Annotated in this window: 95 protein-coding genes and 1 pseudogene; 35 read left to right on the forward strand and 61 right to left on the reverse strand. The window is 33.5% G+C overall.

The window, feature by feature from the left end:
* The 3 genes and pseudogenes from BM289_RS23645 to BM289_RS23655 form a co-directional block, all read right to left on the reverse strand.
* Positions 1–327: pseudogene (locus tag BM289_RS23645) on the reverse strand (bifunctional 4-hydroxy-2-oxoglutarate aldolase/2-dehydro-3-deoxy-phosphogluconate aldolase); the annotation flags it as partial.
* A gap of 12 nt (positions 328–339) precedes the next feature.
* On the reverse strand, positions 340–1,362 hold the full coding sequence (locus BM289_RS23650) for a sugar kinase (protein ID WP_091498558.1): 1,023 nt from the start codon (positions 1,360–1,362) through the stop codon (positions 340–342).
* A gap of 64 nt (positions 1,363–1,426) precedes the next feature.
* A complete protein-coding gene (locus BM289_RS23655; protein ID WP_091498561.1) occupies positions 1,427–3,730 on the reverse strand; it encodes a chondroitinase-B domain-containing protein in 2,304 nt (767 codons plus the stop codon).
* Positions 3,731–4,172: 442 nt separating this feature from the next.
* Here BM289_RS23655 and BM289_RS23660 point away from each other — a divergent pair, with 442 nt between their 5' ends.
* From BM289_RS23660 to BM289_RS23685, 6 genes are all read left to right on the forward strand, one after another.
* Positions 4,173–5,522 carry a polysaccharide lyase family 7 protein gene (locus BM289_RS23660; RefSeq protein ID WP_091498564.1) on the forward strand — a complete coding sequence of 450 codons (1,350 nt, stop codon included), beginning with the start codon at positions 4,173–4,175 and terminating at the stop codon, positions 5,520–5,522.
* Positions 5,523–5,819: 297 nt separating this feature from the next.
* Positions 5,820–8,087 carry a heparinase II/III domain-containing protein gene (locus BM289_RS23665; protein ID WP_091498566.1) on the forward strand — a complete coding sequence of 756 codons (2,268 nt, stop codon included), beginning with the start codon at positions 5,820–5,822 and terminating at the stop codon, positions 8,085–8,087.
* Between the two features lie 8 nt (positions 8,088–8,095).
* Entirely contained in the window at positions 8,096–8,446 is a 351-nt protein-coding gene (locus BM289_RS23670; protein ID WP_091498568.1) for a cupin domain-containing protein, read from the forward strand.
* Between the two features lie 246 nt (positions 8,447–8,692).
* Complete coding sequence (locus BM289_RS23675; protein ID WP_091498571.1) at positions 8,693–9,559, forward strand: polysaccharide lyase family 7 protein; 867 nt, start codon at positions 8,693–8,695, stop codon at positions 9,557–9,559.
* Between the two features lie 165 nt (positions 9,560–9,724).
* Complete coding sequence (locus tag BM289_RS23680) at positions 9,725–11,011, forward strand: MFS transporter (protein ID WP_091498573.1); 1,287 nt, start codon at positions 9,725–9,727, stop codon at positions 11,009–11,011.
* A 35-nt stretch (positions 11,012–11,046) separates the two neighbouring features.
* Entirely contained in the window at positions 11,047–11,802 is a 756-nt protein-coding gene (locus BM289_RS23685; RefSeq protein WP_091498576.1) for an SDR family NAD(P)-dependent oxidoreductase, read from the forward strand.
* A gap of 378 nt (positions 11,803–12,180) precedes the next feature.
* On the opposite strand, the gene BM289_RS23690 is transcribed toward BM289_RS23685, so the two are convergent.
* Positions 12,181–13,791, reverse strand: a complete 1,611-nt coding sequence (locus tag BM289_RS23690) for a RagB/SusD family nutrient uptake outer membrane protein (RefSeq protein ID WP_091498578.1) — start codon at positions 13,789–13,791, stop codon at positions 12,181–12,183.
* A 21-nt stretch (positions 13,792–13,812) separates the two neighbouring features.
* Positions 13,813–16,986, reverse strand: a complete 3,174-nt coding sequence (locus tag BM289_RS23695; protein WP_091498581.1) for a SusC/RagA family TonB-linked outer membrane protein — start codon at positions 16,984–16,986, stop codon at positions 13,813–13,815.
* Between the two features lie 422 nt (positions 16,987–17,408).
* Here BM289_RS23695 and BM289_RS23700 point away from each other — a divergent pair, with 422 nt between their 5' ends.
* Complete coding sequence (locus BM289_RS23700) at positions 17,409–18,110, forward strand: FadR/GntR family transcriptional regulator (protein WP_091498583.1); 702 nt, start codon at positions 17,409–17,411, stop codon at positions 18,108–18,110.
* 92 nt (positions 18,111–18,202) lie between these two features.
* Here the strand turns inward: BM289_RS23700 and BM289_RS23705 are convergent, their stop codons facing one another.
* The gene (locus tag BM289_RS23705; RefSeq protein ID WP_091498586.1) at positions 18,203–18,760 is read right to left on the reverse strand and encodes a hypothetical protein; all 558 of its coding nucleotides are present in this window, start codon (positions 18,758–18,760) and stop codon (positions 18,203–18,205) included.
* A 127-nt stretch (positions 18,761–18,887) separates the two neighbouring features.
* Here BM289_RS23705 and BM289_RS23710 point away from each other — a divergent pair, with 127 nt between their 5' ends.
* Positions 18,888–19,778, forward strand: coding sequence for a LysR family transcriptional regulator (locus BM289_RS23710; protein ID WP_091498588.1), 891 nt, complete (start codon positions 18,888–18,890; stop codon positions 19,776–19,778).
* 63 nt (positions 19,779–19,841) lie between these two features.
* Positions 19,842–20,201: a hypothetical protein gene (locus BM289_RS23715; RefSeq protein WP_091498591.1), complete on the forward strand. Its 360-nt coding sequence runs from the start codon at positions 19,842–19,844 to the stop codon at positions 20,199–20,201.
* 331 nt (positions 20,202–20,532) lie between these two features.
* Here BM289_RS23715 and BM289_RS23720 read toward each other — a convergent pair whose 3' ends face one another.
* From BM289_RS23720 to BM289_RS23755, 8 genes are all read right to left on the reverse strand, one after another.
* A complete protein-coding gene (locus tag BM289_RS23720) occupies positions 20,533–21,228 on the reverse strand; it encodes a CPBP family intramembrane glutamic endopeptidase (RefSeq protein ID WP_091498593.1) in 696 nt (231 codons plus the stop codon).
* Between the two features lie 75 nt (positions 21,229–21,303).
* Complete coding sequence (locus BM289_RS23725; RefSeq protein WP_091498596.1) at positions 21,304–21,894, reverse strand: Crp/Fnr family transcriptional regulator; 591 nt, start codon at positions 21,892–21,894, stop codon at positions 21,304–21,306.
* Between the two features lie 303 nt (positions 21,895–22,197).
* Positions 22,198–22,719 (reverse strand): PPC domain-containing DNA-binding protein, encoded by a 522-nt coding sequence (locus BM289_RS23730; RefSeq protein WP_208610282.1) that lies wholly within the window; start codon positions 22,717–22,719, stop codon positions 22,198–22,200.
* 335 nt (positions 22,720–23,054) lie between these two features.
* Positions 23,055–24,566, reverse strand: a complete 1,512-nt coding sequence (locus tag BM289_RS23735) for a glycoside hydrolase family protein (protein WP_091498599.1) — start codon at positions 24,564–24,566, stop codon at positions 23,055–23,057.
* A gap of 31 nt (positions 24,567–24,597) precedes the next feature.
* Positions 24,598–24,951, reverse strand: coding sequence for a hypothetical protein (locus BM289_RS23740; RefSeq protein ID WP_091498601.1), 354 nt, complete (start codon positions 24,949–24,951; stop codon positions 24,598–24,600).
* Positions 24,952–25,228: 277 nt separating this feature from the next.
* On the reverse strand, positions 25,229–27,409 hold the full coding sequence (locus tag BM289_RS23745; protein WP_091498604.1) for an HAD-IIB family hydrolase: 2,181 nt from the start codon (positions 27,407–27,409) through the stop codon (positions 25,229–25,231).
* Positions 27,410–27,808: 399 nt separating this feature from the next.
* Positions 27,809–28,708, reverse strand: coding sequence for a carbohydrate kinase family protein (locus BM289_RS23750; protein WP_091498606.1), 900 nt, complete (start codon positions 28,706–28,708; stop codon positions 27,809–27,811).
* 163 nt (positions 28,709–28,871) lie between these two features.
* Entirely contained in the window at positions 28,872–29,882 is a 1,011-nt protein-coding gene (locus BM289_RS23755; RefSeq protein WP_091498609.1) for a hypothetical protein, read from the reverse strand.
* A 173-nt stretch (positions 29,883–30,055) separates the two neighbouring features.
* Between BM289_RS23755 and BM289_RS23760 the strand changes: the two genes are divergently transcribed.
* From BM289_RS23760 to BM289_RS23770, 3 genes are all read left to right on the forward strand, one after another.
* Complete coding sequence (locus BM289_RS23760; protein ID WP_091498611.1) at positions 30,056–30,256, forward strand: hypothetical protein; 201 nt, start codon at positions 30,056–30,058, stop codon at positions 30,254–30,256.
* 84 nt (positions 30,257–30,340) lie between these two features.
* A complete protein-coding gene (locus BM289_RS23765; RefSeq protein WP_091498614.1) occupies positions 30,341–30,631 on the forward strand; it encodes a hypothetical protein in 291 nt (96 codons plus the stop codon).
* A gap of 63 nt (positions 30,632–30,694) precedes the next feature.
* A complete protein-coding gene (locus BM289_RS23770) occupies positions 30,695–31,135 on the forward strand; it encodes a hypothetical protein (protein ID WP_091498617.1) in 441 nt (146 codons plus the stop codon).
* A gap of 6 nt (positions 31,136–31,141) precedes the next feature.
* Here the strand turns inward: BM289_RS23770 and BM289_RS23775 are convergent, their stop codons facing one another.
* A complete protein-coding gene (locus BM289_RS23775) occupies positions 31,142–31,681 on the reverse strand; it encodes a hydrolase (protein WP_091498619.1) in 540 nt (179 codons plus the stop codon).
* Between the two features lie 230 nt (positions 31,682–31,911).
* Between BM289_RS23775 and BM289_RS23780 the strand changes: the two genes are divergently transcribed.
* Positions 31,912–32,622, forward strand: a complete 711-nt coding sequence (locus BM289_RS23780) for a beta/alpha barrel domain-containing protein (protein WP_091498622.1) — start codon at positions 31,912–31,914, stop codon at positions 32,620–32,622.
* A 57-nt stretch (positions 32,623–32,679) separates the two neighbouring features.
* Here the strand turns inward: BM289_RS23780 and BM289_RS23785 are convergent, their stop codons facing one another.
* The 3 genes from BM289_RS23785 to BM289_RS23795 all read right to left on the reverse strand — a co-directional run bounded on the left by BM289_RS23785 (position 32,680) and on the right by BM289_RS23795 (position 36,705).
* Positions 32,680–33,489: an SDR family NAD(P)-dependent oxidoreductase gene (locus BM289_RS23785; protein WP_091498624.1), complete on the reverse strand. Its 810-nt coding sequence runs from the start codon at positions 33,487–33,489 to the stop codon at positions 32,680–32,682.
* A 69-nt stretch (positions 33,490–33,558) separates the two neighbouring features.
* Positions 33,559–34,146 carry a TetR/AcrR family transcriptional regulator gene (locus BM289_RS23790; RefSeq protein WP_091498627.1) on the reverse strand — a complete coding sequence of 196 codons (588 nt, stop codon included), beginning with the start codon at positions 34,144–34,146 and terminating at the stop codon, positions 33,559–33,561.
* 171 nt (positions 34,147–34,317) lie between these two features.
* Positions 34,318–36,705, reverse strand: a complete 2,388-nt coding sequence (locus BM289_RS23795; protein ID WP_091498630.1) for a TonB-dependent receptor domain-containing protein — start codon at positions 36,703–36,705, stop codon at positions 34,318–34,320.
* A 141-nt stretch (positions 36,706–36,846) separates the two neighbouring features.
* On the opposite strand from BM289_RS23795, the gene BM289_RS23800 reads away from it, so the two are divergent.
* The 6 genes from BM289_RS23800 (at position 36,847) to BM289_RS23825 (ending at position 40,861) form a co-directional block, all read left to right on the forward strand.
* Entirely contained in the window at positions 36,847–37,869 is a 1,023-nt protein-coding gene (locus BM289_RS23800; protein WP_244165447.1) for a sensor histidine kinase, read from the forward strand.
* Positions 37,866–38,561 carry a LytR/AlgR family response regulator transcription factor gene (locus BM289_RS23805; protein ID WP_091498636.1) on the forward strand — a complete coding sequence of 232 codons (696 nt, stop codon included), beginning with the start codon at positions 37,866–37,868 and terminating at the stop codon, positions 38,559–38,561. The genes BM289_RS23800 and BM289_RS23805 overlap by 4 nt, the downstream gene beginning before the upstream one ends.
* A 12-nt stretch (positions 38,562–38,573) precedes the next feature.
* The gene (locus BM289_RS23810) at positions 38,574–38,939 is read left to right on the forward strand and encodes an immunity protein Imm33 domain-containing protein (RefSeq protein ID WP_208610283.1); all 366 of its coding nucleotides are present in this window, start codon (positions 38,574–38,576) and stop codon (positions 38,937–38,939) included.
* A gap of 141 nt (positions 38,940–39,080) precedes the next feature.
* The gene (locus BM289_RS23815; protein ID WP_091498639.1) at positions 39,081–40,124 is read left to right on the forward strand and encodes a tetratricopeptide repeat protein; all 1,044 of its coding nucleotides are present in this window, start codon (positions 39,081–39,083) and stop codon (positions 40,122–40,124) included.
* Between the two features lie 55 nt (positions 40,125–40,179).
* Positions 40,180–40,563 (forward strand): hypothetical protein, encoded by a 384-nt coding sequence (locus tag BM289_RS23820; RefSeq protein WP_091498642.1) that lies wholly within the window; start codon positions 40,180–40,182, stop codon positions 40,561–40,563.
* Between the two features lie 109 nt (positions 40,564–40,672).
* Entirely contained in the window at positions 40,673–40,861 is a 189-nt protein-coding gene (locus BM289_RS23825) for a hypothetical protein (RefSeq protein WP_091498645.1), read from the forward strand.
* Positions 40,862–41,178: 317 nt separating this feature from the next.
* Here the strand turns inward: BM289_RS23825 and BM289_RS23830 are convergent, their stop codons facing one another.
* The 15 genes from BM289_RS23830 to BM289_RS23895 all read right to left on the reverse strand — a co-directional run bounded on the left by BM289_RS23830 (position 41,179) and on the right by BM289_RS23895 (position 62,233).
* Entirely contained in the window at positions 41,179–41,580 is a 402-nt protein-coding gene (locus BM289_RS23830) for a helix-turn-helix domain-containing protein (RefSeq protein WP_091498648.1), read from the reverse strand.
* A 178-nt stretch (positions 41,581–41,758) separates the two neighbouring features.
* Complete coding sequence (locus BM289_RS23835; RefSeq protein ID WP_091498652.1) at positions 41,759–42,412, reverse strand: hypothetical protein; 654 nt, start codon at positions 42,410–42,412, stop codon at positions 41,759–41,761.
* A 4-nt stretch (positions 42,413–42,416) separates the two neighbouring features.
* A complete protein-coding gene (locus BM289_RS23840; protein WP_091498655.1) occupies positions 42,417–43,403 on the reverse strand; it encodes a hypothetical protein in 987 nt (328 codons plus the stop codon).
* Positions 43,404–43,615: 212 nt separating this feature from the next.
* A complete protein-coding gene (locus BM289_RS23845; RefSeq protein WP_091498657.1) occupies positions 43,616–44,062 on the reverse strand; it encodes a copper resistance protein CopD in 447 nt (148 codons plus the stop codon).
* Between the two features lie 28 nt (positions 44,063–44,090).
* Positions 44,091–44,807, reverse strand: a complete 717-nt coding sequence (locus tag BM289_RS23850; protein WP_167365495.1) for an anaerobic ribonucleoside-triphosphate reductase activating protein — start codon at positions 44,805–44,807, stop codon at positions 44,091–44,093.
* Complete coding sequence (gene nrdD / locus BM289_RS25755; protein WP_143102124.1) at positions 44,761–44,928, reverse strand: anaerobic ribonucleoside-triphosphate reductase; 168 nt, start codon at positions 44,926–44,928, stop codon at positions 44,761–44,763. The genes BM289_RS23850 and nrdD overlap by 47 nt, the downstream gene beginning before the upstream one ends.
* Positions 44,909–47,032: a ribonucleoside triphosphate reductase gene (locus BM289_RS23855; RefSeq protein WP_091498660.1), complete on the reverse strand. Its 2,124-nt coding sequence runs from the start codon at positions 47,030–47,032 to the stop codon at positions 44,909–44,911. The genes nrdD and BM289_RS23855 overlap by 20 nt, the downstream gene beginning before the upstream one ends.
* A gap of 14 nt (positions 47,033–47,046) precedes the next feature.
* Complete coding sequence (gene ric, locus BM289_RS23860) at positions 47,047–47,778, reverse strand: iron-sulfur cluster repair di-iron protein (RefSeq protein ID WP_091498796.1); 732 nt, start codon at positions 47,776–47,778, stop codon at positions 47,047–47,049.
* A gap of 22 nt (positions 47,779–47,800) precedes the next feature.
* Positions 47,801–49,312, reverse strand: coding sequence for an L-aspartate oxidase (nadB, locus tag BM289_RS23865; protein ID WP_091498663.1), 1,512 nt, complete (start codon positions 49,310–49,312; stop codon positions 47,801–47,803).
* A gap of 32 nt (positions 49,313–49,344) precedes the next feature.
* Positions 49,345–50,277 (reverse strand): quinolinate synthase NadA, encoded by a 933-nt coding sequence (nadA, locus tag BM289_RS23870; RefSeq protein ID WP_091498665.1) that lies wholly within the window; start codon positions 50,275–50,277, stop codon positions 49,345–49,347.
* A gap of 310 nt (positions 50,278–50,587) precedes the next feature.
* The gene (locus BM289_RS23875; RefSeq protein WP_167365496.1) at positions 50,588–51,904 is read right to left on the reverse strand and encodes an OmpA family protein; all 1,317 of its coding nucleotides are present in this window, start codon (positions 51,902–51,904) and stop codon (positions 50,588–50,590) included.
* A 28-nt stretch (positions 51,905–51,932) separates the two neighbouring features.
* Positions 51,933–56,897, reverse strand: coding sequence for an MBG domain-containing protein (locus BM289_RS23880; protein WP_143102125.1), 4,965 nt, complete (start codon positions 56,895–56,897; stop codon positions 51,933–51,935).
* A 202-nt stretch (positions 56,898–57,099) separates the two neighbouring features.
* On the reverse strand, positions 57,100–57,750 hold the full coding sequence (locus BM289_RS23885; RefSeq protein ID WP_091498673.1) for a response regulator transcription factor: 651 nt from the start codon (positions 57,748–57,750) through the stop codon (positions 57,100–57,102).
* Positions 57,743–59,371, reverse strand: coding sequence for a sensor histidine kinase (locus tag BM289_RS23890; protein WP_091498675.1), 1,629 nt, complete (start codon positions 59,369–59,371; stop codon positions 57,743–57,745). The genes BM289_RS23885 and BM289_RS23890 overlap by 8 nt, the downstream gene beginning before the upstream one ends.
* 507 nt (positions 59,372–59,878) lie before the next feature.
* On the reverse strand, positions 59,879–62,233 hold the full coding sequence (locus BM289_RS23895; RefSeq protein ID WP_091498677.1) for a mechanosensitive ion channel family protein: 2,355 nt from the start codon (positions 62,231–62,233) through the stop codon (positions 59,879–59,881).
* Positions 62,234–62,601: 368 nt separating this feature from the next.
* On the opposite strand from BM289_RS23895, the gene BM289_RS23900 reads away from it, so the two are divergent.
* Positions 62,602–62,895: a winged helix-turn-helix transcriptional regulator gene (locus BM289_RS23900; RefSeq protein WP_091498680.1), complete on the forward strand. Its 294-nt coding sequence runs from the start codon at positions 62,602–62,604 to the stop codon at positions 62,893–62,895.
* Between the two features lie 163 nt (positions 62,896–63,058).
* Here the strand turns inward: BM289_RS23900 and BM289_RS23905 are convergent, their stop codons facing one another.
* The 8 genes from BM289_RS23905 to BM289_RS23940 all read right to left on the reverse strand — a co-directional run bounded on the left by BM289_RS23905 (position 63,059) and on the right by BM289_RS23940 (position 70,741).
* Positions 63,059–63,388 carry a DUF4870 domain-containing protein gene (locus BM289_RS23905; protein ID WP_091498683.1) on the reverse strand — a complete coding sequence of 110 codons (330 nt, stop codon included), beginning with the start codon at positions 63,386–63,388 and terminating at the stop codon, positions 63,059–63,061.
* Between the two features lie 212 nt (positions 63,389–63,600).
* Positions 63,601–65,217 (reverse strand): sensor histidine kinase, encoded by a 1,617-nt coding sequence (locus tag BM289_RS23910; protein ID WP_091498686.1) that lies wholly within the window; start codon positions 65,215–65,217, stop codon positions 63,601–63,603.
* A gap of 4 nt (positions 65,218–65,221) precedes the next feature.
* Positions 65,222–66,235, reverse strand: a complete 1,014-nt coding sequence (locus BM289_RS23915) for a SpoIIE family protein phosphatase (RefSeq protein WP_091498688.1) — start codon at positions 66,233–66,235, stop codon at positions 65,222–65,224.
* Positions 66,228–66,644, reverse strand: coding sequence for an anti-sigma regulatory factor (locus tag BM289_RS23920; protein WP_091498691.1), 417 nt, complete (start codon positions 66,642–66,644; stop codon positions 66,228–66,230). Before BM289_RS23920 ends, BM289_RS23915 begins: the two co-directional genes overlap by 8 nt.
* Positions 66,625–67,023, reverse strand: a complete 399-nt coding sequence (locus BM289_RS23925; RefSeq protein WP_091498693.1) for an STAS domain-containing protein — start codon at positions 67,021–67,023, stop codon at positions 66,625–66,627. Before BM289_RS23925 ends, BM289_RS23920 begins: the two co-directional genes overlap by 20 nt.
* A gap of 18 nt (positions 67,024–67,041) precedes the next feature.
* On the reverse strand, positions 67,042–67,884 hold the full coding sequence (locus BM289_RS23930; protein ID WP_091498696.1) for an STAS domain-containing protein: 843 nt from the start codon (positions 67,882–67,884) through the stop codon (positions 67,042–67,044).
* Between the two features lie 121 nt (positions 67,885–68,005).
* On the reverse strand, positions 68,006–68,746 hold the full coding sequence (locus BM289_RS23935; protein ID WP_091498698.1) for a LytR/AlgR family response regulator transcription factor: 741 nt from the start codon (positions 68,744–68,746) through the stop codon (positions 68,006–68,008).
* Positions 68,747–68,749: 3 nt separating this feature from the next.
* Entirely contained in the window at positions 68,750–70,741 is a 1,992-nt protein-coding gene (locus tag BM289_RS23940; RefSeq protein ID WP_244165448.1) for a sensor histidine kinase, read from the reverse strand.
* A 272-nt stretch (positions 70,742–71,013) separates the two neighbouring features.
* Here BM289_RS23940 and BM289_RS23945 point away from each other — a divergent pair, with 272 nt between their 5' ends.
* The 7 genes from BM289_RS23945 (at position 71,014) to BM289_RS23975 (ending at position 79,146) form a co-directional block, all read left to right on the forward strand.
* Positions 71,014–71,463, forward strand: a complete 450-nt coding sequence (locus BM289_RS23945; protein ID WP_091498704.1) for a hypothetical protein — start codon at positions 71,014–71,016, stop codon at positions 71,461–71,463.
* Between the two features lies 1 nt (position 71,464).
* A complete protein-coding gene (locus BM289_RS23950; RefSeq protein ID WP_091498707.1) occupies positions 71,465–71,932 on the forward strand; it encodes a hypothetical protein in 468 nt (155 codons plus the stop codon).
* On the forward strand, positions 71,910–72,431 hold the full coding sequence (locus BM289_RS23955; protein ID WP_091498710.1) for a hypothetical protein: 522 nt from the start codon (positions 71,910–71,912) through the stop codon (positions 72,429–72,431). The genes BM289_RS23950 and BM289_RS23955 overlap by 23 nt, the downstream gene beginning before the upstream one ends.
* Before the next feature lie 21 nt (positions 72,432–72,452).
* The gene (locus tag BM289_RS23960) at positions 72,453–72,995 is read left to right on the forward strand and encodes a hypothetical protein (RefSeq protein ID WP_091498712.1); all 543 of its coding nucleotides are present in this window, start codon (positions 72,453–72,455) and stop codon (positions 72,993–72,995) included.
* 183 nt (positions 72,996–73,178) lie between these two features.
* Positions 73,179–73,556 (forward strand): hypothetical protein, encoded by a 378-nt coding sequence (locus BM289_RS23965; protein WP_091498715.1) that lies wholly within the window; start codon positions 73,179–73,181, stop codon positions 73,554–73,556.
* Between the two features lie 81 nt (positions 73,557–73,637).
* Complete coding sequence (locus BM289_RS23970; RefSeq protein ID WP_091498718.1) at positions 73,638–78,014, forward strand: CusA/CzcA family heavy metal efflux RND transporter; 4,377 nt, start codon at positions 73,638–73,640, stop codon at positions 78,012–78,014.
* Between the two features lies 1 nt (position 78,015).
* A complete protein-coding gene (locus BM289_RS23975; RefSeq protein WP_091498721.1) occupies positions 78,016–79,146 on the forward strand; it encodes an efflux RND transporter periplasmic adaptor subunit in 1,131 nt (376 codons plus the stop codon).
* A gap of 232 nt (positions 79,147–79,378) precedes the next feature.
* Here BM289_RS23975 and pdeM read toward each other — a convergent pair whose 3' ends face one another.
* The 6 genes from pdeM to BM289_RS24005 form a co-directional block, all read right to left on the reverse strand.
* A complete protein-coding gene (pdeM, locus tag BM289_RS23980; RefSeq protein WP_091498723.1) occupies positions 79,379–80,017 on the reverse strand; it encodes a ligase-associated DNA damage response endonuclease PdeM in 639 nt (212 codons plus the stop codon).
* Between the two features lie 6 nt (positions 80,018–80,023).
* Entirely contained in the window at positions 80,024–82,483 is a 2,460-nt protein-coding gene (locus BM289_RS23985; RefSeq protein ID WP_091498726.1) for a ligase-associated DNA damage response DEXH box helicase, read from the reverse strand.
* On the reverse strand, positions 82,483–84,084 hold the full coding sequence (locus BM289_RS23990; RefSeq protein ID WP_091498729.1) for an ATP-dependent DNA ligase: 1,602 nt from the start codon (positions 84,082–84,084) through the stop codon (positions 82,483–82,485). The genes BM289_RS23985 and BM289_RS23990 overlap by 1 nt, the downstream gene beginning before the upstream one ends.
* A gap of 198 nt (positions 84,085–84,282) precedes the next feature.
* On the reverse strand, positions 84,283–85,287 hold the full coding sequence (locus BM289_RS23995; protein ID WP_091498731.1) for a ligase-associated DNA damage response exonuclease: 1,005 nt from the start codon (positions 85,285–85,287) through the stop codon (positions 84,283–84,285).
* A 37-nt stretch (positions 85,288–85,324) separates the two neighbouring features.
* Entirely contained in the window at positions 85,325–85,711 is a 387-nt protein-coding gene (locus BM289_RS24000) for a YidH family protein (RefSeq protein ID WP_091498734.1), read from the reverse strand.
* 11 nt (positions 85,712–85,722) lie between these two features.
* On the reverse strand, positions 85,723–86,019 hold the full coding sequence (locus tag BM289_RS24005) for a hypothetical protein (RefSeq protein ID WP_091498737.1): 297 nt from the start codon (positions 86,017–86,019) through the stop codon (positions 85,723–85,725).
* 206 nt (positions 86,020–86,225) lie between these two features.
* Between BM289_RS24005 and BM289_RS25760 the strand changes: the two genes are divergently transcribed.
* The gene (locus BM289_RS25760; RefSeq protein ID WP_262489188.1) at positions 86,226–86,357 is read left to right on the forward strand and encodes a hypothetical protein; all 132 of its coding nucleotides are present in this window, start codon (positions 86,226–86,228) and stop codon (positions 86,355–86,357) included.
* An 83-nt stretch (positions 86,358–86,440) separates the two neighbouring features.
* On the opposite strand, the gene BM289_RS24010 is transcribed toward BM289_RS25760, so the two are convergent.
* The 6 genes from BM289_RS24010 to BM289_RS24035 all read right to left on the reverse strand — a co-directional run bounded on the left by BM289_RS24010 (position 86,441) and on the right by BM289_RS24035 (position 92,658).
* Positions 86,441–87,070, reverse strand: a complete 630-nt coding sequence (locus tag BM289_RS24010; protein ID WP_091498739.1) for a DsbA family oxidoreductase — start codon at positions 87,068–87,070, stop codon at positions 86,441–86,443.
* A 375-nt stretch (positions 87,071–87,445) separates the two neighbouring features.
* Positions 87,446–88,564, reverse strand: a complete 1,119-nt coding sequence (gene dnaN, locus BM289_RS24015) for a DNA polymerase III subunit beta (protein WP_091498742.1) — start codon at positions 88,562–88,564, stop codon at positions 87,446–87,448.
* Positions 88,565–88,671: 107 nt separating this feature from the next.
* The gene (gene gldG, locus BM289_RS24020) at positions 88,672–90,357 is read right to left on the reverse strand and encodes a gliding motility-associated ABC transporter substrate-binding protein GldG (RefSeq protein WP_091498744.1); all 1,686 of its coding nucleotides are present in this window, start codon (positions 90,355–90,357) and stop codon (positions 88,672–88,674) included.
* On the reverse strand, positions 90,357–91,082 hold the full coding sequence (gene gldF, locus BM289_RS24025; protein WP_091498747.1) for a gliding motility-associated ABC transporter permease subunit GldF: 726 nt from the start codon (positions 91,080–91,082) through the stop codon (positions 90,357–90,359). The genes gldG and gldF overlap by 1 nt, the downstream gene beginning before the upstream one ends.
* A gap of 145 nt (positions 91,083–91,227) precedes the next feature.
* Positions 91,228–91,524, reverse strand: a complete 297-nt coding sequence (locus BM289_RS24030; RefSeq protein WP_091498750.1) for a putative quinol monooxygenase — start codon at positions 91,522–91,524, stop codon at positions 91,228–91,230.
* A 306-nt stretch (positions 91,525–91,830) separates the two neighbouring features.
* Positions 91,831–92,658: an SAM hydrolase/SAM-dependent halogenase family protein gene (locus BM289_RS24035; protein ID WP_091498752.1), complete on the reverse strand. Its 828-nt coding sequence runs from the start codon at positions 92,656–92,658 to the stop codon at positions 91,831–91,833.
* 267 nt (positions 92,659–92,925) lie between these two features.
* Between BM289_RS24035 and BM289_RS24040 the strand changes: the two genes are divergently transcribed.
* A complete protein-coding gene (locus tag BM289_RS24040) occupies positions 92,926–93,876 on the forward strand; it encodes a PhoH family protein (protein ID WP_008469028.1) in 951 nt (316 codons plus the stop codon).
* 123 nt (positions 93,877–93,999) lie between these two features.
* Here BM289_RS24040 and BM289_RS24045 read toward each other — a convergent pair whose 3' ends face one another.
* The gene (locus tag BM289_RS24045; RefSeq protein WP_091498755.1) at positions 94,000–94,443 is read right to left on the reverse strand and encodes a heme-binding domain-containing protein; all 444 of its coding nucleotides are present in this window, start codon (positions 94,441–94,443) and stop codon (positions 94,000–94,002) included.
* A 373-nt stretch (positions 94,444–94,816) separates the two neighbouring features.
* Between BM289_RS24045 and BM289_RS24050 the strand changes: the two genes are divergently transcribed.
* The 4 genes from BM289_RS24050 (at position 94,817) to BM289_RS24065 (ending at position 98,462) form a co-directional block, all read left to right on the forward strand.
* Positions 94,817–95,647: a Cof-type HAD-IIB family hydrolase gene (locus BM289_RS24050; RefSeq protein ID WP_091498757.1), complete on the forward strand. Its 831-nt coding sequence runs from the start codon at positions 94,817–94,819 to the stop codon at positions 95,645–95,647.
* 133 nt (positions 95,648–95,780) lie between these two features.
* Positions 95,781–96,734 carry a phosphoribosylaminoimidazolesuccinocarboxamide synthase gene (locus BM289_RS24055; RefSeq protein ID WP_091498759.1) on the forward strand — a complete coding sequence of 318 codons (954 nt, stop codon included), beginning with the start codon at positions 95,781–95,783 and terminating at the stop codon, positions 96,732–96,734.
* A gap of 32 nt (positions 96,735–96,766) precedes the next feature.
* Positions 96,767–97,903 carry a glycoside hydrolase family 26 protein gene (locus BM289_RS24060; protein ID WP_091498761.1) on the forward strand — a complete coding sequence of 379 codons (1,137 nt, stop codon included), beginning with the start codon at positions 96,767–96,769 and terminating at the stop codon, positions 97,901–97,903.
* 178 nt (positions 97,904–98,081) lie between these two features.
* Positions 98,082–98,462 carry an ankyrin repeat domain-containing protein gene (locus BM289_RS24065; RefSeq protein WP_091498764.1) on the forward strand — a complete coding sequence of 127 codons (381 nt, stop codon included), beginning with the start codon at positions 98,082–98,084 and terminating at the stop codon, positions 98,460–98,462.
* A gap of 77 nt (positions 98,463–98,539) precedes the next feature.
* Here the strand turns inward: BM289_RS24065 and BM289_RS24070 are convergent, their stop codons facing one another.
* Positions 98,540–99,076, reverse strand: a complete 537-nt coding sequence (locus tag BM289_RS24070) for an SRPBCC family protein (protein WP_091498765.1) — start codon at positions 99,074–99,076, stop codon at positions 98,540–98,542.
* A 358-nt stretch (positions 99,077–99,434) separates the two neighbouring features.
* On the opposite strand from BM289_RS24070, the gene BM289_RS24075 reads away from it, so the two are divergent.
* A complete protein-coding gene (locus tag BM289_RS24075) occupies positions 99,435–99,818 on the forward strand; it encodes an ankyrin repeat domain-containing protein (protein ID WP_091498768.1) in 384 nt (127 codons plus the stop codon).
* A gap of 158 nt (positions 99,819–99,976) precedes the next feature.
* Here BM289_RS24075 and BM289_RS24080 read toward each other — a convergent pair whose 3' ends face one another.
* The 6 genes from BM289_RS24080 to BM289_RS24105 all read right to left on the reverse strand — a co-directional run bounded on the left by BM289_RS24080 (position 99,977) and on the right by BM289_RS24105 (position 108,700).
* Positions 99,977–103,075 (reverse strand): efflux RND transporter permease subunit, encoded by a 3,099-nt coding sequence (locus BM289_RS24080; RefSeq protein WP_091498770.1) that lies wholly within the window; start codon positions 103,073–103,075, stop codon positions 99,977–99,979.
* Positions 103,076–103,078: 3 nt separating this feature from the next.
* Entirely contained in the window at positions 103,079–104,164 is a 1,086-nt protein-coding gene (locus BM289_RS24085) for an efflux RND transporter periplasmic adaptor subunit (RefSeq protein ID WP_091498773.1), read from the reverse strand.
* 12 nt (positions 104,165–104,176) lie between these two features.
* Complete coding sequence (locus BM289_RS24090; protein WP_091498776.1) at positions 104,177–105,424, reverse strand: TolC family protein; 1,248 nt, start codon at positions 105,422–105,424, stop codon at positions 104,177–104,179.
* 83 nt (positions 105,425–105,507) lie between these two features.
* Positions 105,508–106,869 (reverse strand): HAMP domain-containing sensor histidine kinase, encoded by a 1,362-nt coding sequence (locus BM289_RS24095; protein WP_091498778.1) that lies wholly within the window; start codon positions 106,867–106,869, stop codon positions 105,508–105,510.
* Entirely contained in the window at positions 106,866–107,546 is a 681-nt protein-coding gene (locus tag BM289_RS24100; protein ID WP_091498781.1) for a response regulator transcription factor, read from the reverse strand. Before BM289_RS24100 ends, BM289_RS24095 begins: the two co-directional genes overlap by 4 nt.
* Positions 107,547–107,611: 65 nt before the next feature.
* The gene (locus BM289_RS24105; RefSeq protein ID WP_091498783.1) at positions 107,612–108,700 is read right to left on the reverse strand and encodes a M42 family metallopeptidase; all 1,089 of its coding nucleotides are present in this window, start codon (positions 108,698–108,700) and stop codon (positions 107,612–107,614) included.
* An 80-nt stretch (positions 108,701–108,780) separates the two neighbouring features.
* Here BM289_RS24105 and BM289_RS24110 point away from each other — a divergent pair, with 80 nt between their 5' ends.
* Positions 108,781–109,464, forward strand: coding sequence for a DUF4294 domain-containing protein (locus BM289_RS24110; RefSeq protein WP_091498786.1), 684 nt, complete (start codon positions 108,781–108,783; stop codon positions 109,462–109,464).
* The last annotated feature ends 692 nt before the right edge of the window (positions 109,465–110,156 follow it).

Genomic DNA, 110,156 nt, shown 5'->3' on the forward strand with positions numbered 1-110,156 from the left:
GCACGCAATTGCAATATCTTCCCTGAAAACAGGAGTTACAATAAAATTTGCTCCTAAACTCATATACAATGAAGCCGAAGCCGCATCTGTAATAGAACCAACTCCTAAGATCATTCCCGGAAGTTCTGCTAAAGCATATTTGTTCAGCGCTCCGAAAACTTCATGCGCAAAGTCGCCTCTGCTGGTAAACTCCATTAATCGGGATCCGCCGTCGTAACAGGCTTTCAATACTTTTTTACTCAATTCGATATCAGAATGAAAAAACAACGGAACCATACCGTTTTCTTTCATGGTCTGAGCCACTTCAATTCTTGAATATTTTGCCATTTTTATTTAAAATTATCTTGACACTAATGCAGAACCATCACCATCAATCCTATTTTCAACTTCTTTTAAAGTAACCAAGTTGTAATCTCCCGCAATAGTATGTTTCAAACAACAAGTTGCAACTGCAAAATCCAATGCTCTCTGGTTATTATTCTGATATTCCAGCAGTCCATAAATCAGTCCGCCCATGAAAGCATCACCGCTCCCAACTCTGTCCACAACTGGTGTGACTTCTTTTACTTCTGCACTATAAATTGTTTTTCCATCATATAAAATCCCACCTATTCTCTGGTGCGATGCACTAATAGAATAACGAAGTGTTGTCGCAGCGATTTTAAGGTTCGGAATCAATTCAAACAGTTTATCGTATACTGCTGGAAGTGATTTTTCATCCTGGTAATTTGGATTTACCTTGGGAATTCCCAACATAAAATACGCAGTATCAATATCTCCTAAAATCACATTGCTGTATTTCAGCATTTCCGGCATTACTTCACTTGGCGTTTTTCCGTACTGCCAAAGTTTTGATCTGTAGTTTAAATCGCAGGAAATTTTAATTCCTTTTTTATGAGCGACTTTAATTGCTTCCAAACAGGCTTCTGCCGCAGTTTGCGAAATAGCCGGAGTGATACCGCTCCAGTGGAACCATTCAGCCCCTTCTAAAACGTTATCCCAGTCAACCTGTCCTTTTTCTATGGTCGACATCGCACTGTGTGCACGATCGTAAACTACATTGCTGCCACGAGTTCCTGCTCCTGTTTCCAGAAAATAGATTCCCAAACGTTCTCCTCCGTAAACAATGTTTTTAGATTCGACGTTCATTTTTCTGATTTCTTTTAATGCAGAAAAACCAATTTCATTTTCAGGAAGTCTTGTAACAAATTCAGCATTAACACCATAATTTGCCAGAGAAACACATACATTGAATTCTCCGCCACCATACGTAGCACCAAATGCCGTAGACTGTGAAAAACGCAGATGTCTTTCTGTCGATAAACGCAGCATGATTTCTCCAAATGCAACTACTTTACTCATATCTATTTAAAAAATTAAAAACCTTTGTTTCTTTGCTTCTTTGTCCCTTTGAACCTTTTTTAAACTAATACATCATTTTCTGCTTTAAATTTTGTTCGGTTCTAAATTCTCCCGAATTGTCAATTTTGTTATTGCTTTCTTTTTGTTCTTTTTCTCCCCATAAAACAGCAATTGTTTTTACAGCATTGTTGCTGAAAATATTGTTTGAAATAGTAACATTTACAATTCCCTGCAACTTTAATAACGTCCCACTTGTTTCTAATTTTCCAGAATTAATAACAGAATTGTTGTCAAAAACTAAATTGCCACCAATAGTAGATTCATCATAACCGCCTCTGTAATAATCCAAAATGTTATTAGAAATATTGTCGAATTTAGAATTGGTAATGAATAAAAACTCTGCGTTGTATTCTCCTAAATCGTCGTTTTCTGCGGCTAGATTTATTGCGTTCTTACAGTTTTTTATTATGGAATTATCAATAGCGATTGTGTCTGAAAAAGAATCTTTGTATGTCTTTAAAACATAATCAAATTGACTTATTTCACTGTTTGCTATTTTTAGATTATAAGCCGCAGACATTTCTTTTTCTTTGGTAGTAAAGGCGTTTTGATTATTATTTCCTTTAAGAATTACAGCATTTAGCATTAAGTTTCCTTTTGGCAACATTAAAAAAGCAGCAGTATTGTTTGCTCCATTATATTCCAAAATGGCTTTGTTTTTTTTATCTTTTGATTGAATTGTGATGGTTTTATCAATTTTCAGAGATTCATTTATTTTATAAGTGCCACTTTTTAGTTCAATAATGGTATTTGAAGAAGCTTCAGAAAGCGCTTTGATAAGTTCTTTTTGTGTGTTTACTTGTATTGTTTTTGGAGTAGCAACCTGTGCTTCATTAGAAAACCAGCTTGTTCCAAAGTCCTTTTTATTAATCTGTCCTTTGTTTTTATCCACAGGAAAAACCATCGATCCAACGGAGTTTTTAGTACTTCTGTCATTTCCAAAGATGTCTTTTGCAATAGTTTCAAAATCAAAACCATTATAAACGTCTGTGTAATTTGCTGTTGGAACATAAAGCCAGTCCGATTGTTTATTTAAGGTAAAGCTGTTTTTCTGCAATTCTTTAGGCTCCGATTTGCTTTCGTAGTCTGTGTTAATGATGTTGTTTTTAAATAAAATGCCATCAATTTTATCGTAAGCTTTTATTGGTGCTTTAGCGTCACTAGAATTATAGATTAAATTATTCGCGAGAATAGTGCGTGTTGGTCTTGCAGAACGAATTTCCTGCGCTGGTAAAACGACCGATTTATCCATATTGGCACCAACACTCAATTGCCAAGGTGTGTCGCAATCAACAAAAGTATTATAAGCTACAACGGCATCTGTAACTTGATTGTAACGGTTCTGTGGAGATTTAGGAACTCCATTCATTACTGCCAATGCACTGCGGAATTCGCTTCCTTTTATTTTATAAAAATAATTGTTGGTAATCCAATGTCCTGTATTAATTAGACGAATACCGCCCATAAAATCAGAATTCTCATCTCCAATAAATATATTGCTATCTATGGTACAGTAGTTTCCATGTCGCAAAACCAAAGAGCCTTCAGATTTATAAAAGATATTATTTCGGTAAATATTATTGTTTGATTTATTCGATATGATTTCAACTTCACCATCACATCTTTCAAATAAATTGTGCTCAACAGTAGTATAGGAAGGAGCCATTGAAGTACCGCTATCTCCAATTTGAATAGTTTCGCCATGAGGTCCTCCCTTTCGGGGACGTGGTCCAAAATGGTTATTAATTATTTTGTGGTAATTGTTAATCTGTTCATTTCCTTCTAAAATAACCATAATGGTAGGACCCTGATTTGACTTTCCAGACAAATAGGAATTGGATAGTTCGTTATGTCTTCCCCAAAATTCAATCCAATGATCTGAGCGAACACGGTTCAATTGAGTAAAGTCTTCAATTACACAATCTGTAACGATACAGTTGTTTGCAATTTTACTCGAATCAATATGAAAATCAATTACAGATTTTGATGGTGTATAACCGTTACGAAAGTACAATCCTCTTATAACTAAATATGAGCCCCCAATTTTTAAATCGGATCCCCCCTCAATGCTTACTTTTCCAGAAGTTTCAGCTCGTAATGTTATAGGATTGTCTTTAGTTCCTTTGCTGTCAAATTTAATTTGAATATTTTTCCAGATACCATTAGATAAAATTATTTCATCTCCAGGTTTTGCACTTGATATGGCTGTTTTTAATTCTGCTTCGTTTTTTACTTTTATAATGTCTTTGCCAGTCGCCACAAAAGAGAATAGCAAAAAGGCCAGATTAAGCGCTAAAAAATTCTTCATCAATTTTATTATTTGGTTGTTAAAAAGTGTAAAATTCTGGTACTTCAACTATAAAAACAATAATTGGTTAACCAGTTTGGAAATCCAAATATAGGTAATTTTTATCATTCAAGAACATAAATAAGTATAATTAAAGAAATTTTTGTTCTAATTTCTTGATAAATGAATAAGAAGCTTAATAGAGGTATCTTAAACTTCTTTTAAATATAAAGGAGATTAGTTCATTTTTTTTTCTTTTTTATTTAAGAAAAAAACACTAAGCCTTTATTTTACTTCATTCTTTGTTTGTAATTATAAATCCGATAAAAATGAATTTTATATTTTTTTACATTTTTTTTATTGAAAATGTAATTAATTCATATTAAAGTTGTTATTTTGGTTTAACCAAATTGGGTAACCAATTTAAAAAACCAATTATTTAACCTTTTTAAAAACAATTTCTATGAAAAGAAAAACATTAAAAAAATTGCACTCCATTTTTTTGAAATCGAACAGAATTAGTGGATATTTATTCGCTTGCCTGGTTCTTTTTACTGCTTGTACAAATGATGAATTACAAAAGGTAGAAAATGAAGCTTCAGTGAATGAAGTACCAAAGACAACTGGTACTACTGGTAAATTAGTTACAAGCAAACTAACTCCAGCTTCAGTATCTGATAATGGAAATGATGGGAACGTTGCGACTAATACGCTTGATGGTAACTTAAGCACACGCTGGTCTTCAGATGGAAGTACAGGGAAATACATTACTTATGATTTAGGATCATCAAAACCAATTTCTAGTCTAAAAATTGCATGGCATCAGGGGGATCAGAGAAAAACCTATTTTCAAATTCGTGTTGGCGATTCAACTGGCAGTCTTACTACTGTTTATGATGCAAAAACAACGGGAAGCAGCGGTACTACAACAGCTTTAGAAACTTATAATTTGGCATCTACAGTAACGGCCAGATATGTTAGAATTTCTTGTTTTGGAAATTCATTGACGACATGGAATAGTATTACGGAGACAGAAATTTACAGTACTGTAGATGATGGATTACCAGATGCGTACCCAACTTCGGTAATTGGTATTTCGGCAAATACATGGAAGATTAATAGTTTTACTGGAACTCCAGGTTCATCGGCTGTTTATTACGATGATATTACAACTGCAAGTGGAGTATCTTATAATACATACAATGATCCAAATTATTTCTATACAGATGGAACTTGGACTTATTTTAAATGTTACAGAGGATTAGGTACTTCATCAAATTCTTCAAACCCTAGAGTGGAATTAAGAGAATTAAATAATGGAAGTGCAGCAAGCTGGGATGGTTCAGTAGGAACTCATACCATGACTTGGACGGTTAAAGTAGATAAACTGCCAAAAGGAGAAAATGGAACTACTGGAGTTTTGTGTTTCGGTCAAATACATGGCCCTTCTACAAATAGCAGTGGCGTAGCAGTAGATGATATTATACGTGTACAATTTGACGGAGCTGCTAATCAATCAACTGGTACAGTTAAATTAAAAATTAGCGGTTACATTACTGAAAAAGTATTAGGTGGCAGTAAATCATTTACTGGATACTCATTAGGAACGAGCTATACTTTTACTATAAAATACACTGGCGGAAAAGTGTATTTGTATAATGGATCCACTTTAGTTTTCTCTCAGCAAATGGATACAAGTACAGAAGGAAATTATTTTAAAGCTGGAAACTATTTACAGTCTGTAAAAAATGTCAGCTATGATGGTTCTTATGGTTTGGTTGGAATCAGTAACCTAACAGTTTCTCATCAATAATTTAAGTTGTTTTTTTTAAAGTGGCTGTCTCAAAAGGACAGCTTCTTTTTTGTGGTGTATATAGAGTTTTTTTTGGGTTCAATTTAAGTTAGATGTAAAAATGTATGGATTTTGTTTTTTTATAATAGATTTAATTATATATTTGGAAAACCAAATTGGTTTACCAATTTAAAAAGCTTTTAACATTTGAAAACCTGATTATTGGCTTTAAATTCTACTCATATTTAAAGGATTTAAAAATTTAAATTGTTTAGTATTTAATAAAACAAAAATATGTTATTGATTAACTGAAAAATAATGACAGCAAATTTTATAAAAAATAAAGTCTTGAAGATTCTCGCTTTTACAGTATTGCTATTGTTGTCCAAAAGTGTAGTTGCTCAGTCACATCCTAGATTGGTTTTAACCAAAAAAGGAGTAGCTGAAATTAAGGACAATTTAGGGAAAGCACCACTTTTTGATTCATCCTTACAAGATGTAAAAAAGGAAGTCGATGCTGAAATTATTTTAGGAATTGAAGTTCCTGTTCCTAAAGATTTTTCAGGAGGTTATACGCATGAGCGTCATAAAAAGAATTTTTTGATCATGCAGAAGGCTGGATTTTTATACCAGATTTTAGGAGATAAAAAGTATGCTGTTTATGTCAAAGATATGTTGATGGCTTATACTAAATTATATCCGACACTGCCTTTGCATCCGCAGGAACGCTCTTATGCGCGAGGAAAATTATTTTGGCAGGCACTCAATGATGCCAATTGGCTTGTATATGCAAGTCAGGCTTATGATTGCGTTTATGATTTTATTGGTGGTAATGATAGAGCTATTATTGAAAAAGAATTATTTAGGCCTTTTGCTGATTTTATTTCTATAGGTTCTCCACAGTTTTTTAATCGCGTTCATAATCATAGTACTTGGGGAAATGTAGCAGTTGGAATGATTGCATTAGTGATGGATGATGCAGAATTGCTTGACAGGGCGTTGAATGGATTAAAAGAAGATGGATTGCCTGCAGGAATGAAAGACAACGATGGAGGTTTGATTAAACAAGAAGGTCAGAAAACCGGATTTCTAGCCAATGTTGATGAACCTTTTTCGCCAGATGGTTATTATAATGAAGGACCGTATTATCAGCGATATGCAATGTATCCGTTTTTGGTTTTCGCAGAAGCATTGCAAAACACGAAACCAGATTTAAAAATTTTTGAGTATAGAAACGGAATTTTAATCAAATCGGTTTATGCATTATTGAATTTGACCAATTCTAAAGGAGAATTTTTTCCTCTCAACGACGGACAAAAAGGAATGTCCTACTATTCAAGAGAATTAGTTTCGTCAGTTGATATCGCTTATTTATATGGAAATAAAGATACGTCATTATTATCTATTGCCGAAAAACAAGGACGTGTTCAATTGGATAATGCTGGCATGGCTGTGGCTTTGGCAGTTAAAAAGAAATTGGCTAAACCTTTTACTAAAAAATCAATTGATCTGTCTGACGGCCAAGATGGCAACCAAGGAGGTGTGGCTGTTATTAGAAACAAATCTAAGGATGATGAATTGACTTTGGTCATGAAATACACTTCTCAGGGTTCCAGCCATGGACATTTTGACAAACTATCTTTTTCTTATTATAACAATAGTTCTGAGATTTTACAAGATTATGGATTGGCGAGATTTGTCAATATTGAACAAAAAGGCGGTGGAAATTATTTGAAAGAAAATGAGACCTGGGCAAAACAGACTATTGCCCACAATACTATTATTCAAAATGAAACCTCACATTTTAAAGGAGATTTTGAAATAGGAGATAAGTTTTCATCCAAAAGATATTTCTTTGATGCAAGCAATCCTAAAATACAAATTATCAGCGCAACCGAAGATAATGCTTATCCAGATACAAAAATGCATCGCACAATGGTTTTACTTGAAGTTGATGGTTATGAAAAACCTTTGTTGCTTGATATTTTTCAGGTGAAATCCAAAAGACCAAATCAATATGATCTACCTTTTTATTATTTGGGACAAATGATGACGGAAAACTTTAAATATGAAACGCCAAAATCATTAGAACCTCTGGGGAAATCTTTTGGTTATGAACATTTATGGAAAGAAGGTTTTGGGAAAGCTGGAGTTGAAAACACTAAATTTTCATGGCTCGATAACGGAAGTTTTTACACATTGACTTCTGCAACAGAACAAGGAGACGAATTATTATTGGCGAGATTGGGCGCTAATGATCCCAATTTTAATTTGCGTAGAGATGCAGGACTTATTATTAGAAAGAAAAATACAGATAAAGCAACTTATATTAATGTTATAGAAACGCATGGAAGTTATAGTCCCGTTACTGAAGTGGCAATAAATGCATCAAGTTCTGTAACGGCTGTAGAAAAAGTTTATGAAGACGAAAGCTATATTGGTGTCTCTATCAAAAACAAAAACGGGAGTTCTTTTTTGTTTGTTCTTGCCACAGCAAATAATTCAGTATCAGAGAAACATATTTTAGAAATTAAAGGAACGATCTATTCGTGGGTTGGAGCCTATTTTAGTAAACTAATTAAATAAAAAATAATATGAAAAGTTTTGGAGCAAGCAAGGAATTTTTAATAGGAGACGAAATAGAGTGGGAAGTTGTAGGCGATGGAGTGAAAAGAAAAATAATGGGATATGATGATACCATTATGTTAGTGAATGTGAATTTTAAAAAAGGAAGTATCGGCCCTTTACACGAGCATTATCATGCTCAGGTAACTTATGTAGTTAGCGGTGAGTTTGAAGTGACGATTGGTGAGGAGAAAAAAATATTAAAAGGAGGAGACTGTTTTTATATTCCTCCTCATGTATGGCATGGTGCTTTATGTTTGGCTGATGGAGTTTTGGTAGATGTTTTTAGTCCTATACGTGAGGATTTCATGAAGATTTAATTGTTTTCATGAAATATATTCTCTTATAGAGAGTAAAAAAATGGTAATCTAATTTATTCAATAAAAAAGTAACGAATTGTCTTTTTATTAATATAAAGTAGTACTTTTGATAAGTATAATTGGTTTACCAATTTGATAAACCAGATCTTTAAAAACAGAAATTACTCTGTTTTTAAATAAAAAGGAGATACCGAATATTTGATTACAAATAAATTATGGACGATTAATTTTATAATATAACTTAAAATGGATTTAAAATTTTCAAAAATTTCACTTTTTGCTTCACTGGTATTTATAACAATGGGTTATAGTCAGGATCAAAAGAACAAGAAAAATGTCGCTAATATTGATTTGTCTCATTGGACGTTAACTACTCCAGCACAAGATCCAAAGAAACCTGGAAAAACATTTGATTTAAATTATCCTGAAATATTTGATTTTGCCTCAAATGAAACAGCAAAAAAGTATATGTATGAGGATGCAAAAGACAAATCGATTGTTTTTTATGCTTTTCCATCTGGAGTTTCAACTGCTAACAGTCATTTTTCAAGATCAGAATTGAGAGAGACGATGGAAATTGGCAATAAAAATGTAAACTGGACTTTTGCGCAAGGCGGTTACTTCAAAGGAACATATGCCATTGAAGACGTTTCTAAAGAAGCTGATGGAAAATACAGCAGAGTTATTATTGCTCAGATTCATGGAATATTAACAGACAGCCAGCAAGAATTAATTGGACAAAAAGATAAAAATGCAGCACCGATTCTGAAAATCTTCTGGGATCAGGGAAAAATAAGAGTAAAAACAAAAGTGCTTAAGAATCAAAATGCTTCCTTAAAAGATATGCTTCCTGCAACAGCTTGGGGCGATGATAAGGGGAGAGATTTTAAAGAAAAAATAGACTTCAATACTAAATTCACTCTTGAGATTAAAGTATCTGATGGAAGATTGGAAGTAATCATGAATGGTTCAGAATCATTTGTTTATGAAGATATCAATATCAAAAAATGGGGTGTTTTTGAAAACTATTTCAAAGCAGGAAACTATTTTCAGTCTACTAACGCGAATACGTTTGCTAAAGTAAAAATATACGACCTTCAAGTGTCTCATTAGGAGATAAATAATACGTTCGTTTAGGTGAAGATAGATTGATTTTTACTTGATTTTTTTATAACCAATTTTAGATTGAATAAACAATTCATCACGTTAAAAAACAGTGATGCAGGATGTTCTATATTCTTTTTGAAGAGATTTTAGAACCTAAAAAAACAAATTACAATGAAAGTAAAAGGACTTAGATGGTTTATTATTGGGCTGATATTTTTGGCAACGGTTATCAATTATATCGACAGAAGTGCACTTGCCATAATGTGGGGCAACGAAAATGTCGATGGTTCTATTTCAAAATCTTTAGGACTTAACAAAAATGATTATGGCAATATCCTGAACATTTTTATGGTGTTTTATGCATTGGGACAATTATTTTCGGGAAAACTATTTGATAAAGTCGGAACTCGAATTGGTTATGTAATCAGTATTGGGGTTTGGGGATTGTCTTCTTTTCTTCATTCTACTGTAAGAGGGTTTTTATCCATCGCTTTTTTCAGAAGTACTTTAGGGATTTCTGAGGCAGGAAATTGGCCTGGTGGCGTAAAAAGCAATGCCGAGTGGTTTCCAATAAAAGAAAGAGCCATTGCACAAGGCTTATTCAATGCAGGAGCATCTATTGGGTCTGTAATAGCACCGCCTTTTATTGCCGCACTTTTTGTGAGCTATGGTTGGAGAATCACTTTTATGATTATAGGTTCTTTTGGAATTTTATGGATTATTCCTTGGCTTTTAGTGAACAAAGCGGGGCCAAAAAAACATCCTTGGATTACCGAAGAAGAACAAAAATACATTATACAAGGTCAGAGCAAAGTTGATCAAAGCGCAACTGAACAGACAAAAGGTCTAAGTTTAAAACAAATTCTTTCTTATAGAGAATCTTGGGCTATAGTAATTGGTCGTTTATTCCTTGAACCTATTTGGTGGTTTTTCGTTGGCTGGATGCCTATCTATCTTTTTGATGTTTATGGCTTCAATGTTAAGGAAGTAGGAGCTTTTGCCTGGGTGCCTTATGTAGGCGCAGCAATTGGAAGTATTGCGGGCGGTTATGTTTCGGGGCAGATTATATCTAAAACAAATTCAATCAATAAAGGCAGAAAAACAACCATTTTAATAGGTGGAATAATTATGCTCCTTGGATTAATGGCATCAGTATTTTTCGCTACGTCGCCTGAACGTTTTGTAGCCATTGTTTTTGTTGTGCTGTTTGGTTTTCAGTTTGCTATTGGAAATGTGCAGACTTTGCCAAGTGACTTGTTTAGTGGAAAATCTGTTGGATCATTGGCTGGATTAGGCGGAATGGTAGGCGTATTTTCTGTAATTATTATGAATTTTCTAGTGCCCTTAATTGCCGAGATATCCTATACACCCATTTTTATTGCTATTGCGGTTTTTGTTCCATTAGGAGTTGGAGCAATCTATTATTTCGCTAGAAATATTGAATCTGTAGAAAAATAAACAAAATATAAACTTAAAAATAAATTAGAATTAAGATGAGTAAATTAAAAGGTAAAGTAGCTGTTGTAACAGGCGGCGCCAGAGATATTGGTCGTGCTGTATCATTAAAACTGGCAAAGGAAGGTGCTAATGTTGTTATTAATTATTTTGATAATGAAGATGATGCTAAAGAGACAATTAGATTAATTGAAGAAATAAGAGGAAAGGGAATTTATGTTCAGGGTGACGCTACAAATCTGACTGATATTTCTAACCTTGTGGAGAAGACTAAAACTGCATTTGGTGAGAAAGTAGATATTTTAGTTAATGTTGCTGGTGGTTTATTTGCTCGTAAAACAATTGATGAAATAGATGTAGATTTTTACAATCTTATTATGGATGTAAACTTCAAATCGGCAGTATTTGTCACTAAAGCTTTTGTTCCTTTAATGGGCGAGGGTGGTGCAATTGTAAATTTTGCATCACAGGCAGGAAGAGATGGTGGAGGACCGGGAGCATTTTTATATGCGGCTTCAAAAGGAGCGGTTTCTACTTTTACAAGAGGGTTGGCTAAAGAGTTAGGGCCAAAAGGAATTCGTGTAAACGCAATTAATCCCGGTATGATTGCAACAAGATTTCATGATGATTTTACAAAAGATCAAGTACGTGTAAACGTTGCAAATGCGACAGCTTTACGTCGCGAAGGACGTGCTGATGAAGTAGCCGATTTAGTAGCTTATTTAGCTTCTGAAGAATCGTCATTTTTATCTGGTAACAATATTGATATTAATGGAGGATTAGCGTTTAGCTAAAATAAAACACCAAATAATAGTAAAAAAAGCTGTCCAAAATAGGACAGCTTTTTTTGTTGGCTTCAGAGAGAAGTGAAATATTTACAGCAAAGTATAGGTGTCTTCAATATAAAGCTCAAGTGGAGCTTAAAATAATCTAATCTTGATTTTTGGTTGATATTACGAATCAAAAACTGAAATAAAATAGTATTGTCTCTCGAATTAAACCTGACAGGTTTTAAAAACCTGTCAGGTTTCTCGAAGGCTAAAAGTTGTGAATCCTGTCTTTTTACTTACAGTTGTTATATAAAAACATCCCATAATATCTTGCATCAAAGCAAGTATTATGGGATGTTCCAATAAAATAAAAATTGCTATTTAATTAAAATGTTTTGAGGATTAATAACCAGGATTCTGCTGTATTGGATTAATTGTATTGGTAACAATTTCCGAATTTGGAATCGGCAATAAATCGAATTTTGGATCTGCTGTTTTTTGCTGTAATTGTGCCGTTGTGTAAGCACCATCATATTGAGCATAAAAAGGTTGCATTACGGCAAAATGATTATTCATTACTGCTTTTGCGTTAATCGTTGGCATTGTAGTAGAAAAACGCAATAAGTCAAACCATCTTTGATTTTCTAGAGCAAATTCCCATCTTCTTTCATCGGCAACTGCTTTTTCGTATAATGCTTGAGTATTAACATTTGTGCTTGTTAAGGCTGTTAATCCTGCTCTTGTATGTACTTGGTTTAAGTATCCTAAAGTTGTTGGATTGTTAGCGCCTACAGCTTCGCAATACATCAACAATACATCGCTGTAACGTAATACAGGCCAGTCTAATTCAGAGTCATTTGCAACAGTTGTGGCAATGTTGTGTTTTGCAGCCCAATACGTCCATGTAGATGATAATGACGTTGCCGTTGGTTTATAAACTTTTATTGAATAATCTCTTCTTATATCATTTGCAGCATACGAATTGTACAATTCTGCTGTTGGATTATTATAGGAACCTCTAGTTCCTACTGGCTGTGCCAATTTAGTTTGAGAGGCCACACTTGTGTTATTTGTAGCAAACAAATTGGATAAAGAACTACCATATCCCAATGCTCCAGATTTGAATCTTATAGCAAAAACAATTTCAGCATTCATCTCATTAGTACTTGAAAAAACATTAGAATATCCTGTAGCTCCTGTTAAAATAGAATGTCCACTGTTATTAATTACATCTGTTAGGAGTTGCAAAGCATCTGCTTTTTGTCCTAAGGTAAGGTATACTTTTGCCAATAAAGCTTTGGCAGCCCAAACGGTAGCTTTTCCTTGCACCGCTTTTTGTGCATCTGTTGTATTGCCATATTTAGCAGAGACACAATTTTCTGAAGCATTTTTTAGGTCCGCTAGAATAAATTTATAGATATCTGAAACGGTCGATCTTGGAATCCTCAATGATTCTTCAGAAGTAACGACTTTATCAATTAGAAATACACCACCGTATAAACGTACTAAATTAAAGTAATGATAAGCTCTCATAAAAGATGCTTCTCCGGCAATTCTCTTTCTTTCGGCCTCTGTCATCGTAATGGTAAATGGACCGTATTCAATTGTACCTGAATTCGGGTTGTATGAAGTTTTTAAACCTTCTAATAAAGCATTTATACTTCTAATGCTTTGATAGGTTGTTCCCCAGTAACTTTCAATAAAACTATCAAAAGCTGGTGCTTCAAATATATCATTGCTATATATCTGCAAGTTCTGAGGAATGGTTGTAGCAGTAAGGTTCATAAAAGTATTATCACTTCTGATCTCAGAAAGCATCCACTCATAAGCAATAGGAGCTCTCAATGTGCTGTAACATCCAGACAAGGCATAATTTAATTCGCTTTCACTATTGTAAAACCCCTTAAGAGGTATGTCATTTTTGTTTTCAAGTTCTATATAATCCGAACAACCGCTTACAGATAGAACTAAAAATAAAAGTAACATCTTGCTTGTATTGAAAATATTTTTCATAGTTATTTTTTATTTTTTTAATTATAAACCTACTTCAACTCCAAATAAAACAGTTCGCTGCATTGGGAAACCTCCTCTTTGATAACCATCTATCAAAGCACTGGTTTGTGATGTTCTGGCTTCAATATTAATACCTCTGTAGTTTTTGTTATTCCAGAATAATAGGTTTTGTCCTGAAAGGGAGAATCTTAAATTTGTTAAGCGTACTTGTTTCAATGCATTTTTCCCTAAATTATATCCAAGAGAAATCTCTCTTAATGAAGTATAGGAAGCATCTTCAACTGCATTGTCAGTAAAAACCCAGTTGTAACCATTTGTAGTATAAGGGGTTTTTCCATCACCAGGATTGCTTGGGCTTACCCATCTGTTTGCCATGTAGTTTAAGTTTCGTTCTTTAGGCTCATTGTAGTTAACATCTCCATTGATTAATTTGCCACCTACAACACCTTGAAGTGTAAAGCTTAAATCGAGATTTTTGAATGTAAACTTATTAGTGAAACCCCAGGTAAAATCAGGATATGGATTTCCTAATATTGTTCTGTCATTATTATCCAGAACTCCATCTCCATTTAAGTCAACAATTTTTAGTCCTCCTTCTTTTAATCCGTTGGTTAAAGTAGTTGTTAGACCAGATGCAGTGATTTCCTCAATACTATTCCAGATTCCATTAGTTTTAAATCCATAAAAACTGATCAATGGCTGTCCTACTATAGCATAATTATTCAATCCATTTCGGCCATCGATAGTTGGCGAGATGATCATTGTTTTATCGCCAAGATTAGTGATTTGATTTTTAACATGAGCAATGTTAAAATCTGAAGTCCATGAGAAGTTTTTAGATTTTAGATTTACTGTAGATAATTCAACTTCAAACCCTTTGTTTTTTAAACTTCCAACGTTTGCAATAACAGAGCTTGAACCTGAGATTAACATACTAGATTGTTCTAATAATAGCTTTTCGGTATTGGATTGATATAGATCGACATTTAAATTAAGCCTGCTTTTGAATATAGAAAGGTCAAAACCAAAGTTAGATTGGAATGTTCTTTCCCATGTAATGTTAGGGTTATTGTTGATGTTATTAGTATTGGCTAAACCAATAGTAACAGTGCCATTTCCAGTACCACTTACATAATTAGAAGGATTTAGGTAATATTGATACATAAAATCTCCAATACTGTTATTTCCTGTAGCTCCATAACTTGCTCTGAAAGCCATTCTGTTTATTACAGAAACATCGGCCAAGAATTTTTCTTTAGATATTACCCATCCAGCCGATACAGCAGGGAAACCACCCCATTTATTGCCATCTCCAAACTTACTGCTGCCATCTGTTCTATAACTTCCCATTAGTAAATATTTGTCCTTATAGGCATAATTTACTCTGGTTAAAAAAGAAACTAGTCCTATAGAAACATCGGATTGAACAGGCTGTAATATAACTGTAGCATAGTTTAAGTTTTTGTTGTCATCACTTGGGAAAGTGGTTCCGGCAGTAACTAATGATTTTGTTCTGGTAGATTGTAATGAGAATCCTGCCAAAGCTCCAAATTCATGATTGCCTATACTTTTTTTATAGTTTAAAGTATTCTCGGTTAAGAAGTCAAAATAATTTGCATTGGTATAAGTTGCATAATTTGGGTTTCCTATTCTGGCAGCATTTGAAGCACCAGATTGCACTCTTTGAGAATTTCTATAATAAATATTTTCTGTTGTTCTAAAATCTAATCCTTTTGCAATTTTATATTCTAAACCGGCACTTCCTTGAAAACGAAATTGATTGTTATTATCATCTTGCTCCAATAAAGCTCTCATCGGATTTGTGTTGGATGTTGTAAACGGAACCGCATTAGCGGCAGTGGTATAAGGAACTGCGTTTGGGTCAACACCCGTATAAACTAAATTGGCAAAATCTGACGCTTCAGCATAATTTCCAACTACAATTCCTCTTGATGGTTGCTGACCATTTATAAAATCGGCAGTAGCTTGAGTATGATAAACGGGAATAAAACTTGGAAATCTTGTAAAATCAATGAAATTAATCGCTGGACGTTCCGTTTTTGTATTCGATGGATTCAAATTAATATTAAGCTTTAATTTTTCGGTCAATTGCAAATCAAATTTTGCTCTGAAGTTTAATTTTTCGAATTCACTTTTCAGCATTAAACCTTGATCATTTTGATAACCTACTGAGATAAAAAACTTATTTTTATTGCTTCCTCCAGAAACATTAAATTGCATATCTTGATAATAGGCTTTACGTAAGGCCTCTTTTTGGTAATCGGTTCCTTGACCTCCTAATAAATCTTTTTCGATTGAGTATTGTGCGCGCCATTTATCTATAGATGGTAAACTCGCTCCATAAGCAGTAGTCCATAAAGGATCAGCATTTCTCAAGGCTTGTTCAGCATAGAGTCTATTTACATAATCTGTTGAACTCATGATGTCATAAGTATCATAAGCTTGTTTAACTCCTGCAGTGCTTCTAAAATAATACTTAGTTTTACCGTCTTTACCGCTTTTTGTAGTTACTAATATTACTCCATTAGCTCCTCTAGAGCCATAAATTGCAGCAGAAGCTGCGTCTTTTAAAACTTCCACAGATTCAACATCCGCGCTATTAAGAGCAGAGAAACCATCAGGCATTGGTTGTCCGTCAACGACCAATAACGGTCCTGAACCCGCGCGTACAGAACTAATTCCACGAATGTTTATCTGTGTATCAGCACCAGCTTCAGATGAAATGCTTTGTACACGAACTCCAGCTATTTTTCCTTGAATAGCATTGTCTAATCTTGAAACGGGGGCATCTTCGAATTTATCGCTTTTCAATTTAGCAACAGAACCTGTAACGCTGGAACGTTTTTGAGTTCCATATCCTATTACGACAACATCGTCAAGTACGTTGGCAGATTCTACTAATGTTACATTTATAGTTTTATTGTTTCCCACAGTAATAGTTTTGGTTGCAAATCCTATAAAAGAATATTTTATGATTGATTTTGAGTTTTTTACATTAATAACATAATTACCATCAAAATCGGTTACGGTACTATTTTCTTCTGAAGTAATAGTGACTCCTGGTATCAACTGTCCTGCATTATCAACAACTCTACCTGATATTTTTATTTTATCAGTTTGTGCATTGATAACACTTGAGAAGACCAAAAGTAGAATCAAAATCTTTTTTTTCATAATTTAAATTTTTGTTAGGTTTTGCATTCAAATAGTTTTTCGGTTAGTTATTAATTGTGTTTTTTGTAATCCAAACTAAATAACCAAATTGGTTAACCAATTAACTAAACAAACATAATTGTTTTTTTGCAAACAAAGAATAGTAAATGTGTAAAAATCAAAAAAGAATGAAAAAAAAATGAAATTTGTTTTTTATTTGATATTTGTGTGATAAAAAACTAATAAAACAGGTATTGTTCAGCTTTTTTTAAACTTTTATTAAGGAAAAATAGGAGTAAACTATATCGTTATAGTTTTTAACTAAAAGAGATATACAAAATCGTATCTTTTGAAAGAAAGTTTTTTCTTGTTTTTATGTCGCCTTTTTTATAATTTTAGCAAACCAATGTGGATAACCAAAAACTAATTTAAAAATAGTAATGATGAATTTAGAGGTTCTAAGCAAGAAAGACAGTAAAGAGGTTTTGAATACTATAATCGCAAAGATTAGGGATTATATGAATTATAAAAATTTAGAACCTGGAGACAAACTCCCGTCTGAACGTATGTTGTCCGAGAAATTCGAAGTGAGCCGAAGCGCCGTTCGTGAAGCTATTCAAAAATTGGAGTTTTATGGTATTTTAAAATCGATTCCTCAGAGCGGTACTTTTGTCGCTGATATTGGACAAATTGCTATAAATGGTATTATCGAGGATATTTTAAAACTACGGGAATCAGATTTTAAATCTTTGGTAGAAACACGAATTTTATTAGAACTAAAAACAGTTCGTTTAGCCGCAACCCGCAGAACAGAAGAGGATTTGGAAAGAATGAAAGCAGCTCTTGATGCCTACAATGAAAAAGCGTTGAATGGAAAAGATGCTGTGCAGGAAGATTTATTATTTCATTTGGCAATAGCAAAAGCGAGTGGTAACAGTACCATTAATACTTTAATGTTAATCATTACTCCTGAGATTATCACCAATTTTGAAAAGTATCATGTATGTGATGAAAATCAGTCTCAGAAAGGAATGAAGGAACATATGGAGATTTATAAAGCCATTGAAGAGCAGAATCCGCAATTGGCAAAACAGAAAATGAAAGAACATTTTAAAGCTTTATACGAGTATTGTTATAATATCTAGTGTAAAAAGCGTAAGATAAAAAAACAGGCTGTCTCAAAGATTGAGACAGCCTGTTTTTTTGTTTTTACATCTAAAGAAGAATCAAGTCTTTATTAAAAGGGAAGATTATATTTTCCATACAAAGCTTTATTCTCGATACTTTTTGCAAAAAGCGGTGTTTCTTCATGATTGTGGGCATCAGAAGCTTCTTGTCTGGCTTTTGCTGCTTCCGCTAATGAAATGCCACGCTCTTTAATAAATTCAAGAAATTCGGGTGTTGCAGTAGCATGAATAGTATTGGTAAATAGAGAAGTCTGATCATCAATTTTTTCAGCTCTCAATTCCCAAAGCACTTGTACTTTAGATCTTCCGCTTGCGGTAATAGTATCAGAAACAGAAAGCATTCTGCAATATTCTGGGCGATATTGATCAAAAATATAATGTTGTACTACAAGAGCAGTTCCCACATATTCTACGTTGATTGACATTGGAACACCTTCAAAATTAGAAGTAATTCCGGCCGCAATGTGGTTTACAGAACAACGTTGGTATTCTGCATCAGGCAAATTTAAAAGCCAGTCTGCAATATTAATTTTTTCAATCGGCGCATTAATTACAGCTGAAACCGTTGTTGCTGATAATGCATTTTCTGAAGTTTGTATAATTTCCATGATTTTATGTTTTTTTAATTATTTAAGTCAAAGTTCCGTAATAGAATTCAATCGTGGAAATGATATTTTTAGATTAAATCAATCGAAAATTTCGATTATAAATTGTACTTTTAGAAAAAATTAAAATATGGAACTTCGTCAGTTAAAATATTTCGTCCGAGCAGCAGAACTTTTAAATTTTACTCAGGCAGCAGAAGATTTATTCATTACGCAAAGCACTTTATCACATCAGATTAAAGAACTCGAAAATTCGCTGGATACACTTCTTTTTGACAGAATAGCCAAACGTGTCCGACTGACGGAAGCTGGAGAAGTTATGCTTCAATATGCCAGAAAAACAATTCAACAGGCAGAAGAAAGCAGGCAGGTTTTACTCGATTTAAACAATATGAAATCTGGGAAAATAATTATTGGTTCGACTTATGGATTGCAGGAACTCTTAATGGAATCGATTGTAGAGTACAACGAAAAATATCCTGATATAGAAATTCAGATTATATACGGTTCTACAACTGATTTGCTGCAAAAAATCCTTGATTATGAAATTGACTGTATGCTTTCTTTTATGTCAGAATCTGGACATAATGAACTTATGATAAATAAACTCTTTTCGGCACATCTTTCCTTAATTGTTCATCAATCTCATTCTTGGGCTAAACTGAAAAAAGTTGCGCTTGAAAAAGTAGTAGAATTACCTCTGGCACTTCCTTCACAGAGTTACAGCATCAGAAACTTGTTGGATAAATTACTTGATGATAAAGGAATTCAGCTTCATACAAAAATGGAAATTAATGATATTCATAGTTTGCTTCAGTTAGTCAATACCAATAAATGGTCTACTATTTTAATGAATACTTCTTTATTTGATTTTAAAGAATTAAAAGCAATTCCGTTAGAAGGAAAAAATACGGTTCGAGAAGCCACAATTGCAATTTCAAAAGGAATTTATCATAAAAAATCGCTGGTGCTTTTTCAGGAAATTTTATTGAAGAAGAGTGAAGTTTACAAAAATGAATAAAATTAAAAAACACTGAATTTGTACCTTTGCCCTCAGAAATCCTCATTTGGATAAGAAAAGTAAATGACAATACAAGATTTAGTTGGCCAATATTCCATTTCCGGAAGTAATCAGGACGAGAGTAACGAAATAACCTATAAAGGTATTTTGACTTTAAATCTGGATAAAAATAACCGAATTGTGGCGCATTGGCTCATCAATAATTCACAAGTTCAAAAAGGACATGGTTTCTTTAAAGACAATATTTTGGTTATCAATTTCAGTTATAAAGGTGATGACTATAAAACATATAAAGGAGTTGCGGTTTATCGCTGTATTACAAAAGATGTTTTGGACGGATTCTGGTCTGAAAAACATGGAAACCCGCTTTATCTGGGTGCGGAACATTGTTTAAGAATAGAAAGTTCAGAGCAATTGAATTAAAGTTACTTTTTTTAAACACATAGAAACATAGTTTTTAGGAGCCTTAAATAGGCGTTTCACTTTCATAAATGCACATAGTTTTGTGAGTTATATACTTTGTCAAAGTTCATTCCGAATCTTACACCAAGCTATGGGTTTATTTTTTTGCCACAAATTTCACAAATTTCCGCGAATTAAAAAATTGTGAAAATTTCTGAAATTGCTTCGCCTGTTCGCTATCGCTCGGGTTGTGGCTTTTTAAAACATAATGCTATGTGTTTTATTAAAAGTGAAACGACTTTTCTTAGCGTAAAGAAAATCTATGTTTCTATGTGTTTAATTTTTTTTATAATTATTCAGCAATTGGATTTAGTGCTTTTTTATTTCTTCTGTTGTAGATTATAATAAAGCCAACCCAGATAATCAATAAAGTTACGATTAGCGTTAATTCTGTATCATGCAAACCATTGCGGAAGAAATTGTTTAGAGAATGAACTCCGGCAACAGCCAATAAAGATCCTGTAGATGAATATACTTTTCCGATTCCCCAGCTTCCAAAGAAAATGATTCCTAAGAAAACCATGTTGCTTGGAGTAGTTTCAAAGTTTAAATGCCATGCAAACCAAAGAAGAGCAATTATTAAGATAGAAGTAAATTTAGGAAGTGATTTTAATTGTTCTTGTAAAAAACCTCGCCATCCGATTTCTTCCAAAAGTCCGTAAGCTAAAACGGTAAACATTAGTAAAATTGGGAATTTACCCTTAAGAAAATAATAAGTTCCTGCAATCAAAAATGCTGGTAATAGCCAATAAACAGCAAATGGAACTATGGCATTTTTGTAAACTCCTTTTAAAGACATTGGATTTTCCAAAGAGAATATTTTTATCGCTACCAAGGCACCCAAAGCAGGGCCGACACCACGAAGAAGAATTGCTAAATACGGATTTTCAATTCCAGATAATAAATTAGTTTTAACGGCAGCATATCTGCAAATTACTGCGATTACATAATAAACTATTATAGCGCCAAAGTTGATTTTAGTTTTCATAAGTTATTTTCGTTTGATTTAGTGAAGCAAACTTAGCGAGCTCAAATGAAAATAAAATTGACTTTGGGTAAGAAATCATTTTTCCATAACTCTTTTTCGAATTCGGCTTAAACTTTCTGCTGTTAATCCGAGATAAGAAGCTATTATTTTTAAAGGTGTTCTCTGAAATATTTCCGGACGGCCTTCTATAAGTTTTAAATAACGTTCCTGTGGCGAAAGCGTTAAAAGATTAATTTGTTCCTGCTGTTTGCGTACATAAAGCATTTCAGAAATTGCTTTTCCGATTCGTAAACCTGTTTCAGATCTTTGATACAATTCGTTTAAATCCGAAAGAGAGATAGACCATAAAGTCAGTTCTTCCAAAGCTTCTGTTTTAATAACAGTGGGCTGTTGATTTAGAAAAGACATATAATCGCTAATGAAACTTTTTTCATAAAGCAGATTGATGCAGATATCTCGTTTTCCATCCCAAACAAATAATCCCGCAGATCCTTTAATAACAATGTTGAGATATCTTTCTACAGCATTATAATCTTTGATAATCTGATTTTTTTCAAATTTTCTTACTTTAATTTTTTCCGAGAATCCTTTCCAGATATTCATATCTGCTGTAAAATAGGTTTCAAAAATGTTCTTTACATCTTCAGGGGAAGGACTTTGTGGCATGTTGTTTACTATCAGTTGAAGAAGGCAATATAAGTTTTATCTTTCAAAATAAAAACAACTGTATTAACTTGTTAGTTCTGTTTTTTTAAACACATAGAAACATAGATTTTTTCTTTTTAAAAAACTTAATAAAAGGGGATAGAAAGAAACTAGTTTCTAACACATAGCTTTGCGTAAATAGTGAGGTAACTTTGTCAAAGTTTAATGCACAAGAGACTATGTGTTTTATTATAAGTGAAATGCCTTTTTTCGCGCAAAGAAAATCTATGTTTCTATGTGTTTAAAAAAAATTATACTCAAAGTTTATTTCAAACAAGGCAATTGTAAAACATTAGCATTCAAAGGCTGTTCCACTTTTCTTTCTAGTTTTTCATTATTAACTGTAATATAAATTTCCATAGAACCGGTTCCAACTTTCAGTGCCAAAATATGACCGCCATAAGCATCAAATTTATCATCGGTTGCTACGCCATGCATATGAATTGAAGGTTTTTCTCCACTCCAAGCAATAGAACCAGTAATACTTCCCATTTCTACTTTATTGAAGGTTTTAGGATGAAATTTTTTTTGGCTGAAATCATAAAATCCAAATGTAGCGTCTTGCGCAAAACCAATTCCAGTAAAATTAGCAGATGGGATATTTTGTTCTTTCGCCAGATTTTCAATTAAAGCCAAAACATTATCGCCTTCGCGAAGAACCATCAAATAACCATTCGGAGTTTTAGTATAACGGCATTTTTCTTTATCGTTTTGCTGAGCATGAGATAAATTAAAAGTCAGTAAAAGTAAAAATGAAATAAAGATTTTAGAGGTTTGAGTATTCATAAGAATTTATATTAGAATTGTATTTGAGAATAAAAAAAAGATTTTAAACACATAGAAACATAGATCTTCATTGTCTTTTCAGATTATAGAAAGAAACTAGTTTCTAACACATAGTGCGATGCATTTAATGTTTTTGCCACAAATTTCACAAATTTCCGCGAATTAAAAATGTGTGAAAATTTGTGAAATTGCTTCGCCTGTTCGCTATTGCTCGGGTTGTGGCTTTTTAAAACATAACGCTATGTGTTTTATTAAAAGTGAAATGCCTTTTTTACCGCAACGAAAATCTATGTTTCTATGTGTTTAATTTAATTATGTCATTATAAATAAAGAGTTTAAACAATAGAATTCGGCTGTAATTCATTGTCATATTTTTCAGGGTCAGATGCTGCATATTCATTTTCTGGTTCCGGAATAACATGAATTTTAGAATCTCTAATCGAAATAACCGCCGAACAAACATAAATACCAACTTTTCCCTCGTTGTATTTAAAATCAAGCAAAGTCAGTTTTACGATTTCATTGATCGAAAGTTCGTAGTAATTTCCATAACGGATAATTTTAAAAGAAATCTGTTTTTCTTCACTAATTTCAAACTGATTGGTCTGAATGTTTTCAAAGATAAAATTATTCTTCACATCCTTTTCATTAAATCCCCAAGCTCGAAATTGAACAAAACCATTCATAAAATCGATTGAAATATAATAGCCCGTTCCTTCTTTATCACATTCAATTACAAAACCCGTTTTACCCATTCCTTCTACAGAGAAAGTGCCTTCCCAAACAAAATCATTAGAAGGTTTTTCGAAACCATAAATTTCATAACCGCTTCGACATCCAAATCGCCATTTATTCTCATTTTCCTGAACAAATTCAGCAGTAGGATTTCCCAAAATCGGCATTGGTTGTGGCAGATCTTTTTGAAGAATGGTTTTCTTGTAGAGTTTTTCCCAGTAATAATAAGTCTTCAGCAAAAGACGACCGCTTTTATCCACATCCAATTCCTTTGGAGGCGGAATAACCCGGTGTGTATTTACATTTCCATCAGCGAAATAAAAATTATAAACCAGAAAATGTTTTCCGTCTTTTACGACTCTGGCCGCATAATTTCCCTGTGGCATCAAGACATTATTATGAAAGGCAGAATATTCTCCTCGAAATTCGGCAGAAGACCAGTAACGAACTTTTATATCTTCGCGAATGGAGCCTAGTAAATAATGATTTCCTTTAATTTCAAAAACACAGGGACATTCCACATCATCATATACATACGGAATATGAAGCGGTTTCTGCAAAACATAACCTTCTGGTTCTCTTTTAGCAATTCCGATACAGCCACGTCTATAAGTTGGTCCCGAAGCACTTCTGGCACAAATCAATAAATAATCATCTCCTTTATATTGGTATTTAAAAGGATCTCGAAAGCTGATCCATTCCCTCGGATTATTGTTTTTGCTTTCGTAATGCGGTGCTTCACTTTTAAATGGAAGACCATATAAATTCTCTTTTTTCCAGGTTAATAAATCGGCAGAAATGGCTCTTCCCACTTTTTGTTCAATTCCCTTATCCTGACGTTTTAGGCCAGTATAATACATTTCATAACCGTCTCCTTCTGATCTTTTACTGATGTGCATTGTCCACAGCATATCGTCGTCCCATTCTCCTGGATCGCCGACAAATAAGGCATTTTTTACCCGTTTCCACGAAAGACCATCTTTTGATATTGCATGTGCAATATAATCGTGGTTTGGAATAATTAGGTGAAACAAATGATGAATTCCTTTTTCATCTATAAATACATCAACATCTCCAATTTCCCAGTTGCTAAATCCTGAACCTGAATACATTTTATTATTTTTTTAATCGGTTACTATTTTTTTAAACACATAGAAACATAGTTTTGCTTTGTCTTGTAAGGCATTTCATTTTTAATAAAAAACATAGCTCTGTGTATTTTTTTTTCGCCACGAATTCACGAATTTCTCTAATTAAAAAATTTGTGGAAATTGGTGCAATTCGTGGCTTATTTTTTTTAAAACACATAGAAACATAGTTTTGCTTTGTCTTGTAAGGCATTTCATTTTTAATAAAAAACATAGCTCTGTGTATTTTTTTTTTCGCCACGAATTCACGAATTTCTCTAATTAAAAAATTTGTGGAAATTGGTGCAATTCGTGGCTTATTTTTTTTAAAACACATAGAAACATAGTTTTGCTTTGTCTTGTAAGGCATTTCATTTTTAATAAAAACATAGCTCTGTGTATTTTTTTTTTCGCCACAGATTCACGAATTTCTCTAATTAAAAATTTGTGGAAATTGGTGCAATTCGTGGCTTATTTTTTTAAAACACATAGTTCTATGTGTTAGAAACTAGTTTCTTTATAAACTCTATTATTAAGCTTTTAAAAAAAATCTATGTTTCTATGTGTTTAATTTTTTTGCCACGAATTGCACTAATTTTCTAGAATTAAAAATTTGTGGAAATTGATGTAATTTGTGGCTTTAATTTTTACTTTATTATTTTATAATGCTTTAAACCTTCCAAAATTCCTTCTGAAGCAAATGTCTTAGCCACATAAATGCTTTTAGTTGTTTCGTAATCTGCGAGTTCTGCGCTTCGATTGCCGACAATAATTCCTTTTACAGGTCCTCGAAACATATCCACATCGTTTCCTGAATCTCCGGCAGCAATAACATTTGAAAGCGGAATTGACCATTTTCGGCATAAAAACTTAATAGCATTTCCTTTAGAGGCTCTTTTTGGAATAAAATCCAAAAACTGTCCGTGACTCGGAATGATATTGACTTTATACCAGCCCGTTCCTAAAATCCGAATTAATTCGTCGTGATCGTAATATTCTTCTTCATAGTAATAAGAGATTTTATAAGGATTCTGAGCTTCTTCTTCCTGAAGCTTTATCCATTTAACAGCTTTTAATCGGTTTACGATATCGTCTCTTTTCCATCTTCCTGCTAAGAATTTCGCCCAGCCTTTATCGAGAATATAATCTTTACCATTGGTATAATAAATCTCAGTTCCGACAGAACAGATAATGAAATCGGGAAGGGGAAATTCTTCTTCGTCAATTACTTTTTTAACCAACTCTAAATTCCTGCCGGAAGCCATTGCAAAAGCCATTTTATCGGTACGATTGGTCAAATGTGTTTTCAATTCTTTTAAACCCGGATTGGCCAGTTTAGGTTCAATTAAAGTTCCGTCAATATCCGAAACTAAAAGATGATCGATTTTTCTTTTTAATCGACTGATATTGATATTGGGGTAATGTTGCTTTTTAATTCCGGCACCAGATGAAAGTGATAAATTTTCATTGACCAATTCTACATATTGATTGACATGGCTGACCCAGCTGTAATATTTCTGGATATTAAGAGCACCATTATTGGAATAATATTTCCACTGATTTTCATCGGTTAAAATATTTCGCAATGCTTTCTTAATCTGACTTTCTTCCTGTGGATTAACCAATTCTCCATTTTGACAAACGGGAATAATTTCTGAAGGCCCGCCATTTTTAGTAACCACAACCGGAAGCCCCGAACTTGCCGATTCTATTACGGTCAAGCCGAAGTTTTCATGCAGAGCTAGATTGACAAAAACGCCTCGTTTTTCGGCTGCATAACGATAAATGATTGAAACTTCATTCTCAACATCATGTTTTTTAGGAATTGCCATTTTTCCGTACAAATCGTATTTGTCCATCAACAGCAATAAATCAGTTAAAACATTTTTTTCTGACTCAGGCATTTTGGCAATGTCTTTTCTAATTCCTGCAAAAATGACAAGATTGGCAATACTTTGGAGTTCTTTGTCTTTACCATAAACTTCAATAAGAGTGTTTAGGTTTTTATGGCGATCTGGTCTAGAAAGTGCCAGAATAATCGGTTTGTGAGGATTAGTCAGGAATTTTGAAATACTTTCGGCAACCCAGTATTTGCGTTGTGCTTCTTCCATATTTTTTTCCGAGTCGGTTTCCTGAAAATAATAAGGAACAAATTTTCTAGTGTCGATTCCAGGTGAAATAGCGTGGTATTTGGCTAATTCGAAATTCTTGTAAGCTTTGTAGGTCTCAATTTCCTGTTCGGTCGAAGTAACAATAAATTCGGAAAGTTCTAGTGTTTTTTCTTCTGCGGCGATTCGGGCTTTAAATTTGAACTTTTTTTCAAGTTCTTCTTCTGTTTGCCCACTTTCGAGTAGTTTTTTCTTTTTATAAAACCCTAAAGAATGTCCAGTATGTGCAAAAGGAATGTTTAAAATCGCCGATAATTCGGCGGCGGCATAACCAGCATCTCCATAATGCGAATGAATCCAGTCGGGAAAAATATTGTATTGTTTTATATGTTGGACAACGCCATTTACAAAAGTATCCAGACCTTCCCAAAGCTGTTCTTTGGCTTTATATTTTTTGCCTAGAAACGGAATTCGTCTAATATCAAGTTTATCATTTATAATTTCAACTGGGACAGCATATTCAGGAGAAAGATGAGGATCGTCAATTAATCTTGTAAAGAGATGTACTTGTTCGACATCTTCGTGTTGTGATAAAAATTCGGCTAATTCGTAGATATATTTGGTCTGTCCGCCGTTATCGGCATCACGACCGATTTCGAGTCCAGAACCTTTTAAGAGTCCGTGTATATTGATAAGTGAAATTCGTAATTTTTTCATCATTCTTCCTTAAATTATTTAGAATTCGCAAGTTACTGCGACCATAAAGATTAGGAAGAAATAATTCCATTTAAAATTTACATATTTCCCATGTTTGAAGTAAGTTTTGGATGTTTAAATTATAAAAATCTAATCTGGGAGAAGATTTATTGATTTTAATTGAAAGATTTATGTTGTTGAATTTCTCTCGCAGATTCAGCAGATTTTGCTGATTTTTTTAATTTGAAAGAATATGAAGAAAGGATTGGATATGTGGAGAAATAAAATGTCGCTCCGCTGGAGCTTTTTATCGTCTCGCAATTTGTATGTTATAAATATTTTGCTTTGCGGAAGCATTTTTATTCTCTCGCAGTTAGTAAAAAATCTGGTTAATCTGCTCAATCTGCGAGAGAATAAAAAAAATTAATTCTGATTAATCAAATCATCAATTCTCGACAAAAGAATTTCAGGATTTGCTCCGGAAGATCCTGCGACTAAGGCTCCGGTTGCACAAGCAAAGTTTAAAGCCTGCTGCGGTTCTTTGCCGGTTAAAAGCGAAGTTACCAAAGCTCCCAGAAAAGAATCTCCCGCACCTACAGTATCTTCTACTTTTACAACATAACCCGTATTTTCATAAAGATGTTTATCCCATAATAATAAAGCACCATCTTTTCCTCTTGTCACACAAATTGCTGTGGCATTGGTAAAAGAGCAGATAAAATTCATGTTCTCTTCTAAAGTGGCGTAGGGAGAATCAAAAGCTGCACTTATTTCCATTAATTCTTCATCATTAAATTTGATGAAATTGGCTGCATCCATTAATTGTTTTAAAATTTCATAAGTATAATGTGGCTTTCTTAGATTGACATCGAAAACTTTGTAAGTGTCTGAATGAAGCAATTCTTCCAATGCTTGTCTGGAAACTTCGTCTCTGCAGACCAAACTTCCATAAATTAAAACGTCAGCATTCTGAACAGTTTCTCGCGCGATATCATTCAAAATAATTTTGTCCCAAGCAGAAGGATAAAGAATTTCATAAGTAGCCGATTTGCTTTCGTCTAAAGTCACATTAACCAATCCAGTTGGGAAATTATCTGATTTCAGAATTGTTTCTGTATTCAAACCTAGTTTCTTTACTTCATTGATAATTGCTTCACCGTCTGGATCGTTTCCAACACAGCTGATCATATTAACATCGGCTCCTAAAGCTTTCATACGAAGCGCCACATTTAATGGAGCTCCGCCAATTTTTTTTATGCTGTCAAAAATATCCCAAAGTACTTCTCCGAAAGCAACTGCTTTAAGTTTTTTGTCGTTGTTCATTCTAAATTTGTCTTTTATAAAATTTTAATTAATAAGGTCCAAAAACCTCATGATTTTATAAAAATAGTAAAGATTGTCGGCATTGACAAAGGATTCGATGTATAAATAACGATTAATTATTATCAGGGACATTTTACTATATTAGAAATTATGTTAAAAAATGTTATTTACTTAAATGATTATTGTCTTTAATTTTGTCTACAATTCCATAATGTTGTACTTCTTTTTTCCCATCTGGCATTTCGTTAAAAATTCTATAGAGAACTAAAGGTTTGTCTTTGTCAATTCCTGGAAATATTTTACCTATTTCTTTCTTTACTTTGTTGTTTTCAGTTCGTAGGGCAGTAGTATCCTGAAGTTTAATTGTTGATAGATAACAAACCATTGGAGCATATCCTTTTTCTGTGCCTTGAGGAAAAATTCTAAATATTTTTGGCTTTGTTTCAATATTATCAATACTCAAAGGGAATGTGTATTTTGAGTTTACTTCATTCATAACCTTACTATAAAACTCATTTATTTCATCCTCTTTTTGATATTTAAAAATATCATTTGCAGGTCTCAGGCATTCTTTCGCAATACCACTATAATTTACAGCATCGGTTAGAGCTGATTTTTTATATCTTTCCTGTGCTAATTTGTAATAATCGATAGCTGTTTTTTTTAGGAGACTGTATTGTCCAAAATGTAAAATATTGATTTTCCATTCATCACCGTACTTTCCATATATTACCGTGATTAATAATTCATTGTCATGACCGTTTGGAATTAAAAGTGAAACATACATGTCTTTATTTAATGCCAGATAATTTAAGACATAGGCATTATCTTGAGATACACCAGAGACAACTGTATTATTAATATTTGCAACAGAATTACTAACATTATATTCGTCCAAAATTCTATAGCTTTCGGATGGAAAAGATTTGCTGATATCTGCAATTAGCTTTGCAATATTTGCCCCATCTTTTTCAAGTAATTTATCTGATATCAAAGCTTTCACTCCATTAACATCATTATTCATTACAGCCTTGAATAATTTATCGTTTAAAAGTTTTATTTCGTCTCTTTTCTCTTTTTCAATGTTTTCATTTACTGTGGTTCCTGAAGTTCCAACATTGCAGCTTTGCAATAATAAAATACTAAATAGAATTAATAAAGTTCTACGAATCATGGTTTGGTTGTTGGTTTATAATTTAGGTTATTTGATAAACGAATATAGTTTAATTTTAAACATATATTCTTAGAATGATTCAATGTCTTTTAAATTATATTTGCTTCAGTTTTTTGATTTAAAAAGAAGCAAAAATTTGATTTATTCTAGAGAAATAATAAAAAGAAAATTATATGGTTTTGACTTATAAAGTTTCTGAGAAAGAAATTTTAAAAATTAGAAATGAAATTTTTAAAGAAGTTGGAGTTTCTTCTTTATCAGCAAATGGGTTTGAGTTTTCGCCATATAAAACTTCTTGGCATGGTCAATATGATCGCAGTATTCGTGGTTATATTTATGATTTTTGCAGATTAACTAAAGAAAACTGTTTATAAAAAATTTCAGTTTACATAATTGGAGGAGAAAAATGGATTCAGATTTATTTAAACATTTTTGAATTAAGTCCCAATTTAGACTCGATGACTATCTTAAAAGATCTTGATGGTTTAGGTTTTTCAGATCTATCATATCGATCAACAAGAATGAGACTTAGAAATGATGACTATAAAGGGCCACCAATATTTTACATGTTATTTTTACCAGAACATAAACTTGGGAAATTCTACACTAAAAACGGCTACAAAAAAGAAGTAGAAAAATTTAAAAAGTTAATCCAATCTGATATGCAAAATATAGAAGGCTTTATAAAAAGATGGCATGAACTATATATTCCTTTTAAAACAGATTGGGAAGGAAATACGCTAATCTAAGATTATTCGTAAAAACAAGTTTAAAATTTAGATGTTGGAGTTAAATTAACAATTCAAAAAAACATGAAAAAAGCTGTTTTAATTTATAATGGTTTGACATATCTAATCTGTTTTTGTGTTAGTACAGCTCAGATGTTTATATCCGGCGTGAGTATAGAAATGTCATTTCTTTTTCTTTTTTGTGTTGTGAGTCTAATTCATGTATATTTCATTTTTGAAAATAAGTTTGTAAAAGAATCATTTATATTTTTAGGGATTATAAACTTGGTTCAGTCTATAAGTTTTATGTTTTTGGGCTTAACATATAAATTCATTATTGGTCTTGATTTGTCTCTTTATTTAATTGATGCGTATGATAATTATGTTAATTTATCATTTAAGCCGTTTAATATTTTTACTGATGTTTCATTTAATAAAAGCAATACTGTTTCTGCTGTAGCAGTGAATTTTATTCATTTATTCTGTTCCTTCTTTTGCTACAGGCAATTAAATAAAGGAAATTAAGTTTTCTTATTTAATCAACCCCAATATCGCTCTAAAATTTTCATTTCTAGAATCTTTCACCAATTCATAAAGACACATTTCGACATTCGTTAAACTAATTCCTTTTTGCTGCATTTTTTGCAAAGCTAAATCAATGCTGTTTTTGGATCGAGAAGAGGTACAATCTGTTACAATTTCTACTTCAAAATTATTTTCTAAAAGCCCCATAGCAGTTTGATAAACACAGATATGAGCTTCGATACCGCAGATTAACCATTGTTTGCGTTTGGTTTTCAAAACGGCATTTTTAAATTCATCGTTTTCAAAAGCATTAAAAGTATATTTTTCTATTGCTTTTTGATTTTCAAGTAATTGCTTTAATTCTAGTACAGTATTTCCTAATCCGTTTGGATTTTGTTCCAGATAGATTATAGGAAGCGATAAAATTTGACAGCCACGGATTAGCTTTTCAAGGTTACTGATCATTTTCTCGCTTTCGTGTACAATACGTGCGAGTTTGCCCTGCACATCAACGATTATTAAACCTGTGTTTTCTTGTGTCAGCATATATTTTTGTTTAATCAGATTTAGCTCTCTAATTTACTCAAAAAAGACATGTAAAAAGCACTTCTTTTGGTAGAAAACAATTCGATTTTGAATGTTGGAAATATTCATTTTTTAGTTTCACTACAAATTTTCCTCAACTCATTACAAGATGTAATTTTTAGGCTGTATTTTATAAAACAAATAAATTCCAGTATGCTAAATTTGACCGAAATGTAATAAAAAACGTAAGTATGCAGATCAATTCAATTTGGGGAAGCAAAAAGAAAATTTCGTTCTGGAATCGGTTGTTTAAAAGAAATAAAAAAATCGATAAAGAACTTAGTACACCAGAAATAATTAGCAAGAACTGTCAAGGGCTTTTGTTAGGGAATGAAAATTTAAAATCGTTTCTTTTTTCGACCGATATGGCTTTAATCGAGAATAATGATGCCGATGCAATTTTGGCTGTTTATCCTTTCCCGCCTTCGCCAAAAATCATAAAAACCTTAATCGATTTTTCTGGAAAACCAGTTGTTTGTGGTGTAGGAGGAGGAAAAACCAAAGGAAAAAAATCTCTCGAAATGGCCATTTATGCTGAAGAAATGGGAGCGTCAGGTATTATTGTAAACATTCCGTTTGAGAATAAAGACATTAAAAAAATTAGACAAAAAGTTTCACTGCCTATCATAGCAACAGTTGCTACTTCCGATTATGATTTTTTAAAGAATAGAATAGAAGCAGGAGTCAATGTTTTTCATGTTTCTGGAGGAACAAACACGAATAAAATTGTAAAAGAAATTACGGCAAAATTTCCAGGTTTTCCTGTAATGGCAACTGGAGGAAAAAGTTTAAAAGATATTGAAGAATCTATAAATGCAGGTTCTAAAGCCATTGTATTATCGCCACCTTCCAATAAAGATTTGTTCAAAACGATAATGGATAAATATAGAGATACTTTCTAAAAATACTAAAGGCAGTCGATTATTGACTGCCTTTAGTATTAGATATCGGAAATGAAATTAACCATGTGCTTCTACTGAAACATCATTCCATTTTTCCCAGTTTTCAAGTCTTTGTTCATAGCTTTGTTTAACGAATGGTAGAGCTACTTTCCCCAGTAATAATCGTAATGGCGGATTTTCGTTTTCTACTAAGTTTACGATTGCAGGAGCTGTTGCTTCTACTTTACCAAATATGTTTTCTCTTTCAGCCAAGGCTTTTTTGATTTCGTCATAATACGGTAAACTTTCGCTGGTAATTCCGGTATGCCAAATGTTAGAAGCATAGCCGTTCGGTTCTAATAAAGTAACATTGATTCCAAATTGTTTTACTTCAGAAGCCAAAGTTTCGCTTAAACCTTCAATTGCAAATTTTGAGGCACTGTATAACCCCATTCCAGTTGGCAAAGTAGCTAATCCTAAAATAGAAGAAACCTGAATGATATGACCACTTTTTTGATCTCTCATAATTGGAAGAACAGCTTGTGTTAGCCATAAAGTACCAAAAAAGTTGGTTTCAAATTGTTCTCGGGCTTCTTTTTCGCTCGCTTCTTCAACAGCACCAGTAAGTGCGTATCCTGCATTATTAATCAAAACATCAATGGTTCCAAAATGATTTTTGACTTTTTGAACAACCTCTAGTGATTCTTCACGATTGTTAACGTCTAGTTTTAATGGCAGAATTGTATTTCCGTATTTTTCTTTAAGATCGTTTAAAGTATCTACATTTCGTGCTGTTGCCGCGACGTTGTAACCTTTAGCTAAAAAGGCTTCTGTCCAAGTTCTTCCAAATCCTTTTGATGCTCCTGTAATTAAAATTGTTTTTGACATGGTATTTGTTTTTTAAATTATGAATTATTTTTAAACATGACCAATCGGTCATTTTTATGATAAAAAAAATTACAGCCTTTTTGCAGCTATATTTTTTTTGAGTGCTGTTGTTATGGTTTTCATTTTATCGTTGTTACCAGACATTCTAGCCATTAAATGTCCACCTTCAAGGGAAGCAAAAAGTACAGTTGCAAATTCTGCCGCATCCCAGTTTGGGTCAAATTCTTTATCCGCAATACCTTTTTCTATGATAGAGGTTAATAACTGCTGACCGCGTTTGATTGCAGCGTTTACTTTTTCTTTTACAATTGGATTAGTATCGTCAGCTTCAGTTCCAAAATTCAATAATGGACATCCTCCAATAACTGGTGGATTTAACGGATTACTAAAAAAATCTATGTAAGCAACAAGCTGTTCTTCTGCAGTTTTTCCCTGTCTAACTTCCGTTTCTAGTTTAGAACTCAATATCTTCATATTATGGTCTACAGCAGCACAGGCCAAAACGTCTTTATTTTCAAAATGAACATACATACTTCCTTTAGACAATTTGGTTGCCTCCATAATATCGCTCATAGAAGTAGCTGCAATTCCCTTTGTATTAAAAATAGGAGCGGCTTTTTCTATAATAAATTGTTTGGTTTCTTCCCCTTTTGTCATGGTGAATTGTATTTTACGATGCAAATATATGACCGATTGGTCATATATGCAAATTTTTATTGTTGTTTTTTTGTTTTGATTTTTCTTTGAAAAGAAAAAAACAGCTGAAAAGTCCTTAGAATAAAGGAAATTTGAGCTGTTTTTGTTCCCTGTTAAATTTAAAATTTATGTCTAGTTCGCACGATTCCTTTCCTCTTCATTTCCAAAACCTCTTTCTTTCGATTTTACATTTTCATTACCAAACTTATAGCTCAAAGCAATTCTAAAAGCTCTCGAATCTCCGTAATTTTTCATAGTATTTTTAATTCCGTTGGAGTAATAAGAAATTAATGGTTTTTGCGCATTCAATAAATCTTCACCGGTTAATGTGATTGAAAGATTTTTTTTCAAAGCTAAAAGCTTAACCGAAACATCCAGAATATTCAAAGTCGAAATATTAAAAACCTGATAACGTCCCGGCAATTGTAATCCGTAATTTAAGCCAAGGAAAACTGTTTTGGAATTATTTATTGTAAAATCATTATTGCTATAAATATAACCGTTGTAACCATCTACAGATGCAATAAGATTTGTTTTCGATTTTACGTTTTGATAGTTCAGATTAAATCCCATAAAACTATTCCACCAACTCAATTTATTGAAATTATAATAAGTTGAAAGTCCAATCTGATACGTATTGGCGTAATTAATTGGTGTGCTTTTGGTACTATTTGTTTCAGGATCGATAATAGCCAATTCTTGTCCAAAATCTGAAACCTGAGAGAAATAGATGTTATTGACCCATTTCTGATTGCGAATGTAAGAGAACTCCAAATTATCAATTATTGACGGTTTCAAGAACGGATTTCCTTCTGAATAATAATACGGACTCGTTCTAATCACAAACGGATTCAAATAATCAAAATCAGGTCTGCGGATTCTTCGGCTGTAGTTTAATGAATAAGAATTGTTGTCATTGACCGTATAAGTTAAATAAGCAGTTGGAAAAAGCTTTACATAATTGTTTTTATTCGTTTGGTTCAGATTCTCTGAAAAACCTTCTGTTTGTGTGGCTTCGGTTCTTAAACCAATTTGTGTTTCCCATTTTTCATTTAGTTTTTTACTTACCGAAAAGTACAAAGCCTGATTGTATTCTTTATAAGTAAAAATATTAGAGTAATTGGTATTTAAAACCGGAGTTCCTGTTTCGTTATCAAAAACATTCAGATCATTTTTGGTATTCGTATAAAAGCCTTTTCCTCCAAAACTAATGTTGGCAAAGGAATAGGGAAGCGTTACATCAATTTTCGCCGAATAATTCTTTAATTGATTGACATTCGAATTAAGAGCAGAAAAATAAGTTCCGTCTATATTTTCTTTTTCAGCATTCATTTCATTTCCTGAAAATACTCTGGAATCATCTTTTTGATAATTAAAATAATCCAAATCTACTGTAATGTTTTTACCATTGCTGTCCAGATTAAAAGAATTGTTCCAGTTTACGGAATTCATCTGCGGTTTGTTCTGCGATTTTACATCAGACAAAATATAAGAATTGATTTCTCCCGAAGTGTTGTAACGACTCGTTAACGGATTATTTGCCGAAATTCTGTCATTAAAACTTCCTAAATACTTAATTCCGGTGGTCCATTTTTCAGTCAGTTTGTAATCAAAACCCAATCCGATACTTAATAAATCGGTTTCAGATTTTGTTTTAATGTTTTGTTTCCACAATTCATCCGTATAATAAATTCGGTTATCAGAAGTAGTTGCAAGTTGGTCTTTTCCTTTATTGACAGAAGCCTGCAAAGAAAGTTTGTTGTAATTGTAAATAAATAATCCGTTTAGATTTTCGCTGGCGTAACTTCTTTGCACAAAAGAAGTTCCAAGATTGGCATTCCAGGAATTGGCTTTAGCGGTTTTCAGTTTAATATTAATTAATCCGCTGTTCCCTTCCGCTTCGTATTTTGCGGGCGGAGTCGTAATCACTTCAATACTTTTAATATTATCTGCAGGAATGGATTTTAAAAATGCGGTTAAATCTTCCTGCGTCATTTTGTTTAAACGATCGTCAATCATCACAAGAACTTCTCCTTTACCAACAATAGAAATGGTTTCGTTTTGAACTCTAACTGTTGGCGTCGACTTTAAAGCATCCAAAGCTGTTCCGCCGGTTGCTGTCACGGAGTTTTCTACGTTAAAAACCAATCTGTCTACTTTTTGTTCAACCAGTTTTTTTCTGGATTTTACGGTTACACCTTCGAGCTGAATCTGTTCTTTCACTTCGATAATTCCTAAATCCTGATCCTGATTTACGCTTATTTCTTTGTTACTGAATTCAGTTCCAAATTGTTCTATTATCAAGACATAATTTCCTTTTTCGGCTTTCAATATAAAATTGCCTAAACTATCTGTAGAAGCTTGCTGGTATAATTTTTTGTCGGTTTGAAGTAAAGTTGCCGTTGCAAATTCCAAAGGTGTTTTATTCTGATTAATGATTTTTCCTTTTATAGAAAATTGTTGTGCACTGGCACTGATTTGAAATAGAAATAAAACGGCTATTAAAATGATTCTGTTCATGGTTTTGAATTTAATTACAGGGCAAAACTGTTTCAATTAAAACCGAAATACCACTTTTATCGACAAACCCTGCTCATTAATCTGCAAACCCGTAAAAAAGCTTTTTACTGAATGTATATCTTTGTTTTAAAAATATACCAAATGTATAAAGGCACTATTACCAAAAAGTTCGAATGCTTCATTCATCTTATTTATTGGGTTCTGATTTTTTATTTCACTTTCGTGAAAAATCCAATTGGCGCACATTTTTTTACACCCGATTTATTTCTTTGGACTTATTTTATTGTCTTTGTTCTGACATTTTATTTCCATTATCTGATTGTAATGAAAAAAGTTTTTATAGCTTTTAACTGGAAAAGACTTTTTGCTGGTGTTTTTGTTTCTTATCTGGTTTTTACTTTTCTCCGATTTCTTTTGGAGCAGGTTGTAACTAAATTTTTATTTGATAAAGTAAATTATACCGATATTAATTTTTTGAATTATATGCTCGATAATATGCAATACAGCAGTATGACAATTATCCTGAGTTCGTTTCTCTGGTTTGTGATTTATTCGATTCGTCTTTTGGAATACAATCAGCTTATTTTGGAGGAAAATAAAAATACCGAAATCAAATTTTTGAAAGCACAGATTAATCCGCACTTTGTATTTAATACTTTAAATAATATTTACTCAATGGTTTATTTTCAGTCAGATAAATCATTGACTGCAATTGATAAACTGAGTCAGATTATGCGTTTTACGACTTATGAATCACAGAAAGAAAAGATCAGACTTTCGGACGAAGTTGATTATATAAAAGCGTATATTGAACTCGAAGAATTAAGGCATCAGGAAAATGTTGTTGTCGATTTGAAGCTGGAATTGGAAAACGAGTTGGAGGAAATTCCGCCTTATATTTTATCGCCTTTGGTAGAAAATGCTTTAAAACACGGAGCGGTTTCGAATAATGAACCAATCGAAATTGACCTGAAAGTTTTAGCACGAAAATTGACTTTCAAAGTAAAAAACACAATTGGAACACAAAAAAAAGATAGTTTGGGCGGTATAGGTTTGGACAATTTACAAAAGCGCCTAGAGATTCATTATCCTGAAAAACATCAATTGAAAATTACAAAAGAAGAAAACCATTTTACAGCCGAACTCGAAATAGATTTAAAATGAATAAAAAAATAAACTGCATTATTCTGGACGACGAACCTTTTGCTGTAAAACTAATTGCCGATTATGCTTCTAAAGTTCCAAGATTGAATGTTTTGTATGCAGACAGCGATGTTTTTAAAGCGATTGAAGTTCTCAATACAGAATCGGTTGATTTGATTTTTATTGACATTCAGATGCCACAATTAACGGGAATTGAGTTGATGCAGCTATTCAATCAGAAATACAATTTTATTATCACGTCGGCTTATCCGCAATATGCTCTCGAAGCATTTCAGTTTCATGTGATTGATTATTTATTAAAACCAATTACGTTTAACCGATTTTATCAAAGTGTAGAAAAGTTCATTCGCTGGCAGGAAACTTTTCAGGTTATTGAAAAACCGGACAATGATTATCTCTTCGTAAAAGCAGACCGAAAACACTATAAAATAGCTTTAAACGATATTTTATATATTGAAGGTTTAAGGGATTATATCCGGATTCATACCAACGACGAAAAAATCATGGCGTTGGAAAACATGAAAGATATTTTGGAAAAACTCCCGAGTCAGTTTATTCGGATTCATCGTTCGTATATTATTCCAAAAGATAAAATTAAAGTTATTGATGGAAATCAGATTGTCATGAAAAGCGGAAATGCTTTGCCGATTGGTGAGACGTACAGGAAGTTGGTTGGTGAGTGGTTGAATTAATAAATAAGTTAGATGAAAGAAAATAATGAATTAATTGAAATCCAAAGAGAAATCTGCGATAAATACGGTTTGAATTTTGAACCGTGTGATTTAAATCTGAAGATTGGAATTTCATTAAATATAATTGAGAATAAGTACGAAATGCCAATTTACGGATCAAGACTTCGCGTTGAAAATGGTACAAATGGATGGTATATCTATGCTGGTGATTATTCTGAAGCAGATGATTTTTTTAAGCCTTTGCATGCGTCTCACTTAGAGGAAATTTGCCCATTGCTTTTACCTTATTTAGGATTAGCACCCGGAAGCAGATTTTTAATTGCAGAAAATGGTAACTATGTTGATGTTTGGGAGGATTTGTCGTTGTTGGGAAACTAAAATTATACGAGAGCGAGAGCGAGAAATGTTTTTTTTATTTGATAGAATTGAATAATTAATTCGTATGTTTATTCCTTAAATTTTGATTTTTGAGTATTATTCTTTAATGCTATATATTTAAATTAATTTTTATAAAATTAAATGAAAAAACTTCTTATTGTAATTAGCTTCCTTTTTTTTAACGCAAATTACGGACAAGTCAAACTTTCACAGATACAAGGGTATTGGATAAAATATAAAGGTGAAATGAAAGATGGCAGTGACCTTTTTGATCGATTTACAGAAGATTCTGGTTATACAGAATATAGGATTAATCAAAATAAGCTGTGTATGAATTCAAATCCTACTCATAGAACAAATGAGACTTGCTTGGATTTTACATTGATGAAGAACTTTATGAAAACCTCTCAATATTTAGGATTTGTTATTGAAAAAATCTCTAATGATTCTTTGGTATTATGCGAGAAAATTGATGGATTAGAAGATGATAAACTTGAAAGATCCTATTTTGTTAGACAGGAAGTGATTATTGCAAAATTTAAAGAAGACAATAAAAATGAAAAGAACATAACTGCTTCAAAATTTTTCTCACCAAAAACAAATGGCACAATTGAGCTTGATTTGAATAAAGCATTTAAAAATAATTATTCTAATTTTCAGTTGATTGGAAGTTTAAAAATTTATCCTCAGAAGAAAAAAGTAAATACCAGTATTACTTTTTCAACACAAAATGATTCATCAAGAATAGGAATAGTAAAAAAAGTTATTGATAATTCTTTTGAGAGATGGAATCTAAAAGATTTTAAAGAGTATGAATCAATTGAGATTCCCTTTGTACTAAAAAGTGAAATTACAAAACATTATTGGGGAATTGCAGTAATATTTTTTACAGAAGATTTAACTGAATTTGAAAGAATTTATGGAGTTAAAATGGATGATGCCAGAAATTCTATGGATTACTTCAATAAGGGATTAAGAGCCTATGAAGAAAAAAAATATTTAAATGCTATCGAGTATTTTTCAGAATCTTATAGAATCAATCCTAAAAATATAGATGCATTATATAATAAAGGAGCTGTTTATTTTGAATCTGGAGATAAGGAAAATGCATGTAAAGTATGGTTGGAAATTTCAGTGCTTGGTCAAGCAGCAGGAAAACAACTTCTTTTAGAGTATTGCAATTAACAATGTAGTCAGAGTTTAATCTTCTTATCAAATCTGAGTGAAATTTTAAAAAAGGATGTTAAAAAATAAAAGGAATATTTTTAAGTTGGCGATTTTTATAGGATTATTGATTGTGATGCTTATTTGGGCTAACTATCTTTCACGAAGTAAGGCTTTTTATAAAAATGCACTTGAAAATAGGAAAGAAGAATCATATTCAGGTATTGTGATTGAAAAGTATATTGATTCATCACAACATTGTACTCCAATGCTAAAAATCACCCAAAATTCAAGTATTTCTTTAGAAAATAGTTTTTGGAATGAAGTAGAAATTGGAGATTCAATAGTCAAAACTAAAGGACAGACCTATATTAATTTATACAGAAACAATAAACTAAAACAAATATTTGATTATAATATTTATTTTCGAGATTTAATAGAACAGAAATCAGAAAAATAAATTCTCTCTGACGGCTTTAGTCTATAGCTCGTAAACGGAAGGTTAAGCCCAATCGATACGCTCGTGCCAACATAGGAAACTAAAACAGCAATGTTTAAAGAAAATTGATATGAAAGATTTTATTGGATTAGGAGCTTTGGTAATATTCTTAATTATTTGCCTTTTAATAGCTAAAAAAGATAGGAAAGAATCGAATGATTCGTATGGAATTCAAAAAAGTTTTGTGATGAAGGCTGTAATTGGTATAGGTATACTAATTCTAATAATGATTTATAAGATTATTAAAGATAATGTATAACGTATCTTCAATATAACAGTTAGTTTACTTGTTCTGTTGGCGAGATTATCTGCTTTATAAATGTGCCGTTCCTACGGAACTTTTTTAGATATCGCATTTCTTTCAACGGATTAAAATCCGTTGTTACAATATTTTTCATTCCTAACGCAATTTTCAACTAGCGGTTATATAATTATTTGAAATAATGAAAAAAAGAGCCATAGGCTCGGTCAATATTGTAGGGCCGGATTTTAATCCGGTTATACGTATATAATTCCATTGAGAAAAGATCCGTAGGATCGGAACATACTGTTCCTCGTTCACACCAACAAAATAAATTATTTATTGATTAATTTTTCAAGTCTCGTCATCATTTCATCTTTCTCTTTCAGCATACGCTCGTATAAGGCAATTTTTTCTTCGTGCAACTGGATAATTTTTTCAAGTGGATTATAATTATTAATTACAAAACCTATTGCACTATCGTTATTATTAAATGTATTTGCAATTACATTTACTGCCTGTTCTTCATCAAAGTTCTGAAAAGCTTCAACAGGAATTTTTAATGAATTCGAAATTTGTTTCAGAAGATTTTCTTCAATTATATCTTTTTGTTCCAATATAGAAATTTTCTTTTGGGTCCAGTCTTCGCCAAGATCATAAGCCAATGCTTCTTGTTTGATGCCTAACATTTCTCTGAAACGTTTTACGTTTCTTCCCTGATGAATTTTCTGTTCCATATTGACTATTATTTTTCTAAAGGTTCAAAGATAAAGCTATCCAAACTAAAAAGTCTGAATTTCAAAGATAAAAAAACATCTTATACAATAGTTTTTTTGTCAGATATTATCTCCTAATAGCTAATAGTTTGTCTTTTTTAAATGAAACAGTGTTTTATGAAATAAAAAGTTTTTTTGATTAATCCTGTTCAAAACTTTTTAATGTTCCATCATCATTAAATTGTATAGAATATCTTTCACGACTGCCATTAATAGTAGTTGGATACCAGTATATTTGATTTTTTCGGATAGAAATATAAACACTTTCAGGAGGTTTAGCGCCTTCTATATTCTCTGATTTTTTGTTTAAAACAGCACTTACTTTGGCAACATTCGCAAAGTTAATCTTATTAAGGGATATTAATTGATCCTGAATATTATCTCTGATCGAAAGTTGAATTGGTTTCGGTTCTGACCATTCATTATTTTCATACTCATAAGAATCAATATATTTGGGATTTTCCGGATGCTGAAGTTTAATATTTATTCTTCCGTTATCATAAAAATATAAAAGAGAATAAATAAAAATCTCCTTTCCGTTGTATTGAGGCAGTCTTTTAAGTTCTTCTTCTGCTTTTTTTAGTCCGTCAACATCCGATAAAAAATGATGTTCAGAATTTTTACTAAGCTCTTTTTGTTGTGTATTTGTTTGTGTTTTTTCAATATCAACAGACTTGTCATCTGTTTTGTTTATTGTCGTATCATTAGACTCAAATGTTTCGTCGATACTTTTAGAGATTTGATTACAGCTTAGAAATAGTAAACTGCAAAAAAAGGTTATTAATTTTTTCATATGATTAGACTATATTTTCTAAATCGCTTGCAAAGGCAATTTGTATGGGATTTTCGGGTAAATAAAAAATATCAATTTCTTTTTGTTTGGTAGTATCAAGGTCAAGTAATCCGATGACTTTCTTTAGAGTATTTTTATGAATACGATGCTGGTTGTCTGTATATTCCAGTTCAAAACGCATCATAGGCTGTTCATTAATATAAGTTCCGGTCTGGCTGACTTTAATTAATCTTGCTGGAGTTTTTATTCCTTTAAATTTAATTAAAACAGAATCGGGATTCAGACCTGTAAATTTACTAATGATGAATCTCAAAATAAAACGATAAAATAAAAGTACCATTGGACAGATTATGAGAGGATGTCCAAAACTCATAAAACGCCATCCCATACCCTGACTTTCTGTTTTATAAGAATAAAAATAATAACCCATCACTAAAATTACAGCAATTAACCAGCCCAATATCCTTAAAATCAAATTCGGAATATTGAGTTTCGCTTGAGTGGTTGATATAATAAAATAGGGCAGTTGTTTAGTATTTTTATTGAGTAATAAATTTAGTTTTTTCCCTGTTTCAAAACGACGTTCATAAGGCTTGCTGTCTGTAATGATTGTTTTATGGGTGATTTCGGTATCAGAAAGGTTTTTAAACAACAAATCAAGTTCGTATGTATTGAATTCAGCATTTTGTTTTGAAATGATTCTGGCGTTTATAATTTTTGCTTCCCTGCGGACTCCGTTCTCTTTTATTGCTTCTAAATTTTTCTTAGTAATAAAAATTTGTGCTATCCATCTTTTAAAATATCCAAATAATAGTATTGTCCAAAGTATAATTGAGAATGCTAATATACCTAGCGCCATCCAGGGATTTTTATCGTTTAAGGCATTTATATCAAATTCATTATTGATATTATAGTACAGCAGCATTGGAAATGGGATTGCAAAAAAGAGCATATAAACGGTCCAAAATGATGCAAAAAAATACTTTTTCATTCTTTGTGGTATTTATAAAATTACAGATCGATTAATGTTTTGTAAATAACATCCAAAATGCTTTTTACAAATCGACATTAATCAAATTTACAGAATATTTAATCCTTTACCTACAAGTCTTTATTAATTTTATGTGTTTAATTATTCATTCGTTAATGCAAACGTCTCATTTGTGAACACAAAAAGTATATTTTTAAAAGTTGTTGAAGAAATCAAATCCCGCCATAACGTAACGTTGATCCCAAAACCAGCATTGCCACTCCAATTAAAGTAACCGTTAAAATAATAAACGCCATTATCCTGATATTGTATTTGTCAAGATTAGGAATAAAATACAATTGCGCACAAATGGCGCAAACAAAAGTACAGAAAAGCAATACCAATTTGGTTGAAATCACAGTTTCAAAACCACCTGAAAAATCAAACCAGGTTTCGATAGTAACGCCAAAATCGTATGCCATCCAGATTCCTGTTACAATCAATAAAGCTAAAGAAGACATTCCAAGTATTTCAAATTTCTTTTCAAAATTTAGAATAATTTTGGGGTCTTTTTTCTTTAAAGCTTTCGGAAGATAACTGATACTTAAAAGTAAATGACCGCCAACCCAAACTGTTGCAGCCAAAAGATGAATTGTTAATATAAAATGATGTAAAGTCATAGTTGACTATTAAATTTTGCGGTAGAAATCATTCCCTAAAAACAACTTTTATTTTTGAGGTAGAATAATTCTTTAATCTTATTTCTTTATGGGAATCATTTAATTTTGAAAGCGTTGGCACATTATTCATAAAATGCTGCACATAATAATTGCCTTCAAAATTTTCTGCTTCGAGGTATTCAATCATTTGAACAAAATCGGTTTCCGTAATTAAGGAAGAATGAAAAGTAGTCCGAATTTCAAACGGAATATTGGACTGAATTAAAAGTTTCAGACTTTCTTCAAATGGAGAAAATAAGCCTGATTGCGTTATTTTTTTAAAGGTATGAGGAAGACTTTTATAATCTAACGCGACATAATCAATTAATTGATTATGAATCAGGCTGTTCAGTATTTTTGGATTAGAGCCGTTTGTATCTATTTTAACAGCAAATCCCATTGTTTTGATTTCTTTGATAAAAGAAATTATATTTTTAGAAAGCGTACACTCTCCGCCGCTCAATACCACGCCATCCAATAATCCTTTTCGGGTTTTAAGGAAAGAAAGGATGGAGTCAAAATCCATTTTTCCTTTTCCCAAAACAATATCCGGATTGTAGCAGTATAGACACCGCATGTTACAGCCCGCAAACCACACTATGCAGGCTGTTTTATGCGGATAATCTAATAAAGTAAAAGTTGTAAGGCTATAGATTACTTTAGTAGATAATTGCTTCTTCGAAATGTGTACGCTGTTGGTGTTCACCTTTTTTTCCTATGTTAAAACTTTCTACGGGTCTGTGATAACCCATTACTCTTGTGTAAACGAGACATTTGCTTCTTTTGCTGTTGTTCTCGGCTAATATTTTATGCGTTTTTGTTTTCATAAGCTAAGTGTTTTTGGTTGTTGGCATGAAGTAATTCTTCATCGCATTTTGGACAGTATTCATGTTCTCCGTTCAAATACCCGTGAACAGGGCAAATACTGAAAACGGGAGTTACGGTTATATAAGGCAGTTTAAAGTTGGTTAAAACCTTTTTGACAAAGTTTTTACAGGCTTCTGGACTGCTTATTTTTTCTCTCATATAAAGATGCAAAACTGTACCACCAGTATATTTGCATTGTAATTCATCCTGAAGTAATAAGGCTTCAAAAGGATCTTCGGTATAATCTACCGGAATTTGAGAACTATTAGTATAATAAATGTTCTTGTCGTGTCCCGCTTGCAAAATCTCCGGAAAACGTTTTTTATCTTCTTTTGCAAAACGATAGGTTGTGCCTTCGGCTGGTGTTGCTTCCAGATTATAAAGATTTCCCGTTTCTTCCTGAAATTGTTTCATTCGCAATCTTATATAATCAAGAATCTCGGTGGCAAAATGAATTCCAGAATTGTCGGTGATATTCTGTTTTCCTTCCGTGAAATTAATGACCATTTCGTTCATTCCGTTTACACCAATTGTTGAAAAGTGGTTTCTAAAATGCTTTAAGTAACGCTGCGTATATGGATATAAACCACGATCATACATTTCTTGAATAAACTTCCTTTTTTTCTCTAAAGTCGATTTTGCAATAGTCAGCAACTCATCCAAATGTGAAAATAAATTGATAATATTTCCTTTATGCAAATAACCCAAACGCGCCATGTTAATAGTTACAACGCCGATGCTTCCTGTCATTTCTGCACTTCCAAAAAGTCCGTTGCCACGTTTTAATAATTCCCTTAAGTCGAGTTGTAATCGACAGCACATACTTCTTACAGCGTTGGGTTTATAAGCGTCGGGGTTTTCAATTCGGTTTCCGTTATCATCCAAAAGATATTGGCTTCCAATAAAATTCTGAAAATAAGACGAACCAATTTTAGCCGTGTTTTCAAATAACAAATCAACATTTTCGCCATTCCAGTCAAAATCTTCTGTGATATTAACTGTTGGAATAGGGAAGGTAAACGGCTGTCCGTTGGCATCACCTTCAGTCATAATGGTGTAATATGCCTTATTGATGAGATTCATTTCCGTTTGAAAATCAGCATATTTTAGATTTTCCAATTTGGAAACGCCTCTTTTTTGAGCTTCTTGAATCAGATTTTCATCCGTAACATTTAAAAACAAATGCAGGTCATTTTTCGTCGGAATTTGTTCTTTTAGATCTTCAGGTACATTCCAGTCCAGCGTAATATTCGTAAAGGGCGATTGCCCCCAGCGTGCTGGAACATTCAGATTATAAACAAAACTTCTAACGGCTTTTAAAACCTCATCATAGGTAAGCTGATCTTTAAAAACATAAGGAGCTAGGTAAGTATCAAAAGAACTGAAAGCCTGAGCGCCCGCCCATTCGCTTTGCAAAATTCCTAAGAAGTTGGCCATTTGTCCCAATGCTTCTCTAAAATGAGAAGGAGGTCTGCTCTCGACACGGCCGCGCACGCCGTTAAATCCTTCGTTCAAGAGCACGCGCAGGCTCCACCCAGCGCAGTATCCGGTAAGACAATCCAAATCATGGATATGTATGTCGCCATTCCTATGAGCAGATCCTTCTTCTTTATTATATATTTTATCCAGCCAGTAATTGGCGATTACTTTTCCCGCGGTATTACTGACAAGTCCCGCGTTTGAATACGAAATATTCGCATTGGCATTAATTCGCCAATCTGACTGGTTAATGTACTCTTCTACAGTCTGTGTACTGTCGATATATGTAGTGTCATCATTTAACCCATTAACATGTTCACGCTGCAGTTTTCTGGTGTGTCTATAGATGATAAACGAACGCATGGTTTGGAAATAGCCATTTTCAAAAAGCACCCTTTCGATCATGTCCTGAATTTCTTCTACAGGCCAGGAATACTTTACCTCAAGACCTGAAAGGACAATTTTATAGATTTTTTTATCAAAAGTTTTATTGACACTTTGAAAAGCTTTTTGAATTGCGTCATGAATTTTATAAGCCTCGAAAGGTTTATAATCTCCATTGCGTTTGATGACATATTTTTCCATAGTTTATTCTTAATTTATGACACTTTTTCAAAAGTTTTTTCAAGTTCGATTGCTTTAGGGAATAAAATATTATTCTCCATGTGAATGTGTTTTTTTAAATCTTTGTCAAATTCTTGCAACATGGCAAAGGCAGCTTTGTAGGTTGCACAGGATTCAACCGGCGGTGTATAATTATTGGTTAAAGCTGCAATTCTTTTAAAACGCTGTCCTTCGGTTATATGATCTTCTCTTAATGAAACAATTGGATTTTCGATACTAAAAAAAGGCGGTAGATCAAACGGAGTCCCTTTACTTTGAGCCGATTTCATTTTTTTAATAAAAGGAAAAACCACCAATTCTTCTCTTTTCATATGAGCAGTCAAATCCAAAGTGGATTTGGAGAAAATAGTATGTATTTCATGCAGTTCTGGATGAATCGCACCGTGAATGCCACACAGTTTGGTTAGATATTGGATAATAATCGGCGCTTTTTCCTCAATATATTTGTGATGCGTTTTGGTAATATAATCCGCAATCATATCTGCAGGCCACGATTTATAATCAAAGGACTGGTTGGCAGAACTGTTTCTGGCTTTTTCAATATGTTCGATAAGTTCACTTTGCTCAATGTCTCTTTTTTTGCATACTTCCTCAATGGTTCGATACCCTTTACAGCAAAAATCGATGTGGTATTTTGTGAAAATTGCCGCTGTTCTAAAATCATCTGCTACAATTTCGCCAATCGTGGTTTTATTTGTTAGTTTCATATTAGTGGGGGATTTATTGGTTTCAGCACATTTCTTTGTTTGATGCCTTGCATTGTTTGACAATGATTAAAGACACTGCAATCATATTTGAAAATTCTATAAACGGAATGGTTATTTCGTGTGTTTGCGTTAGCGAAACAGCATAATTATGAAGCTCTTTTATTTTTTCAAAAGCCAAATCGGCATCTCGTTCTTCACTGGTATAAAAAGCTGTAACGAGTTTTTGTAATTCTTTTTTTAGTATTTCGAAAGCCAGATAATCATCAACCTGATGTGCTTTTGGAAACTTTGGAATTAAGATTCTGTTTGAAAATAGAAATCCAGCAATTGTTCTATCTACATTCTCTGAAGCTTGATGCGCAAATACTAAGGCCTCTAAAAGTGAATTGGAAGCCAAGCGGTTTTTACCATGAAGTCCCGTCCTAGCGCATTCACCAATAGCATAAAGATTCGGAATGGCAGTTGCTCCATTTTGATCTACTTTGATACCGCCACACTGATAATGCGCGGCAGGAACAACTGGGATTAAATCTTTTTCAGGTTGTATTCCAAACTCGTTGCAATGTGCGGCAATGATTGGAAAATTAGTGTAGAATTCAACTTTGTTTAAATGTCTGCAATCCAAGTAAACATGATCTTTTCCGGTCAATCGAAGTTCTTTGCTGATAGCATTTGATACCATATCTCGTGTCGCCAGTTCACCTCGAATATCATATTTAAATAAGAATCTTTTTCCGTCTTCGTTTACAATATGTGCACCAAAACCTCTTACGGCTTCAGAGATTAAAAACAATGGATTCTCTTTACTGGCATATAAAGCTGTTGGATGAAACTGTATATACTGCATATCCGCAATTTCTGCTCCTGCACGCGCTGCCATTGCAAGTCCGTCGCCAGTAGCAATTTTAGGATTGGTTGTGTTTTCAAAAAGCTGACCGCATCCTCCTGTACTTAAAACAGTGGTTCTGGTTCTGATGTATTTTATTCTATTGTGTTTTTTATCATAAAAGAAAGCTCCGGTGCAAGTTGTTTTATTTTTCTTGGTTTCGGTATTCAAGTCAATTACCATATGATTCTCCCAAATTTCTATGTTTGGCATTTTCTTGATTATTTTGAGCAGTTTACGCTCAATTTCCAATCCGGAACTGTCTTTATGATGTAATATTCTATGTTGTGAATGCCCGCCTTCCAGACCTAAATTCCATCGGCCTTTTTCATCTTTGTCAAATGAAGTTCCAATTTCGATTAATTCTTTAAGTCTTTCTGGAGCTTGCGTAATGACCATATTAACGATGTCTCTATCGCAAAGCCCGCCTCCAGAACGAAGCGTATCATGTATATGTTTGTTAAAACTGTCTTTTATGAGGTCTGTCACCACCGCAATTCCACCTTGTGCAAGTTGTGTATTAGTATTTCTGGCTGCTTCTTTAGTCATTATAACAATGGATAAATCTGGGCGTTTTTGAGCCGTTTTCATGGCGAAAAATAATCCCGAAATACCTGAACCGATGATTAATATATCTGTTTTAAGCATGTTATTTTGATTTAAAGTTGTTACAATTTTTTTTAAGATAATTGAAGCATTTTTTCAATTGGTTTTAAGGCTTCAATTCTCAGTTCTTCTGTTACCAGCATTTCTGGACTTTCATTTTTAAGACACAAATACAGTTTTTCCAACGTATTCATTTTCATGAAAGCACATTCACTGCAGGCACAGCTGTTGTCTTCTGTGGAAGGAGCCGGAATCAGCGTTTTGTTCGGTACAGCTTTTGAAAGCTCATGCAGGATACCGGCTTCTGTAGCCACAATGTAAACGGCGGCAGGATCCGTTTTAATGAAATTAATAATACCCGAGGTTGAGCCGATGAAATGCGCTGCTTTTAGAATATGACTTTCAGACTCTGGATGCGCCGCAATTTTTGCAGTCGGATTTTTATTGTATAATTCGATTAGTTTGTCCAATGAAAAGGCCTCGTGTACCACGCACGAGCCTTTCCATAAGACAAGTTCACGTTTGGTTTCCTTTTGAAGATAATTACCTAAATTTTCATCTGGAGCAAAAATGATTTTATTTTCGTCGGGTATCGATTCTATTATTTTTTTGGCATTCGCCGAAGTACAGACCAAATCGCTCATGGCTTTTATTTCGGCAGAGCAATTAATATAAGTAACCACTACGTGATCAGGATATTGTTTTTTGAATTCGCTGAAATCTTTCGGATCACAGCCATCTGCTAAAGAACATCCAGCTTCCCAATCTGGCAACAATACTTTTTTATCTGGATTCAAAATTTTGGCCGTTTCTGCCATAAAATGAACTCCCGCAAATACAATGATATCTTCATTTGTATTTTGTGCTTTTTTAGCCAATTCAAGACTGTCCCCAATAAAATCTGCTATTTCCTGTATGTTCTCATCCTGATAATAATGAGCCAGAATAACAGCATTTTTTTCCTGTTTCAATCGGGTTATTTCTTGTATTAGAAAGTTCTTATCCATTTTTATAATCCTAATAAAAGGTTGGTTTGGAAGTGCGTTTAAGCATATAATTTTAATAGGGTAAATGTATTATCATCATTTCTTTCAAAACATGATTCAAATCATACTGTTAAAAGTTTATTTTGTTATATTACGCGGTGGGGAGGTTTTTTCCAAATGAATTTTAATCAGCTATTTGAAGAAATTCTATGATAGTAGTTTAAGGAATATGAATTGTACAGACTTCGGAGAATTTTTTTTGATAAATAGTACACAAAATAAAAGAGCTGTCCTTTTGAGACAACTCTTTTCACATTTGGAAGTGTTAGGGTTATTTTCCGTCAACTAAGATTAGGGAAACTCTTCTGTTGAGCGGTTTGTTTTCGGCCGGCATATTCGGAACTAATGGTTCGCTTTCTCCTTTTGAAAAAAGATGCATACGGCTGGATGCTATTCCTTTATTCTTTAAATAATAGGCTACGGCCTGCGCTCTCTGCATTCCTATTTCCAGATTGCGTGCTTTGGTTCCGATGTCGCAGGTATATCCTGTAATATTTAAATCTGTATCTTGATTTGATTTTAAAATTTGGGCAATTTCATCTAATCTTGCTGCCAATTCTGGAGTTACGCTGGTGCTTCCAACTTCTTGAAAAGCCAAAGGTTTTTTCTCAATATAATTTCGTTCTTCTGTGGTCAGTTCTTTTTTAACGGGAGCTGTTTCCACTATTTTCTGCTGAACAGGCGGTTCTTGAACTGGCACTTCTTCTTTCTGAGTTACAGTTTCTGTTTTCTGCTGGGCAGGCTGCGGTTTGTTTTTAGCTAAAGAAAAACCTAATTTAAGCTGAACTCCTGCTGATAGATATCGGGTATCCTGAACAATTCTTTTATTTCCGATTGTGCCGTTTGCCTGAGTATTATCAATTCCATTTGGATCATAAGCCACAATATTAAGATCTGGAGTTTCTTTGGCTAAATTGGTTAAACCATAATCCACATAAAGGCCTGTATAAAGCTGTGTTTTTTCTTTGATTTTAAAAGTAAGACCTGTTTCTAAGCTTAATAAAAATGATGGATCTAAACTTGTTTTTGTTTCGTCTTTCCAACTGTTTACCTGTCCAAAACCATGAGATGGCAGATCATCAATTAATAAATTTAAATCAGGATAATAACCGCTCAGTTGTAATTGATCAGCCGAAGCTTTTACAGTCTGTTTCCCCGAAAACAGCATTTTTCCTCCAAATCCAAGATACCATTGCGTGTTGGAAGCAAAAGCAGTTCTATACTGCACAAGAAGTGGAATCGCAGCGGAAATAAAATGCTGGTCTTCCTTGTATTTTGAAGGCGTCACGCGGTATTCAAATGCAGAAGTCTGATCGTCAACTTCGTATGAATTGATTGTGTTTCCCTCATTCAGTTTAAAACTGTTCTGATTGTACATTACATCAATTCCTGTAGAAACTCCCCAATGGTTGCTGAAGAAATAGGTATATCCAATACCAATTCCTCCTCCAAATTTGAGCGTACCGTTTCCGATAGTGCTGTCGTATAAAATTCCCGAAGGTCCTCCGTTTATTTTAACATTAAGTTCCTGGGATTTTATCGTGACATTAAACAAAATGAGTAATGCTATGGTGATTTTAATTTTCATCTTTTTCATTTTAAATTAAGTCTCATTTTTACTTAACCAATAAGTTGATTGTTTTTTTCTGACCATTACTCAGTGAAAGAACGACAACATAAATTGCTACCTGAGAAGGAGCAGTAATCTGGTTTTGAGGTTTTACATTAGTGATGGTCTGCACTAATTTTCCAGTAATATCAAAAATGGTAATCTCGGCTCCATTCAGCTGAGATTCGCTGAAGTCACACTCTAAAGTAAACTCATTTGTAGGTCTTATTGGATTAGGATGTATTTTCAAGCTTTTTGAAAAAGATGTTCCTGTGGCTTCAATCGGGCAGGATTTAATTGAACTGCCCTCTGTATTTTTAGCAACAACGTAATAAGAACCATTTAATGGCTGGTTTTCGCTGTAATACTGTCGTGTAGCACCAGAAACTGCATTTCCATTTTTGTACCATTGGTAGCTTGTAAAACTATTAGACTTATTATCAAATAAAAGAACATCTGCCCACTGCTGTGTGATAAGTCCAGACTGGCTTACTTCGATAGGTTTTATTACAGCGAGTGCAGGATTATGATTTTGATCTCCGTTTTGAACAGCTGTAATCGTTGTGCTTCCAGAATTCAAAATGGTTAAAGTTGATTCATTTATTGTACCGATTTCACTGTTCGTTATGGTATATGAAACAGTTAATCCGCTGTCAGTTGCTGCGTTTAGATTAATAACAGTCGAATCATCACAGCCAAATTCTAAAGTCTGATTCCAGGTAATAGTCTGATTGGCTTTTGTGATTTCAAATTCAGCGGCAGTAAAAACAATTGTATAATCTGCACCGGCACTAATGTTTCCTTGCGTGATATTGTATTTTCCAACGTTTTCTCCAGTTTCTCTGGAAAGCTGTCCCGTAATTATGGCATTGGTATCTCCGTTAGCAAATCCTGTTGCCGTATAATTGAATACCGGATCAGAAGTGCCGTAAATTTTTGTATGCCCTGAAGATGCAGTTATATTCAGCGTATATTTTTCTGTGGTAAAACTAACTTCATTTCCATAGTTAATAAAACCATTATTGTTTACAGCATAAGTCCTAACATAATAAGTTCTATTTCCTCTAAGGTTAGATAAACTGCCTGTAAAATCTCCTAATGATGCAGTTACATTTATTTTAGTATCTGCTACAGTTGGATTGGTATGTAAAGCATAAACAAAACCAACTTCTGTTAAACATTCTCCTTTATCCGTATTTATTCCGTCAGAAGAAACTGTGCCTGATAGTTTAACTCCAGAAACTGTTATTTCTGAAACACTTGCTGTATTAAGATTGACTGGGTTTTCTGGCTGTTTTATTTCAATAGATGCAGATAAAGAACAAGAATTGCTGTCCGTCAAAATGACTTCATAAATTCCAGCCGCAAGACCAGTAACTGATGATGCAGTTGCTCCGTTATGTGGCCACAAATATGTGTATGGCACAGTTCCTCCCGTTGCTGTTATTGTAGCGGAACCATTATTTCCGTTATGACAGGAAACATCTTCAGCGGTAATATTTGCAGCTAAAACATTCGGTTCTGTAATTGTAATTGTTTTAGAAATTGAACATGAATTTGCATCAGTTGCGGTTACGGTATAAATTCCCGCAGAAAGACCATTGGCTGTTGCCGCAGTTCCGCCAGAAGGAGCCCAAGAATAAGTATAAGTTCCAGTTCCGCCAGATACAGTTACAGAAGCAGAACCGTTATTTCCTGAATTACAAGAAACATTGGTTTGTGAACCTGTTATTGAAAGTACTGGAGGTTCTGTGATTTGAACGGTTTTGGTTGTAAAACATCCGTTTGAATCTGTAACGGTAACCGTGTATATGTTGGGACTTAATCCTGTTGCTGTTGCTTCAGTTCCTCCAGAAGGTGACCAAGAGTAGGTGTAAGTTCCAGTTCCCCCAGAAGCAGTTACTGTAGCTGTACCATTATTAGCACCATTACATAAAACATCTGTTTTGGATATCGCCGCAGTAAGCTGATCAGGCTCTGTTATAGTAACAAATGCTGTTGTCTCGCATAGATTAGCATCTTTAATTGTTACGGTATAATTTCCTGCGGCAAGTCCATTAGCAGTTGCGTTTGTTCCTCCTGTAGGAAACCATTGATAGGTATATGTGCCAGTTCCGCCAGTGACATTTACCGTTGCAGTTCCATTAGAACCTCCATTGCATGCAACATCAGTTTTAGAAGTTGTTGCGGTAAGCGTATCAGGTTGTGTTAGGGTAAAAGTTTGTGTCTTTTTACAAAGGTTAGCATCTGTAACTGTTAAAGTATAAGTTCCAGCAGAAAGACCAGTTGCAGTTGTACCGTTTCCACCAGAAGGAGCCCATGAATAACTATATGTACCAGTTCCTCCAGCTACTGTAGCGCTCAAAGATCCGTTGCTTCCTCCATTACAGGTAACATTTGTTTGCGGACCAGGTGTTATGGTAAGGACTGGTGGCTCCGTTATTGTAAAGTTTTTGATAATAGAACAACCATTACTAGCGGTGATTTTTACAGAATAGTTGCCTGCAACAAGATTACTAGCAGTGTCAGTGCTGCTTACATACGGAGACCAAACATAACTGAATGGCCCAGGTGCTCCTGATGGAACAACAGAAGCAGAACCTGTGTTTGAACCATTACATTTTAGATTAGTTTGATTTGTACTGGCTACTAAAGTATTGGTTGTATTTATAGTAAAGTTTTTTATTAAAGCACATCCATTTGCATCTGTGATTTTACAGCTGTAATTACCTGCTGACAATCCAATAGCTGTGGCTGTAGTTTGTCCAGATGGCGTCCATAAATAGCTATATGATGGTGTACCTCCAGACGGTATTACAGTTGCTTCTCCACCAGAAGAACAAGTGGCATCTACTTGAGATGTTGTGGCAGTTAGTACTGTAGGCTGTTTAATGGTAATGATTTTAGTAATGAAACAACCATTTGCATCTATAATTTGACAACTATAATTCCCTACTTCTAATCCTGAAGCCGTAGCAGCAGTGCCTCCTGATGGACTCCACATATAAGTGTAATTGCCACTACCGCCAGTTGGGGTAACTGTAGCTGTACCAGTTGAACCTCCATTACATAAAACGTCTGTTTTTGTGATTCCTGCTTCAAGTATTGAGGGTTCTGTAATAGTAAAACTTTGTGTTGCCTGACAATTGTTTGCATCAGTAACAGTTACAGTGTAAGTTCCATGTACTAGATTAGATGCTGTTGCAGTATTTCCTCCTGTATGAGCCCATTGGTAAGTATATGTGCCTGTTCCGCCACGAACATTTACACTCACTGTACCATTTGATCCTCCATTACAAGAAACATTAGTTTGACTTGAAGTTATTGTAAGTGCAGCAGGCTGATTTATAGTGAAATCTAGTGTTTTTGTACATTGGTTGGCATCTTTTACAGTTACAGTATAAGTACCCGCCGAAAGTCCTGTTGCAGTAGCAGTTGTTTGGACAGGATTCGTATTCCATGAGTAAGTGTAACCTGCCGTACCACCATTAGCAACCACAGTTGCTGTTCCGTTACCTCCGCCATAACAAGAAGTGTTTGATATAGTACCTTGTGTTAGTGTAAGAGCACTAGAAGGTTGTCCTATCGTTACAGTGGCTGTATTTGAGCACGAGTTTTCATCCGTCACAGTTACAGTATAAGTTCCTGCTATCAATCCTGTTGCAGTAGCTGTATCTGCACCGTTAGACCACAAATAGGTATAGGTGCCAGTTCCTCCACTAGGAGCCGCAGTTGCTTGACCTGTTGAAGTACCAAAACAAGCTATATCGACTTTGCCTAGAGCTATATTAATATGATTAACATTTAATACAGCGCTATTTGACGTTGCATCTGGAGAACATGCTCCTTTTACTACGACGCGATACTTGAATCCATTCATCGTGCCTGGCACTCCTATAATGTTTAGAGTGGCAGTATTAACACCAGAATATAGTGTATTGTTTGAAATATTTGTAAAAATATTATTTCCCTGATCTACCTGCCATTGATATTGTGTGGCATTACTGGCTGAGACAGAAAAAGAAACATTACTTCCTACACAAATAGGGGTATTGCTAACAGGATGTACTGTTATTGTTGGTGTAGAATTAACATTTAAAGTAGCCGTATTTGAAACAGTAGATGTCCCACAGGATCCTGATGCAATTAGTTGATATTGATATCCGTTCATTGCGACTGTTGCGCCAGTTATAGTAAGTGTTGATGATGTAGCACCAGTATAAGGTGCGGTATTAGTGACATTTGAAAAACCTGTTCCAGTATTTACCTGCCATTGGTATCCTGTAGCATTCGATGCTTCAGCCAAAAAAGCATTACTGGAACCCGCACAAATTGTTGATGAAGAGGGCTGAGAGATAAAACTTGGGCAATTAAGTGTAAGGCCAATGTCTTTTACCCAAGTAAAAGCATCTAATGCAACGTAAGTATAGCCTCCTCCAGCTGTAATTTGGAGTTCATCTATAATTATATTAGAAAAATTTTGACCATTTAAATTGGTCAAGTCAATAAGGGTATTACCATTAGTACTACCTAGCGAAGTAGCAAAACCGTTGGTTTTAGTTGCTGAAAATTTGGTTAGACCGTTTAATTTTCCTGTAACTGTAAGGGTGCCTGTAATATTTTGATTGAGGTTTGCTTCTGATAAAAATATCCAAAATCGGTTTACTTTAAACAGGTTTGAAGTTGTCTTGATGCTAAAAGAGGAATTTGAATTTATAGAATATGAGTTATCAATATATCTGTTGTCATTTGCTGTTCCGCTCCAGCCTGTTCCTGGATAATTTCCCTGTATTGCGAATGTAGAGGTATGAGAAATAATGTTAAAAATGACTCCATTGTCTGTAAAACTGGTTGAATTATGAGATTCTGTTTCAAAAGTTTCTGTTGAAGTCTGTGCTATTATATTGTTTGAGATAAAAAATAAAAAAAAAATAAAATAACACAATTTGATAAGTAAGTAGAGTTTTTTCATAGCAAGTCTTTTTATTAGAAGATTAATGGTAATAAAAACAGCTTCTGTAAATGTTGCAAAAGCTCCCAAAGAAGCCTGCTGAATATGAAAAAAAGAAAAAGGGCAGACGTTTTTGGCTGTATTCAGAGTTTAAAACTAAAACTTTACTGCCTGAACGCTGAAAAAATGTTCTGAAACCTGTTTTTTTTGTTCTGAAATAGAATCAGAAATTTTTAGAGATTTTAAATATTTTATCTTCGATATGCAATTTATCGTTGATTATTTTCGATACATGATAAGGGTTTACAGCGGTGCTGCGATTGATTCTTTTGAAATATTTAGAAGGGAAGACTTCCTCGAGATAAGTCATTGTAGTTCTTAAAATCTGATTTTTACCTGATTTAAGATGTATTTCAATATAGACATGATCTGCTTCGGCAAACAGAAAATCTTTAGACTGAAAGTAATAAATCTGTTTTCCTAACTCAATTTTAAAAGTCGCATCTTCATTGGCCAGAGCCAGATGAATGGCAGTTATAAGGTTTACTTTTTCTACAGGTTTAGAAAGATAAGCAGACGGTCTAAGATTGGTCACTTTTTCTAAAGTACTAGGATCGGTAAGGGCTGTTGTGAATATAAAAGGTATCGAAATATTGGTATTGATAAAAAAAGCCAAGTCTAGTCCCGTTTTATCTCCAGAAAGAGAAATATCAATTAAAACAAGATCAAAAAGTTTATGAGACAAGAGCATTTTTGCCTCTTCATAACTATGAACGGTCTCAGCTGTAAAAATGGATTCCAGCATTCTTTTTAATGATAACGCAATTAAAACCTCATCTTCTACTATTAATATTCTGCTTTTATGTTCAGTCATTTGGAAACACGATTTTATAGTGGGCGTCTTCTCTAGTATAATTTCCTTTTAATTGTTTTACCATTCCTTCAATAATAATAAGTCCTAAAGAATCATTATTCTTTTCAAAATTGAAAACAGTACCGTTATCGAAATAATGTACAATTATTTGATTTTCATTGGTCTTTCTGAGTTCCAGATTTAAAATGAGTTTTCCGACAGGATTTGCATGTTTTATGGAATTGGTCACCAGCTCGTTTAAAAGCAGTCCAAGAGAAAGTATTTTGTCAACATTGAAATAAATTTTTTCAGTGTCATTTATATAGGTGAATGCTCTGATAGTGCTGTTTTGATGGGTTTCAAATATTTTTTCAAGATAATTTCGAGTTTCTACCAGTGCATTGTCATTATAATTAACACTGTAAGTATAAAGTTCATGAGCAATCATGATAGTTTTGATTCGTTGGTAAAGATCATCAAATCTGTATTTGTAATCTTCATTTTTTTCCTGTTCTTTTTGAAAATCAATAAGACTTAAAATCACGGCTAGATTATTTTTAACACGATGATTTAATTCCTGAACCAGAAATTGTTTTTCTTCGAGACTTGTTTTGAGAGCCAAATTGTTTTCGAATATTTTTCTCCTTTGTTTTTCAATTTTTCTTTTGTTCATCATCAGTTGTCGAATAAACAAAGCTAGAACAAGAACTGAAATAATTAGTGTGGTATTGAAGATTCGGGAGTTTTTAATGTCTTTTTTAAGAGACTGTTTCTCCGTTTTTTCTTTTTCAAAATTGTATTGCGTTTCAAGCTCTTTGATTTTAAGATCTCGCTGTTCGCTGTAGAATTTTTTGTAGTATTCCGAAGCTTTTTTAAAATAATAAAGAGCAGAATCTGATTTTTTCTCCTGTTCCAGTATCATACTTTTGGTTTTATAGACATCTGCGGTATAACTCAGAACGTTTGATTTTGATACAATAGCCAACGCAGAATCTATATAGACCGTAGCGGGCTGATACTCTTTTTTATCAAAGTAGTAATAACTCAAATTAGTGTACATAGAAATAACGGCCTCGTAATGATGCTGTCTTTTGTACAAATAAAGTGCCCGCTTGTAATGCTGTAATTCCTTTTCTGAATCTATTTTTCGATTGCCAAGTGCTATTATTAATTGCACCACAGGCATATTTAAAGTGTCATTTACCGTTTTAGCATATTTTTCTGCCTGCAGTGCCAAATTATATGCAATTTTTGAAGAACCGGTGACACGATAATACGAAGATTTGCGAATAAGAAAATTGGTGTAGTTTTTATACTTAAGATGAGGATATTTGGAAATCAGCTGTTCCGCTTTATTTAATTCCTTTAAGCAGGAAGAGTAATCGTCATTAATTTCAAAAACTAATGCTCTTTCAACATGAATTTTATGCTGTTGTTCAGGAGTGGTTTGAGAATTACTAACTAGATTTTGAGAAAGTTTAAAAGATTCGTCATAAAGTCCCAGCTCAGTGAGTATTTTCATTTTCATAATATCCAGTTCAACTTTTGCGGAACCTTGATACATGTCACCATTTGCATTGATGATCTCTAAAGCTTCCTTAAAATTACAGTGTATTATTTTCTGCTCAAGATCTTTTTTCAAGTGCTCAAAAGAGGACTGTCCAAAACAAATTAAGGAGGTCAGAATTAGAAAAAGGCTAATACGAAATCTCACTACAGGAAAGATTAAAAAGAATAGATTAAAATTGTTTAATGGTATTTTTTACGTTTCTATCCAAATTTATAAAATAGATTATAATTTCCGAGATGATTTGTTCTGAATCAGTTATTCTTTGTTCTGAATTTTTATAGGCAATAAAAACTATATGTTTTTAACCCGTTGGGTGAAATAAAATAAAATAGCTTCATTCAAGAATTAAAATCCAATTTGATCTGCTAAAATCCTTTTAAAATCTACGTGAAATCTTTTTGGTTATAAGTTTTTCACGCTGATTTATATCTAAGCTGATTTAATAGAATTGAAAAAAACAATTTCACCCAACTGGTTGTTTTTAAAACGGTTTTATAATTCGTAGGAAATAAAAAAAAGAAAAATACAACTCAAAACAGCTGTAGTTTTCTTTTATAGATTAGGATTTATTTACTGTTCTTAACTAGAGAAATTCAAACCTTTATTTTTAAAACTCACGTAAAGTTCTTGTCTGGCTAAACTTATTGTTTCTTCGGTTCTATAAATACTGCACCAGAATTTGATTAAGAGTTTATATTTTCCATCAGAAATAGCGCTGTAATAAATCTGCGATGGTTTTGAACTGTTTACCATTGGGAGATTGGCCAACGTTTCATTTACTACGGAATTAATTTCTTCCGGAACCGTTTCGCCTACAATCTCAAAAGTAACTTCAACTAATTTATAATTATCGGTATACGTCCAGTTGGTAATGTTCTGAGATAATAAATTACCGTTTGGGATAATGATTTCTGCGCCGTTTGGAGCATTGATTTTGGTTGTTCTAAGTCCCATCGATTTTACTCGGCCCGATTCTGAACTAATTTCCACGACATCGCCAATCTGAATTGGTTTGTCAAAAATCAAAATAATGCCCGATACAAAGTTGCTTACAATATTCTGAAGTCCAAGTCCGACACCGACACCTAAAGCTCCTAGAAGAATACTCAGCTTGTCTAAAGGCATTCCAGATGCAGCAACAGCTAAAAGATAACCGCTTATTAAAACGACTAAACGGGTAATTAACAATTTAGAATGCTGTCTTTTGTTGATGTTTTCCTCATTTTCTTCGTCAATTTCACCAAAGAAATACGCCACATAGTTTTGAAGTAAATGTGCTGCCCAAATGATAATGAAGAATAAAACGATATTGCCTAAAGTAAACGTAATGCTTCCAATGGTGTTAGGATGGCTTAATAGCTTTTGGAAAGCAGCACGAAGTGATTCCCAAATATTCAAGTTGGAAGCGATTACAATCAGCCACATATAACTGATTACAATGATAAACGGCTTTTTTAAAGTATCAGACAAATTTTCGTAATCGAACATTTTTACGATACCTCTTTTTACTCTTGTGGTGTAAATCTGCAAAAGGATAATTTCTAAAATAATCTTCAATAGAACACTCAAAGCAACAATCTGCGTAAGCGAAATAAATGCTGTTAAACTTAACATATTAGAAAGCGAAACTCTTCCAAATACATTATAAAGAATAGACAAAACATTTAAAGCAATAAAAATAATGCTTGCCCATTTAAAGAAAGCTTTAATATAAAGTTCTTCTTTTAATGTTTTGATTTGTACCAATCCATAACGAATCCCTAGAACATTAATGGCAACAAAAGCAAATCGTTGCAACAAACCAATTGTTATAAATAAATCAAGGAAGCAAAGCGCAAAGAACAATCCTAAAAGCATTAACCAGTTACGCATTGAAACTCCTGACCATTGATTTTTGAAAAGTATTGTTAAAGCTCCAAGTAAAATAAGCTGCATAAATTCCAGAAAAAGGGCAGGAGCATATAAGTTGGTTACCACAACAATATTTAGAGCAATTACGATTACTGGAACAATAACACCACGATTTAAATATTTAAAGTTCAGTTGCGAAAGATTTTCGAAATGTCCGTTTGTTTTAAGGTATTTTATATTTCTGGAGATATACCAAAATAATAATCCCATGAAAAAACAAAGCGTAATTAAAGCGCCGGCTTTATAACCAAGATAATAAGCCGCAACATTTTCTTCAATAATAATCTTTGCTTTGATATTATGTGTTACTTTTTTATTTGCAGCAGAATCACTAATCTGCCATAAAGAAGGATATTCTTTGTTGAAAATGTTTATTCCTGATTTTTCAAGTTTGCTTTCAACGGTGACCAAGGCATTTGAAACGGCAATTCGGCGTTGTACAATCAGTCTTTTTTTAGTGTTTAATACAGTCTGATTAGCAGTCATTAAACTATCTGTGCCAACATAGTGTTTTTTTAGATTAGCAAATTCTTTTTTGAATTGCTTACGGCGTATAGTATCTCGTATTAAGGTTATTAAAGTTTTGTCTTTACGAAGTTCAATAACCCGTTTTTTTATGTTTTCGAGATTTAGATTGTGTTCATTTACGGCTTTGTTCTGATCTTCTAATTCCTGCTGGATTTCCTGAAGTACGATACGATACATTTGCTGGTTGCGTACATTTGGATTAGCACCTTTTAAACTTGCCAGAATAAGGTTTAGTTTGCTTTCAGTGCGTTTCATGTCGCCAAAAAGATGATGTGTATCGCCTTTAAAATCAATATCATTGTAAGCAGATTCCAGAACTTCTTCTGCTTTTTCAATTGACATTAAATAGTCACTGTCTGTGGCAGTGCTGTCATTGAAAAGTCTTCCAGAAGTTTGTTTTTTAGCAGGTTGCTGTTCTTGAGAATTACTTTGTAGAGAAAGTAAAAGGAAGAAAAACAGCGATAAAAAATAGATAGGTCTTTTTTGAAAAATCATAATTTATGAGCTTATTTAGGGAGACCAAATTTAATTTTTTTTATAAAACTTTTTATCAACAGAAAATTAAATTAGACCTATAAGTTCATTTAATCGTAAGATTTACTTTATAAAGCTGCAGACGCGATTTTTGAATTGATTTTTTTCTAAAATAAAAATAGAATTATAAAAAACAGCAGTAATGATGCGCTGACTAAGAAAACAATAACAATATTAGTTGTTTTTTGGGCTTTAAGCAGTTCTTGCATGCTCATTTCACTTGGTTTCTTTCGTTTCATTTTCTATTTTTACATTACAATCTGTACAAAATTTAACTAAAAAAGAATCCAAAACAATAGGTCAATTTTTTTTGACTACCCTCTAAAACTATGGAAGAAGTAGAAACTTGTCCGGCACAAAGACTTTTAAAAATGTTATCCGGAAAATGGAAAGCAGAAATTTTTCGTTTGTCAGTAGAATCGCCTTTGCGATTTAATACTTTGCTGAGACAAATTCAAGGTTCAAATAAACAATCTTTGGCCACAGCTTTAAAAGAACTGGAAGAAGAAGGACTTTTGGAAAAAACAACTATTAAATTAAAACCACTTCATATTGAATACAATTTAACAGAGAAGGGAAAAGCGCTGATTCCAGTTTTCCAGCAGTTAGAAGGGTTGTCTTAGTGGGGAATAGAATGTAGAGAATAGATTATTCGGAAAAGTCTATTTAAAGTAGAAAAGATCCCCAAGGACTACTCAGAGTGACCCCACGGAAACCACTGAGATTCTTTGAGAATCAAATCCTACATCCAAAAAATAAAAACGTCAGCTAAAAGGCTCGTACGTATTAGTCGATAAAACCAAATTTATCTTCGAAGATTTTCCCTATTACAGGAATTGGTTTCTTTTGTTCGTTTACAGCGTTGATAATTCCGAAAATCCATAAAATCAAGATAACGTACCCAACGTAACTTAAAAAATATAGCGCAGGAACTATAGTCACCACAATCGATAAAGCAATATTTATGACTAATGAAACCAAAAAGATTCCAAAACCTTGCTTTAAGTGATAGCTTACCAAATCACTCTTTGGAGTTAAATCTTTACTTTTAACAAATGCTACAATCCACCCAATAATAGTGATATAGCTTAAAATAGAAAGGGTTTTATTATTCATCGTTTTAGTATTTATTACTTCAAAAGTAAAAGCAACAAACCGATGCTGAAAGACTTGTTTTGTCTATGGGGGTTTTGAATTGGTATTGGTAAAGATTGAGTTTATATGTAGTTTTTTCTTTTTGAAGGTTTATATATATCATAAAAAAAAAAAGCTAAGTCACAAAGTTTACATTTTGTTTGTGACTTAGCTTTTTTGTGCGATAACAATAATTATTTAGGAAGATAAATCCAGAAAGTAGTTCCTTCGCCAGGTTTGCTGTTGAAATTAATCATACCATTGTGATTTTCGATGATTCTTCGGCATAAAGCCAAACCAATTCCGTTACCGCCGTATTGATCTCGCTCGTGAAGCCGCTGAAACATATCGAAGATTCGATCGGAGTATTTGCCATCCATTCCAATTCCGTTGTCTGAAATAGATATGACATGATAATTTTCAGCAGAAGTGAACAGTTTTTCATCTTTTGGAACATCTTCATATGAAACAGTTACAGTAGGCTGCTCAATATTAAATTTTAAGGCGTTGTTTATTAAATTATAAAATAACTGACGCAGCTGTGTATCGAGTCCACGGACTTTTGGAAGCGGATTGACATTAATAACAGCATTTTTTTCTTCGATTACCAAACTCAGATCACCAAGAACCTCTATAATAGTTGTATCTAAATCTACCTCTTCAAAATGTGATTCTTTATTGTCGATTCTTGAATAGTTTAGAACATCCGTAATTAAATTGGATAATCTTCCCGCAGCGTGAGTGATTCTGTCAAAATAATATTTTTTCTTTTGGTCTTCGCTTAAATGTTCGCCGGCGCGTGAAAGCATAATCATAATCTTTCGAAGCGGTTCCTGAAGATCATGACTGGCAATATAAGCGAATTGTTCTAGTTCTTTATTTTTGAAACGAAGTTTTGAATTGGCACTTTCGAGTTCACGCTGAATTAACTTTAATTCGGTGTTATCTTTTAGTGTCTCAACTATCATTTTCTGGGCATTAATGTCTACAAAATAAACCAGCCAGCTGTTAAAACTTCCATCTTCGGCTTTGTTTGGAATTATGGTAACTAAGTGCCAGATATAATTTGAGCCTTTTTTAATTCTAGTTTCCCCAATAAAATCAGATCGGTTTTGTCTGGCTCTGTTCCAGCCTTCTAGAAGCGCGTCAATATCTTCTGTATGAATAAAGTTAAATAACGTTTTGCGGTCGAAAGTCAAAAACGGCATTTCGAGATAATTTTCCAATGATTCATTGACAAGTAAAACATTGTTCCGATCGTTTACCACGCAAATCAGAACCGGAATGGTATTCGCAAGCTGTTTGTATTTGTTTTCGCTTTCAGCCAGTTTTTCTGAAAGAGCGATAAGTTCAATATTCTTTTTTCGAATTTCGTCGTAAGGAGATAAAGGAGGTTCAAACTTAAAATAATCAATCAAGCTATTTATTTTAGTTTCCGAAAGAAGTCCTGGAGACGGTATGGGTTGACTTATGCGTGTGATTGACTGGTTGTCAGAAAAAATATATTCAATATGATTAGAAATTTTCGATGCATAAATAAAAGCTTCTGGACTACAGCTTTTTAAATCTACAGTGTCTGTAATAATAGCCGTAATTTCTTTACGAGTAGCTTTTATAATATTTATGTTTAATACCAGCAAAGAATCTTTGCCTTTTGCGATGGCACATCTGGCTACCTCAGAGACTGCTGTTGCAAATCTTGTTTGAAAAGACGATGCCATACCACACATTTCAGCAATCTTCATGCAGCGTTTATGGGCTAATATTAAGTCCATTTCGTTATCAAGATTTATCTGTACAATCTCTTTCATTTATCTAATATATTTTCCCAACAAGAATGGTTGCGTCATCAGTTCCTCTAATATTTTCTTTATATAGCGCTGAAGCAATTATTGCTGGACTTTGTTTAAAAATAGAGGTCAAATCATTCAAACTCCATTTTGTTCGCAATCCGTCGCTGTGCATAATTATAATTTGATGTCTTTTGTAAGGCACAACCGTATTGTTTAAAGTACGGGGAATATTGTGTCCAATAATTCCATTATAAGGTGTATAGGTTTTATTTTCCAGTCCGTTGTAAATACGGGTGTTAATATTGCCAATACCGCAAATACTCCAAGTTTCAGATTTATAATCTACCGAGGCTATTGTTGCAACTAAGCCTCTTGTCTTTTTTACTTTTGAATGAATATCTCTTAGGATTTCTGACGGCTGTGTTTCAATTGTTTGTCTAAACGCTTTTATCGCAGCTTCGACAGCTTCATTGGCACTTTCCCCATGTCCTAATCCGTCTCCAACAAATATCTGAAAACCTTTTGTAGTTTGTTTTATATAATACCCATCTCCGCAAAGTTTTTCACCTGGATAATTTACAGCAATTGTAGTATAATTTAAGCCATTTTTTAAAGGAGGAAGCTGAAGTTCGGGTTTTTCGCAGATTCTGACATACTGCACGCATCCCCAATTTTTCATGGAATAAATCTGGAAATCGTTGCTTAGTCTTTTAATTGAGCCTAAACCGTGTCCAAGTGTATTAGAAGAAGAGTAGCCGTCATTCATAATTTTGGCCACATTTTCAAACCCGATGCCTTTGTCTAGACAATAAATTTCAATTTCATTGTATTCACCAGTAAAACTTGCGCGGTAGAGTAGCTCGCCACCATTGGCATATTTTATCAAATTTGAGGTTAATTCTGCAACAATAATATCTGTTTCAGCCGCTCTATGAGGAGTAAAGCCCAATTGAAGGGCAAGATTGTGTATTTCTCTTTTTATAAAAGCAATGAGGCTTCTGTCATCTATTTTATAAGTGGAAAACGTATTATCCATTTTTCCATTTTGTTATAGTAACGGTGGTACCGTTTCCGAGTTCTGATTTAATGTCAAATTCATTGACAAGTCTTTTTGTTCCAGGCAATCCTAATCCAAGGCTTTTTCCTGTGCTGTATCCATCTTTCATTGCCAAGTCGATATCGGCTATTCCTGGGCCTTTATCAATAAAAGTAACGCGTACGCCATTTTCGCGTCCGTTAGAAACAGATTCAATGATGACTTTCCCGCCGCCACCATATTTGAGAAGGTTACGCACGAGTTCGCTTGTTGCCGTAATAAGTTTGGTCTGATTCAAAATGCTCATTCCAATTTTTACGCCATATTCTTTTACACGATTGCGGAGCGGTACCACATCCTGTTCTCTTATGATTAGGGCTTCTTCTTTGTTATTCGTTATCGTCGTCATACTCCTGCTCTTCGTTATAGCTATTTTGCATTTTTGAGCGAAGTAAATCCATACCTTTTTCAACATTCAAGGCACTTATAACTCCATTTAAAGATAATCCCAATTCTACTAAAGTAATGGCAACTGCAGGTTGCATACCCACTACAACAGTTTGTGCATCTAATATTTTTGACATTACTGCAATGTTTCCAAGAATTCGTCCCATAAACGAATCTATTATCGAAACCGCTGATATGTCAATTAATACACCTTTTGAACTATGTTTACTAATGGTGTTAATTAAATCTGATTCAAGATTTTCTGCCAATTGATCATATAAATCTACTTGAATAGTAACAAGCAGAAAATCTCCCATTTTTAAGATAGGAATTCTTTCCATAAAAAACCTTAAATCTTTTTATTCTACAATTTTCTTCTTTTTCACTACAGCTAATTGAAGCATTTCGAAAGCTGTTTGTAAGGCACTCGCAAGAGAAGCTTTGGTTGTAATACCGCTTAAATCGATTCCTAAATGCACAACAGTCTGGGCAATTTCTGGACGGATTCCGCTGATAATACATTCTGCTCCCATTAAGCGGGTTGCACTCACAGTTTTAATAAGGTGCTGGGCTACAAGAGAGTCTACCTCAGGCACACCGGAAATATCCAAAATAGCAATAGAACTTCCAGTATCAACAATCTGCTGTAAAAGGCTTTCCATTACAGTTTGTGTTCTTGAACTGTCTAAAGTTCCAATAATTGGCAAGGCAACGATACCGTCCCATACAGCAATAACAGGAGTTGATATTTCACTGATTTCGTCAACCTGTCTTGATATTACATCTTCTCTTCCTTTCATAAAGGATTCAAAAGTCATAATCATCATATTGTCCAAAATAGCGCTCAATTTCAAATTGGCATCATAAAGTTGTGCTGGATCCTTTATTAATTCAGAAAGAATTTGCGAGGAGGCTTCTTTAAACGAAAGTAAATATTGTCCATTTTCTCGTGGAGAGAAACCTCTTTTTCCTCTTGAAGTGGAAATGCCTACAATTAAATCCTGGACTTTTTCAAATTCTTGCGAATCTTCATATTTTTCATCAGATTTCGCTAATGCATTTAAAAAGAGAGAAGCAAATTCCTTAGACTCTTCTTCTTCCATTGCTCCATCACCAGATCCGCTATCTTGAAGAATTTGAGACCATATAGTAAGTAATTTATTTTCGTGCTCTTTTAAGACACCCAGTACGTTGTTTTGCATTTGCTTTTAAATTTTGGAATTTTCTTAATCAAATATATAACTTTAATTTGGATGTAAAAGAAAATGTTAAATCTAAACTAACTAATTCATATTTTATTTGAAATTTATGGAAACATCACTTTTAAATTTCCTCTTTCATTAATTTAAAAAACTGTTCTTTTTTTCCTCTCGAAATTGGTACAACCGATTTATCATTCATGTGTACCATTCCTTCACGGGAATAACTCACAATCGAATTGATATTAATTAAATGTGATTGATGAATTCTAAAGAACATTGGCGGTTCTAATAAATCCTCATAATTCTTGAGCGGTTTCGAAACCATGATTTTTCGGCCATCAGTCAAAAAGAAAGTGGTGTATGAACCCGAAGTCTCACATCTTAAAATTTGTTCCAGTTTAACCACATACATGGCTTCTTGAGTTGGAAGTATGATTCGGTCGGGTGTTTTCGAAAGATTTTGCTGTAATTCAGTCAACTGTTGTTTTTCTAAAACTCTTTCTTGTAAAAGAGCGATGCGATCAATAGCCGTTTTGAGTTCTTCGGGATCAATTGGTTTTAAAAGATAATCGATGGCGCTGTATTTAAAAGCATTAATAGCATGCTGTTCGTAAGCCGTTGTAAAAATAAGATGAAACGAATTAAAAGAAATCTGTTGTAAAACATCAAAACCGGTTCCGTTTTGGAGCATAATATCCATAAAAACTAAATCGGGTTTTAAACGATCAATTAATTTCACGGCTTCTTCGACACTTTCCGCGTAAGCGATAATCTGAATTTGATCTTCTGCCACCATTTCAAGCATAATCGATAATGCTTCACGAATACGTTGTTCGTCTTCAATAATTATAGTTTTATACATTTTTTACAGGATTGGAATATTAATAATAACAATACAGCCCGTTTCGCCGTTTTCTGATTCTCTTTCCAGAACCTGAAATCCGGCAAATGGATGTTCTTTTTGCATTTTGTCTAATCTTTCGTCTGTAATAGTTGTAGACAGCGATTGATGATTTTCTTTTATTTTAAGTTTGCGTGAAGCCGCTAATCCTATTCCATTGTCTTTAATAACACAGATTAGATTTTTCTGATCGGTCTGCTGTGTGAAATTAAGTTGTAACAATCCTTTTTCTTCTTTTGGCTTAGGTTTTAAACCATGTTCGACGGCATTTTCTATAAAAGGCTGGATTAATAAAGGTGGAATCAATATTCCATCTTCAACCGATTCATCGCATACAATGTGATATTCAAAACTATTATTAAGACGAAGTTGCTGTAACTCAATATAATTTTTGAGCGTACTGATTTCTTCTTCCAGCGAAATGGTTTCTTTTCTCGATTGTTCCAAAATCTGACGGGTGAGTTTGGCAAATTTATTCAGATAGGAAACCGCCGGAATAGTATCTTTTTGGAGAATCATGCTTTGAATATTTCCTAAAGCATTAAAAATAAAATGCGGATCCATTTGCGAGCGTAGTAATCTTCGTTCCAGTGAAAGTCTTGCGGCAAGGTTTTCAATCGTTTCTTTTTCCATTAACTGAACTTTAAGTTCACTATTGGCTTGTTCCTGTTTCAAAATTTCCTCCCTTTTCAAATAATAACGTTGTCTGAAATAGTAAGAACGAAACATAAACACAAGCCCAATCAATAAAACGCCTGCAATTCCATAACCTAAAAGTTTATTTTGTTGTTCGAGTTCATTTTCAAGTTCAAGCTGTTTGATACGTTCTATTTTTTTAGAAGATTCATATCTCGCATCGGCATTTTGTAAAAGTTTCTGTGTGCTTTCATTATACTTTAACTGATTGTATTTACTGTACAGCGTATCATAAGAATAATAGGCTTCATAATCTTTTCTTTTAACAGCAACTTCCTTAAGGGAGTTGTAAAAGGTGGCTAATAAATAATTGTCAGTATAAGGGAGACTTTTTTGGTATTTAATTCCTTCAATAAATAATAATTCGGCTTTTGCAAAATCTCCTTTTTCGATATAATACATTCCCTGCAGACCAATAGCACTTCTGTAAATGATCTTTACATTGTATTGTTGTGCAATTTTGGTTGCTTTTTCGAGGTTTTCAAGCATTGCACTTTCATCAATGGGTTTCGGGCCTTTTGAATAAAGATCTGCCAAATTAATGTAAGCAATTCCAATGGTGCTTTTGCTTATTATATTGTGATTATATCTCTCAGCATAAGCAACCGTTTCCTTAAAGAAATTCAAGGCTATTATCCATTCTTCTTTAAATCCCTGGTCCAATCGGTCAGTCAAATAACCACCAAAAGCAAGTCGAGCATAAAGCTGGCTTTCGGAATCATTAGCTTTTGCAGCATGTTGCAAGGCTTCACGAGAATATTTTTTTACTTTTTCTGGCGAGGCTGGAGAAAATAAATAGGAGATATCCGAAGCTATTTTAGCACATTGATCATGGGCTTTTGCTTTAGAAAAAAGTTTATACGCTTTTAGAAGATGATCCAATGCCTGAGGTTTATCATCTATATATGATCTTAGAGATCCTTGGGCGAGAGAAGCAAAAGCTTTAACTCTTATTTTATTTGTTCTTTGAGCTAAGATATAAGCTGTATCAGCATAAGAGGTAAACTCTTTTAAATGAAGCAACCGTCTTTGGGTTAATGCCAAATAAGAGTAGCAGATTACCTCGTCGTCAATTTTTTTTTTCTTTTTAGCTAGTTCCAAAGCCTGAAGCTGTATTTTTTTACTTGCAGATGAATCTGAGAAACGTTTGGAATAGCCATAAGCGGCAATTTTTTCAATAGAAGAAATTTCCTGAGCATTAGAATAAGAAAAGAATAAAATAAATAGAAAGAACAACCATTTAGAAAGGCTGTTTTTCATCAGATTAAAAGTATTTTTTGCGTGCATATAGTGGTAATTGTAGCCAAAGTACAAATTGAGAATTGACTGACCAAAAAAAATGGCCGTCAATTTTTAATGTAAAATTCCTGTGAATCCCTGTTTTTTAGGCTGTTTGCAAAGCTTCTTTTCTTGATAAAAGCATAGAATCACCAAATAAAAATCTAAAACCTCCATTTGCCAATTCCGAATTGTAGCAGCTCGATCTTAGTAGTAATCTTGCTGTTATTAATTTTTTTTAAAACCCTTAAAATATGAATAAGAAAATTTTTACATCACTGCTGATAGTTTGTCTTTTTCTATCTGCTTTAACCTATGGTCAGCAGGAAGATAAACGAATTAAAATTGAAATTTCGCTGAAAGACGGAAACAAAGTGGTTAAAGGCGCTGTGAGATCGGCTACTTTTTCGTTTACCAAAAGCGTTATGAATGCTGAAACAAATGAAGTTAAAAACAACTACTATTTTTCGCTTGATTTTGAAAAACAGGATATTGTTTTATTGACTGCTTTCATGAAAAATAAAGCTGGAATTGACGGACAAATCACGATGACTGATACTTATGGAAAACAACCGACTAGAAAATTTGATTTTACAAAAGGAAGAATCGATTCGTTAAGCGATCAGATTACTGCGGATTACAACAGCGCTTACATGTCTTTGATCTGTGATACTTTGGTTATTGACGGCGTTAAAATTGATTAAGATGACAGCATTAAAGGAATTTCAGAAAGACGGAAATCAGTACGTCATGAAAAGACAATATGGCTTTGGCCTGTTGGTTGTAGGCGGTATGTTAGCGTTTACAATTGGTGGAATTTATTATAAGAATACTACTGTAATCTGGGTTTTCGGAATTTTAAGTATTATTTGTTTTATGGCCATCTGGTCACAGCGTTTTGTTATAGATTTAGACCGAAATGAATTTATTATAAAAAACGGATTGATTAATAAACCAGTCCAGATTCCGTTTGCTGATTTTGTAAATTTTGAATTGGTAAAAATCAAGCATTATCTCATTACGACTAATGTGTGCTTAAATCTTTACTATATGAAAAACAATAAAGAAAAATGTACAGGAGTTGCTCAAGCTTTTACCACAAAATCTATCCAGCGGTTAATTAACGAAATCAATGAAATTGTAAAATTAAATGAACATTCGCGAAAGATATAGTATCGAGGAAACTCAAAATTCTTTTTCTTTGTATCCAAATAAAACGTCATTAAAACGATCAAAGTGGTTTTTGGCTGGTGTTATTGGTAGTACAATCGCTTTATTTTTTTTCGATCATTATTTTGATGATGTAATACGTGGCGTAATTTATATACTTATAATATATTTCGTTTTACACAGTTTATATGATATCCAGATTGGGTCAAAAATCAAGTATAGTTTTGTAGTGCCTCAAAATGCAGTTTATAAAGAAAGTCCGTTATTTTCGAAAAAGAAAATAATGAAACTCGATGAAGCCGTTATATTTGTACACTCCGAAATGGGAAGCTGGTATTACGCTTTAGGAGCCAATAAAAGCCATTTTGTCAAGAATTACAGAATAAGCGAGGGATTTAGTTCTGGACGAAAAAGTTCAGAAGTTCAAGAAGCATACGAGAATTTGGTATTACAGAAAATAGATAAGCTCATAGATGCTGTTCATTTAGAGCTTAAAACCTAATCCATCTAAAGATAGACTCTCATGAAAATCAGAAGCTTTTTATTTTTAATAGTTTTGATTACTGGAATTTCCTGTAAACTTACAAATGATAGTCCAGACCATGTTTTTAATACAATAGGATTAAATGCCAATAAAATCCCATCAAATTTTGAGAGAGTCTTTAAAGAATTCCGTCAGCACAAGGCGAACGGAACATTACAACTCCCAACAGAAGATGGAAAAAGCATGAAAAAAGCAACCTGTGTAGAAGTCGTAAAGTTTGCCTATGCCAATACCTTTAAAGAAGATATTCGAAGAATAAAAAATCTAAACCCAACAGAAGAAGCAGAGCCAATCATAAAAGCAGGAATAGAATTGTTTGAGTATGTTGACGAAATTCAAAACAAAGATTTTATGGTCATCGCCAAAATGATAGATGAAGGTAAAAGTGATGAAGAAATTGATGCCGCTGCCAAACAGCTTGACGACACAAAAGGCATAATATTAGACGAAAAACAATCCAAAATGATGGATTTGCTTCTCCCGTATGCCGATGCAAATGGAGTAGAGTATAGAAAATTTTAAAAGCTAGAAAACGAGTTAAAATCTTTAAGAACTTTAACTCGTTTTTTCTTTTACTCTATAAAATAAAATGGAAATAAAATGTAATTCTATAAAAATGCCTTTCAATATTTCTAAATCGTTAAAAGAAATATTCAAATCTTTTTAAATAGTGGAGTTTTATAGAATTTAAGTTAAATTTGCCCTGTGCGAAAAACAATTATCTACATATTTATCCTTCTTATTGCTTCGAATAGCAGTTTTGTCCAGCAGTTTTATAAACTGCCAATACTGATTGAGCACTATCAAGAGCACAAAAAACTGCAAAATGTGAGCTTTGTTGATTTCTTGTCGATGCATTATTGGGGAGAAGATTTAAATGATAATGATGATGATCGTGATATGCAACTTCCTTTTAAAGTGATTAGTAACAGCTCTTTTCACTCAGTCTTCATTTTAGATGATAAAGATTTATTTCCAGTTCCTTTCAATCCAGAATTACCACAATTAAAAATACCAACTTACAGATCTGATCTTTTTTCAGATCCAAATCTGCTTTCCCTTTTTAGACCTCCAATCGCATAATTATTTTTTAAAATTTTTATTGAAGTGACTGAAACCTATTGTTTCCAGTTGCTCATTTATTATTTTTTTTATTAATACATTATGCTTAATAAAGTAATTCAATTCTCAGTTAAGAATAAACTGGCAATTGGAATCTTTACGTTGCTGTGGATTATCTACGGTGTGTACGAGGTTACCCAATTACCAATTGATGCCGTGCCGGACATCACAAACAATCAGGTACAAATTATTACGACAGCGCCATCTCTTGGAGCTGAAGATGTAGAAAGGCTGATTACTTTTCCAATCGAACAAGCGATTAGCAATATTCCGCATCTTAAAGAAAGCCGAAGTATTTCACGTTTCGGACTTTCATTAGTAAGTGTTGTTTTTGAAGACGATGCCGATGTATATTGGGCTAGACAGCAGATTACAGAAAGATTGCAACAAGTAGAAATCGACCGAAATGCCAACAGACCAGAAATGGCTCCAGTTACTACTGGTTTAGGAGAAATTTACCAATATGTTTTAAAGCCAAAAACAGGTTTTGAAGAAAAATATTCTTTGGAAGATTTAAGAACAATCCAAGATTGGACCATCAGGAGACAGCTTTTGGGAACAGCAGGAATTGCAGATGTTTCAACTTTTGGAGGGAAATTAAAACAATATGAAATTGCAGTAAATCCAGCCCGACTTAAAGCACAGAATTTAACGATAAGTGAAGTTTTTACGGCTTTAAACAGTAGTAACGAAAACACTGGAGGAGCTTATATTGAGAAAGGACCGACAGTTTCTTATATTAGAAGTACTGGTTTGGCTAAAAGTATTGAAGATATTGAAAATATTGTAGTTAAAAGTACGCAAGGTGGACTTCCTATTTTGGTTAAGGATATTGCAAATGTCAAAATTTCATCGGCTATTCGTTATGGAGCCTTGACTACTGACGAATACGGAGAATCTGTTGGTGGCATTGTAATGATGCTAAAAAGAGAAAATGCCAATAATGTTATTGTCAACGTAAAAGACAAGATTGCCGAAATTGAAAAAATTCTTCCAGAAGGTTTAAAAATAGAACCATTTTTAGACCGAACCAAAATGGTAGACAATGCTATTGGAACGGTAGAAAAAAACTTAATTGAAGGGGCACTAATTGTTGTTTTAATTTTAGTTTTATTTCTAGGAAATCTTAGAGCAGGTTTTATCGTGGCCTCAGTTATTCCGCTGGCGATGCTTTTTGCTATCATTATGATGAATACTTTTGGCGTGAGCGGAAACCTAATGAGCCTCGGCGCCTTAGATTTCGGATTAATTGTCGACGGAGCTGTTATTATTGTAGAAGCTATTCTGCACCATCTTCATAGTTCAAAAAAATACAAAGCAATAGATTCTATTTCGCAGGACGAAATAGACAAAGAAGTAACGGGTTCTGCCGCGCGAATGATGAATGCCGCCGTTTTTGGACAAATTATCATATTGATTGTTTATCTGCCAATTCTTTCGTTGCAGGGAATTGAAGGTAAAATGTTCAAGCCAATGGCGCAGACTGTTGCTTTTGCAATTTTAGGAGCTTTCATTTTGTCGCTTACTTATGTGCCAATGGTCAGCGCTTTGTTCTTGAGCAAAAAAATCAGTCATAAAAAGAATTTCTCTGACCGTGTTATGGGAAGAGTAGAAAATGCTTATGAAGGCTGGCTTGCCAAAGCATTAAGCATTAGAAAAGGAATTGTAATTGGTGCCTTTGTGCTTTTTGGAATTGCAGTTCTATTGTTTGCACGAATGGGAGGGGAATTTATTCCGCAGTTGGAGGAAGGCGATTTTGCCGTAGAAACTCGTTTGCTTCTTGGAACTAATCTTTCTACAACAACAGAAACAATCACGAAAATTTCTAAAGAGCTAAAGAAAGAATATCCCGAAGTGCAACAAGTAGTTTCGAGAATTGGTAGTGCAGAAATTCCAACTGATCCAATGCCAATTGAAGGTGGAGATATGATTATTGTTCTAAAAGACAAATCGGAATGGACAAGCGCTTCTTCGTTTTCTGAATTAGCAGATAAAATGACGAAAACCGTTAAACGAATTGCGCCAGGAGTTACAACTGGATTTCAATTTCCTGTTCAAATGCGTTTTAACGAATTAATGACAGGAGCAAAACAAGATTTGGTTTGTAAAATCTATGGAGAAGATCTTCAGAAACTTTCTGAATATGCAGAAAAACTTGGAAACATAAGTAAAACCGTTGAAGGTGCCGCCGATCTTTATGTAGAAAAAGTTACCGGAATGCCTCAAATCGTAATTGATTACAATTGGACAGAAATGGCGAAATACGGTTTACGTGTTGCTGACGTAAACGCAACGATTAACGCCGCTTTTGCTGGTGCTGTTGCAGGAAGCATTTACGAAGGAGAAAAGCGTTTTGATATGGTGATTCGAGTGGAAGACAATGGAAGAAAAGGAATTGACGATGTTCGAAATCTTTTGATTGCAACGCCATCTGGAATGCAGATCCCGCTTTATCAAGTGGCAAAAGTCGATGAAGTAGAAGGGCCAAATCAGATTCAGAGAGAGAATGCAAAACGAAGAATCATCGTAGGATTCAACGTTCGAGGCCGAGACGTACAGTCAATTGTCGAAGAATTACAGCAGAAAGTAAATCAGCAGATTAAATTTGATCCAGGTTATTATATCACTTATGGCGGCGCTTTTGAGAATCTGCAACAGGCAAAAGCCAGACTTGGTATAGCAGTTCCGGCAGCTTTATTGATGATTTTCGCTTTGTTGTATTTTGCTTTCAGATCGTTTAAAGAAGGCATTATCATTTTTACTGCTATTCCGCTTTCTGCGATTGGTGGTGTGTTTGCTTTAGTCTTGCGAGATATGCCTTTTAGTATTTCGGCCGGAGTTGGGTTTATTGCCCTTTTTGGAGTTGCAGTGCTAAACGGAATCGTATTAATCTCCGAATTTAACCGAATTCAAAAGCATGGCGAAATCACAGATCCTTTTGATATTATTTTATTAGGAACCAAAAATAGATTACGTCCAGTTTTAATGACAGCTGCTGTGGCTTCATTAGGATTTCTTCCGATGGCGTTGAGCAACGGAGCAGGAGCAGAGGTACAGCGTCCGCTGGCAACCGTGGTAATTGGGGGATTGGTTACAGCAACTCTTTTAACTCTTTTTGTCCTTCCTGCGATTTATTTAATGACATTTCACGCAAAAGGATTTTCTAAAAAAAGAAAAAAACACATGAATAATCTAAGTATTTTATTGAGCATGCTTTTTATTGGTAACATGGCAAATGCGCAAGAATTACCAATTTCGCTAGACGAATCAATTTCAATTGCGATTCAGAATAACAGAACTATTAAATCAGCTAAATTAAACGAACAGTCTAAGAGCCATTTGCAAAAAACAGGATATAATCTTCCGCAGACACAAATCGATGCCGATTACGGACAGTTTAACAGCGCACAGAAAGATACGAGATTTGGAATTAGTCAGACTTTTGCTTTTCCTACCGTTTACAGCAATCAGAAAAAAGCATTTCAAGCCGATTTTAATAAAGCAAAAGCCGAAGTGCAGCTGACTTCTCAGGAAATTAAAACGAGAGTTCGGACTATTTACTACGATTATTTGTGGCTGAACAGCAAAAAAGAACTTTTGATCTATGCCGATTCCATTTACAGAATTATGGAAAAGAAATCAGATTTAAGATTTAAAGCAGGTGAAGCTAATGTTTTAGAAAAAAGCGCTTCGCAATCTGCTAGACAATTTTACAGTAATCAATTGGTAATGGTAAACAGAGATATAGAAATTGCTTTAAATTCTTTTAATGCTATTCTTCAGGATAAAGTTGAACATACTCCTAAAAAGCAAAAACTCAAAGCGGTTTTAAATCGAGCATCAATCGAGAATTTAAAGACAGAAAATCTTCCTGCTGTTCAGCGTTCACAATTTGAATCGGAATCTGCAAAATGGAGATGGAAGACAGAAAGTGCCAAAATGCTTCCTGAAATTACTTTAGGCTATAATAATTTAAGCATTATTGGAACTCAAACTAACACTTCAGGTCAGGAAGTTTATTATGATAGTTCACAAAGATTTAATTATATAAATGCTGGGCTTTCGATACCTGTTTTTTTCACGAGTCAATCTGAACGAAAACGAGCAGCAAAGGCAGAATATGAAAGTTATGCAGAGTTGTCTGAAGCATTAAAAATCGAAGTAAAAACTAATATTGAAAATGCTGATCGCCAGCTAAAAAAATACGAAGAAAGCTTGGCGTATTATGAAACGGACGGACTAAGAAATGCTCAAACCATTATCGAAGCTTCAAGCAGCCAATTGCAGAATGGAGATATCGATTATTTGCAGTGGGTTTTAGTAGTAAATCAGGCCATTACAATTAAAAGTGAATATCTAGACGCATTGAATGCTTATAATAAAGCAGTTGTTACACTGCAGAATCTTAATAATATTTAAAATGAAAAAATATATTGCAGCGTTTGCAAGCGCATTAGTACTGATCTCCTGCGGAAAGAAGCAAAATGAAGAGAACAATAATGCCGAGGATAAAAGTATATCGGTTATAAAATTAACTACCGAACAGGTTAAAAACGCAGGATTAGAAACAGGCAATCCAACGCTTAGAAACATACAAGAAGTTTTACAGTTGCAAGGTACTGTTACTGTTCCTCCAAAAAGTGTTGTTAGCATCAGCATTCCATTAGGAGGATATGTAAAAAGCACGAACTTGATTGCGGGGATGAATGTGCAGAAAGGACAAGTTTTGGCCGTATTAGAAGATATGCAGTTTATTGAATTACAGCAGGATTATCTTATGGCGAAAGAAAAGTTTGAGTTGGCTCAGAACGAGTATAAAAGACAAAAAGAACTTAATGCAAGTAAAGCCAGCAGTGATAAAGTTTTGGAGCAGATTACTACCGAAATGAGAACACAGCGTATTACAATGTCTTCTTTGGAGCACAAACTCACTTTATTGGGAATCAACCCAAAAAAGCTTACGGTTTCTACAATTAGCAATACGATAAAAGTCATTTCACCAATAAACGGTTTGGTTTCAAAAGTGAATGTCAATGTGGGGAAATATGTAAATCCAACCGATATGCTTTTTGAATTGATTGACAAAAAAGACATAGTTCTGACTCTAAATGCTTTTGAAAAAGATGTTGCTTCGTTATCTGTCGGACAGACCGTTATGGCTTTCGCTAATAATTCGGATACTAAAAAATACCCGGCAAAAATTGCCTTTATCAATCAAAGTTTAAATGGTGATCGTGCTGCAGAAATTATCTGTAAAGTAAATGCATACAATCCGGCTCTTCTGCCAGGTTTATTTATAAATGCGGAAGTTGAAGTTGAAAATCAAAAAGCGCTGACAGTTCCAGAAGATGCTGTTGTACGCTGGCAGGGCAAGTTCTATGTTTTCATGGATTTAGGAAACAGTCAGTATCAAATGGTAGAAGTGAAATCTGGAGTTAAAAACGATGGCTACAATCAGATTATTTCTGATGCTATTTCCGATTCTTCAAAAGTGGTGGTTAAAAATGCTTACACTTTATTGATGTCTGCCATGAATAATGACGAACAATAATGTTTAATTTCTGATTACAATTTAGATAAACATGATGAACCAGAAGATTTAGTTTTGCTGGGTTTTTTAAATTTCGATAAGTAGTTTTTTTACTGAATTGCCTCCAGCTTTAGCTAGAGACTAATGAGTCAAACCTGACGGGTTTTAAAACCCCGTCAGGTTTAAATAAAATTCAATTATTGCTTGAAATGATTTTAGCTATATAACTGTTAAATAGATAGAATAGAATGATTCAATTGTTTTTATTGATCAAAATAATTTCATCTCCTGCTATAGCAAAAACAGTATGATCGGAATCAGGTTTCATAATAAATTTTCCTGTAAATTCTCCAAAAGCAGGCAGTATCATTTGGTTGTTTTTTTGGAAAAAACATTTCAGTTTTAAACTTTGAAGTCCCATTCCCCGCAAGATTATTCCAGGATGAATATGTCCAGAAAAGTTAAAAAAATCTTCTTTTTCTGTTGGATGATGCGTAAATAGAAAATGGTCAATTTCTAGAGAGTCGATGACAAGAATTCCAATTTCATAATAATGCTTTTGGTCGATTATATCGTGATTTCCTGCCACTAAATACGTTTCTTGATTATGATTGGAAATCCATTCTTCAAATAAATCCCATTCTACATTTTTTGCGCTATGGAATAAGTCTCCTAAGAAAATGATTTTTTCGGGAAGAAAATAATCTAGAACTTCTGTGATTTTTTTGAAATTTTCTGACACCGCACTTTGTGGAATAGCGATTCCGTGTTTTCTAAAATGCGTTACTTTTCCTAAATGCACATCAGAAATGATAATCATTTTTTTCGATTCCCAATAAACAGCTCCAGTCGGATGGAGTATAAAATTTTCGTTTTTGATTTGAATTTTCATAAGCTGTTATTTCATATAGGAAGCGGTCATTTTTTGAATTCTTTCTGCCAGAGTTTCACTCGAAAGTTTTTCTCTCAATCGATCTGTAATGATAGGAAAACTAAAAGGAGTAGGTTTCAAACATTGTTTCCAGATAATTTTCTGATTGGCAATTCTTTCTAAAGCTAAAATTAAACGTCCTTCTTCTAATTGATGTTCAAAGGTTTCACGATAAGCTTGATGCAATAATAAATTATCGGGTTCAAAATCTCGGAAGACTTCAAACAGCAATTGCGAACCGCTTTGTAAATGTTTGGTCTTAACCATTTTTCCTGGAAAACCCGTAAAAACTAATCCCGAAATTACTGCTATGTCTCTAAATTTTCTTCGTGCCATTTCGGTCGAATTTAGACTTTTCTGCAAATCATGATGAACATATTCGGTTGAAAATAGATTGTTGTCTAGAACCGCTTCGATATCTATTTCCTGATCGGAAAGCAATTCAAATCCGTAATCATTATACGCCAAAGAAAAAGTGATCGATTGTAATAAACTAATTCTAAATGCCAATAAACTAGCTAAAGCTTCATGAACAAAACGTCCTTCAAACGGATAAAAAATAGCGTGATAGCCTTCTTTGGTTTTAAAAGTTTCGATTAAAAATTCATCTGAACTTGGCACAATAGACTCTTTTCGCTGTCTTTTGAATAAAGGCTGTAAAGCTTTTAATTCTGGCGAAAGATTATCTGTATTGGCACGATATAATTCTCTCCGAAGCAATTCGCTCATCTGAGAAGATAATGCCAATCGTCCGCCCATCCAGCTCGCAATTTTAGATTCTTTTTTTGGACTCGCTTTTTTTACCAAAACCTGCATGTTCCTGATTTTGAATAATTCCAGTTTTTTTCCAGCAAAAATAAAAGTATCTCCAGGTTTTAGTTTCGATATAAACCATTCTTCGATAGTGCCAATATAACCACCGCTGACATATTTGACATTCATCACAGCATCGCCTACAATAGTTCCAATCTGCATTCTGTGGTGCATGGCAATCATTCTGCTGTTTATTTTGTAACAACCATTTTCATCAATTTCAACTTTTTTGAATTCATCATACGCATGTAAGCTCTGACTTCCCTGAGTAATAAAATTTAAAATCCAGTTCCAGTTTTCGTCGCTAATAGTTTGATAACTGAAAGTTCCCTGAATTTCTTTTAAAATTTCATTTGGATAAAATCCGTCAGAAACAGCGAGTGTATTTAGATATTGCACCAAAACATCCCAACTATTCAAGTACGGAACACGATCTTCGATCACACTATTTTCGACGGCTTTTTTCAAGGCAGAAGCTTCTATTAATTCAATGGCGTGAGTAGCAAGAAAATAAATTACGCTTTCTTTTCCAGGTTGATGTCCGCTTCGTCCGGCACGCTGCATAAAACGGGCAACACCTTTTGGACCGCCAACCTGAATAATCGATTCGACAGGAGCAAAGTCAACACCCAAATCTAAACTCGAAGTGCAGACTACGACTTTTAATTCTTCATTTCGAATGGCGTTTTCTACCCAAAGTCTGGTTTCTCTGTCAATGCTTCCGTGATGCATGGCCATTTCGCCAGCGAATTCAGGATATTTTTCTAATAATCTCTGATACCAGATTTCACAAGCCGAACGGACATTGGTAAAAATAAGCGTGGTTTTACTTGATTTTATGATTTTAGCTGCTTCATCAATCAGATGCAATCCCATATGTCCGCGCCACGGATACGTATCCATTTTTTCTGGAATAATGGAAACAACTTTTATTTTTTTATTGATAACCGCTTTGATTAAAACAGAATTATGAAAGGCTTCAGAATCAACTCCTAGCAAGACTTCTTGTGCTTGTTGTAAATTGCCAATTGTAGCTGAGATTCCCCAAATTCGAATATTTTTAGCAATTGTTTTGAGCCGCGATAACGCCAATTCTACTTGAACCCCTCTTTTTGTTCCCAATAATTCGTGCCATTCATCAATTACTATTGAACTGCAATTTTTAAAAATACTGGCATAACCTTTTGTTGCCAAAAGCAATTGCAAACTTTCTGGAGTTGTAATCAGCAAATCTGGCATTTTGTTTTTTTGCTTGGCTCGTTCAGCAGAAGATGTATCTCCGGAACGAATCCCGACTGTCATTGGAATATCTAAATCGGTTAGAACTCTTTCTGCCGCTTGTTTGATTTCAACAGATAAAGAACGTAAAGGCGTAATCCAAATGGCTTTTAATCCTGAATTGTGCTTGGTTTTGTAATTCGGATTTTCTTTAATGTAGTTTAAAATGATAGGAAGCCAAAGCGCATAGGTTTTCCCGCTTCCGGTTGGAGCATTTAGCAAGCCATTTTTTCCCTGCAAAAAAGCGGTCCATGTCTGCGTCTGAAACGGAAAAGGTTTCCATCCCTGACTTTCAAACCAATTGTTGGCTATGGTAAATAACTGCTCTCTGTTCATTATGAAATCATATTTTTTAAATCTTCTATCGAATTGGCATCTTCAATTTTTTTGTCGTGTCGCCACCTTAAAATTCGCGGAAAACGTGTTGCAACTCCGCTTTTGTGCCTTTTAGAAAGTGCTATTCCTTCAAAACCAATTTCAAAAACCAATTTTGGAGTCACACTTCTCACTGGGCCAAAACGTTCTAAAGTATTTTTTTTGATGAAATCATCTACCATTCTAAATTCTGCATCGGTTAAACCAGAATATGCTTTCGCGAAAGTAACGAGTTCACGTTCATTATTTTCATTTTCCTGCCAAAGGGCAAATGTATAATCGGTAAACAAATTGGATCTTCTTCCGTGTCCGCGCATGGCGTAGGTGAGGACGGCGTCTATGGTTAAAGGTTCGATTTTCCATTTCCACCAATCGCCTTTTTTTCTTCCCACCAAATACGGAGAATCTTTTCGTTTCAGCATCAAACCTTCGCTTTTCATTTCGCGAGATTTTAATCTTTCGTTTGTAACGTCTTCCCAAGTCGAAAAATGAATTCTTTCTGAAAGCTGTAACGGAATTTCTTTTCCAATTAAAGTCGTAAATAGTTCTTCTAATAAAGTACGGCGTTTTTCGTAAGGAAGATTCCGAATATCATTTCCCTGCCATTCCAATAAATCGTAAGCTTTAATAATAACAGGTGTATTTTTTAAAACGGAAGCTGATACATTTTTGCGACCAATTCTAGTTTGTAAATCATTAAATGTACCGATTTGATTGTCTATGAAAGGAAGGATTTCGCCGTCAATAACAGTACCGTCTGGAATATTTCCGATGAAAGATTGAAATTCAGGATATTTATCGGTTACCAATTCTTCTCCACGGCTCCAGACATAGATTTCATTATCACGAATAATAGTCTGCGACCGAATTCCGTCCCATTTATGTTCTGCACTCCAGTCTTCTGGATTTCCTAGATTTTCTAATTCTCCTTCAATTGGATAAGCCAAATAAAACGGATAAGGTTTCGATAAATAATCACTGCTTCTTTCATCCAAAATCAATTCCCGGAATGTAATCGTATTCGGATTCCAATCGCCCATTAATTTATAAGCGAGCGTATCTTCGTCAATATTTTCAGCTTTGGAAAGCGCTCGCGTCATCAGTTTCTGACTTAAACCAATTCTGAAACTTCCTGTTATTAACTTCGTGAAAACGAACCTTTCGTAATAATTCAAATTAAGCCAATTGGTTTGCAGATATTCTTTTTTCTCGAAATCTGTTTTCTTTTTTAAAGCGATGATTTCCTGTAAAAATTCGGTCAAACTTTTATCGGAATGTTCTTTTGTAGTCGGAATAACCAACGCAATGGTTTCGGCCAAATCACCCACAATATGATAGCTTTCTTCAAATAGCCAAAGTGGAATATTGGCCAATTCATTTGCCCATAAACGTAACAAAGTAGTATTAACTGGACGTGGAGGACGACGATGCGAAAGAATGGCGATTGTCCAGACTTTATCTTCATCGCTTGCTTTTAGAAAATAATTAGTCAGCGCATCAACTTTTACCGATGTTTTATTAGAACTGTCTAAGGTTTTTATTAGCTCGGCAAAGTTTTTCATGCTTTTTTTTTTTTTTTAGGTTATGGGTTATGGGTTATGGGTTATGGGGAGTAGTTAGATACTGAACAACATTTTACTTATAACTTTGTTGCTTCACTCAAAGTATCACATAACGTTTTACTCTTAACTTCTAACTTTTTTACTTCACCAAAGTATCGCCTAACGTCTAACTCTTAACTTCTAACTTATTTAACTTCTCTAACTTTCATCATTGTCATTTGTTTCTCCTTCGTATTGGGTGTTTGCTGTTCTGGCATCGTAACCTAATTCTCTTAGGTATCTCGAAAATACATCTGAATATCCATGAGTACAGATTACTTTTTCTGCTCCTGTTGCTTTTATGCTTTCCAATAAACCTGTCCAATCACAGTGATCGCTTAAAACAAATCCGCGGTCAACGGCTCTTCTGCGTCGTGCTCCGCGAAAAGCCATCCAGCCACTAGCTGTTCCGGTTACAAATGGAGTCATTTTTCTAATCCAAGTGCTTCCGTGTGCACTTGGCGGTGCAATTACTATATTGCCTAGTAAATCTTCTTTTTTGGTTTCAGATGTTACTCTTATAGTTGGAGGAAGATCAATCATCGGACGGACAATGTTGGTCATATTTTCTATTGCTCCGTGCGTGTAAATCTGTCCAATATTGGGATCGAGATTTTTTAATAAGCGTTGCGCTTTTCCTAAAGAATATCCGAATAAGACAGATGTTTTTCCTTCTGCACGATTCTCGGTCCACCAATTATTAATTTCTGTCATGACATCAGCTTGCGGTTCCCATTTAAAAGCAGGAAGACCGAAAGTGCATTCTGTTATAAAAGAATGGCATTTTACCACTTCGTACGGGACAGAAATTCCGTCATCTTCTGTTTTGTAATCTCCAGTAAAAACCCATATTTCACCTTTGTATTCAACCCTTATTTGGGCAGAACCAATAATATGGCCTGCAGGATGAAAAGAAAATTTCACTCCATTTATCGTAAAAGTTTCGTTCCAATTCTTTCCTGAAACATTAATTTCCCCCAAACGATGTTTTATGATCGGAATATTCGAATAATGTGTGATGTAATTTTGATGTCCCCATCTGGCATGATCAGAGTGACCATGCGTAATAATGGCATTTTTTACTGGACGCCAAGGATCTAAATAGACATCAGCCTGCTGGCAGTAAATTCCTTTATCGTTAAATTGAAGTAATGGCTGATTCATTTTTTGATTGGATAATTAGATAATTAGATAATCTATCTTAAGCACTTGCCGCGATGATTAAATAGGCGATAAGTGAAATGCTCAACACAAACAGCATCATTGTAATAAAGGTAAGCATTGCAGTTGAATATTGATATTTTCCTTTTTTTAACAATTTGACAGTGTGAGTGTAACGGAGGTAGGAGAGTAAAATTGTCAATGCACCTGCAACCAATAAACCAATACCTAAATAGATGGTAAAATTGCTATTGGGCGGAATAGTTTCTGCCAAATATTTAGCTGGTAACTGTTTTAGAAACAAAGAAAATTTCACTGCTACGAATCCGAAAACCATTATTCCAATTCCAGTACGAAGCCATGCCAACAAAGTTCTTTCGTTTGACAAGTATTCGTTCATAATTTGCTGATCATTCTTTGGCGACATACTATTCTTTGTTAAACATATAAATACCTATCGTCTTCGTTGTCAATATTAAAACTATCATACGGATTAGCATCGTCGTAAGTAGAATAAGGAGTATTGTCTTCAGCAACATTAAGTCCGCTTTCAATAATTTCGTAACCCTCAAAAGTTCCAATGCAATGGTTCTTATAAGTGGTGTCAGAGTTTTGTCCTGAAGTAAATTCTTGATCTATAGCTTCGTTTTCATGAGCAGTATCAATATGATCCAGTTTTTTGTATTGTGTCTGAATTGTTTCTTTATTAAATATATTTTTTGAATTCGTTTTCATAATCCTGAGTTTTAAAATTAATAAGAATTTTAATTTTAGATATCTACAAATTTGAAAATTAGAACTTTAAAAAATTTATAGGATTTAATTTGAAAGTTACATGATTTGAAAGTCTTCATTTTGTAATAATCCAATGCAATTCTGTAAGTCACTTGAAACTTCTTTTTCGAAATTTGTAATGTATTAATTTCAAAAAATTAAATGTTATGGAAACTTCAAGAAAAGATTCGAAATCCGGAATGAAAGATTCTGGAAAATCTCAAAAAGCGATGAATGGTTCTCGAGGAAAAAGCACTACGACAAAATCAACTGATTCAAAAGGTAGAGCAAGTCATTAATTTTAGTTTAGCATTGAGCTAAATAATAAAAGCGTGCTGTTTAGATATAGACAGCACGCTTTTAATTTTTATTCTATTGAAGTTTATTTTAGAACTTCCTGAATTGTTTTAACAAATGTTTCTACAGGCTGAGCACCAGAAACAGCATATTTTCGATCAAATACAAAGAAAGGAACACCTTGAACGCCAATTTCAGAAGCTTCTTTAATGTCTGATTGGACTTCTTTTAAAAATAAATCTTCACTTTCTAAAACTTCCCTAATTTCATTTTCCTCTAAACCAGCTTCAACTCCTAATTTGATTAAGGTTGGACCATTATTTAAATCCTCTCCGTCAGTGAAATAAGCTTTAAAGAAAATTTCTTCCATTTGATCTCCTAAACCTTTTGTTTTAGCCAGCTGAATAATTCTATGAGTGTTTAAAGAATTAGAAATAACCGCTTTATCAAAATTATAATCCAAACCAACGCTTTTTGCACGTTCTGCAACGCCATTGTGCATTTCTTTAGATTGTTCCAGCGACATTCCTTTTCTTTCTGCTAAGAACGTGTAAACGTCCAAACCAGGCTGAGCAGTAATGGTTGGATCCAGCTGAAAGCTTTTCCATTCAATTTCAAATTCATTCTCAGGAAAATCTGCTAATGCAGTTTCCAATTGTCTTTTTCCGATATAACAAAACGGACACATGATGTCCGACCAAATTTCTATTTTCATTTTACAAAAGTAGGGAAAAAAATTGTTTCAGGTTTAAAGTCTCAAGTTGATATACTAGATGTATAGTTTAACCGCAAAGGTCGCAAAGGTTTACGCAAGGTTCGCTAAGTTTTTACACAAAGCTTTGCGAACTTTGCGTTTTCTGTAGATTTCGTATATCAAAAAACCTTGCGTGCTTTGCGGTTAAAAACACAAAACACATCAACCTGAAACCCGAAACAAAATTAACCCCAAATAAAAAACCGCAACTCTTTATGGGAATTGCGGTTTCTAGGTATAAAAAATGGTTGGTTAATAGCGATATCTTTTTTTTACAATGATATATCTTTTATTTAAAACTAAAAAATATCCCTGTAACAGAAAGAAACTTTAATGTTAACTATTTAACATTACAGGCATTACAAGCATAGTAACTGTTTCTCCTTCTTCTAAACCATCAACTGGAGTTAAAATACCAGCTCTGTTTGGTAATGACATTTCAAGCATAATCATGTCAGATTGTAGGTTAGTCAGCATCTCTGTCAAGAAACGTGAGTTAAAACCAATTTGTAAATCATCTCCTTGATAATCACAAGTTAATCTTTCTTCTGCTTTGTTTGAGTAATCGATGTCTTCTGCTGATACATTCAATTCTGCTCCAGCAATTTTTAAACGAATTTGGTGTGTAGTTTTGTTAGAGAAAATCGCAACACGTTTAACTGAACTTAAGAATAAAGAACGGTCAATCATTAATTTGTTTGGATTTTCTTTAGGAATTACCGCTTCGTAATTAGGGTATTTTCCATCAATTAAGCGACACATTAAGATATAATTGTCAAATGAGAAAGTCGCATTTGAATCGTTATATTCAATTTTTACTTCAGCATCAGAAGAACCTAAAATACTTTTTAAGATATTTAAAGGTTTTTTAGGCATGATAAAGTCAGCAACCTGAGATGCTTTTACGTCTGTACGGGAGTATTTTACTAATTTATGAGCATCTGTCGCAACGAAAATTAATCCTTCTGGTGAAAACTGGAAGAAAACTCCAGACATTACTGGACGTAAATCGTCATTTCCAGCTGCAAAAATAGTTTTGCTTACTGCAGTTGCTAAAACTTCTGCTGGAACAAGCGTTACAGATGGATCTTCAAGACTTACTGCTTTAGGAAATTCTTCTCCAGCTGCATAAGCCAATGCATATTTACCTGAATTTGAGCTAATTTCTACTGTATTGTTGTCTTCAACAGTAAAAGTTAACGGCTGTTCTGGAAAAGTTTTTAAAATTTCAAGTAAAAGCTTAGCAGGAACAGCTACACTTCCTTTACTTGTAGAATCGATCGATAATGTAGCCGACATTGTCGTTTCAAGATCTGAAGCCGAAACGGTCAACTCATTGTTGTTTAGTTCAAATAAAAAGTTGTCTAAAATAGGCAACGTATTATTACTATTGATTACACTACCTAAAACCTGTAATTGTTTTAATAAGTACGAACTCGATACTATAAATTTCATCTGTTTTATTTTATTTTTTGATGGATGCTTTAGCAAATAAAGGGCTAAATATACGGATTACAAATATATCTTAAACTATCCAAAGTATTACATTTTTTTATTAACATCTATTTGCTGTATTTTCTTTTTCTTACAAAAGTAAATACAAGTCCAAAAACTGTTAAAATTAGAATTGGTACTCCGATAGTTATGACTTGAGTCTGAGTATAGCTTTCATAAACTTTTTCTTTATCCAGTAGAGGCAGTTCGACATCTTTGCTTCTAATGTTAATAAGTCCGGTATCATCCAACAGGTAATTAATACAATTCATAATAAAGTCTTTATTGTCATAAAGATTTCCTGTTCGTTGATCGTAACCTAATTCTACTGGCATTCTGTTTTTGTCCAGTTGATTTCTTGCAATGTCTCCATCAGCAACCACAATCATTTTGTTTGGTTTTCCTTTTGCTGTAAAAGAATTGTCTTTAAATGGCAACACTCTGTTTTCAAAAGCAGAGTGGAAGTTTCCTTCTAATAAAACTGCCAGATTCAGATTTCCTTTATTTGGATAATCCTGTGGTGTTGTTTTTTCGGTTACCATATTAAGATTGACTTCTACAGGAGAACCGATAGTTTTTGAATATTGAGAAGACTGTAACAAAATGGTCTTTTTGATTCCGTTTTTCAAAGTATCAATTGGATTGGCAAAATCAAATTTGATTCCGCCTAGATTTTTTACAATTGGATGCTGGCTTGTTGGGAAAACCTGCGGTGCAAATTTCCAAACAAAATCTTGATACTGTGTTGCGCTTCCTTGCTCGCCAGTTGCCAGTTTTATTGGAGTTGCTTGTTCATCTTTTATCAAATCAGGATTAATTCTGAATCCGTATTTGAAGAACATATCGTTTAGATTTAAATCTCTTGGATAAGCTAAAGTTGCGCCTGCATCATTATATAAACTATCCATATCCGCTGCAACTTGGTCTATCATCCAAAGTGTTTTTCCGCCATTCATAATAAACTGATCCAGAACTTCTTTTTCTTCGTCAGAGAATCGTTCGGTTGGTTTTGCGATAATGGCTAAATCGTATTTTTTTAATTCACTTAAAGTTCCATTTGGATTTTTAGCAACTGAATCTAATGTAAAAGGGCCAATCAGGTAACTTTCATGAATCTGCTTCAGCATTTGAGCAATGTGTCTTTCTCTTAGTTCGCCATTTCCTTTTATGATCGCAACCTTTTTCTGTTTGGTTTTAGTCACTTTATTGATAGCATCTGCAATCGAATATTCTAAATGCTGAATGGAACCAATTACTTTTTGAGTTGTCGAAGCTCCCATTATATTTTTCAATAACGGAATATTCACTTCTTTACCATTATAGACCGCAATTGCCCAAGGAAAAACCATGGCTTGAGATTGCTTTCCTTTGTCGTCAACCGTAATGTTTACGGGAGTTAAGCCTTTTTGGAAAAGTGATTTTGTCAGTTCCTCGCTTTCATCTTCATTTTCTAACGGATCAACAAATTCGAAAACAATGTTTTTATTATAAGCCTGAAATTCCTCTAGTAACTGTTTGGTTTCCTGCTGTAAACGTCTAAAATCAGCCGGAAGTTCTCCAGCCATATAAATTTTAATTGATAAAGGATTCTGAACTTGTTTTACAATACCTAACGAAGTTGGTGATAAAGTATAACGTTTGTCTTTCGTTAAATCAAAACGGTGAAAAAATAAGCTCCCAAGTACATTTAAAACCACTAAAATAAAGATAGTGATGCCTAATATTTTAAAATTTTGCTTTGTATACGATTTCATTAGGCTTTATATGATTTTAATTGATAAACAGTAAACGATAAAAAAGCAATAGTAATGCTTAAAAAGTAAATTACATCTCGTGTGTCGATAACACCACGGCTCATACTTTTAAAATGATTTTGCATTCCTAAAATAGAAATCAAACTATTGGAATCAGAAAAAAGAGAAGCCAAACCTTCAATACCAAAATACAGAAAGAAACATAAGAAAACAGCAAGAATAAAAGCCACAATCTGATTTTCTGAAAGGGTAGAAGTGAAGATTCCAATTGCGGAATAAGAAGCAATCAAAAACAACAATCCGAAATAAGAGCCAATTGTGCTTCCCATGTCAATGTTACCTTCAGGTGAACCTAAATCTGAAATTACTTTTACATAAATCAAAGTTGGAATAATCGCTAAAATAATCAGTAAAAATGAACCGAAGAATTTACCGTTTACGATTTCCCAGATGGATAAAGGTTTAGTCAATAATAACTCTAAAGTTCCTTGTTTTTTTTCGTCAGAGAAGCTTCTCATGGTTACGGCTGGAATCAGGAATATCAAAATCCACGGTGCTAAAGTGAAAAATGGAGTCAAATCAGCATAACCTGAGTTTAATATATTGTAATCTCCTTCGAATACCCATAAAAACAGTCCGTTGCTGATTAAGAAAATAGCAATGACCAAATAGCCGATTGGAGAGCCAAAAAAGGATTTTATTTCTCGTAATATTATAGACTTCATATTTTGTTTCAAGTTTTTTCTAACCGCAAAGAACGCAAAGTTTTAGGCAATGTTCGCAAAGTTTTTGCTGAAAGCTTTGCGAACTTAGCGTTTTTACAAAGCTTTTTAAGAAAAAAACTTGCGTTCTTTGCGGTTAAATATCGTTTTAATTTAAGCTCACCAATTTATCAACGCTCCAGGCTTCTGGTTTTGCATTGAATAGTTTTTTTGTAAAATCCCAAACTGTATTAAAAAGCTCAGAATTCCTATAATTTTCTAAATCTTCTTCGGTTTCCCAATAACTGTAAGTGAAAAAGATGCATTTATCATTTTTATCCTGATACAATTCTAAAAAACGATTTCCTTCTGCATTTCGTATTTTATTTTTCACCGATTCAAAATTCTCGAGAAAATCAGGAATTTTTTCTTCGTGAAAACTCATTTTTACTATTCGGACAAACATCTTATTATTTTAGATTTTAGACTGCTGATTTTAGATTTTTTTGAATTACCTAAAGTTTTACAGGTGCGCAAAAATACCAAATTTGATTGTTGTTTTAAATAAAAAATGAAATATTATAAAAGTATGTTTTCTATAACTTTGATGCCAAAGATATTTAAATATAGCCCGTGGTTTCAACCACGTGGACGCATGCAATATTACGATACGTTTCCCGTGGTTGAAAACACGGGCTATGCTCATATGTATTCAATAATCTGCTCAATCAGCAAAATCTGCAAGCTAAAAATCTAAAATCTAAGAATTAGTTTAGGAGAATTTAATCGTAATCACATCACGATAATTCAGTCCAAGCAAACTATTCGCAGAACCTACTTTAGAAGGATTACTTCTGAAAATAGCAATTTCCAAGAATCCGGCTTCATTAAAAATGGCTAGTTTTTCTCCTTCATAGGTTTTAATCGGATATTTGTCAGAAGTGGCAATAGCCGAATAATTTGGAAGAATTGTTTTGATGCTCTTTGGTTTCATCACAATTTCATACGGACGCCCGCGCGAAATTTCTAAGAATTGTTTTTTAGAAATATTGGTTACAACGTTTCCAAAATGATCAATATAAATGATGTTTCCTTTTATAGAATTTCCATCATCAGCAACAAGAGCCTGCAATTCGGTAGCTTCTTTTATAGACGAAATTTCTTTTCCAATAACATTCAATAAACCGCCTCTAGATAAGTGAGAAGCAACCTGAATAAAGATATCTAGATCTGTCGCTTCAATGGGGAAACGATCGTGAATATTGATTGCCACAATTTTCTGCGGAACAATTTTCTGTGTAAGCATGCTCAAGATTCCATTATCGGCACAAATAAAGTAATGATCGTTCCATTGCATGGCGATATGCTGGTTCTCTTTATTGCGTTCAATATCGACACCAATGAGGTGCACAGTTCCTTTTGGGAAACTCATATAAGCTGCACCAATAATATAACTCGCTTCGGCAGTATTAAAGGGATCAATGTCATGAGAAATGTCAATGATTTGAACCTCTGGATTTTCAGAAAGTATTTTACCCTTCAGCGAGCCCACAAAGTGATCTTTTAAGCCGTAGTCTGTAGTAAGGGTAATTATTGACATATTTTTGTTTATAACTATTGATAGTATTTAAATCTAATTTTCATTAAATTTGAGAAATGCAAAGCTAATAATAGTAAATACAAATTGAAAGAAAGTAAAGACAATTTGTGTTTTAAAAAATTAACTTGCTGTTACAGAAGTCTCAGTTCTTAGTTTCAGTCTCAGTTTTCTTAAAAATTGAAAACTGCCACCGAAAACTGTGACCAAAAAAAGACCCGACAACCACTAAATATTAAAAGGAATTATTTTAATTTAAAACAACTTCATTTGAACGAAAGAATAATCGAGCTAGTAGATATTGCACCAAAAGAATTTTGGGGCGCGCAGGACAGCCATTTAGAAATTATTAAAAAGTATTACCCAAAGCTTAAAATCGTAGCGCGAGGGACAACTTTAAAAGCATTTGGCGAAAAAGAAGTTTTAGACGAATTCGAAAAAAGATTTCAAAGATTAATGCTTCACTTTACACGTTACAACAATATTGACGATAACGTAATTGAGCGCGTAATAATGAGTGATGGTCAGGATGAAAAGAGAGCTTACGATCATGATAAAATCTTAGTTCACGGTGTTGGCGGTAAAATTGTAAAAGCAATGACACCAAATCAGCAATTGCTGGTTGATACCGTAAAAAAGAACGATATGGTTTTTGCAGTTGGTCCAGCTGGAACTGGTAAAACGTATACAGGAGTCGCTATGGCGGTAAAAATGCTGAAGGACAAAGAAGTAAAAAGAATTATTTTGACGCGTCCAGCAGTTGAAGCAGGAGAGAACTTAGGATTCTTGCCAGGCGACATGAAAGAAAAACTGGATCCTTATATGCAACCGCTTTATGATGCCTTGCGAGATATGATTCCAAACGAAAAATTGGAAGATTATATTCTGAAAGGAATTATCCAGATTGCACCTCTAGCTTTCATGCGCGGACGAACTCTTGACAATGCTTTTGTAATTCTTGACGAGGCTCAGAATACCACACATTCACAAATGAAAATGTTTTTGACCCGTATGGGAAAAAATGCCAAATTCATGATTACTGGTGATCCAGGTCAAGTCGATTTGCCGAGAAGAACAATTTCTGGTCTTAAAGAAGCGCTTTTGGTTCTAAAAGACATTGAAGGAATCGGAATTATTTATCTAGATGATAAAGATATCGTTCGCCACAGATTGGTTAAAAAGGTAATTGATGCCTACAAGCAAATAGAAAACCACGATTAAGTTTAATTTAGTCAAATGTTAAATGTAAAACGTGAATTGTGTTTTAACATTTATTAATATTCGTTTTGTACACTTTGAAAAAGGTGCAAAACGAATATTTTTTTAACTTACAACCAAATCAAGTTAGAGATTATTGTCTATATTTTTAGCCCATTGAATAATTTCTTGCTGTTGTTCTGCAGTTAGTTCCGCATTTCTATGAATTAGCGTATATGAACTGAGGGGCATATCTTTTTTATCAATTTCTTTAATTATTTCTGATATTTTCTTCTTTTTCTTTTCTAAAGTATAGGAATTAAATTCATCAAAGTTTAACTCTCTTTTCCCTTCGTTAATATGATTGCTTAACCACCATCCTACAGGCTGAATATTGCTGTACCAAGGATACTTAGTGTTATTGGAATGACAGTCATAACAACTGGTTCTTAGAAGTAAATTTACATTTGATGGAATGGCATATTGCTTTTCGATAGAATTGTAGCTGGATTCTTTTGAGATATTTTTTTCAGGTTGAAAAAATTGAATAGCTATTAAAATTACAGCTATTGAAATAAGAAACTTTTTCATGCTTTGTTTTTTTAGTTAATATTTAGAAATTTGATCAGAAGTTTACAATCATTTGATAAAACTCTTCTAGTCCATTTAAAATGACATATAATTTTGGACTAATGCTAATGATATTTACAAGAATAGATTAAACTTGGAAATGACGGGAAACCGTCAGTATTAGGATGGAAATTTAATCTTACAAAATTAATATTTTATAGAAAACGAAACATAGTTATCTGTAAGAAATAGAACAGTTTGTATTTAGTGTATTTAAAAATAATGATTAAGTATCATGAACTCTATAAAGTAGTATATTGACACTTATAATGGAAGACTTTTTTATGTAGTTGTAAAACCTTAATTTTGTATTTCATCGAATTTTACAATTAATATGACAAAACTTAAAAATATAAAAGTGGTAGTAAGTGACCTTGACGGAACTTTACTTAACCCACAGCACACTATTTCAGATTACACTAAATCAATCTTTCAGGAACTTTATAATCAAGGGTATTTGATTGTTGTAGCTACAGGACGTCATCATCTTGATGCGATGGCTATTATTGAAACACTTAAAATTCCGGTTTATTTAGTGAGTTCAAACGGAGGAAGAATTCATTCTCCAAATCAAGAAGAACTTTTTGCTTTTAATTTAGACAGCGATGTGGTTAAAGCGGCTTTAAACATAGAAATAGATCCAGATGTTACGGTAGTATTATTCAAGGAAAATGTTTGGCAAACGAATAAATGGAACGAAAGATTAAATTCTTTTCAAGCGGAATTAAAATACCGTCCAGAATTAGTAGATTACAAAACCATAGAAGACTTTAAAGCAATAAAAATCTTCTTTTCGTGCGATAATCATGAAAAATTAGTTAAAGTAAGAGACGCCGTTTTAGCCAATTCTTCAGAGCATTTACATCACGCTTTCAGTTTGCCGACTTGTTTAGAGTTTATGGATAAGTCTGTAGATAAAGCTGCCGCGATTTCAAAGGTTTTAGAAAAAGAAGGATTTGTTATGGAACAAGCGGTTTCTTTTGGTGACGGTTTCAACGATTTACAAATGCTGTCTGCAACAGGAAAAGGATTGATCATGGGTAACGCTCCTTCCATTTTAAAAGATGCCTTGCCGGATTTAGAAGTAATTAAAACAAATGCAGAGGATGGAGTAGCCAAATATATTGCTTCAAGAATTTTAGATAAAGAATTAGCTTCAAGTTAATTTAGAGTCCTATTTTAACCAAAATCCCTAAATTTTTATTTGGGGATTTTTTTATTTCTGAATCTTAAAATTTCATGGTGTAACTCTCTGAAATAATTTTAAATTTGCATTCATAAAAAAACAACACAACAAAATGAGCAATACAATCACAACTACAAATTTTAATTTCCCGAATCAGAAATCAGTTTACCGCGGAAAAGTTAGAGAAGTTTATAATATCAACGACGAACTTTTGGTAATGGTAGCAACCGACAGACTTTCGGCTTTTGATGTAGTTTTGCCAAAAGGAATTCCATACAAAGGACAAATCTTAAACCAGATTGCTACTAAATTTATGGAATTGACACAGGATATTGTTCCAAATTGGCTGATTGCTACTCCAGATCCAAATGTTGCTGTTGGGCATTTGTGTGAGCCTTTTAAAGTTGAAATGGTAATTCGTGGTTATTTGTCAGGACATGCTGCTCGTGAATATGCTGCAGGAAGAAAACAAATCTGCGGTGTAACTATGGCTGAAGGGTTAAAAGAAAATGATAAATTCCCAGAACCAATTATTACGCCAACTACAAAAGCGGATAACGGTTCTCATGATGAAGATATTTCCCGTGAAGCTATTTTAGCTAAAGGAATTGTTTCAGAAGAAGATTATTTAGTTTTAGAAAAGTATACTCGTGCTTTATTTGAAAGAGGAACAGAAATCGCCGCCAAAAGAGGCTTAATTTTAGTAGATACGAAATATGAATTCGGAAAAACTAAAGACGGAGTTATTGTTTTAATTGATGAAATTCATACTCCAGATTCTTCTCGTTATTTTTATGCTGAAGGATATGCAGAAAGACAGGAAAATGGTGAAGAGCAAAAGCAATTATCAAAAGAATTTGTTCGCCGCTGGTTGATCGAAAATGGTTTTCAAGGCCAAGAAGGACAACAGATTCCTAATATGACAGATGAATATATTGAGTCAGTTTCTGAAAGATATATCGAATTGTACGAGAATATTTTAGGAGAAAAATTTGTGAAAGCCGATATTGACAATATTGATCAACGTATTGAAAAAAACGTATTAGATTACTTATCTTCTAAATAGTAATTTTCGGGTTTAAAACTAACTGTTAAACCATGAAAATAATAACAAATAAAAATGTCCTGCTAATTGTATGTCTTACAGCAGGGCATTTTCTTTTTGCACAAATTGATAAAAAGGCAACAAAAGAAACCCAGAATCTTTACCGAAATTTAAAAACAATTTCAAAAACTCATATTCTCTTTGGACATCAGCATGCATTGGAATACGGGCATGGATGGAGTAATGAACCTAATCGTTCGGATGTAAAATCGGTTACCGGCTCTCATCCAGCTGTTGTGGGAATAGATTTTAGTGATTTTTCTGGCCGTTCCGATGAACAAATTCGACAAGCAAAAGAAACTTTAAGAAAAAATGTAATTGAAACTTACGAAAGAGGAGGAGTGACTACTGTATCTTGGCATTTTAATAATCCTGCGTCAGAAGGTGGTTTTTATTGGAAAGATGGAATTTCGAAAGCTTCAATGGCACTTATTAAACCAGGTGGTTCTCATCATGACCAGTATAAAGAAATTTTAAAATCAATTGCTGATTTCGCACATTCTGTTAAAGCAAAAAACGGAACACTCGCCCCAATGATTTTCAGACCTTATCACGAATTTGATGGTGACTGGTTTTGGTGGGGAAAATCACATACCTCTCGTGAAGATTTTATTGCTGTATGGCAGTTTACGGTTTCTTATTTAAAAGACACTTTGGGCGTACATAATTTTATTTATGCTTTTTCTCCTGATAATCAATTCAATTCGGAGTCTGAATATTTAGAACGTTATCCAGGAGATAATTATGTAGATATGCTGGGAATGGATGATTATGGAGATTTTGGTCGTGACGGGAAATATGATTTAGCAACAGGATTAGAAAAACTTATAATATTTTCTGACTTGGCTATTAAGAAGAAAAAATTAGCAGCATTTACTGAAACGGGTTTAGAATCTATTCCAAATGAAAAATGGTGGACAGAGGTTCTGTTAAAAACATTAAAATCCCAAAATCTGCAGTTAGCCTATGTTTTAGTTTGGAGAAATGATAGTACGAGTCCAACACATTATTACGCTCCTTTTCCAGGACAACTTAGTGAAAAAGATTTTGTAAGGTTTTATGAGGATCCTTTTACATTGTTTGAAAAAGATCTAAAAAACATTTATGATAGGGAGTTCAAATTAGAATAATGCAATTTTCTTTATACAAAAAAGCGTAGTTCAATTATTTTGACTGCGTTTTTTTGTTGATTTCTAATATTTTCAAAAATTATACTTTTTTTTTCTGTTTTGATGCAACGTTTTGCCTATTACATCGTCTAATAATAAATCATCACAATCATCAATCAACTTTAAAAAACAATCAATCATGAAAAAAACTGTAATCATTTTAGGAACGGCTTTGGCTGTATTTACAAATTCTGCAACGGCTTCTAATCAAAAGCCAGCAATTAAAAATCAAATTGAAATTTCAGGTTATTCATCATCGCATTTGCACATAGCGGTATGTAAAGGTGACCTTGAAAGTGTAAAAAAAATTATCGAGTACGGCGCAGATGTCAATAAAATTATAAGAAATATGACACCTTTAATGCTGGCCGCTCGATACAATCATGTAGAAATCATAAAAGTTTTATTGGAAAATGGTGCGAAACACTATATAGAAAATGATCATGGTTTGAAAGCTTTGGATTATGCAAAATATGCAAAATCAGAGGAAGCAGTAACTATCTTAAAAGATTTAAAGTAAAAATAGGTTTTGTATTTAAAAAAGAAAAGCATCATTTTATTCGAATGATGCTTTTTCTTTTTTTATGATTCTAAAATTTATTCCATTTTATCTTTTAAATTATCAAGACCCTTTTGTAGATCGTTTCCAATCATTTGATCCATCTTTAACATTGGAAGCATAATATTTGTTGGATATGGAATGACGCCACTGATTCCCCATTTAACTTTCGTCTGATTGCCAGAAACAGGTTCGGTTGATATAAATCCTACAGCAGTGTCTTCCATGGGCTTTTTGAAGCGAAGAGCAAAATCAATACGTCTGTTCTCTGTTATTTTTGTGATTTCCTGTTCACCAACTCCAACTTCTTTTATATTACTTTCCCAAGAAGAAATGGAACCGACAGCACCATCAACACCTTTATAACTGACTTTCATTTTGGGATCCATATTTGCCCAAACACTAAATTCATTCTGATTTTTTAGTGATTTCACATAAGCAAAAACACTGTCAACAGATTTGTTAATTGTAATTTCTCGTTCAACTGCGTATTCTTTAGGCATAAAATAGGCTGCAATCAGTACAATCGAAATAATTAGAATTAAAATGATTAGAATTCTTTTGATAATAAGCATAGTTACTGGTTTTTTAAGTTTTGTTTTTTGATTTCAAGCTAAGTTTAAAAGCTTAAATAGTTTTATTCTTACAGTAAAGTTAAAGAATTCTGAATTGCTTTTAACACAGCTACTTAAAACGATGTAAAATAAATTTTATTCTTTTTTCTCATTTATTGTAACATTTTGGTTTTTTCGGCGTCTATTATATCGAAACCATGGAATTGTTAACATTCAGGTTTGTTAATTATGTATTCTTTAAGTAATAGTTAAGAATTAGTTAAAACATGGTACTTTGTTATGCATAATACAATTTTAAAAGTTACCTTTACATAGAAATTAAAAATCATCATTTATCAATCAATTAACAACAATCATCATGAAAAAATCAGTAATTTATTTAGGAGTAGCCTTATTGGCATTTGCAAATGTTTCAGTTGCATCAAACGGAAATGCAGAAACGAGAAACAATGTTGAAGTTGCAGCTTTTGGTAAAACACCATTAACTGTAGCAGTTGGAAAAGGAGACATTGAAATCGTTAGAAAATTTATCGAATACGGTGCAGACGTAAATCAAAAATCAGAAGATGATATGACACCATTAATGATTGCGGCTCGTTATAACAGAGTAGAAATCATGAAATTATTAATCGCAAACGGTGCTCGTACTTATGAGAAAAATGAAAAAGGATATACAGCATTGAAATATGCGCAGTTATCAAACGCAACAGAAGCAATTGCAATCCTGAAAGATGCAAAATAAGCTGTAAAGTTTAAAAAAGTTTTGAGTTAGTATAAAAAGACCTTTCTGAGCAAAAGGTCTTTTTTTTGTTGATATAAAACAGAAAAGCATCATTACAAGGAATGATGCTTTCCGCTTTAAATCCAACAATTGATTTAAAAAACTAAAAAAATAAATCTTTATTCTATTGGCTCGTGTTTTTTTCTGTTGAATACCCAGAATAAAATAGGAAATACCAATAAGGTTAAAACGGTTGCTGTCATAAGACCACCGATAATTACAATGGCAAGTGGTTTTTGTGATTCGGAACCAATTCCTGTAGAAATTGCAGCGGGTAATAATCCGATTGAGGCCATTAACGCAGTCATTACAACGGCTCTTGTTCGAGCTTTAACTCCCATGAAAATGGATTCTTCGAGCGAGAACTTAGCCTTTAAATTATGATGAAATTCGGATATTAGAATTACTCCATTCTGTATACAAATTCCTAAAAGGGCAATAAAACCAACACCGGCTGAAATTCCAAAATTCATTCCTGTAAGATGCAAGGCAATAATTCCTCCAATAATTGCAAACGGTACGTTGGCCAAAACAAGTAAAGAATCTTTAAAGTTTCCAAACAAGATGAATAACAGTACAAAAATCCCAATTAAACTGATTGGCACAACTTGAGCCAAACGGGCACTTGCACGAACCTGATTTTCAAACTCTCCGGTCCATCCCGTTGTGTAGCCAGCGGGAAGTTTTAATTCATTTACTTTTGATTGCGCTTCGGCAATCGTACTTCCCAAATCTCGATCACGGACAGAAAACTTTACTCCAATAAAACGTTTGGTATTGTCTCGGTAAATAAATGCTGGTCCAGTAACGCTCTTAAGGTCGCAAATTTCTTTTAGTGGAATTTTTACACCACTAATTGTTGGAACTTTTAACTCTTCTAAATCTTTTTCATCTTTACGGTATTCTTTGGAATAACGCACTCTCACATCAAATCTCTTTTCGTCTTCATATTTATGAGTGGCAGTTTTTCCTCCAAAAGCCAATTCTAGAACAGCTTGTGCATCACTTAATGTTACGCCGTAAGCAGCCATTTTTTCACGATTCAAAATTACGCTTATCTCTGGTTGCCCTACATTTCGAAGAATTCCAACATCTTTGATTCCGGGAATATTTCTGATTTTTGCCAATACTTCATTAGCCAACTGATCTAGTTTATCTAAATCGTCGCCGTAAATTTTAACAGCGTTTGATGCTTTAAATCCTGCAACAGATTCGGCAACGTTATCAATTACAGGCTGTGAATAGTTGTACGTAATTCCTTGATGAACCCTCAATTTATTATCCATTTCATTGATCAACTCATCCATTGAAATTTTACGGGTCCATTCTTTCTGTGGTTTTAAATCCACTTGAAGCTGTATAAATCCAAATCCATTTGGGTCAGTTCCATCATTGCTTCGACCAGTTTGCGATAAGACATTTTTGACTTCAGGAAAAGTTTCTAGGTCTTTTCTAATCATTGCAGCAGTTTTGACACTTTCAGGCAAAGAAGTACTCATCGGTAATTCTGCAGTAACCCATAATGCTCCTTCATTTAATTGAGGTAAAAATTCTGTACCTAAAAAGCCCGCTGAAAAGAAAACAGCAGCTAGTAATCCAACTGATGCAATTAGAGTTTGTGCTTTATGTTTAAAAGTCCATGCAAATCCTTTTGTTACAATTCGGTCCCAAAAGTTCACAAATGGATTGTGTTTCTCTTTTACGTTTTTATTTAATAGTATATGCGATAAAACAGGAACTAAAGTCAAAGTAAAAATAAGCGCTCCTAATAATGCAAATCCTAAAGTAAAGGCTAGGGGAGAGAACATTTTTCCTTCTACTTTCTGGAATGAGAAAATTGGAAGTAAAGCGGTAATAATAATCAGTTTAGAAAAGAATATGGCTTTACCCATTTCTGTTCCTGTTTTCTTGATTAAGCTTCCTTTGGCAATTTTATTAAATTTCTCCATTCCCAGCTGATGCGCCCGATGGTCCAGAACTACAAATAATCCTTCAACCATTACGACTGCACCATCAATAATAATTCCGAAATCGACAGCACCTAAACTCAATAGGTTGGCACTCATTCCCATCATCTTCAAACATAAAAATGCGAACAAAAGAGAAAGCGGAATTACAATAGAAACAGTGAAAGTCGTGCGCCAGTCCGCCATAAAAAGGAATACCACACAGGTAACCAGAATAATTCCTTCGAATAAATTGTGCATTACTGTTTCTGTCGTGAAATTCATTAGATTATCACGATCATAAAAAGTTTCAATTTTAATGTCTTTTGGCAGAACATTATCATTAAGGTCTTTAATTTTTGCTTTTAATAATGCTAGAGTTTCCTGTGGATTTTCGCCTTTTCGCATTACCACAATCCCTTCAACAGCATCATCATTGTTGCCAAGACCAGTTTGTCCAACTCTTGGCATGGCGCTTTCATACACAGAAGCAACGTTTTTAACTAAAATTGGATTTCCCCCGGCATCATCAACAATAATATTCTCCATGTCCGTTATAGATTTTAAAAGACCAACACCGCGAACTACAAAAGCTTGCCCATTTTTTTCTATAATATCACCACCAACATTTAAGTTTCCTGCATCAACAGCATTATAAACCTGAAGTGGAGAAATATTATATTTAGCCAATTTTATTGGATCCACCCCAACTTCATAGGTTTTGGTTTGTCCTCCAAACACATTCAAATCGGCAACACCAGGAACAGCACGTAGTTGTTTATCAATAACCCAGTTTTGGTAAGTCAATAATTCTCTACTGTCTCGGCTGTTACTCTTTACAATGTATCTGAAAATTTCTCCGGTTGGCCCATAAGGAGGCTGAACGTCCGGTTCAACATCATCAGGAAGAGAAACATTCTTTAAAAGATTATTAACCTGGAAGCGGGCAAAAGTATCATCGACACCATCGTCAAAAATGATTTTGATAACCGATAATCCAAACATGGTGATACTTCGAACACTTGTTTTTTTCTGAACAGAGTTCATGGCAATCTCAATAGGAGAGGTAACAAAACGTTCTACTTCCTCAGCACTTTTACCATTCCACTGAGTGATGATGATAATCTGTGTATTGGTAACGTCAGGGAAAGCGTCAATTGGCATATTCTTGAAAGAGATAAATCCTGCAACAGCCAATAATCCAACCCAAAAGAAGGTAAATGCTTTATTCTTTAAAGAAAAAGCAATAATATTTTTTATGAATTTGTTCATGTCTTAGTTATTTAAAGCACCATAAATAAATAGCTGATTGTTGGTGATTACTTTTTCGTTTTCTTTTAAACCACTTGAGAGATAAGTAGTATCTCCAACAACTCTGTACACTTCAACTTGTCTGGTTTCTATATTATTACGGTCTTTAAATACCACAACAAAGTTTTTACTTTTATCAAAAACAATCGCTTTACTTGGCACGGCTATCATTGATTGATTTTCGTTGAAAGACAATTTAATATTGGCATTCATGTCCGGCTTAAGCATATAATCAGGATTGTTTAATTTGATTCTTGCTTGCATTGCTTTAGTCTCAGGATCAATTACGTTGTAGATTTTGTCTACTTTTCCATGAAATATTTTATCCGGATAACTCAAAGTAGTGACAGAAGCATCTGTACCTAATTTTACTTTGTTGATATCAATTTCGTTAATGTTCGCCATTGCCCAAACTTCGCTGATTTCAGCAATATCGAATATGTTTTCTGAACGATCGTTACGTAAAAGCATATCCTGATTAATACTTTTTTGAATAATAAATCCGCTTATTGGAGCTGTTACTTCATAAATTGATCCAGCTTTGATATTGTAAATTTTATACGTTTCCTGAATTTTGCTTACTTGTGATTGCGCCTTATTGACTTCAGATTTTGCCTGAAGAACATCGCTTTCTGAATTTAATTTTCCATCAAATAATTCCTGAGCTACTTTTAAATTGTTTTTGGCAACCAACAAATCACTTTTAGCATCAATAGATTGTTTTTCGAAATCGGCAACATCAGTACTTTTTATGGTAGCCAAAACTTGTCCTTTTTTAACGTAATCACCAAGCTCAACATTTACTTTCATTACGTTTCCACCAACTAAAGGGTAAACGTCAATCATTTTATTGTTATCAGCTGTAATTTTTCCGTAAAAACTAAGCTCATTTTTTAATGGCTGTGTTTGAGCATCGGCTGTGGTAGTGGTTTTTAGCATTGCATCACTTAAAACAAAAGAAGTATTAGTTTGCGGATTTTCTACTTCCTTTTTGCAGCTTGTCAGAGATAAAGTAACAATTGCGATTCCTATGAATAATGTATGTTTCATTTTTATGTCTTTTTAAAATAAATCTTTGTTGATGGTACTATTTAATTCTTCGCCAGCTATCACGACTTTTTTCTTGAGTTCGTTTAACTGAATTATCGCTTGATTATAGCTTTCCATGAAATCTGTAAATTCTAAAAGACTCACATTTCGTTTCTGGAAATTGGTAAGCATTCCATTGTAAACTGCTTCAAAATCAGAATTTACAGTTGGTTTAATTACAGCGTAGTTTTGTCTGGATTCATCCCATTTAGTCCAGGCCGAAGTAATTTCTGTTTTTAGCTGTAATTCAAAGTTTTGTTTCTCAATTTTAGATTGTTCCAAAACTGTTTTCGCATATTTAATGTTTCCTTTATTCTGATTCCATAATGGTAAAGGAATACCAACCGTTAAATTAGCTTCATTGTTAAAAGCTCCGCTTCGCTGATCGTAATTTGCACCAAGAGTAATATCTGGTATTGAAAGTGATTTTTGCAATTTTACATTCAGCTCATTAGCATCAATTTCTTTTTGTTTGGCTAAGTAGTCTGGACGATTTGCTATAGCTTGTTCTTCAAAACTCTTAAGATCAAAATTTATTATTTTTAAATATTTATCCGAATCTTCTTTGTTTACAACCGGAACAACATTTTCAGTTTCATTTAAAAGCAATTTTAGATTTGCCTGTTCTTCGATGTTGTTATTGATAACTTCTAATCTTTCATTTTTAAAATTAAGATACAATGATTGTAAACGAACAACATCTTTTAAAGGAATATTTCCTTTTTGAGCCTGAATAGAATAAGAATTGATCAGGTTCTCGATATGAGCTAACTGTTTGTCAGTATTTTCAAGATTTTTGCTATTATAATATACAGTGAAAAAGCTCTTTCGTAATTGAAGTTTTAGAGTACGTAATAAATCATTAAATTGTAATTCAGCCAGTTTTTCATTGGTTTGTGCCAGTTTTACTTCGTTACGTTTTTTACCACCCAGATAAATAAGCTGTTCAATGGCAAAAACTTTCTGACCTTCTTTTCCGATATCAAAAAATTTATCCCGTTCAGGGTTATATGCGTTCAATTCGGCCGAAAGCGTTGGGTTATCCCAAATTCGTGACTGAATAGTTAATGCCTTCGATGCATCTATATTATATTGAGATGCCAGTAAAAAAAGATTCTTTTTTAAGAATTGACTTTCACAGTCTTGAAGAGTGACTGTTTTTTGAGCTATTGCAGCTTGATTAAGAAGTGCAAATAACAGCAATGCGAATAACTTTTTCATTGTACCATTTTTAATTATACAAATATGCTATCAACAGGCTTTAAGAGACCTTAAAATCTACCTTAAAAATAGCTTAAAATTATTTATAAATTAAAAAATAGTTGAAATAAATTCGTATTAATATCTGGTATTGAGTAAGTTATGTTTGATTTGTGTAATGTTAAGATTCTTTGCACGATTCTTAAACCCAGTCCAAAACCTGATGTTCCTTTCGAGTTTTTACCACGCATAAAAGGCTGAAAAAGATTTTTTTGTTCTTCTTCGCTTAAGGTGTCCCCTGTATTGGAAACAGATACTATGAGGTGATAATGATCCGTACTTATTTTTACTTTAGCTTGTTTGTTATCTGAGTAAACACAAGCATTTTTTAGAATATTGCCTAAAGCGATTTCTAATAGATTTCTATTTCCTCTAATTTCCAAAGCCGTGTCAAGATCATCACTTTCTTCTATTTCAAAAAGAATGACAAAATCTGGAAAAGACTTATTTATTTTTTCGATAGAAGAAAATAATATTTCATCTATTCGTTGTATTTCATTATGCTCAGTTTCTTTATTATCAATTTTTGAAAGTATTAATAAAGAATTAATTAATTCACCTAAATGATTTACATCAGTTAAAATGGCATTTAGGAAAGATTTGTTTTTAGGTTTTGCATCAGGATCAGCAATAGCATTTTCGATTTGAGAAGTCATTCTCGAAAGTGGTGTCCTTAATTCGTGAGAAGCATGTGCAGTAAATTCTTTTTGTCTTTGATACGAAAGCTCAATTCTATCCATCATAAAATTAAACTCGTCGGCGATTAAGTCAATTTCGTTTTTAGTGCTTTTAGATTCAATTCTGGTATCGAGATTGTTCTCGTTGATGTTTTTTATTTTCTGATGAAAAGCATTTAAAGGATTCATTGCTTTTTTTATAGTAAAAGAAGTAACGACCCAGCACAAACAGGTAAAGAAAATGTAGGATATAACTAGAGTGTAACGTAAAAAGAGCAATTTCTTTTTTCCGTAATCATCTGTTGCAGAAATTAAAGCATAAAAGTCTTTATCGTTTGTATCATAAAAAACGCCATAAACTTCATAATCTCCCTGTTGCTTAAAAAAGGTTTTATTCTTTTTCAGATACTTTAAATCGTCAACTGACCAATTGATTTTTGCATCGTCAATACTGCTGTAAATCAATTTAAAATTAGAATCAAAAACCAGCGTTTTTTCATCGTATAATTTATTAATCGAATTTTGATCAATTATTTTTAAAAGCTGATTATCTACCTGCTTAACATTCACTAATAGTTTAATATTAGATAAAGCTTTGATTTCTAACCGATCACGAAATTCTTCTTTTCGATAATTAGAATATAAAATGAATATCACTGTAGAAGCCAATCCAAAAAGGATGGTAAACAGTAAACTAACTAATAGTGATATTCGATTTTTTAATGTCATTCCTGATCGCTTAGGTAATAGCCATAACCAACTTTTGTACGGATTAGTTTGGTTTCATGGTCTTTATCTATTTTTTTTCTTAAAAAATTAATATAAACTTCAATTGTATTCTGATTGGTTTCAATGTGATAATCCCAAAGTTTTTCGGCAATAAATTGTTTGGATAAAACTTTTCCTTTCGCGTGAGCCAGAATTAGAATAAGTTTAAATTCTTTAGGAGTAAGTTTAATTTCTTCTCCGGACCTAAAAACCTGCATTTCATCTTCAAGAATTTCAAGATTATTTACAACAATTTTGTTCTCGACAACCTGTGGTACATCTTTTCGTCTTAGTAAAGATTGAACTCTGGCATACAGTTCATCAAAATGAAAAGGTTTTACGAGATAATCATCTGCACCATTGTCAAAAGAAGATAATTTATCTTCTATTTCACTGAAAGCAGTCAGCATTATTATAGGCGTTTTTTTGTCGGTTTCCCGAATGCCTTTACAAACTTCAATTCCATTGACCCCTGGAACATTAATGTCTAAAACAATTAAATCATATTCGTAAGGGAAATATTTTTTAAGCAATAAAGAACCATCATAATATGGAGAACACTCGAAACCCTTTGAAGTAAAGAATGTTGAGATTTCTTTAGATAAAGTAAAATCATCTTCGAGTAATAATATTTTCATTTTGGTGTATAATTAGTAAATCTGACCGAATAGAATTTCAGTCAGATTTACATTAAAGATCTATATTATTTGAAATAAGAGAAAGTCTCGTTGTTTTCAATTTTAAGCAAAGATTCATAAATAAGTTGAATTACATTTTCAACATCTTCTTTATGAACCATTTCTACTGTTGTGTGCATATAGCGTAAAGGCAAGGAAATTAAAGCAGACGGAACTCCTCCGTTGCTATAAGCAAAGGCATCTGTATCTGTTCCTGTTGCACGAGAAGTTGCATGTCTTTGAAATGGAATATTCTTTTCAGTAGCTGTATCTACAATTAAATCACGTAATTTATTCTGAATTGCCGGAGAATAGCCAATAACAGGTCCTTTGCCCATTTTTAAATCACCTTCCACTTTTTTATCTATCATTGGAGTAGTAGTGTCGTGACACACATCTGTTACAATAGCAACATTTGGTTTTATCCTGTGCGCAATCATTTCTGCGCCACGAAGCCCAATTTCTTCCTGAACTGAATTAACTATATATAAACCAAAAGGAAGTTCTTTTTTGTTTTCATGTAACAAACGAGCAACTTCAGCAATCATAAAACCGCCCATTCTATTATCTACAGCACGGCAAACAAATTTATTTTCGTTTAAGATCATGAACTCATCAGGATAAGTAATTACACATCCAACATGAACACCTAAAGCTTCAACCTGCTCTTTATTTTCACATCCTAAATCAATAAAGATATTACTTAGTTTAGGAACTTCTTCTTTATCGCGCAGACGAGTATGAATTGCCGGCCATCCGAAAACACCTTTAACAATTCCCTTTTTTGTGTGAATATTGACTCTTTTAGAAGGAGCAATCTGATGATCTGAACCACCATTTCTAATCACATATATAAGACCATCTTCTGTGATATAGTTTACATACCACGAAATTTCATCGGCATGCCCTTCGATAACAACTTTATAAGGAGCGTCAGGATTAATTACTCCAACAGCAGTTCCGTATGTATCGGTAATAAAAGTGTCAACATAAGGTTTTAAATAGTTCATCCAAAGTTTTTGCCCTTCACTTTCGTAACCCGTAGGAGAGGCGTTATTAAGGTAGCTTTCCAGGAATGCTATAGAAGTATCTTTTAAGATAGATTTTGTGCTCATAAAATATTTTTTTGCTAAAATATAAATTTGGTATTAGAGTTGTGTATAAATATATAATTTTACATTTAAATTATGATTCAATGAAACTAACCAACCTTATATTATTTCTTTTACTGTTCACTTTTACAAGCCAAGCTCAAGTTACCCCAAAGGAGAATGAACAAATGGGATATATATTAACAGAAAAGGACTCTATTTTAAATGATACCATTCAATTACCGGAAATAATTATTACGAAAGGCGAGAAGATGAGCGCCGAAGAGATGAAGCAATTTCAGATTCTTCAAAACAGAGTTTATAAAGTGTATCCTTATGCAAGATTAGCATCAGATAGATTGACAGCATTAAATAATGGAATGGCACGTTTGAAAACAAGTCGTGAAAAGAAAAAGTATTTCAAAATTGTTGAAGACTATTTAAATAATGAATTTGAAGACAGGCTTAAAAAACTTTCCAGAAAGCAAGGGCAGATTCTGGTAAAATTAATTCACCGCCAAACAGGCATTACAACTTACGAACTCATAAAAACATTAAAAAGTGGATTCAAAGCCTTTGTTTCTAATACAACTGCGAATTTATTTGATATAAGTCTAAAAACAGAATACAAACCCTATGATGTAAATGAAGATTATTTAATAGAAACAATATTAGTTCGTGCATTTGAATCAGGAAGATTGTCAAATCAAAAACCAGCAAATCCTGTAGATTATGATGATTTATCCAGTAAATGGCAGGAAAGAGCAAAAGAGTTAAATAAAAAATAGTTTTACCATACTAAGAGTGTCCAACCCGACAGGTTTTCAAAACCTGTCGGGTTTGTTTTTTACACATATATAATAGTATAATTCCAATTTTCGGTAGAGACGCACCGCAGTGCGTCTAATGCATAACAAGGACATGTAAAATAGGGATAAGATTTAAGACAAGGTAATTGAGATTTGGAATTTCAAAAATTGGGATTTAAATTTTCAGGAGCAGTTTCCCGCTATCCGCTGCAATCTTTTTGTGGCGAACCCCGCCACAAAAAGGATTTCCGCTCCTATCGGGGCTATGGCCTCGGTTTTCAGAAGAAATAAAAGGAAAAACTTGGAGACTCAGCGACTTTGCGAGATTGAAAAGAGCATAAAAGAAGACTTCGTGTCTTGGTGTCTTCGTGGCAGAACACCCCAAAAAAGGAACAAAGTGAAGAAAAAACCCACAAGGAAGGAAAAAACTTCAAGATGTAAACGATCCGTTGTCAGCGTGTTAAGAAAAAGGATAAAAAAAAGATAAAAATAGTTGACAAAAAAGCTTGCTAAAGCGGAAAAAGGTTCTACTTTTGCACCCGCAACAGCGAAAACGTTCACAGCAATACTGACAGAGGCCAATCAAAAAGAGAAAAGAGATTTTCGGAAAAAAAAGATTGAAAAAGCCTTGCAGGATTGGGAAAAGCGTTTTACATTTGCACCCCGCAAAC

Origin of the sequence: Flavobacterium phragmitis (genome assembly GCF_900112575.1) — a bacterium.
Lineage (GTDB): Bacteria > Bacteroidota > Bacteroidia > Flavobacteriales > Flavobacteriaceae > Flavobacterium > Flavobacterium phragmitis.

Bases quoted from the DNA above. Each gene is read 5' to 3' on its own strand.
- BM289_RS23650 (WP_091498558.1), bottom strand. From the start codon at position 1,362: ATGAGTAAAGTAGTTGCATTTGGAGAAATCATGCTGCGTTTATCGACA.
- BM289_RS23655 (WP_091498561.1), bottom strand. From the start codon at position 3,730: ATGAAGAATTTTTTAGCGCTTAATCTGGCCTTTTTGCTATTCTCTTTT.
- BM289_RS23660 (WP_091498564.1), top strand. From the start codon at position 4,173: ATGAAAAGAAAAACATTAAAAAAATTGCACTCCATTTTTTTGAAATCG.
- BM289_RS23665 (WP_091498566.1), top strand. From the start codon at position 5,820: ATGACAGCAAATTTTATAAAAAATAAAGTCTTGAAGATTCTCGCTTTT.
- BM289_RS23670 (WP_091498568.1), top strand. From the start codon at position 8,096: ATGAAAAGTTTTGGAGCAAGCAAGGAATTTTTAATAGGAGACGAAATA.
- BM289_RS23675 (WP_091498571.1), top strand. From the start codon at position 8,693: ATGGATTTAAAATTTTCAAAAATTTCACTTTTTGCTTCACTGGTATTT.
- BM289_RS23680 (WP_091498573.1), top strand. From the start codon at position 9,725: ATGAAAGTAAAAGGACTTAGATGGTTTATTATTGGGCTGATATTTTTG.
- BM289_RS23685 (WP_091498576.1), top strand. From the start codon at position 11,047: ATGAGTAAATTAAAAGGTAAAGTAGCTGTTGTAACAGGCGGCGCCAGA.
- BM289_RS23690 (WP_091498578.1), bottom strand. From the start codon at position 13,791: ATGAAAAATATTTTCAATACAAGCAAGATGTTACTTTTATTTTTAGTT.
- BM289_RS23695 (WP_091498581.1), bottom strand. From the start codon at position 16,986: ATGAAAAAAAAGATTTTGATTCTACTTTTGGTCTTCTCAAGTGTTATC.
- BM289_RS23700 (WP_091498583.1), top strand. From the start codon at position 17,409: ATGAATTTAGAGGTTCTAAGCAAGAAAGACAGTAAAGAGGTTTTGAAT.
- BM289_RS23705 (WP_091498586.1), bottom strand. From the start codon at position 18,760: ATGGAAATTATACAAACTTCAGAAAATGCATTATCAGCAACAACGGTT.
- BM289_RS23710 (WP_091498588.1), top strand. From the start codon at position 18,888: ATGGAACTTCGTCAGTTAAAATATTTCGTCCGAGCAGCAGAACTTTTA.
- BM289_RS23715 (WP_091498591.1), top strand. From the start codon at position 19,842: ATGACAATACAAGATTTAGTTGGCCAATATTCCATTTCCGGAAGTAAT.
- BM289_RS23720 (WP_091498593.1), bottom strand. From the start codon at position 21,228: ATGAAAACTAAAATCAACTTTGGCGCTATAATAGTTTATTATGTAATC.
- BM289_RS23725 (WP_091498596.1), bottom strand. From the start codon at position 21,894: ATGCCACAAAGTCCTTCCCCTGAAGATGTAAAGAACATTTTTGAAACC.
- BM289_RS23730 (WP_208610282.1), bottom strand. From the start codon at position 22,719: ATGAATACTCAAACCTCTAAAATCTTTATTTCATTTTTACTTTTACTG.
- BM289_RS23735 (WP_091498599.1), bottom strand. From the start codon at position 24,566: ATGTATTCAGGTTCAGGATTTAGCAACTGGGAAATTGGAGATGTTGAT.
- BM289_RS23740 (WP_091498601.1), bottom strand. From the start codon at position 24,951: ATGCCTTACAAGACAAAGCAAAACTATGTTTCTATGTGTTTTAAAAAA.
- BM289_RS23745 (WP_091498604.1), bottom strand. From the start codon at position 27,409: ATGATGAAAAAATTACGAATTTCACTTATCAATATACACGGACTCTTA.
- BM289_RS23750 (WP_091498606.1), bottom strand. From the start codon at position 28,708: ATGAACAACGACAAAAAACTTAAAGCAGTTGCTTTCGGAGAAGTACTT.
- BM289_RS23755 (WP_091498609.1), bottom strand. From the start codon at position 29,882: ATGATTCGTAGAACTTTATTAATTCTATTTAGTATTTTATTATTGCAA.
- BM289_RS23760 (WP_091498611.1), top strand. From the start codon at position 30,056: ATGGTTTTGACTTATAAAGTTTCTGAGAAAGAAATTTTAAAAATTAGA.
- BM289_RS23765 (WP_091498614.1), top strand. From the start codon at position 30,341: ATGACTATCTTAAAAGATCTTGATGGTTTAGGTTTTTCAGATCTATCA.
- BM289_RS23770 (WP_091498617.1), top strand. From the start codon at position 30,695: ATGAAAAAAGCTGTTTTAATTTATAATGGTTTGACATATCTAATCTGT.
- BM289_RS23775 (WP_091498619.1), bottom strand. From the start codon at position 31,681: ATGCTGACACAAGAAAACACAGGTTTAATAATCGTTGATGTGCAGGGC.
- BM289_RS23780 (WP_091498622.1), top strand. From the start codon at position 31,912: ATGCAGATCAATTCAATTTGGGGAAGCAAAAAGAAAATTTCGTTCTGG.
- BM289_RS23785 (WP_091498624.1), bottom strand. From the start codon at position 33,489: ATGTCAAAAACAATTTTAATTACAGGAGCATCAAAAGGATTTGGAAGA.
- BM289_RS23790 (WP_091498627.1), bottom strand. From the start codon at position 34,146: ATGACAAAAGGGGAAGAAACCAAACAATTTATTATAGAAAAAGCCGCT.
- BM289_RS23795 (WP_091498630.1), bottom strand. From the start codon at position 36,705: ATGAACAGAATCATTTTAATAGCCGTTTTATTTCTATTTCAAATCAGT.
- BM289_RS23800 (WP_244165447.1), top strand. From the start codon at position 36,847: ATGTATAAAGGCACTATTACCAAAAAGTTCGAATGCTTCATTCATCTT.
- BM289_RS23805 (WP_091498636.1), top strand. From the start codon at position 37,866: ATGAATAAAAAAATAAACTGCATTATTCTGGACGACGAACCTTTTGCT.
- BM289_RS23810 (WP_208610283.1), top strand. From the start codon at position 38,574: ATGAAAGAAAATAATGAATTAATTGAAATCCAAAGAGAAATCTGCGAT.
- BM289_RS23815 (WP_091498639.1), top strand. From the start codon at position 39,081: ATGAAAAAACTTCTTATTGTAATTAGCTTCCTTTTTTTTAACGCAAAT.
- BM289_RS23820 (WP_091498642.1), top strand. From the start codon at position 40,180: ATGTTAAAAAATAAAAGGAATATTTTTAAGTTGGCGATTTTTATAGGA.
- BM289_RS23825 (WP_091498645.1), top strand. From the start codon at position 40,673: ATGAAAGATTTTATTGGATTAGGAGCTTTGGTAATATTCTTAATTATT.
- BM289_RS23830 (WP_091498648.1), bottom strand. From the start codon at position 41,580: ATGGAACAGAAAATTCATCAGGGAAGAAACGTAAAACGTTTCAGAGAA.
- BM289_RS23835 (WP_091498652.1), bottom strand. From the start codon at position 42,412: ATGAAAAAATTAATAACCTTTTTTTGCAGTTTACTATTTCTAAGCTGT.
- BM289_RS23840 (WP_091498655.1), bottom strand. From the start codon at position 43,403: ATGAAAAAGTATTTTTTTGCATCATTTTGGACCGTTTATATGCTCTTT.
- BM289_RS23845 (WP_091498657.1), bottom strand. From the start codon at position 44,062: ATGACTTTACATCATTTTATATTAACAATTCATCTTTTGGCTGCAACA.
- nrdD (WP_143102124.1), bottom strand. From the start codon at position 44,928: ATGAAAACAAAAACGCATAAAATATTAGCCGAGAACAACAGCAAAAGA.
- BM289_RS23855 (WP_091498660.1), bottom strand. From the start codon at position 47,032: ATGGAAAAATATGTCATCAAACGCAATGGAGATTATAAACCTTTCGAG.
- ric (WP_091498796.1), bottom strand. From the start codon at position 47,778: ATGAAACTAACAAATAAAACCACGATTGGCGAAATTGTAGCAGATGAT.
- nadB (WP_091498663.1), bottom strand. From the start codon at position 49,312: ATGCTTAAAACAGATATATTAATCATCGGTTCAGGTATTTCGGGATTA.
- nadA (WP_091498665.1), bottom strand. From the start codon at position 50,277: ATGGATAAGAACTTTCTAATACAAGAAATAACCCGATTGAAACAGGAA.
- BM289_RS23875 (WP_167365496.1), bottom strand. From the start codon at position 51,904: ATGAAAATTAAAATCACCATAGCATTACTCATTTTGTTTAATGTCACG.
- BM289_RS23880 (WP_143102125.1), bottom strand. From the start codon at position 56,897: ATGAAAAAACTCTACTTACTTATCAAATTGTGTTATTTTATTTTTTTT.
- BM289_RS23885 (WP_091498673.1), bottom strand. From the start codon at position 57,750: ATGACTGAACATAAAAGCAGAATATTAATAGTAGAAGATGAGGTTTTA.
- BM289_RS23895 (WP_091498677.1), bottom strand. From the start codon at position 62,233: ATGATTTTTCAAAAAAGACCTATCTATTTTTTATCGCTGTTTTTCTTC.
- BM289_RS23900 (WP_091498680.1), top strand. From the start codon at position 62,602: ATGGAAGAAGTAGAAACTTGTCCGGCACAAAGACTTTTAAAAATGTTA.
- BM289_RS23905 (WP_091498683.1), bottom strand. From the start codon at position 63,388: ATGAATAATAAAACCCTTTCTATTTTAAGCTATATCACTATTATTGGG.
- BM289_RS23910 (WP_091498686.1), bottom strand. From the start codon at position 65,217: ATGAAAGAGATTGTACAGATAAATCTTGATAACGAAATGGACTTAATA.
- BM289_RS23915 (WP_091498688.1), bottom strand. From the start codon at position 66,235: ATGGATAATACGTTTTCCACTTATAAAATAGATGACAGAAGCCTCATT.
- BM289_RS23920 (WP_091498691.1), bottom strand. From the start codon at position 66,644: ATGACGACGATAACGAATAACAAAGAAGAAGCCCTAATCATAAGAGAA.
- BM289_RS23925 (WP_091498693.1), bottom strand. From the start codon at position 67,023: ATGGAAAGAATTCCTATCTTAAAAATGGGAGATTTTCTGCTTGTTACT.
- BM289_RS23930 (WP_091498696.1), bottom strand. From the start codon at position 67,884: ATGCAAAACAACGTACTGGGTGTCTTAAAAGAGCACGAAAATAAATTA.
- BM289_RS23935 (WP_091498698.1), bottom strand. From the start codon at position 68,746: ATGTATAAAACTATAATTATTGAAGACGAACAACGTATTCGTGAAGCA.
- BM289_RS23940 (WP_244165448.1), bottom strand. From the start codon at position 70,741: ATGAAAAACAGCCTTTCTAAATGGTTGTTCTTTCTATTTATTTTATTC.
- BM289_RS23945 (WP_091498704.1), top strand. From the start codon at position 71,014: ATGAATAAGAAAATTTTTACATCACTGCTGATAGTTTGTCTTTTTCTA.
- BM289_RS23950 (WP_091498707.1), top strand. From the start codon at position 71,465: ATGACAGCATTAAAGGAATTTCAGAAAGACGGAAATCAGTACGTCATG.
- BM289_RS23955 (WP_091498710.1), top strand. From the start codon at position 71,910: ATGAACATTCGCGAAAGATATAGTATCGAGGAAACTCAAAATTCTTTT.
- BM289_RS23960 (WP_091498712.1), top strand. From the start codon at position 72,453: ATGAAAATCAGAAGCTTTTTATTTTTAATAGTTTTGATTACTGGAATT.
- BM289_RS23970 (WP_091498718.1), top strand. From the start codon at position 73,638: ATGCTTAATAAAGTAATTCAATTCTCAGTTAAGAATAAACTGGCAATT.
- BM289_RS23975 (WP_091498721.1), top strand. From the start codon at position 78,016: ATGAAAAAATATATTGCAGCGTTTGCAAGCGCATTAGTACTGATCTCC.
- pdeM (WP_091498723.1), bottom strand. From the start codon at position 80,017: ATGAAAATTCAAATCAAAAACGAAAATTTTATACTCCATCCGACTGGA.
- BM289_RS23985 (WP_091498726.1), bottom strand. From the start codon at position 82,483: ATGAACAGAGAGCAGTTATTTACCATAGCCAACAATTGGTTTGAAAGT.
- BM289_RS23990 (WP_091498729.1), bottom strand. From the start codon at position 84,084: ATGAAAAACTTTGCCGAGCTAATAAAAACCTTAGACAGTTCTAATAAA.
- BM289_RS23995 (WP_091498731.1), bottom strand. From the start codon at position 85,287: ATGAATCAGCCATTACTTCAATTTAACGATAAAGGAATTTACTGCCAG.
- BM289_RS24000 (WP_091498734.1), bottom strand. From the start codon at position 85,711: ATGTCGCCAAAGAATGATCAGCAAATTATGAACGAATACTTGTCAAAC.
- BM289_RS24005 (WP_091498737.1), bottom strand. From the start codon at position 86,019: ATGAAAACGAATTCAAAAAATATATTTAATAAAGAAACAATTCAGACA.
- BM289_RS25760 (WP_262489188.1), top strand. From the start codon at position 86,226: ATGGAAACTTCAAGAAAAGATTCGAAATCCGGAATGAAAGATTCTGGA.
- BM289_RS24010 (WP_091498739.1), bottom strand. From the start codon at position 87,070: ATGAAAATAGAAATTTGGTCGGACATCATGTGTCCGTTTTGTTATATC.
- dnaN (WP_091498742.1), bottom strand. From the start codon at position 88,564: ATGAAATTTATAGTATCGAGTTCGTACTTATTAAAACAATTACAGGTT.
- gldG (WP_091498744.1), bottom strand. From the start codon at position 90,357: ATGAAATCGTATACAAAGCAAAATTTTAAAATATTAGGCATCACTATC.
- gldF (WP_091498747.1), bottom strand. From the start codon at position 91,082: ATGAAGTCTATAATATTACGAGAAATAAAATCCTTTTTTGGCTCTCCA.
- BM289_RS24030 (WP_091498750.1), bottom strand. From the start codon at position 91,524: ATGTTTGTCCGAATAGTAAAAATGAGTTTTCACGAAGAAAAAATTCCT.
- BM289_RS24035 (WP_091498752.1), bottom strand. From the start codon at position 92,658: ATGTCAATAATTACCCTTACTACAGACTACGGCTTAAAAGATCACTTT.
- BM289_RS24045 (WP_091498755.1), bottom strand. From the start codon at position 94,443: ATGAAAAAGTTTCTTATTTCAATAGCTGTAATTTTAATAGCTATTCAA.
- BM289_RS24050 (WP_091498757.1), top strand. From the start codon at position 94,817: ATGACAAAACTTAAAAATATAAAAGTGGTAGTAAGTGACCTTGACGGA.
- BM289_RS24055 (WP_091498759.1), top strand. From the start codon at position 95,781: ATGAGCAATACAATCACAACTACAAATTTTAATTTCCCGAATCAGAAA.
- BM289_RS24060 (WP_091498761.1), top strand. From the start codon at position 96,767: ATGAAAATAATAACAAATAAAAATGTCCTGCTAATTGTATGTCTTACA.
- BM289_RS24065 (WP_091498764.1), top strand. From the start codon at position 98,082: ATGAAAAAAACTGTAATCATTTTAGGAACGGCTTTGGCTGTATTTACA.
- BM289_RS24070 (WP_091498765.1), bottom strand. From the start codon at position 99,076: ATGCTTATTATCAAAAGAATTCTAATCATTTTAATTCTAATTATTTCG.
- BM289_RS24075 (WP_091498768.1), top strand. From the start codon at position 99,435: ATGAAAAAATCAGTAATTTATTTAGGAGTAGCCTTATTGGCATTTGCA.
- BM289_RS24080 (WP_091498770.1), bottom strand. From the start codon at position 103,075: ATGAACAAATTCATAAAAAATATTATTGCTTTTTCTTTAAAGAATAAA.
- BM289_RS24085 (WP_091498773.1), bottom strand. From the start codon at position 104,164: ATGAAACATACATTATTCATAGGAATCGCAATTGTTACTTTATCTCTG.
- BM289_RS24090 (WP_091498776.1), bottom strand. From the start codon at position 105,424: ATGAAAAAGTTATTCGCATTGCTGTTATTTGCACTTCTTAATCAAGCT.
- BM289_RS24095 (WP_091498778.1), bottom strand. From the start codon at position 106,869: ATGACATTAAAAAATCGAATATCACTATTAGTTAGTTTACTGTTTACC.
- BM289_RS24100 (WP_091498781.1), bottom strand. From the start codon at position 107,546: ATGAAAATATTATTACTCGAAGATGATTTTACTTTATCTAAAGAAATC.
- BM289_RS24105 (WP_091498783.1), bottom strand. From the start codon at position 108,700: ATGAGCACAAAATCTATCTTAAAAGATACTTCTATAGCATTCCTGGAA.
- BM289_RS24110 (WP_091498786.1), top strand. From the start codon at position 108,781: ATGAAACTAACCAACCTTATATTATTTCTTTTACTGTTCACTTTTACA.